The 115,343-nt window shown below is 40.3% G+C and carries 97 protein-coding genes and 1 tRNA gene (2 of these 98 only partly in view); 58 read left to right on the top strand and 40 right to left on the bottom strand.

Annotated elements, in window-relative coordinates:
* From HFD85_RS14765 to HFD85_RS14750, 4 genes are all read right to left on the bottom strand, one after another.
* A protein-coding gene (locus HFD85_RS14765) for a formate/nitrite transporter family protein (RefSeq protein WP_167611390.1) crosses the window boundary here: on the bottom strand, nucleotides 1-603 show its 5' portion. Its footprint begins 183 nt before the window's first position; 603 of the gene's 786 nt are visible here — the first part of the coding sequence; the start codon lies at nucleotides 601-603; its stop codon lies beyond the left edge, outside the window.
* A 183-nt stretch (nucleotides 604-786) separates the two neighbouring features.
* A complete protein-coding gene (gene pflA / locus HFD85_RS14760; RefSeq protein ID WP_167611387.1) occupies nucleotides 787-1,536 on the bottom strand; it encodes a pyruvate formate-lyase-activating protein in 750 nt (249 codons plus the stop codon).
* Between the two features lie 75 nt (nucleotides 1,537-1,611).
* Nucleotides 1,612-3,840, bottom strand: a complete 2,229-nt coding sequence (pflB, locus tag HFD85_RS14755; RefSeq protein WP_167611384.1) for a formate C-acetyltransferase — start codon at nucleotides 3,838-3,840, stop codon at nucleotides 1,612-1,614.
* A 520-nt stretch (nucleotides 3,841-4,360) separates the two neighbouring features.
* Nucleotides 4,361-5,122 (bottom strand): hypothetical protein, encoded by a 762-nt coding sequence (locus HFD85_RS14750; RefSeq protein ID WP_167611380.1) that lies wholly within the window; start codon nucleotides 5,120-5,122, stop codon nucleotides 4,361-4,363.
* 194 nt (nucleotides 5,123-5,316) lie between these two features.
* On the opposite strand from HFD85_RS14750, the gene HFD85_RS14745 reads away from it, so the two are divergent.
* The 11 genes from HFD85_RS14745 (at nucleotide 5,317) to HFD85_RS14695 (ending at nucleotide 22,706) form a co-directional block, all read left to right on the top strand.
* The gene (locus HFD85_RS14745; protein ID WP_167611377.1) at nucleotides 5,317-5,829 is read left to right on the top strand and encodes a DUF5004 domain-containing protein; all 513 of its coding nucleotides are present in this window, start codon (nucleotides 5,317-5,319) and stop codon (nucleotides 5,827-5,829) included.
* Nucleotides 5,830-6,005: 176 nt separating this feature from the next.
* Entirely contained in the window at nucleotides 6,006-7,352 is a 1,347-nt protein-coding gene (locus HFD85_RS14740; protein WP_167611374.1) for an amidohydrolase, read from the top strand.
* Between the two features lie 473 nt (nucleotides 7,353-7,825).
* Nucleotides 7,826-12,553, top strand: coding sequence for an ATP-binding protein (locus HFD85_RS14735; protein WP_167611371.1), 4,728 nt, complete (start codon nucleotides 7,826-7,828; stop codon nucleotides 12,551-12,553).
* Nucleotides 12,550-14,985 (top strand): ATP-binding protein, encoded by a 2,436-nt coding sequence (locus HFD85_RS21705; RefSeq protein WP_206081977.1) that lies wholly within the window; start codon nucleotides 12,550-12,552, stop codon nucleotides 14,983-14,985. Before HFD85_RS14735 ends, HFD85_RS21705 begins: the two co-directional genes overlap by 4 nt.
* A gap of 17 nt (nucleotides 14,986-15,002) precedes the next feature.
* Nucleotides 15,003-15,380, top strand: coding sequence for a response regulator (locus tag HFD85_RS14725; protein WP_167611368.1), 378 nt, complete (start codon nucleotides 15,003-15,005; stop codon nucleotides 15,378-15,380).
* Entirely contained in the window at nucleotides 15,377-16,417 is a 1,041-nt protein-coding gene (locus tag HFD85_RS14720) for an adenylate/guanylate cyclase domain-containing protein (protein ID WP_167611366.1), read from the top strand. The genes HFD85_RS14725 and HFD85_RS14720 overlap by 4 nt, the downstream gene beginning before the upstream one ends.
* 24 nt (nucleotides 16,418-16,441) lie before the next feature.
* Entirely contained in the window at nucleotides 16,442-17,329 is an 888-nt protein-coding gene (locus tag HFD85_RS14715) for a YitT family protein (protein WP_167611363.1), read from the top strand.
* Nucleotides 17,330-17,431: 102 nt separating this feature from the next.
* A complete protein-coding gene (locus HFD85_RS14710) occupies nucleotides 17,432-18,016 on the top strand; it encodes an HD domain-containing protein (protein WP_167611359.1) in 585 nt (194 codons plus the stop codon).
* A gap of 181 nt (nucleotides 18,017-18,197) precedes the next feature.
* Complete coding sequence (locus HFD85_RS14705; RefSeq protein ID WP_167611356.1) at nucleotides 18,198-19,976, top strand: thiamine pyrophosphate-binding protein; 1,779 nt, start codon at nucleotides 18,198-18,200, stop codon at nucleotides 19,974-19,976.
* An 8-nt stretch (nucleotides 19,977-19,984) separates the two neighbouring features.
* The gene (locus HFD85_RS14700; protein ID WP_167611353.1) at nucleotides 19,985-21,703 is read left to right on the top strand and encodes a flavin monoamine oxidase family protein; all 1,719 of its coding nucleotides are present in this window, start codon (nucleotides 19,985-19,987) and stop codon (nucleotides 21,701-21,703) included.
* Nucleotides 21,696-22,706: a beta-ketoacyl-[acyl-carrier-protein] synthase family protein gene (locus HFD85_RS14695; protein ID WP_167611350.1), complete on the top strand. Its 1,011-nt coding sequence runs from the start codon at nucleotides 21,696-21,698 to the stop codon at nucleotides 22,704-22,706. The genes HFD85_RS14700 and HFD85_RS14695 overlap by 8 nt, the downstream gene beginning before the upstream one ends.
* A gap of 9 nt (nucleotides 22,707-22,715) precedes the next feature.
* On the opposite strand, the gene HFD85_RS14690 is transcribed toward HFD85_RS14695, so the two are convergent.
* Nucleotides 22,716-26,636 (bottom strand): AAA family ATPase, encoded by a 3,921-nt coding sequence (locus HFD85_RS14690; protein ID WP_167611347.1) that lies wholly within the window; start codon nucleotides 26,634-26,636, stop codon nucleotides 22,716-22,718.
* A 634-nt stretch (nucleotides 26,637-27,270) separates the two neighbouring features.
* Between HFD85_RS14690 and HFD85_RS14685 the strand changes: the two genes are divergently transcribed.
* From HFD85_RS14685 to HFD85_RS14655, 7 genes are all read left to right on the top strand, one after another.
* Nucleotides 27,271-28,041 (top strand): DUF6090 family protein, encoded by a 771-nt coding sequence (locus tag HFD85_RS14685; RefSeq protein WP_167611342.1) that lies wholly within the window; start codon nucleotides 27,271-27,273, stop codon nucleotides 28,039-28,041.
* Nucleotides 28,034-28,789: a DUF6090 family protein gene (locus HFD85_RS14680; RefSeq protein ID WP_167611338.1), complete on the top strand. Its 756-nt coding sequence runs from the start codon at nucleotides 28,034-28,036 to the stop codon at nucleotides 28,787-28,789. The genes HFD85_RS14685 and HFD85_RS14680 overlap by 8 nt, the downstream gene beginning before the upstream one ends.
* Nucleotides 28,790-28,792: 3 nt before the next feature.
* Nucleotides 28,793-29,584: a DUF6090 family protein gene (locus HFD85_RS14675; protein ID WP_167611335.1), complete on the top strand. Its 792-nt coding sequence runs from the start codon at nucleotides 28,793-28,795 to the stop codon at nucleotides 29,582-29,584.
* Nucleotides 29,577-30,320 (top strand): DUF6090 family protein, encoded by a 744-nt coding sequence (locus HFD85_RS14670; protein ID WP_167611332.1) that lies wholly within the window; start codon nucleotides 29,577-29,579, stop codon nucleotides 30,318-30,320. Before HFD85_RS14675 ends, HFD85_RS14670 begins: the two co-directional genes overlap by 8 nt.
* Before the next feature lie 215 nt (nucleotides 30,321-30,535).
* Nucleotides 30,536-31,642 (top strand): acyltransferase family protein, encoded by a 1,107-nt coding sequence (locus HFD85_RS14665; protein ID WP_167611330.1) that lies wholly within the window; start codon nucleotides 30,536-30,538, stop codon nucleotides 31,640-31,642.
* Between the two features lie 88 nt (nucleotides 31,643-31,730).
* Nucleotides 31,731-32,726, top strand: coding sequence for a bile acid:sodium symporter family protein (locus HFD85_RS14660; RefSeq protein ID WP_167611327.1), 996 nt, complete (start codon nucleotides 31,731-31,733; stop codon nucleotides 32,724-32,726).
* An 87-nt stretch (nucleotides 32,727-32,813) separates the two neighbouring features.
* Nucleotides 32,814-33,821, top strand: coding sequence for an adenosine deaminase (locus HFD85_RS14655; protein ID WP_167611324.1), 1,008 nt, complete (start codon nucleotides 32,814-32,816; stop codon nucleotides 33,819-33,821).
* A gap of 44 nt (nucleotides 33,822-33,865) precedes the next feature.
* On the opposite strand, the gene HFD85_RS14650 is transcribed toward HFD85_RS14655, so the two are convergent.
* Complete coding sequence (locus tag HFD85_RS14650) at nucleotides 33,866-36,268, bottom strand: outer membrane beta-barrel family protein (RefSeq protein WP_167611321.1); 2,403 nt, start codon at nucleotides 36,266-36,268, stop codon at nucleotides 33,866-33,868.
* 261 nt (nucleotides 36,269-36,529) lie between these two features.
* On the opposite strand from HFD85_RS14650, the gene HFD85_RS14645 reads away from it, so the two are divergent.
* Nucleotides 36,530-37,036 carry an OsmC family protein gene (locus tag HFD85_RS14645; RefSeq protein WP_167611318.1) on the top strand — a complete coding sequence of 169 codons (507 nt, stop codon included), beginning with the start codon at nucleotides 36,530-36,532 and terminating at the stop codon, nucleotides 37,034-37,036.
* On the opposite strand, the gene HFD85_RS14640 is transcribed toward HFD85_RS14645, so the two are convergent.
* Nucleotides 37,033-39,414 carry a TonB-dependent receptor gene (locus tag HFD85_RS14640; protein ID WP_167611315.1) on the bottom strand — a complete coding sequence of 794 codons (2,382 nt, stop codon included), beginning with the start codon at nucleotides 39,412-39,414 and terminating at the stop codon, nucleotides 37,033-37,035. The two genes, HFD85_RS14645 and HFD85_RS14640, sit on opposite strands and share 4 nt — an antisense overlap.
* Before the next feature lie 106 nt (nucleotides 39,415-39,520).
* Here HFD85_RS14640 and dtd point away from each other — a divergent pair, with 106 nt between their 5' ends.
* From dtd to HFD85_RS14625, 3 genes are all read left to right on the top strand, one after another.
* Nucleotides 39,521-39,976 carry a D-aminoacyl-tRNA deacylase gene (gene dtd, locus HFD85_RS14635; protein ID WP_167611312.1) on the top strand — a complete coding sequence of 152 codons (456 nt, stop codon included), beginning with the start codon at nucleotides 39,521-39,523 and terminating at the stop codon, nucleotides 39,974-39,976.
* 77 nt (nucleotides 39,977-40,053) lie between these two features.
* Nucleotides 40,054-40,395 carry a nucleotide pyrophosphohydrolase gene (locus HFD85_RS14630; protein ID WP_167611309.1) on the top strand — a complete coding sequence of 114 codons (342 nt, stop codon included), beginning with the start codon at nucleotides 40,054-40,056 and terminating at the stop codon, nucleotides 40,393-40,395.
* Nucleotides 40,396-40,644: 249 nt separating this feature from the next.
* Nucleotides 40,645-41,664: a branched-chain amino acid aminotransferase gene (locus tag HFD85_RS14625; RefSeq protein WP_167611306.1), complete on the top strand. Its 1,020-nt coding sequence runs from the start codon at nucleotides 40,645-40,647 to the stop codon at nucleotides 41,662-41,664.
* A gap of 329 nt (nucleotides 41,665-41,993) precedes the next feature.
* On the opposite strand, the gene HFD85_RS14620 is transcribed toward HFD85_RS14625, so the two are convergent.
* Nucleotides 41,994-42,431, bottom strand: a complete 438-nt coding sequence (locus HFD85_RS14620; RefSeq protein ID WP_167611303.1) for a transposase — start codon at nucleotides 42,429-42,431, stop codon at nucleotides 41,994-41,996.
* 302 nt (nucleotides 42,432-42,733) lie between these two features.
* Between HFD85_RS14620 and HFD85_RS14615 the strand changes: the two genes are divergently transcribed.
* From HFD85_RS14615 to HFD85_RS14600, 4 genes are all read left to right on the top strand, one after another.
* Nucleotides 42,734-43,219, top strand: coding sequence for an RNA polymerase sigma factor (locus tag HFD85_RS14615; RefSeq protein ID WP_167611300.1), 486 nt, complete (start codon nucleotides 42,734-42,736; stop codon nucleotides 43,217-43,219).
* A 17-nt stretch (nucleotides 43,220-43,236) separates the two neighbouring features.
* Nucleotides 43,237-44,277, top strand: a complete 1,041-nt coding sequence (locus HFD85_RS14610) for a hypothetical protein (RefSeq protein ID WP_167611297.1) — start codon at nucleotides 43,237-43,239, stop codon at nucleotides 44,275-44,277.
* 114 nt (nucleotides 44,278-44,391) lie between these two features.
* A complete protein-coding gene (locus tag HFD85_RS14605; RefSeq protein ID WP_167611294.1) occupies nucleotides 44,392-45,327 on the top strand; it encodes an outer membrane beta-barrel protein in 936 nt (311 codons plus the stop codon).
* 105 nt (nucleotides 45,328-45,432) lie between these two features.
* On the top strand, nucleotides 45,433-46,023 hold the full coding sequence (locus HFD85_RS14600; protein ID WP_167611291.1) for a methyltransferase family protein: 591 nt from the start codon (nucleotides 45,433-45,435) through the stop codon (nucleotides 46,021-46,023).
* A 58-nt stretch (nucleotides 46,024-46,081) separates the two neighbouring features.
* Here the strand turns inward: HFD85_RS14600 and HFD85_RS14595 are convergent, their stop codons facing one another.
* Nucleotides 46,082-47,728, bottom strand: coding sequence for an amidohydrolase (locus tag HFD85_RS14595; protein ID WP_167611289.1), 1,647 nt, complete (start codon nucleotides 47,726-47,728; stop codon nucleotides 46,082-46,084).
* Nucleotides 47,729-47,879: 151 nt separating this feature from the next.
* On the opposite strand from HFD85_RS14595, the gene HFD85_RS14590 reads away from it, so the two are divergent.
* From HFD85_RS14590 to HFD85_RS14535, 12 genes are all read left to right on the top strand, one after another.
* Nucleotides 47,880-48,212 (top strand): hypothetical protein, encoded by a 333-nt coding sequence (locus HFD85_RS14590; protein WP_167611287.1) that lies wholly within the window; start codon nucleotides 47,880-47,882, stop codon nucleotides 48,210-48,212.
* An 87-nt stretch (nucleotides 48,213-48,299) separates the two neighbouring features.
* On the top strand, nucleotides 48,300-49,571 hold the full coding sequence (gene hemA, locus HFD85_RS14585) for a glutamyl-tRNA reductase (RefSeq protein ID WP_167611284.1): 1,272 nt from the start codon (nucleotides 48,300-48,302) through the stop codon (nucleotides 49,569-49,571).
* 11 nt (nucleotides 49,572-49,582) lie between these two features.
* The gene (gene hemC / locus HFD85_RS14580) at nucleotides 49,583-50,506 is read left to right on the top strand and encodes a hydroxymethylbilane synthase (RefSeq protein WP_167611280.1); all 924 of its coding nucleotides are present in this window, start codon (nucleotides 49,583-49,585) and stop codon (nucleotides 50,504-50,506) included.
* Nucleotides 50,507-50,514: 8 nt separating this feature from the next.
* On the top strand, nucleotides 50,515-51,291 hold the full coding sequence (locus tag HFD85_RS14575; RefSeq protein WP_167611276.1) for a uroporphyrinogen-III synthase: 777 nt from the start codon (nucleotides 50,515-50,517) through the stop codon (nucleotides 51,289-51,291).
* Between the two features lie 2 nt (nucleotides 51,292-51,293).
* A complete protein-coding gene (hemB, locus tag HFD85_RS14570; protein WP_167611274.1) occupies nucleotides 51,294-52,265 on the top strand; it encodes a porphobilinogen synthase in 972 nt (323 codons plus the stop codon).
* A gap of 17 nt (nucleotides 52,266-52,282) precedes the next feature.
* Nucleotides 52,283-53,578 carry a glutamate-1-semialdehyde 2,1-aminomutase gene (gene hemL, locus HFD85_RS14565; RefSeq protein WP_167611271.1) on the top strand — a complete coding sequence of 432 codons (1,296 nt, stop codon included), beginning with the start codon at nucleotides 52,283-52,285 and terminating at the stop codon, nucleotides 53,576-53,578.
* A 6-nt stretch (nucleotides 53,579-53,584) separates the two neighbouring features.
* Entirely contained in the window at nucleotides 53,585-54,622 is a 1,038-nt protein-coding gene (gene hemE / locus HFD85_RS14560; protein ID WP_167611268.1) for a uroporphyrinogen decarboxylase, read from the top strand.
* Between the two features lie 19 nt (nucleotides 54,623-54,641).
* Complete coding sequence (hemN, locus tag HFD85_RS14555) at nucleotides 54,642-56,018, top strand: oxygen-independent coproporphyrinogen III oxidase (protein WP_167611265.1); 1,377 nt, start codon at nucleotides 54,642-54,644, stop codon at nucleotides 56,016-56,018.
* On the top strand, nucleotides 56,019-57,395 hold the full coding sequence (gene hemG, locus HFD85_RS14550) for a protoporphyrinogen oxidase (RefSeq protein WP_206081976.1): 1,377 nt from the start codon (nucleotides 56,019-56,021) through the stop codon (nucleotides 57,393-57,395).
* A gap of 19 nt (nucleotides 57,396-57,414) precedes the next feature.
* Entirely contained in the window at nucleotides 57,415-58,314 is a 900-nt protein-coding gene (gene hemF / locus HFD85_RS14545) for an oxygen-dependent coproporphyrinogen oxidase (protein ID WP_240925054.1), read from the top strand.
* 5 nt (nucleotides 58,315-58,319) lie between these two features.
* On the top strand, nucleotides 58,320-59,336 hold the full coding sequence (gene hemH, locus HFD85_RS14540) for a ferrochelatase (RefSeq protein ID WP_167611262.1): 1,017 nt from the start codon (nucleotides 58,320-58,322) through the stop codon (nucleotides 59,334-59,336).
* Nucleotides 59,336-59,653 (top strand): hypothetical protein, encoded by a 318-nt coding sequence (locus HFD85_RS14535; protein WP_167611259.1) that lies wholly within the window; start codon nucleotides 59,336-59,338, stop codon nucleotides 59,651-59,653. Before hemH ends, HFD85_RS14535 begins: the two co-directional genes overlap by 1 nt.
* A gap of 5 nt (nucleotides 59,654-59,658) precedes the next feature.
* Here the strand turns inward: HFD85_RS14535 and HFD85_RS14530 are convergent, their stop codons facing one another.
* A complete protein-coding gene (locus HFD85_RS14530; protein ID WP_167611256.1) occupies nucleotides 59,659-61,023 on the bottom strand; it encodes an NAD-dependent succinate-semialdehyde dehydrogenase in 1,365 nt (454 codons plus the stop codon).
* A gap of 84 nt (nucleotides 61,024-61,107) precedes the next feature.
* Nucleotides 61,108-61,524 (bottom strand): OsmC family protein, encoded by a 417-nt coding sequence (locus HFD85_RS14525; protein ID WP_167611253.1) that lies wholly within the window; start codon nucleotides 61,522-61,524, stop codon nucleotides 61,108-61,110.
* Nucleotides 61,525-61,684: 160 nt separating this feature from the next.
* On the opposite strand from HFD85_RS14525, the gene HFD85_RS14520 reads away from it, so the two are divergent.
* From HFD85_RS14520 to HFD85_RS14510, 3 genes are all read left to right on the top strand, one after another.
* The gene (locus tag HFD85_RS14520) at nucleotides 61,685-62,386 is read left to right on the top strand and encodes a Crp/Fnr family transcriptional regulator (protein ID WP_167611250.1); all 702 of its coding nucleotides are present in this window, start codon (nucleotides 61,685-61,687) and stop codon (nucleotides 62,384-62,386) included.
* 75 nt (nucleotides 62,387-62,461) lie between these two features.
* Nucleotides 62,462-63,298: a GNAT family N-acetyltransferase gene (locus HFD85_RS14515; protein WP_167611247.1), complete on the top strand. Its 837-nt coding sequence runs from the start codon at nucleotides 62,462-62,464 to the stop codon at nucleotides 63,296-63,298.
* Between the two features lie 2 nt (nucleotides 63,299-63,300).
* Nucleotides 63,301-63,660 carry a hypothetical protein gene (locus HFD85_RS14510; protein ID WP_167611244.1) on the top strand — a complete coding sequence of 120 codons (360 nt, stop codon included), beginning with the start codon at nucleotides 63,301-63,303 and terminating at the stop codon, nucleotides 63,658-63,660.
* A gap of 69 nt (nucleotides 63,661-63,729) precedes the next feature.
* Here HFD85_RS14510 and HFD85_RS14505 read toward each other — a convergent pair whose 3' ends face one another.
* The 5 genes from HFD85_RS14505 to hemW all read right to left on the bottom strand — a co-directional run bounded on the left by HFD85_RS14505 (nucleotide 63,730) and on the right by hemW (nucleotide 69,270).
* The gene (locus HFD85_RS14505) at nucleotides 63,730-64,920 is read right to left on the bottom strand and encodes a murein hydrolase activator EnvC family protein (protein ID WP_167611241.1); all 1,191 of its coding nucleotides are present in this window, start codon (nucleotides 64,918-64,920) and stop codon (nucleotides 63,730-63,732) included.
* A 37-nt stretch (nucleotides 64,921-64,957) separates the two neighbouring features.
* The gene (gene lolB1 / locus HFD85_RS14500) at nucleotides 64,958-65,836 is read right to left on the bottom strand and encodes a lipoprotein insertase outer membrane protein LolB1 (RefSeq protein ID WP_167611239.1); all 879 of its coding nucleotides are present in this window, start codon (nucleotides 65,834-65,836) and stop codon (nucleotides 64,958-64,960) included.
* Nucleotides 65,829-67,595 (bottom strand): tetratricopeptide repeat protein, encoded by a 1,767-nt coding sequence (locus HFD85_RS14495; RefSeq protein WP_167611237.1) that lies wholly within the window; start codon nucleotides 67,593-67,595, stop codon nucleotides 65,829-65,831. Before HFD85_RS14495 ends, lolB1 begins: the two co-directional genes overlap by 8 nt.
* A gap of 1 nt (nucleotide 67,596) precedes the next feature.
* Nucleotides 67,597-68,031 carry a dUTP diphosphatase gene (gene dut, locus HFD85_RS14490; RefSeq protein WP_167611234.1) on the bottom strand — a complete coding sequence of 145 codons (435 nt, stop codon included), beginning with the start codon at nucleotides 68,029-68,031 and terminating at the stop codon, nucleotides 67,597-67,599.
* Between the two features lie 111 nt (nucleotides 68,032-68,142).
* Complete coding sequence (gene hemW / locus HFD85_RS14485; protein WP_167611231.1) at nucleotides 68,143-69,270, bottom strand: radical SAM family heme chaperone HemW; 1,128 nt, start codon at nucleotides 69,268-69,270, stop codon at nucleotides 68,143-68,145.
* Between hemW and HFD85_RS14480 the strand changes: the two genes are divergently transcribed.
* Entirely contained in the window at nucleotides 69,269-69,646 is a 378-nt protein-coding gene (locus HFD85_RS14480; protein WP_167611228.1) for a VanZ family protein, read from the top strand. The genes hemW and HFD85_RS14480 overlap by 2 nt on opposite strands.
* Here the strand turns inward: HFD85_RS14480 and HFD85_RS14475 are convergent.
* The 4 genes from HFD85_RS14475 to HFD85_RS14460 form a co-directional block, all read right to left on the bottom strand.
* Nucleotides 69,643-70,086, bottom strand: a complete 444-nt coding sequence (locus HFD85_RS14475) for an RrF2 family transcriptional regulator (RefSeq protein ID WP_167611225.1) — start codon at nucleotides 70,084-70,086, stop codon at nucleotides 69,643-69,645. The genes HFD85_RS14480 and HFD85_RS14475 overlap by 4 nt on opposite strands.
* 7 nt (nucleotides 70,087-70,093) lie before the next feature.
* Complete coding sequence (locus tag HFD85_RS14470; RefSeq protein WP_167611222.1) at nucleotides 70,094-71,464, bottom strand: lactate utilization protein B; 1,371 nt, start codon at nucleotides 71,462-71,464, stop codon at nucleotides 70,094-70,096.
* Entirely contained in the window at nucleotides 71,465-71,917 is a 453-nt protein-coding gene (gene rpiB, locus HFD85_RS14465; protein ID WP_167611219.1) for a ribose 5-phosphate isomerase B, read from the bottom strand.
* 119 nt (nucleotides 71,918-72,036) lie between these two features.
* A complete protein-coding gene (locus HFD85_RS14460; protein ID WP_167611216.1) occupies nucleotides 72,037-73,515 on the bottom strand; it encodes a lipopolysaccharide biosynthesis protein in 1,479 nt (492 codons plus the stop codon).
* A gap of 196 nt (nucleotides 73,516-73,711) precedes the next feature.
* Between HFD85_RS14460 and HFD85_RS14455 the strand changes: the two genes are divergently transcribed.
* Nucleotides 73,712-74,788 (top strand): glutaminyl-peptide cyclotransferase, encoded by a 1,077-nt coding sequence (locus HFD85_RS14455; protein WP_167611213.1) that lies wholly within the window; start codon nucleotides 73,712-73,714, stop codon nucleotides 74,786-74,788.
* Between the two features lie 86 nt (nucleotides 74,789-74,874).
* Here HFD85_RS14455 and ruvB read toward each other — a convergent pair whose 3' ends face one another.
* Together ruvB and HFD85_RS14445 are read right to left on the bottom strand one after the other, a co-directional pair.
* The gene (gene ruvB, locus HFD85_RS14450) at nucleotides 74,875-75,897 is read right to left on the bottom strand and encodes a Holliday junction branch migration DNA helicase RuvB (protein WP_167611210.1); all 1,023 of its coding nucleotides are present in this window, start codon (nucleotides 75,895-75,897) and stop codon (nucleotides 74,875-74,877) included.
* On the bottom strand, nucleotides 75,898-76,269 hold the full coding sequence (locus HFD85_RS14445) for a response regulator (protein WP_167611207.1): 372 nt from the start codon (nucleotides 76,267-76,269) through the stop codon (nucleotides 75,898-75,900).
* Between the two features lie 429 nt (nucleotides 76,270-76,698).
* Here HFD85_RS14445 and HFD85_RS14440 point away from each other — a divergent pair, with 429 nt between their 5' ends.
* From HFD85_RS14440 to mnmA, 7 genes are read left to right on the top strand one after another with little or no spacing between them, the layout of a single operon-like run.
* The gene (locus tag HFD85_RS14440; RefSeq protein ID WP_167611205.1) at nucleotides 76,699-79,986 is read left to right on the top strand and encodes a DUF4175 family protein; all 3,288 of its coding nucleotides are present in this window, start codon (nucleotides 76,699-76,701) and stop codon (nucleotides 79,984-79,986) included.
* 23 nt (nucleotides 79,987-80,009) lie between these two features.
* The gene (locus HFD85_RS14435) at nucleotides 80,010-80,393 is read left to right on the top strand and encodes an ATP-binding protein (protein WP_167611202.1); all 384 of its coding nucleotides are present in this window, start codon (nucleotides 80,010-80,012) and stop codon (nucleotides 80,391-80,393) included.
* Complete coding sequence (gene ybeY / locus HFD85_RS14430) at nucleotides 80,390-80,827, top strand: rRNA maturation RNase YbeY (protein WP_167611199.1); 438 nt, start codon at nucleotides 80,390-80,392, stop codon at nucleotides 80,825-80,827. Before HFD85_RS14435 ends, ybeY begins: the two co-directional genes overlap by 4 nt.
* Nucleotides 80,824-82,704 (top strand): tRNA uridine-5-carboxymethylaminomethyl(34) synthesis enzyme MnmG, encoded by a 1,881-nt coding sequence (gene mnmG, locus HFD85_RS14425; protein ID WP_206081975.1) that lies wholly within the window; start codon nucleotides 80,824-80,826, stop codon nucleotides 82,702-82,704. Before ybeY ends, mnmG begins: the two co-directional genes overlap by 4 nt.
* 26 nt (nucleotides 82,705-82,730) lie before the next feature.
* Nucleotides 82,731-83,252, top strand: a complete 522-nt coding sequence (locus HFD85_RS14420) for an adenine phosphoribosyltransferase (RefSeq protein ID WP_206081974.1) — start codon at nucleotides 82,731-82,733, stop codon at nucleotides 83,250-83,252.
* Between the two features lie 3 nt (nucleotides 83,253-83,255).
* Nucleotides 83,256-85,085, top strand: coding sequence for an excinuclease ABC subunit UvrC (gene uvrC, locus HFD85_RS14415; protein WP_240925052.1), 1,830 nt, complete (start codon nucleotides 83,256-83,258; stop codon nucleotides 85,083-85,085).
* Nucleotides 85,069-86,124, top strand: coding sequence for a tRNA 2-thiouridine(34) synthase MnmA (gene mnmA / locus HFD85_RS14410; RefSeq protein ID WP_167611191.1), 1,056 nt, complete (start codon nucleotides 85,069-85,071; stop codon nucleotides 86,122-86,124). Before uvrC ends, mnmA begins: the two co-directional genes overlap by 17 nt.
* 16 nt (nucleotides 86,125-86,140) lie before the next feature.
* On the opposite strand, the gene rsgA is transcribed toward mnmA, so the two are convergent.
* The 4 genes from rsgA to rbfA all read right to left on the bottom strand — a co-directional run bounded on the left by rsgA (nucleotide 86,141) and on the right by rbfA (nucleotide 89,960).
* Nucleotides 86,141-87,091 carry a ribosome small subunit-dependent GTPase A gene (gene rsgA / locus HFD85_RS14405; protein WP_167611188.1) on the bottom strand — a complete coding sequence of 317 codons (951 nt, stop codon included), beginning with the start codon at nucleotides 87,089-87,091 and terminating at the stop codon, nucleotides 86,141-86,143.
* Between the two features lie 131 nt (nucleotides 87,092-87,222).
* On the bottom strand, nucleotides 87,223-88,251 hold the full coding sequence (gene tdh / locus HFD85_RS14400; protein WP_167611185.1) for an L-threonine 3-dehydrogenase: 1,029 nt from the start codon (nucleotides 88,249-88,251) through the stop codon (nucleotides 87,223-87,225).
* A gap of 86 nt (nucleotides 88,252-88,337) precedes the next feature.
* Nucleotides 88,338-89,570, bottom strand: a complete 1,233-nt coding sequence (locus HFD85_RS14395; RefSeq protein ID WP_167611183.1) for an FtsX-like permease family protein — start codon at nucleotides 89,568-89,570, stop codon at nucleotides 88,338-88,340.
* 45 nt (nucleotides 89,571-89,615) lie between these two features.
* Nucleotides 89,616-89,960, bottom strand: a complete 345-nt coding sequence (gene rbfA / locus HFD85_RS14390) for a 30S ribosome-binding factor RbfA (protein ID WP_167611180.1) — start codon at nucleotides 89,958-89,960, stop codon at nucleotides 89,616-89,618.
* Nucleotides 89,961-90,098: 138 nt separating this feature from the next.
* On the opposite strand from rbfA, the gene mgrA reads away from it, so the two are divergent.
* Nucleotides 90,099-91,085: an L-glyceraldehyde 3-phosphate reductase gene (mgrA, locus tag HFD85_RS14385; protein WP_167611177.1), complete on the top strand. Its 987-nt coding sequence runs from the start codon at nucleotides 90,099-90,101 to the stop codon at nucleotides 91,083-91,085.
* Nucleotides 91,086-91,152: 67 nt separating this feature from the next.
* On the opposite strand, the gene HFD85_RS14380 is transcribed toward mgrA, so the two are convergent.
* A complete protein-coding gene (locus HFD85_RS14380; protein WP_167611174.1) occupies nucleotides 91,153-91,320 on the bottom strand; it encodes a hypothetical protein in 168 nt (55 codons plus the stop codon).
* 318 nt (nucleotides 91,321-91,638) lie between these two features.
* Nucleotides 91,639-92,658: a phenylalanine--tRNA ligase subunit alpha gene (gene pheS / locus HFD85_RS14375; RefSeq protein ID WP_167611171.1), complete on the bottom strand. Its 1,020-nt coding sequence runs from the start codon at nucleotides 92,656-92,658 to the stop codon at nucleotides 91,639-91,641.
* Between the two features lie 205 nt (nucleotides 92,659-92,863).
* Here pheS and HFD85_RS14370 point away from each other — a divergent pair, with 205 nt between their 5' ends.
* The 3 genes from HFD85_RS14370 to HFD85_RS14360 all read left to right on the top strand — a co-directional run bounded on the left by HFD85_RS14370 (nucleotide 92,864) and on the right by HFD85_RS14360 (nucleotide 94,146).
* Nucleotides 92,864-93,106, top strand: a complete 243-nt coding sequence (locus HFD85_RS14370) for a GIY-YIG nuclease family protein (RefSeq protein WP_167611167.1) — start codon at nucleotides 92,864-92,866, stop codon at nucleotides 93,104-93,106.
* Nucleotides 93,097-93,168, top strand: a tRNA-Arg gene (locus tag HFD85_RS14365). The genes HFD85_RS14370 and HFD85_RS14365 overlap by 10 nt, the downstream gene beginning before the upstream one ends.
* A gap of 183 nt (nucleotides 93,169-93,351) precedes the next feature.
* Nucleotides 93,352-94,146, top strand: a complete 795-nt coding sequence (locus HFD85_RS14360; protein WP_167611164.1) for a hypothetical protein — start codon at nucleotides 93,352-93,354, stop codon at nucleotides 94,144-94,146.
* Nucleotides 94,147-94,203: 57 nt separating this feature from the next.
* Here HFD85_RS14360 and HFD85_RS14355 read toward each other — a convergent pair whose 3' ends face one another.
* The 12 genes from HFD85_RS14355 to HFD85_RS14300 form a co-directional block, all read right to left on the bottom strand.
* Nucleotides 94,204-95,001, bottom strand: coding sequence for a competence protein CoiA (locus HFD85_RS14355; protein ID WP_167611161.1), 798 nt, complete (start codon nucleotides 94,999-95,001; stop codon nucleotides 94,204-94,206).
* Nucleotides 95,002-95,136: 135 nt separating this feature from the next.
* Nucleotides 95,137-95,994 (bottom strand): phospholipase D-like domain-containing protein, encoded by an 858-nt coding sequence (locus tag HFD85_RS14350; RefSeq protein ID WP_167611158.1) that lies wholly within the window; start codon nucleotides 95,992-95,994, stop codon nucleotides 95,137-95,139.
* 381 nt (nucleotides 95,995-96,375) lie between these two features.
* Complete coding sequence (locus tag HFD85_RS14345) at nucleotides 96,376-97,068, bottom strand: phospholipase D family protein (protein ID WP_167611155.1); 693 nt, start codon at nucleotides 97,066-97,068, stop codon at nucleotides 96,376-96,378.
* A 54-nt stretch (nucleotides 97,069-97,122) separates the two neighbouring features.
* Nucleotides 97,123-98,316, bottom strand: coding sequence for a hypothetical protein (locus HFD85_RS14340; RefSeq protein WP_167611152.1), 1,194 nt, complete (start codon nucleotides 98,314-98,316; stop codon nucleotides 97,123-97,125).
* Between the two features lie 53 nt (nucleotides 98,317-98,369).
* The gene (locus HFD85_RS14335; protein ID WP_167611149.1) at nucleotides 98,370-99,002 is read right to left on the bottom strand and encodes a hypothetical protein; all 633 of its coding nucleotides are present in this window, start codon (nucleotides 99,000-99,002) and stop codon (nucleotides 98,370-98,372) included.
* Nucleotides 99,003-99,028: 26 nt separating this feature from the next.
* The gene (locus tag HFD85_RS14330) at nucleotides 99,029-101,914 is read right to left on the bottom strand and encodes a P-loop NTPase fold protein (RefSeq protein ID WP_167611146.1); all 2,886 of its coding nucleotides are present in this window, start codon (nucleotides 101,912-101,914) and stop codon (nucleotides 99,029-99,031) included.
* 40 nt (nucleotides 101,915-101,954) lie between these two features.
* On the bottom strand, nucleotides 101,955-102,116 hold the full coding sequence (locus HFD85_RS14325; protein WP_167611142.1) for a hypothetical protein: 162 nt from the start codon (nucleotides 102,114-102,116) through the stop codon (nucleotides 101,955-101,957).
* Nucleotides 102,117-102,127: 11 nt separating this feature from the next.
* Nucleotides 102,128-102,595 (bottom strand): hypothetical protein, encoded by a 468-nt coding sequence (locus HFD85_RS14320; protein WP_167611139.1) that lies wholly within the window; start codon nucleotides 102,593-102,595, stop codon nucleotides 102,128-102,130.
* A gap of 12 nt (nucleotides 102,596-102,607) precedes the next feature.
* The gene (locus HFD85_RS14315; RefSeq protein ID WP_167611136.1) at nucleotides 102,608-105,730 is read right to left on the bottom strand and encodes an Eco57I restriction-modification methylase domain-containing protein; all 3,123 of its coding nucleotides are present in this window, start codon (nucleotides 105,728-105,730) and stop codon (nucleotides 102,608-102,610) included.
* Between the two features lie 370 nt (nucleotides 105,731-106,100).
* Nucleotides 106,101-106,439, bottom strand: coding sequence for a helix-turn-helix transcriptional regulator (locus tag HFD85_RS14310; RefSeq protein ID WP_167611133.1), 339 nt, complete (start codon nucleotides 106,437-106,439; stop codon nucleotides 106,101-106,103).
* A gap of 13 nt (nucleotides 106,440-106,452) precedes the next feature.
* Nucleotides 106,453-106,743, bottom strand: a complete 291-nt coding sequence (locus HFD85_RS14305; protein ID WP_167611130.1) for a helix-turn-helix domain-containing protein — start codon at nucleotides 106,741-106,743, stop codon at nucleotides 106,453-106,455.
* A 173-nt stretch (nucleotides 106,744-106,916) separates the two neighbouring features.
* On the bottom strand, nucleotides 106,917-108,152 hold the full coding sequence (locus HFD85_RS14300; RefSeq protein ID WP_167611127.1) for a site-specific integrase: 1,236 nt from the start codon (nucleotides 108,150-108,152) through the stop codon (nucleotides 106,917-106,919).
* A 393-nt stretch (nucleotides 108,153-108,545) separates the two neighbouring features.
* On the opposite strand from HFD85_RS14300, the gene HFD85_RS14295 reads away from it, so the two are divergent.
* From HFD85_RS14295 to HFD85_RS14280, 4 genes are all read left to right on the top strand, one after another.
* Nucleotides 108,546-110,708, top strand: coding sequence for a carbohydrate binding family 9 domain-containing protein (locus HFD85_RS14295; protein WP_167611124.1), 2,163 nt, complete (start codon nucleotides 108,546-108,548; stop codon nucleotides 110,706-110,708).
* A gap of 980 nt (nucleotides 110,709-111,688) precedes the next feature.
* Nucleotides 111,689-113,260: an arylsulfatase gene (locus tag HFD85_RS14290; RefSeq protein ID WP_167611121.1), complete on the top strand. Its 1,572-nt coding sequence runs from the start codon at nucleotides 111,689-111,691 to the stop codon at nucleotides 113,258-113,260.
* 25 nt (nucleotides 113,261-113,285) lie between these two features.
* Nucleotides 113,286-114,704 (top strand): sulfatase family protein, encoded by a 1,419-nt coding sequence (locus tag HFD85_RS14285; RefSeq protein WP_167611119.1) that lies wholly within the window; start codon nucleotides 113,286-113,288, stop codon nucleotides 114,702-114,704.
* 41 nt (nucleotides 114,705-114,745) lie between these two features.
* Nucleotides 114,746-115,343: the beginning of a sulfatase gene (locus tag HFD85_RS14280; RefSeq protein ID WP_167611116.1), read on the top strand. 797 nt of this gene lie beyond the right edge of the window; only the first 598 of its 1,395 coding nucleotides appear in the window; it begins with the start codon at nucleotides 114,746-114,748; its stop codon lies off the right edge, out of view.

The following is a 115,343-nucleotide window of genomic DNA, read 5'->3' as shown; positions in this document are numbered from 1 at the left end:
GGCTACAAAAGCCATCACCGGCCACCAGATACCCAGAATTTTCCCGCTGGTATGCTGTGCCGACATTCCCATCCACAATGCCAGGCAAACCAACCAGTTGGCGCCAATTCCTTTCAGAAAAGTAGTATAAAACGAATTTGATGTTTTTGATACGGCAATGTTTCTTACGGTATCAATCCATGGTGAGTCAGCTACCAGGTGAGTGAGGTGTACCAGAAACCATGCAACAAATAACGATCCGATAAAATTTCCGGCATATACAAGCCCCCAGTTTCGCAAAGGTGCTGTCCAGCGTTGACTGCCACTCAGAACATTGGGCATAAAGTAGGCGTTGTTTCCTGTAAAGAGTTCAGCTCCGGCCATAACAACCATCATCAACCCAACTGGAAACATGGCCCCCATCAGAAACCTGGGAATACCCGGATTTGCAGCACCAATTCCGGGAACGCCACCCCCTACCAGAATAGCCAGCAGTCCGCCAAACGAAATATAAGCACCGGCCATAAAAGCAAGTACCAGTATTTTTTTTGCCGAATATGCATCCTTCGCAATGGCGAGTTTACCTGCCTCTTTAATAATTTCCTTTGGTGAATATAAACTCATGGTTGTTCGTTCTTCAATGTTTTTTTAATAGTTGATTTACTATTCTGTAATTCTAACGCAGTCTGTTGGCTGGAAGCACGGAGCACCGATCAAAAAACTCGTGGTTCGCAACTTGTAACTTCTTTGCCAATTGCCATTTTGCCAACTGACTACTGTCTTCTTTCTTCCAACTTCTAGCTTTTATCACTTAACTATCACTTCCTTAAAATGTGGCTTCAATTTTTCAAAAGCGCGTTCTATTTGTTCCGGCGTATTTTCTTTCACATCCTGAAATTTATATTCCATTCCCAAAGCTTCCCATTTATATTTTCCCAATTTATGGTAGGGCAAAATTTCAAGTTTCTCGAGGTACTTGTTTTCAGAAAAAGTTTGAATAAGCCAGTCTAACGATTCCTCACTATCGGTATATCCCGGAACCAGAACATACCGCAACCAGTATAATTTTTTACTCTGTTCGCGTAAGGTAATGTTTGCCAGTAAACGCTCCAGTCCTTTTGCTCCGACAATCGATTTAAACATCGTTTCGCTGGTTCCCTTCACATCAAACATTACCAAATCGGCCAGTTCTGCCAGTAAATACTGAGCTTCAGGAGTACGTACCAACCCATTGGTATCAATATTGGTATGTATCGATTCAGCCTTTAAAGCCTCAAAAAATGGGATTAAGGCCTTACTCTGCAACATGGGTTCGCCCCCTGATACGGTTACTCCGCCATCGTCGCCAAAATAGGTAAGCATGTTTTTTGCACGTTTTACAAGGCTCTCAATTTCGGTAGGCGTGCCACCTTTCAAGAGAATAGTATCGGGATTCTGGCAGTATTTACACTGAATGTTGCAGCCCTGTAAAAATACCACCAACCTGATTCCCGGCCCGTCGTGCGTACCAAAGGATTCGATGGAGTGCACCATCAGTATTTCCTGGTTTTGAGACATATTTCTTTAAAACAAAAAACATGCTGCCGGGTTTAAAGCCGGCAGCACGCTTTCTATTCTGATGTATAATTTTTCTTAAAGCGTTTCGTGGAACGAACGAGTCAGTACTTCCTGTTGCTGCTCGCGCGTTAGACGAACAAAGTTAACTGCGTAACCTGAAACACGGATGGTCAGCTGAGGATGGTCCTCGGGATGCTCCATGGCATGCAGCAAGGTATCGCGATCGAGTACATTTACATTCAGGTGTTGTGCATTACATCCAAAGTAGCCGTCAAGCGTACGGACAAGGTTGGCAATTCGCATTTCGGGTGTTGCTCCCAACGATTTTGGCACCACCGAAAGCGTATTCGAAATACCATCTTTCGAATCCTTGTAATCGATTTTAGCTACTGAGTTAAGCGATGCAATCACTCCGTGTGTATCGCGCCCGTGCATTGGATTGGCACCCGGGGCAAAAGCTACTCCCTTGGCGCGACCGTCGGGTGTAGCACCGGTTTTTTTACCATAAACCACGTTCGATGTAATGGTAAGTACCGACATGGTTGGAGTGGCATTTTTATACACCGGAAGTTTTTCCAGCTCCATGTTAAAATGCTCAACTACATCTCGCGCAATATGATCAACACGGTCATCGTCGTTACCGTATTTCGGGAAATCGCCTTCAATCTGAAAATCAACAGTAAGACCGTTTTCATCGCGAACAGGTTTTACCCTGGCATGTTTTATTGCTGAAAGCGAGTCAGCAACAATCGACAATCCGGCAATACCATAAGCAATGTTGATTTTTGGATTGGTGTCGATCAAAGCCATTTGCGCTTTTTCGTAGTAGTATTTGTCGTGCATATAATGGATAATGTTCATCGCATCGTTATATACACGCGCCACTTCTTTCATCGCAATTTTGAAGTTGGCAATTACTTTATCGTAATCCAGGTATTCATCTTCAAGAAAAGGAATCCCGTTAACCATTTGTGTTCCGGTGTTTTCGCAACGTCCGCTGTTAATGGCCAGCAATAAGGTTTTGGCAAGGTTGGTACGTGCACCAAAAAACTGGATGTGTTTTCCCAGTTCCTGCATCGACACACAACAGGCAATTCCGTAGTCGTCGCAATTTGAGCTTGTTCGCATCAAATCGTCATTTTCATACTGAATAGACGAGGTTTCGATCGATACTTTTGCACAATAATCTTTGAATCCCTTCGGCAGGTCTTTCGACCAGAGAATGGTAATATTTGGTTCGGGCGACGGCCCCAGGTTGTAAAGTGTATTCAGAAAACGGAACGAGGTTTTTGTCACCTTACTGCGACCATCGATAAGCAAACCGCCAATACTTTCGGTTACCCAGGTTGGATCGCCGGCAAAAATCTGGTCGTAAGCTTCCATGCGCAGGTGACGTACCATACGCAATTTCATCACAAAATGATCGATGTATTCCTGGGCTTCCGATTCCGTAATTATTCCGTCCACCAGGTCTTTTTCGATAAAAATGTCGAGAAATGAAGAAACACTTCCAAGCGACATCGCAGCACCATCCTGCTCTTTTACCGCAGCCAGGTAAGCCATGTAAGTCCATTGCACTGCTTCGCGGCCATTTTCTGCCGGACGTGATAAATCGAGGCCGTAGATTTTGCCCATTTCAATCATATCATACAGGGCACGTATTTGTTCCGAAACCTCTTCCCGCAAGCGGATGGTTGCATCACTCATCGGACCGTGAATGTTGGCCAGATCCTCTTTTTTTGCTTCAATTAAACGGTTGATACCATACAACGCCACACGACGATAGTCGCCAATAATACGGCCACGAGCATAATTATCGGGCAGTCCGGTAAGGAATCCCAACGAACGGAAACTTCTGATTTCTTCGTTGTAGGCATCGAATACACCATCGTTGTGGGTTTTGGTGTATTTTCCAAAACATTCGTCTATTATCGGGTTGGGTTTAAGCCCATGTTCCGATAAGGCCTTTTTAACCACATTGTAACCGCCATACGGTTTCATGGCGCGTTTTAGCAACTTATCGGTTTGCAAGCCAACAATTACTTCACTCTCTTTATCGATGTAACCGGCATCAAAAGCTTTCATGCCCGAAACCACATTTACGTCTACATCGCGTAATCCGTTGTTCTGACGCTCTTCTTTTAGTGCATCCTTGCAAATGTTCCAAAGTTTTACGGTACGTTCGGTTGGTCCCTGTAAAAACTGATGATCCCCGTCGTAGGGTGAGATATTAAGAGAAACAAAATCTTTAACCTCGATAGCGTTACACCACCATCCGGTTTTGAAGGTGTCTTTTAAATCCATTTAATTTCTATTTACTGTTATTCTGTAACTATTCCATTTCGCGCGCAAAAATACACATGTACAACATCTTATACCATCCCCATATGTTGGGGTTTTTGCACGTAACAACCAGATAAACTTAGCATTGCAAAACTGAGCGCAACGCTCGTTGATTACCCTTTAATTTCTTCCAGATTTAATAACATGCAAACAGTTAAGCGGTTCAAATAATAAAGTGAAAAGTACATGGGTTTGAAGGCCTACCAAAAGAAACGGACAGTTTCTGCATCTGTCAAGTTTCTGGTAGTATTAGCTGGCTGGTTTTAAAAAATGAACATTGTTCTGAACGCTTGTCAACTGTTAAGAACCTTTATGGTGCCGGCTACAACCAACTAAAGCGTCCAAATCACGAGCGCAAGCTATCCGCTGTCGCCTGATAAACAACAATTGTAAAACAACAAACATTGTGAAATGATTGAACTAGAAGACCTTTTAGCAGGTTTGTAACTCCAACGGTCTATTTATTGGCAATAAAAGCAGATTAATAAACCCTGGCTTCTTCACCCTTAAAAATATAGGCGGTATTAAACTGCCACGAAAGTGAAAAATACCATAGCTGACTGGTTTTGTAACGTGTCAGGTCCGATACAAAATTGGTAGCGGTATAGTCATTATTCAAAAAATCGTTGAGGTAATATTTAAATTTCAGATTTACACCTCCGGGAAATTGCACGCCGGCAATCACTGAAGGCATTACAGTTTGTGTTTGGCTGCCAAACCATTCATTGGTTTTTGTCTTGGAGCCATCACGGTCGTGACTGTTCCAGTACTTCTCCTTAAAGTGAACGGGAAACTCTACTTCGCCTCCGCCAAAAAAGTATAAGTTATCTTTAAAAGAGCCGAGTTTCAAAGCCAACGGAACACCTCCGGTATATACCCTTCGGATGATCTTATAATTCTGATAATCGCTTACAGCTCCATTGTATAACACCTCGTCCGAGATCGTTCCAACGTTTTTAACTCCCAAACCCATAAACATGCCAAAATTGTTCCCGAAATCAAGATGCCAGTATTGTGTAAAATGAAAGAACATGGTAAAACGAAGTGGATTCTCGGATACTGAAGCTCCGGGATATTGTTGCAGGTAGGCATCTGTAAACTCGGTGGTTCCGGTAGAGAAGATCATTTCACCACTGGTAATGGGGTACACTTTTTGAGCCATGGCTTTTCCGACACCGAGCACAACAATTAGTGCGATTAGCAGGCAAAACTTGTTTAAAGAATTCATGTTGTTTCTTTTCATAGCATTCTGGTTTTTTGATGTGTAATTTACAACAGAACTGCCAAAAACCATATACTTCGGACTTATATTGTGCAAAATCGCTTAGTCAAGCATTTATCGAGCTCCGAACATTTTGCAATACACTGTCAGTCAAAACTCCGGAAGCATTGAATTAAACCATAATTTCAATACATTTAAACTTTCAAATACGATCTATGGATGCTCCATTTCTAAAAAAAGCGATACGCCTGTTGCTGTTTTCCGTCTTCGTGATTACAGCTTCCTGTTCAAAAGAGGAATCCGAAACTCCGTTAGCAGGCGACTGGGAGGCCATAAGCTTCACCACTTCGGAACCGGTTGATGAAAACGGCGACGGAACCAGCCATACTGATCTGTTTGAAGAAATGGACTGCGTAATGATGGAAGCTTCGTTTACCTCCCGTGGCAACTTTACAACTACCTCTTTCGATGCTACTTACGACATCGATATTGTTGACGGTGAAGTGATTCTAACACCAACCGGTTGCACTCCGATTGATGAAAACGGAAAATGGAGTTTGAATGATACCGAAACGACTTTATTCCTCGAATTTAATGTTCCCGGAAAAGATGACCCTACACTTGTTCAGGTTCAGGTTGAAATAAGCGCTCAACGACTGGTATTAAAAGACTTGTGGTTCAGCGACGACGGAAGCATTACCTATCGGGTGGAATTCAGAAAAGTCTAGCATTACCGCATCCGCAATGGCTAATTTCAAAATCAGCCTATAAACAAATTCATACCACCATAGGTTATTAAGTAGATCTTGTCGGCTGTAATATGTCTAAACAGCTTCTTTTTGTTACAACAACATAAATTACTGGATACCAATGATACCGATACTAAACAAACAATTTTAATCCTATGAAAAACACTACAACAATCCATAAGATTTTTTCCCTGTGTACTTTGCTGATTCTTGTGCTATGTTTTTCTGTAGCTCCGTCGAAGGCACAAAACGGAAACGATTCCTTCAGGGCTTCTTCAACAATTGAAGAAAAGGTGATCGACTGGCGACGCGATTTTCACGAACATCCCGAATTATCGAACCGCGAATTCCGTACCGCAGAAAAGGTAGCAGAACATCTCCGATCGCTGGGAATGGAAGTAACCGAAGGCATTGCAATTACCGGGGTTAAAGCGGTATTAAAAGGTGGCAAGCCAGGGCCCGTTGTTGCCCTGCGCGCCGATATGGATGCCCTGCCTGTTGTTGAAAGAACCGATGTGCCGTTTGCTTCGAAAGTAGTAACCGAATACAATGGCGAACATACAGGTGTGATGCATGCCTGCGGCCATGATGCGCATACCGCGATGTTGATGGGCGTGGCCGAAATACTTGCCGGAATGAAAGATGATCTGAAAGGAACTGTTGTTTTCATTTTTCAGCCTGCAGAAGAGGGTGCTCCAAAAGGAGAAGAAGGCGGTGCCGAACTGATGATCAAAGAGGGAGTGCTCGAAAATCCTAAGGTTGAGGTAATCTTTGGCCAACATATGAGATCAAATCTTGAAGCCGGGAAAATTGTTTATAAACCAGGACCCATGATGGCTGGTGTCAGCGATTTCAAGATCGAAGTTTTAGGAAAAGGTTCACACGGTTCACAACCGTGGTCATCGGTTGACCCGATTGCCACTGCCGCACAGATCGTTAACAGCATACAGACAATTGTAAGCAGAAACATCAACCTTACAATGAATCCGGCCGTGGTTACTGTAGGTGCAATAAAAGGCGGTAACCGCTCGAACATTATTCCCGAAACTGTGGAAATGCTGGGTACCATCAGGGTTTTCAGCGATTCAGACCAGCAAATAATCCACCAACGACTGACTGAAATTGCCGAAAATGTGGCTGAAGCAAACGGCGCAAAAGCTATCGTGCATGTACCATACTCAGCGAAATACCCCGTAACCTTTAACAATGAAGCCTTGACCGCCCAAATGCTGCCAACACTTGAACGCAGTGCCGGAAAAGAAAATGTAATGGAAATTAAGGCCATTACCGGGGCCGAAGACTTTTCGTTTTTTGCACAGAAGGTACCGGGACTTTACTTTTTTATTGGTGGTATGCCAAAGGGACAGGATCCGGCAACTGCAGCGCCTCATCATACAGCTGATTTCTACCTCGATGAAAGCAGCTTTGTTACCGGAGTTAATGCCATGGTTAATCTTGTTCTCGATTACACCAGTCAGCATGCTTCAACATCTAGTCGTTAAGAGGCAAAAAAAATAGGATTGCCGGAACAAAACAATTCATTACAAAAAATCACTTCATAAAAATCCATCTTTTGCAGCCTGTAATTTTCTCGTTGCTGCTTTACAGGTAACTAAATCGAAGCCGGTTCCAATGATGGAAACTCCATTTCAAACAAATGCGCACATCGCTTAAACTATTTGACAACTAGAATGTTATTCTAATCAGGGTAACTATATGACCAAATTTTCGTGACTTCTCCAGAGTAAAAATACAGATAAGATTAGTGTCTCTCTGCTAATTTATCGGATTTATATATCTTTTTTTCTTAACTTATTAAAAATTACTGAAACGCTAATGAAACCTGTCAATAGTGACAACAGAAATAGTTGTTGATCCAAAAAAATACAATCAAATACATTATGATAAAAAATTCACTCCTAAAATAGAAGAAGGCGCCTAAGTAAAACTTTAGCAAAGCACAAAAGCTGAAAAAATGAATTCAACCAAGGAAAAAATACTGGATAAAACCTACAGGGATTACCTCGACCTGATGATGTACGATTTTCCTATTGAAAAAATGAGTGAACTCGTTGCTAACGATGTAACGGGATTTGGATCTACACAGGATGAAAAATTCAGGGAAATCCAACGTCTTCGACAAATGGTCATCGATCAACGTGTACAAGGTGCCGGTATCGAAATGCAATGGCAGCAGACGCCTATCCACCGTAGGATCAGTCCTGAGCAGGATACTGCCATTTACACGGATGAGTTATTGCTCTCTATGGAATTGCCAGAAGGCAAACACATTATTCCATTGCGGCTTAGCTCTGTATTCGAATATTATGGAAACACCTGGAAACTGGTCCACATTCACGGATCAATGGGTGCCGACACCAGTGAAGGAGATACCTGGCACAAAGACGAATGGAAAAAGAAAAACGAAGAACTGCAGCGCTTGGTCGATGAAAAAACCGCTGAACTCAAAAAACAGAACGGCGAGCTTGAAATTGAGGCAGCGCTGGAAAAAGTTAGAAGCCGTTCGTTAGCCATGCACCATACTTCCGAATTGCAGGATGTGATCAATACCGTCCATCAGCAATTGAAGAGTCTTAATATAGCCATTACCGGAGGTGCATTTATTGCCATAAACGAAGAAAATAAGACTGAAGTTAACTGCTGGGGAGCCGGTGGTACTGCAGATTATGTGGAGCGCGTTCACATTCCTTTTTATGACCACCCTATATACTCCGGACTTATTGAAGGGATAAATAAAGGACCGGGATTTTATACTGAGGAATTCACGAATGAGGAAAAGTTAAAGTTTTTCAATCACCTTTTCAAACATCCTCCTTACACGGAAGCTCCATCCGAACGCAAAAAGGAAATTATGTCGAGGCCGGGAGGCTATACCCGATGCTGCGCGGTTTCGAAATACACCAGTATTTTTATCATTAATCATCATGGAAGAAAGTTTTCAGAAGATGAAAAGGATGTTTTGAAGCGCTTTGGGAAAGTCTTTGAACAATCTTACACCCGTTTCCTCGATTTACAAAAAGCCGAAGTACAGGCAAGGGAAGCGCAGATCGAAGCATCTCTGGAAAGAGTACGTGCCCAATCGATGGCGATGCACAAAAGTACAGAACTCGTTGAAGTTGTCCGGATGCTCGACAAGGAAATAAGTGGACTGGGTATTGAGATTAACGGTTCTCAAATAGTCACTGATTTCGAAAACAGGGAAAAAGGCGTGAATAGCTGGTATGCCAGGGACGGACAAAAGTTCCTGGAAAAATTTCACGTTCCCAATAGTGATCATCCACAACCAAACAGGTTCTGGGAGGCTAGAAAAAATGAAATCAATTTTTATACTGAAAAATATTCGAAGGCAGAAAAGGATAGCTATTTCAGGTGGTTGTATAAGTATTCAGATTTTGGAAGATTACCGAAGGAAAGACAGGAATTTGTATACAAAGCTCCGGGTTGGGTCAGGGCTTCTGTTCACTGCAGGAATTCAATTATGATATTTCAGCGGTTGAATCTTACTAAATTTACAAAGGAAGAAGAAGAAATTTTCAAACGTTTCGGAAAAGTATTTGAACAAGCTTATACCCGCTTTCTTGACCTTCAAAAAGCTGAAGAACAGGCTCGCGAAGCACAGATTGAAGCCGCATTGGAGCGCTTACGTGCACGCTCAATGGGAATGCACCACAGCCGGGAATTGATCGAAGTTGTCCGGCTGCTTGAAAAAGAAGTGCGGGGACTGGGAATACAATTCGTTGCAGGAACACAAATAATAACGGATTTTTCCGATCCGAAAAAGGGGGTAATCGATTGGATAGCGGTCGAAGGACGGGATTACCTGGAAAAATTTCATATCCCATACCTCGATCATCCGATCATGGATAATGCTTTTCAGGCAGTTCAGGATGGAAAAAATTTTTACAAAGAAAAATATTCCAAAACCGAAAAAAACCGGTTTTTCAGATTACTCTTTAAGTATTCCGATTTTAAAAGAACACCCGTGGAAAGACAAAAATTCATTCTTGAAGCCCCGGGGTATGCAAGGTCAGTTGTAGTCAATAAAAACTCAATTCTAGTATTTCAGCGATATCAATCGAATGAGTTCGGCGAGGAGGAAAATGGCATTTTTAAACGGTTTGGAGTTGTCTTCGATCAGTCTTACACCCGTTTCCTCGATTTACAAAAAGCCGAAGTACAGGCTCGTGAAGCACAGATAGAAGCTGCTCTGGAAAGAGTCAGGTCAAAATCGTTGGGAATGCAAAAAAGCGAAGAACTGCAAAACGTTGTATCAGTTGTATTCGAACAACTGCAAGGCTTGGATTTTGCTTTGGATGGCGCGGCTTTTATTGCAACACGGATTGAAGAATTCAAAGGTTTTGATTTTTGGATGGAAGACAAAATCACAAAACCTGCACGTTTCAGGTTACCTTACTTTGACGCTCCGTCAATCAACGATTTCTATGATGCCTGGGACGATAAAAAAGATTTCGTTTCAAAAATATACGGGATAGAAAAAAACATTTGGTTCGAACACGCTTTCGAAAACACTGATCTTAAAATCGTTCCGCAGGACCGCAAAGAATGGATACTGGCTCAAACTCATCTGACCCAGGCTTTTGCCATTCAAAAAAACTCGATGATCGGTATTCACGCCCATCATGCCAAAACACTCAGCGATCAGGAAATCGATATTCTCAAGCGATTCTCAAAAGTTTTTGAACAAGCTTATACCCGCTTTCTTGATCTGCAGAATGCTGAAAAACAAGCCCGCGAAGCAGAAATAGAAATATCGCTCGAACGGGTACGTGCCAAGGCGATGGCAATGCGAAGCAGCAAAGATATACCCGATGCAACCCTGATCGTGTTCAACGAACTAAGTAAACTGGGTATCGAACTGTTCCGGGCCGGGATCCTCATTTTTAACGAAACCCCCGTTGTGGATTTATGGTCAACACCACTTTCTCCGGATACCAAAACGGCAGATAAGGTGATTACGGGAACACTCGATACCAGAATTCATCCACTCCTGGATGGCATTTATAAGGCGTGGAAGGACCATAAAGACTATTATTCCTATACCCTGGAAAAACAAGAAGTCGAGAGCTATTATAATTTGTTGAAAGAATCACCCGGTTATAAATTCCCTAAAATTGATCAATACAACCACCGGCAGATAAATCATGAATTCTTTTTTAAGGAAGGAGCAATATTTGGCTATACCAAAAATGATTTGACTGCAGCTGAAATTGACATATTCCAAAGATTTACGAAAGTTTTTTCACTAACCTATCGCAGGTACCTTGATATTCAACAAGCGGAAATGCAGGCCAAAGAAGCCTTAAAACAAGCATCTCTCGATCGAATACGCGGAGAAATAGCCAGCATGCGAACTTCCGAAGATCTGAACCGGATTACCCCTGTTATCTGGCGCGAACTGCAGGCGCTCGAAGTTCCGTTTATCCGCTGCGGTGTTTTTATTGTCAATGAAACAGAACAGAAAGTAGAGGTGTATTTATCTACGCCGGAAGGCAAGGCACTTGCCGCATTAAATCTGTCATTCAATGCTAACGATTTAACCAAAAACACCCTTGAGCACTGGCGAAAAAAACGCCTCTTTCACACCCATTGGACCAGCAAAGAGTTCATCGAGTGGACACGGTCGATGATGGAACTCGGGCAGGTTAAAAATGCACGGAGTTACCAGGGTTCTGCTTCAGTACCCGAATCATTGCATCTGCATTTTGTGCCTTTTAAACAGGGAATGTTGTATGTGGGCGACAAGGAAAAGCTATCGCTCGAAAAAACCGAACTGGTGAAAACACTGGCTGAAGCTTTTTCCATTGCGTACGCCCGTTACGAAGATTTTAAAAACCTGGAAGCGGCCAAGAACCAAATAGAAAAAACATTAACCGAACTAAAAGCTACCCAGGCCCAGCTTATCCAGTCAGAAAAAATGGCCTCGCTGGGAGCGCTCACGGCAGGCATTGCGCACGAAATTCAAAATCCACTCAACTTCGTAAATAATTTTTCGGAAGTCAGCAACGAGTTGATTGACGAAATGAAAGAAGAGCTTGCTAAAGGTGATCTTGATGAAGCCATTGAAATTGCAGGAGATATTAAACAAAATCTGGATAAGATTAACCATCACGGTAAGCGGGCCGAGTCGATCGTTAAAGGAATGCTTTTGCATAGCCGGGGTAGTAGCGGAAAAGCCGAACCAACCGATCTCAATGCCTTAGTCAATGAATATTTGCGCCTGTCGTACCACGGTTTCCGCGCAAAAGACAAATCGTTTAATGCCGATTTCAAGCTTGAAGCCGATGAATCATTGCCTAAAATTGAAGTTGTTCCACAGGATATTGGCCGGGTTTTTCTGAATTTACTAAACAATGCATTTTACGCTGTCGACCAGCGGGCTAAAGAAAAACCAGCCGGTTACAAACCAATGGTTTCAATTTCAACTGCTCGTGAAAACGGCTTAGCTGTAATCCGTGTAAAAGACAACGGCCCCGGAATCCCCGACTCCATAAAAGAAAAGATTTTTCAGCCCTTTTTTACCACCAAGCCAACCGGACAGGGTACGGGTTTGGGATTGAGTTTGAGTTATGATATTGTGAAAGCGCATGGTGGAACACTCGAAATAACTTCCGCAGATAAAAATGGAACTGAATTTAGTATTAACCTACCCATTCAATCATGAAAAAAACAGTTATAACATTTCTACTATTGGTGCTTGTAGGCCTCGCCTTTGCAAAAGAAAAGCATAAGGTAACCATTATCCTGAAAGAGGAAATCGACCTGGAAAACGACAGCGTTTTTATCGCCGGAGATTTCAACAAATGGGATTACGATGCCGGTGAAGAATACCAACTAAAACCGCTTGGCGACTCCGGAGAAAAATCTATCACTCTTGATTTGAAAGAGGGCGAACACAGGTACCGCTTACACAGGGGAAGCTCCGAGAAAGCGGAAGTAAATCTGTTTGGCCGAAACATCAACAGGAAAATTCTTGTCTCAAAAACGGATACGGTGTTAACCGATACCGTTGCGGCCTGGCAGGATATCTCTCCCAGGATTGAATTACTCACACTCTCTGATTCGCTTATTAATACAGAACATACCCTGTATTTGTCGAGTATAAACATGTGGCTGTATCGCGAGGGAAACGACAGCACATGGGCCGCCAAAGAGGTGGACACTTCCGGCTGGAAAAAATTAAAACCATCGGATATCAGAGAATCTTTTGCCGATGAAAACGGGAGATTCGAGGGGTGGTTCAGAGCTAAAATCAGGGTGGATTCAAGTTTGTTTTATGTTCCGCTTAACCTGTATTACCATGGTTGGCAGGCAGCCGATATTTACTTCGACGGAAAATTAATACGCAGTTACGGAAATACCGGTGCCAACGGAAAATCCTTTTCCGGAAATAAAAGGGCACACACCAAAGCGCATGATCTCCTAATACCGGTTAATACCGAACATATACTGGCAGTGCATTTCGTTGATGAACTTTCAAAGTTACCTAAACATGAATTTAAAGGCCACTTCAGCCTTCAAATTTACGACAATGCCCGAAGAGCATACTGGGATAACCATTTGGCCGAAGAGCCAATTTATAATGTACTTCGCCTGGTTGTTGGAGCTCTGCTTAGTCTCTTGTTTTGGATCCTGGTTGTTCTGAATCCGATAGAAAAAAGTTTAAAAGTAATTGCCGTTTTTTCAACGCTAATAACCTTTATGTCATTTGAAGCCTGGATGCCGCATAATCCATTTGCATCCTATAGTTCTTATGTAATATTCAATTTTCTGGGAAATGTCATAATGCCCCTATTCTTTATTTCCAGCATTTTACTTTTTGTAATTGTGTTTAATCGCAAAGTAACGAAATCACTAAAAATAGTATTCGTTGTATTTGTCCTTATCGGAACAGGAGAATTGATTACAAATCTTCCCGGAATTATTTTAGCTTCTGTGGGTATTTCAACGCTAGGGATCATGGGATATTATGTAATCACTTCCCGTAAAACCATTAAAGGCGCTCAATGGATAATTGTTATCGGGTTTTCCTTATTTATTGCTATCATCCTTTTTTCCGCTCTGTATTCTTCTTCGAACTCTACCAATTTCACGCAACAATCGATTATGCAAACCATACTGTTCCTTTCCTTCCCATTGTCCTTGTTGGCTTACATTGCCTTACGCTATAAAGAGGTACTCAGCGAAGTACGGCGAAATGCCAGCGAAGTTGTAAAGATTTCGGAAGAGAAAAAGGAGTTACTGGCCTCACAAAACGAAATGCTTGAAAATCAAGTGAAAGAAAGAACGGCAGAGCTTAGTCAGTCGTTAGAAAATTTGAAAGCCACTCAAAAGCAACTCATCCAGGCCGAAAAAATGGCTTCATTGGGAGAACTCACAGCAGGTATTGCACATGAAATTCAGAATCCTTTAAACTTCGTGAATAACTTCTCGGAAGTGAATAAAGAGTTGATTGCCGAAATGAAGGAGGAAATTGCCATCAACAACCTCGACGAAGTAACTGCCTTGGCACAGGACATTGATGATAACGAAGGGAAAATCATTTATCACGGCAAGCGGGCCGATGCCATTGTAAAAAGCATGTTGCTTCACAGTCGTGGCAGCAGTGGCCAAAAAGAACTCACCGATATAAATACCTTAGCAGACGAATACCTGCGGCTTTCCTATCACGGACTTCGCGCCAAAGACAAAGCATTCAATGCCGATTTCAAACTGGATGCCGACCCGAAACTCCCGAAAGTAAAAGTGATACCACAAGACATTGGCCGGGTGTTGATCAACCTTATCAATAATGCATTTTATGCGGTTTACGACAAAAGCAAACAAAAAAAGGAAGGTTACAAACCTTTGGTAACTGTAAGCACAAAAATGCTGGATAATAAAATTGAGATCCGTGTAAAAGACAACGGAAGCGGAATTCCCGATCAGCTCAAAGAAAAAATCTTCCAACCGTTTTTTACCACCAAACCAACAGGTCAGGGAACCGGGCTGGGCTTGAGTTTGAGTTACGATATAATTAAAGCACACGGTGGCTCAATGAAAGTAAATTCAGAAGAAAACGTGAGCACCGAATTCATAATCAATTTACCCTTATAATTTAAAATTAAAAGCACATGAAAATTCTAGTAGTTGACGACGAACATGACATCCAACCTCTATTTCAGCAGCGTTTCAGAAAAGAAATTAAAAATGGCGAAATTGTATTTGAATTTGCTTATTCGGGAGAGGAGGCACTTAAATACATGGTGAACTTTAATCACGAAGCAGTACTTATATTATCAGACATTAATATGCCGGGAATGAGCGGACTTGAATTGCTCGAAGAAATCAAGCAAAAACATCATTCGCCGCCACCCGTTGTAATGATGATCACCGCTTATGGCGACGAAGAAAACCACAAGCGGGCAATGGCCCTCGGAGCTGACGACTTTCTAACAAAACCCGTGGATTTTTCGCTGCTGAAAGAAAAAATAAAAAATCTTGAAGTATGACAAAAATATTAGTGGTAGACGATGAAGCCGATCTGGAAGTTTTGGTGAAACAAAAATTTCGCAGAAAGATCAGGGAACAGGAATACGAGTTCGTGTTTGCTGCCAATGGTGTGGAAGCCCTCGATCAGCTCGAAAAACATACCGATGTTGATGTGGTACTAAGCGACATTAATATGCCCGAAATGGACGGTCTAACTTTACTATCGAAACTGGCGGAAACGCATGCTATTCTAAAGTCGGTGATAATTTCAGCTTATGGCGATATGGAGAATATCCGCATTGCAATGAACCGTGGCGCCTTCGATTTTATTACCAAACCGGTTGATTTCAAAGACCTTGAGATCACCCTGGAGAAAACCATAAAACAGGTTAGCCAAATGCGCGAAACGCTGCGTGCCATCAAGGAAAACAATATCCTGAAGATGTATGTCGACGAAACCGTACTGAATTTTATGGGTGCTCGTGAGTTCGAATCAGCAATCACCGCCAACGAAACCATTGAAGCCACGGTGGCTTTTCTCGATATTTGTGGTTTTACATCGATCAGCGAAAACGAAGCCCCCGACACGGTGGTAACACTCCTCAACAATTATTTCGATGTGATGGCCAAGGAGATCATTGCGCAGAATGGTTATGTTGACAAGTTTATTGGCGATGCCATCATGGCGGTTTTCCACGGCGATTATCACCTCGACCGTGCAATCGATGCCTGTTTAGCGGTTAGGAATAAAATCAGGGAATTACCACAGGTAAACGAGCATGTTTCCTACCAACCCAATGTTTCCATCGGCATCAACAGCGGCGAAATGATCTCGGGGAATATTGGTTCATCCAGTCTCAGACGGCTCGACTACACCGTTATCGGCGACTCTGTAAATATCGCCCAGCGTTTACAGGCTGCAGCCGCCCCCGGACAGGTACTGATCGGCGAAAATTCATACGAGAAAATAAAGGAATTCTTTAAGTGCCGTAAAATCGGCGAAATTGAAATGAAGAACAAGTCGAAACCAATGGTAAGCTACGAGGTGATTGAATAATACAAGAATCAAAAGGAGCATAATATGAAAAAACAAGCAGGAATCGATTGGAAATCAATATTCTCTTTTCCATATATTCTATACACCCTCCTCGGTAGTCTGATCTCGGTGATCGCTCTTGATGGTTTTTTGATCCCAAACGGCTTTGTTGATGGTGGTGTAACTGCGGTATCCATCATATTCGAAAAAGCTTTCCTCATTCACATCAGTATTTGGCTGATCGTGATAAACATTCCTTTTGTGTACATTGGTTACCGCCTGGTTGGAAAGACGTTCGCCGTGCAGTCGATGATTGCTATCCTGGTTACTGCGGGATTAATGTTGATTATTCGCGTACCGGTTATTACCGAGGATAAATTGTTGATGGCCTCCTTTGGCGGATTCCTGATGGGACTCGGAATAGGTTTGGTAATACGTGGTGGTGGAGTAGTCGACGGACTCGAGATTATCGCCCACTACACCAAAAAGAGAGTCGGCTTCACAACCAGCGAGATTATCATGGTGTTTAACTCGCTGGTCATTATAGGTGCTGCCGTCGAATTTGGCCACGAGGCGGCCATGTATTCCATTCTTGTTTATTATATCGCCATGAAAACTTCGGATTATGTGGTGGACGGTATCGAAGAATTTACCTCGCTCAGTATCGTATCGAAAAAAGATCAGGAAGTTAAATCGCTTGTTGTTAACGAGTTTGGAAAAGCTATTACCGTTTACAAAGGCGAACGTGGATACCTGCCTTCTTCCTATCATTTAAAATACGATTGCGACATCGTGGTTGCGGTAGTTACCCGGCTCGAGATCCACCGCATCAAACAAAAAGTGGTTCAGATCGATCCTGATGCCTTCTTTTTTGTTCAAAGTATTAAAGAAGTCCGTGGAAGTTACCTGCGGCATCACGACAGATCAAACTGACATATATTGTTTAACATTATTTTTAAACTGAAAAAGTATAATTTTATAACCAGATCAATAAACGGATTTAACCTACGTTTTTAAACATACAACGAATAGAGGATGAATATCAGAAAACTCAAACAGTTTGTCATTAACAAATTAACTGAAGAATTATCGGATAAACTAAGCTACCATGGTGTACACCATACTTTAGATGTTTTGCGGGTGTGTAACGAGTACATAAAAAGAATGAGCATCTCGCGCGAAGACGCATTCCTTTTACGTACCGCGGCTTTATTGCACGATATTGGATTTATTCAAACCTACAACGAACACGAAGAAGAAAGCGTAAAGTACGCGAAAAAGATACTCCCCGAATGGAATTACACCGACGAACAAATCGAAATTATAGCCGGAATGATTCGGGCAACAAAAATTCCACAGCTTCCCAAAACCACCCTCGAAAAAATTATTGGTGATGCCGATCTCGATTACCTGGGAACGGATTCATTTTATGCCATCGGCGACACACTTTTTAAAGAATTGATGGCATTTAATAAGATTTCGAACGAAGAAGACTGGGATAAAATTCAGATCAGATTTTTACAGAACCATACTTATCACACGGCTTTTGCACAAAAAAACAGGGAACCACTTAAACAAAAGCATCTGGCTGCACTAAAACAAAAGTGGAATATCAATTAGACCATTCTTTTACTTCTTAGCAACTCCCTCTTCAAAATGCTGTATAATTCTGGCTATGAAATACATCCGAAAGTATACAAATACATAAATTAACAGTATAAACTTGCTTTTGTGCGTGATTAAGCTTATATTTCATATATAAAGTTATTATATTCTTTTTCCCTAACTTATCACGACGTTTATGCAAAAATCAGAAGGAAATGTGTTACCCTCATCCACAGTAGCACAGGCATTTTTTCATTACTTAAAACTTGAAGGAGTCACCCATCTTTTTGGGATTCCCGGCGGAGGACTGGCAAATCTGTTAAATGAAATAAAAAACGACAATTCAGAAATTGAATACATCGTTTGCCGCCAGGAAACCGGTGCAGGTTATGCTGCCGACGGCTATTACAGGGCAACAGACAAATTAGGGGTTGTGGTTGTAACCTCAGGCCCGGGAGCAACAAATGCGCTTACCGGAATAATGAATGCCGAAAACGATGGCTCGGCCGTAATGCTCGTAACCGGAGAAGTTGCTCAGCAATATTACGGTAAAGGCTATCTGCAGGAGGGAATTGATGCGGTACTGGATGTTGACACGATCTTTAAAGCAGCTACCCGCTACAGTACATCAATTGATGCAGCCAGCGATATGCAGGCGTTGACCGAGCAGGCGTTGAGAGATGCCCTGGCGCTGCCCCGGCACGCGGTGCATTTGAGTTTTCCTGATAACGTTTCGGTTGAAACACTGAACACGGATAGTCTGCCTCCCTCTACAGCAAGTTACCGAACGGTGCAAACTGCGGCATCAACAGAAGATGTTGAGCAGGCAGTTAAAGCACTGACCTCAGCAAAGCAGCCGGTCATTTTTCTAGGAAACGGATGCCGGCAGGCCATGCGCAACAAGGAAACCCGCGATGCATTCTTAAAATTTGTAGAGACCTACAATATTCCGGTAATGACGACTGCCGATGGAAAAGGGATTTTCCCCGAATCGCATCCGCTTTCGCTTCGGGTATATGGAATTGCCAGTTGTCAGTGGACCTGGTATTACCTGCACCCCGACAACGGGAATTATGATGCAATTATGGTGATTGGTTCTTCGCTTGGAGAACTATCGACTATGAAATGGAATCCTTTGCTATGTCCCAAAGGACCATTCATCCAGGTTGACATTAACAGTGCAATTATAGGAAGAGGCTTTCCGCTGACTCACGGAATTGTAGCAGAAGCCGCAGCATTTATAAAAAAATTGCCTCAGACGATCAGCAAATTCCCTCCCGACGCAAAAACAGTTTCAGCACGCGGTGAGCTCATCAAAAAAATTAAAACAAGCTACTCCCCTATCGAATCGAAAGAACAATACGAATCTGAAGCTTCGCCTTTACGGCCGGCAGCCGCTATGCGTGTTATTCAGAATACCTTACCGGCAAATTCAAAAATTTTTGTTGATGCCGGCAACTGTGTTGGCTGGACAGTCCATTATTTAAAAGTGGATTTTCCGCAGGAGATCTTCACTGCCTTATCAATGGGACCGATGGGATTTGCTGTTGGTGCGGTTGTAGGTGCTAAAACCGGTTGCCCCGATGATGTAGTTGTTTGTGTTACCGGCGATGGTGCATTTCTGATGCAGGGTGCCGAAGTTTCAACAGCCGCCCGGCATAAAATAGGGGCTATCTGGATCGTATTAAACGATAACGACCTGGCCATGGTAAGCCAGGGACAAGCACATTTCTTCCCCGCAGAAGGACCAAGAAAAGAATGGGAAGAAATATTTGATCTGGGTAATCCTGATTTAGTGAAATATGCCGAAAGCCTTGGTGCCGATGCTTACCACGCCTGTGATCCAAAAGAACTGGATGAGGCAATGAAAAAGGCGGTCAGGAATTCTGCCGACGGAAAACCACAGGTAGTCATCATGAAAATCGACAAAAAGGACATTCCACCTTATTACAACCAACTTTTTTCATCTAAATAACAAACACAATGAAAAAGAATGAATTTGATATTGCTGTGATTGGCGGCGGCGTTTCGGGCATCTACACAGCCTGGCGCCTGATGACAGCTGATCCGAGTCAGTCCCCGGTGCTTAAAAACTGGGCTAAAAACGGAAAACTAAAGATCGGGGTTTTTGAAGGCAGCGACAGAATCGGCGGAAGATTACTTTCGGCCAAGGCCCCAGGAATGCCCGATATTGTTTGCGAAATAGGCGGCATGCGTTATGTTTCTCCATCGCAGTACCTCATAAAAAGTTTGGTTGAGCGGGAATTATGTCTTGAAACTTTCCCTCAAAATGTATACGAACCCAAAAACCTTGTGTACACCCGTGGAAAAAGATACAATGTCGACCAGCTAAACGATCCTGATGTGTTGCCTTACGCGCTTAGAGAGCTTGAAAAACAGTGGCTCAAAGAAGGAAATACCGCCGATAACTTTATTGCTTATGCCATAAAAAAAGTAATTCCGGGAATCGGTAATAAAATTGGTGACGAACTGACAAAATACCTTGAAACGGTGGAAGTGGACGGCGTTCCGTTGTACAAACACGGTTTATGGAACCTTGTATTGAAAGCGATCAGCAACGAAGCTTACGAAGTGTCGAAAACAACGGTAGGCTACGATTCGCTGGGAATGAATGCCAACGCTGTTGATTCCATTTCAGAATTATTCGACTTTTCATCGAACATAAAATATTTTCTCTTAAAAGACGGTTACGATGTGGTGCCCTGGCACCTGACCAACCGCTTTAAAAATGCAGGCGGTGAAGTATTCCTCAATACCTGGTTAAAAGGATTTGAATCGAAAACACTGGCGGACGGAACAAGTGGTTTTGAACTGAACTTTTACGACAATCCTACCGTCACCGCCAGGGCAGTGATATTGGCCATGCCCCGCCGTTCGCTCGAATTGCTTGATGAAACAGGACCTGTAATGACCAACCAGAAAATGAAGACCATGATGAACTCGGTGGAACCCGTTGATCTTTACAAGATGTTTATCGCCTATGAAAAATCGTGGTGGACCGCTGCCGATAAAAACCTGAAAACCGGCCGAAGTTTGACCGACTTGCCGCTGCGGCAGTGTTATTACTGGGGCGACGAAGCGGATCTCACAGATTCCAAAAACAAAAATGCGGTGATAATGGCCTACAACGATATGCAAAGTTCCACTTTCTGGGGTGGTTTGCGCTCCGAGCCGCTGGGCCCCGGTGATGCTTTACGATGGGATCATCCCGGCGGTAAACGCAAATCGAAAAGTTCGCATGCTAACCACCACCTCTTCAAACGTAAAAAAATGAACCACCAAAACGAATCATACAAAGAACCCTGGGACGAACAGCTTCGCAGAAACTGGGATGCCCACGAAGCACCACATGCTATGGTAATGGAGATGCACCGGCAGTTGATGGAGATTCACGGAGCAGATCCGAAAACAACACCCGAACCTCTGGAGGCAGCTTTTATGGATTGGAGCGACGATCCTTTTGGTGGCGCGGTACACTTCTGGAATCCCGGATATAAATCGCAGGACGTGCTTTTTGATATGACACAGCCTGTTAACGATGTGAACTGTTTTGTTTGTGGTGAAGCTTTTTCAACAAACCAAACCTGGGTAGAAGGAGCTTTGCAAACAGCTGAAATAGTGCTTCAGCAAAGACTAAAACTCCCCGAACCGGAATGGGTAAAAAAATGGGACGATGAATAAAAATAACACAGGAATTATAAGCTCTGCCTACTGTCTGCCATCCAAGATCAGATACAACGATGACCAGATTTTCGACTGGTTGCACAAAAATACGCCTGAAGGCACCAATCTTTTTCAAGGCTATTGTAAAAGAAGGGTTCTGAGCGAGGGAGAAGATCTGATGACCATTATGTTGCCGGCCTCGCAGGAAGCGATTGAAAAATCGGGGATCGATGCCGGAGAAATAGACTTTCTCCTCGGAACAGGATCCATAAGTGAATACCGGAATCCAAATGTACTCTTCGATTTGCACCGACAGCTAAAACTCAGTAAAAGTTGCTGGGTGATCCCGATTGAAGATGAATTTTCGAATTTCAATTCGGCATTGGTTGTTGCTGATTCATTGATTAAAACGGGCCGTGCACGCAACATTTTGATTTGCATTGGCGGCAACTGGACCAGAAATGTGAGTTACAAAACACCACAGGCAATTAGCGCTGCCGACGGTGCAGCAGCGTTTATCGTTGGCCCGGCTGCAGCGGGTGAAAGCTGGAGCGTGAAGGACAGTTACACGATCATCGATTCGGATTATTACGGAAGTATGACGACCCGTTCGGATAAAATAAAGCTGGACACTCCGGTAAATGACCACCACGAACTCTACACTTCATCTTATTTTCACATTAACGACGACGGACTGAAGGGCTTTAAAGATTTTGGAGTGCATGCACCTCCGCAATGTGCCGTTGAACTGCTTAAAAAGACCGGCATCAACAGCAATGATGTTTGCGTGGTTTCACACCAGGCTTCTGATGTGCTGACCAAAGCCTGGAACGACGTCATAAAACCGGCAGAATACATTAGCACCATCAAGGAATATGGAAACATGGCTTTGGTAAACGTTCCGGTAAACCTGGCCTGGGGTATCGAACAAAAGCAAATCACTAAATCGCTTGTGCTGAGTCTGACCATCGGTCCGGATATGCACACGAATGCTCTTTTGCTGGAGAAAAATCGCGGTTAGAATCTTGTATCAGGAATATTTTTCGTTCAGATAATTGACTTTTGCAGCAGCTCCCCATTTATTGTAGGCATCGATCGCCCCCTTAAGTGCTGTTGTTTTTTCTGAAGGATCTGTTTGAACGATGGCCAAACTTTCGAAGATGATTCCCAGATCGTTCAGAAAACTTTGCTGCTCGGCCAGTTCAGCAGCCATTTGCAGCTTTTCAATTCCTTCTCCGGAATTCCCCTTGAAACTATCGAGAAATCCTTCAATCATCAGTAATTTATGCTGATAGTTTTCAGCCGACAAAGCTGTCCATTCTTGCAGAATTTTTACATTCTCCTCGGTTTTATGCAAAAACTGAGATTCAGTTTCGGGTTGAAAAAACATGGCATGTAACATCGCCAGCGATTCAAACTGAACAAAATCGATTTCAGCCACCTGCCCTTTAAAAGCCGGAATCAGTGGTTGTACAGTGGCAGCCCATTTCAGAGCACCTTCCCAATCGCCAAAATGCTGATGCATCTTGATCTTCGAAACAAAATAATAACCGATTTGATTGGCAAATTCGGTTTCACAAATGGAGGCAATGTCTTTCTCTTCGCTGAACTCCTCATCGGTGAACGACAGCGGATCGATCGTTAAACCTGAAAATGCTTTGGCAATCTGCATTTCGTGAATCAAGTGAAACGCTGCATTCATCACCTGCCGGCCATTCTTTTCAAGATTTTCGCGGGCTGTCTGGATAATTGAAGTCAGAGGCACACCGGTAAATTCCTGGTAGACCACATGCGCAGAAAGATTAAAACATCCAAAAAGAAAATCACCGGTTTCGAAGCCTTTAATTGCTGCATTTTTCGATAGTTCGATACTTGTTGAAAGGGGATTTTTCCAATGATTATGAAACCAGGTGTGCACAAAGGCAACACGCGAATGCAGGACTTCGCCGTTTTGCGAATCCAGATCAAGTGCCAGCTGGCTCCAGGTATTGGCTTCCACCCTGTTTCCGGTTAAAGCCGCATGTACCGGCGAATACATCGAATAAACATCGGCGGCCGAAACGCCATTTCCCTCTTCGAGCGTGATCCTTAAACAGAGCACGGCGATTAATGCGAACAATTCAATCTGCTGACTTTGAAACGCACAGGGCCCGATTCCCAATAAAATCTTCAGCAACGTTTCGGTTTCCCTGTTATCTAGTCTTTTGTTGTTCAGCAATTCCGAAGGATGCCTGCCGGCCATTAATTCACCGATCTTCATCATATTGGCTCCGATTTCAGGGCCTATTTTTTCGGGTTCAGTTTCAATATGAATATTCAGCAACCTGACCGCTTGCAAACCAACATCAACCGATTCTTTTGCGTAGCCCTGGCTAAAAATTCGAATCGCTTCCTTTTCAAGGTATTCCGCTGCTTTCAGGTATTCACCGGCCTGCTCGAGGTGGTAAGCGATTTTTACCAGGTGGGGCATCAGATTATTCGAATAAGTTTTTTCGTACCACAAAGCCGTCTCCATGTGGATTGGCGTTCGCTGGCCCCGAAGTAATGATTCGTAGGCAACATCCCTGATCATGGAATGATTGAAAACATACTCCTCCCCGTTTTCCAGGTCCCGGTTTAACAATCCTTGTTTGTTATCTTCAACCAGGTAATCGGGAACATAGGTCTTTTCACGCTGAATAGGATAAACATTCTGAACCAGGGTTGTTGAAAATCGTTGGCCGGTAACACTCGCTACTTTTAGCGCCATTTGTGGTCCCGGTTCCAATAGATCGATATTTCGCCTTATCGTTCCCCGAATTGTTTGGGGCAGATCTGACATGCTTAACGCTTCTACATCAGCGTTTGCATAATACTCCTTAAATGAACGCGTCAACTCAATACAGAAATAAGGATTACCCTTTGAAATACTTTTTATGGTTGCTGCCGTTTCGGCTGTAAGCTGTTCCTTGCCTAAAATACTCACGATAAGTTCGTCGAGGTCGTCTTCCCGCAAAGGTTGAAGTTTTAATTGTGTTGCCCCCGAATCGATAACCGCTTTTGCTTCGTTTATAGTTTCAATATCCTGAACCACACAGATTGTAAAACACCCCGCTACACTTTTGCTTATTTCCCGAACCAAATCCCAGGATGCCGCGTCCATCCATTGCGCATCATCGAGAATAATGATGAACGCTTGTTGCGAGGCAAACTTCCTTACAAGGTTGATAAGCAAAGTGCGTGTTGCCTGAGATTTCTGAAGCCCCGAAAGGATGGAAATTTCTTCGGGCTCGTTAAAATTAAGCTGGAGTATTACATTTAACAGGCTTGCTCTACCCGAAAATTCATCGCCAAGAAATTGAAATACCAGCTCCGATTTTTTATCGGGATCAGAAATACGGTCGATTTGAAAAATGGCTTCAAAAACACTTTTTACCGCCTGGTACGGAATGTTTCTTTCAATACGTTCCGGTTTTCCGAAATAAATCAGATCTCCGCTCTTGGCACAAAGCGAGCTAAAATCATTCAGCAATTTTGTTTTTCCAAAACCACTCTCCCCTTCAAGGATAAGAGCGCCGTTGTTGCCGCTTTTAACATGCTGCCAGGTACTGTTTAAAAGCGTGAGCTCCTTTTCCCGGCCTATCGATAATTTTATATTGTAATTCTTCGAGAAATCCTGATCTGTCTTGGGTTCCCAAACGGTAACAGCTTCTCCGAATCCTTTGATATTGATGGTACTTGAGTACTCGAATGCAACCGTGTTCTTCACAAAATTCCGTGTATTATCGTCGCACCAAATACCCTCTTTCTTGTTGCTTGCCAAACGTGACCCGATGATAACATTATCGCCTAAAATGGTATACTGCCTGAATATATTGTTACCCAGTAAACCACAATAATTAGTTCCCGAAACCACACCGATACTAACATCGAAACCGGCTTCGTGTAGTTCGTTATAAAGCTCAACCGAGGTTTTTATGGCCTTAAACGGATTATCCTGGTGCGATGAAGGTGGCGGACCAAAATAGATGAGCAGGTTGGCGTCTTTTTCATCGATCCACACCTGTCCCAGAATGCCTTCGTTATGATACACTGTCTTCGAGGCAATTTTAACCGCCTTCCTTAAGGATTGGGCTGCTTTTTTTCTGGCAGGATCGAAACCTGAAAGGCTAACATAAAGTACAGTCACGCGCCGCAATTCAGCTATCCAGTTTATTCGTTCCGAATCGAGCTGATATTGTATGGAAACTGGAATGTAAGGCAATAAAATGCTGTTGTCGGGATCATCAGAACTTTCATTCAACTTTGTCATAAGGGGCTCAACAGTAGCATTCAGAATGCTGGCTTTATCGCTGACAGGTGCAGTCTGAATTTGATCAGAAATCGTTCTGACCACATTTTCTGATAAAAGCACTTCGCCAGGTGCCCGGGTTTCGGTGGTATTTCTAAGGTCTTTTAACGCGGCACCAAGAGGTGTAATAAATATCCTGTTTTCAAGATCGCTCACCTCGGCCAGGTGAAAACTTCCGGCAGCTACAACCACATGTAAACCAACCGAATTTCCTTCCACATCTTTTAACGAATTGTTTTCAATCAGTTTCTGACCGCATGCCATCGCCTGACGAACCTTGAACGAAAGGTCTTCAGTATCGGAAAACCAGGCACACAATACGCCGTCGCCGGCAAAAAATATGGGTTCTCCACCGGTTTTCGAAATTAGATTTATTAAAGGATCGTAATGCTCATGAAGAAGTAGTGATAAGTGTTCCAATCCGTCTTTTTCATTTTTAAGGATCGCTTTCGACAATGACGAAAAATCCTGAATATCGACCCATAAAAGTGCGGCATATTCACCGGTAATTGCGGTTCCCGGGATTCTGCCGGGTTGCAGGAGATAACTATCACGAACACTTTTCGGAACAAAGCTGGCAATGAGAGAATCCGAGGTTTTTGTAGTAATTTCTTTCTCCATTAGTACTTAATGCGTTAATTACTTATTCATTACATCTTCAAACACAATTTCACCCAATTGAACCATCAAAACGGATGTTGTATCTGTACAGCAGTGATACTATGAATCGGTGGAGGTATCCTTAATTAGCATCATATTGTTTGATCAACTTTTAATATTGAACCAAGATCAATATTTATGAGATAAGTTAATCTTTTTTTCTTAAATATTAAAAACAGATGTAAGTGCAAATAGTTCAAGGCGAAAGGAAATATCTTTCTGAATATCAATATGTAAAGCAATAATACTGATAAACACAGAAGAATGTGAGTAAAGCTGACAAAAAGACACTAAAACAGCAGAATCCATCCTACCAGGAATAATTTCGAGTGCTTTGTTTACGTCTACTATTCCAGTCATAAACTTTTCGGTGTGCCGGGTTGTTTAACTTATTATTTTCCAAACATTTAAAAATCTAACTATGAAAAAGTTCGTGAAGCTGCATGCTCAGTCTCGCTTTCTAAGTTTCAGACATTATGATAACATCGCCAAAAAATTCAACAGGCGATTCAATTACAGAACTTTTCCAAGGGATGGTGAAACACAATAAGTTGATGTAAATAAAAGTTAAGTAATGCTTCGTTTCTTCTCAAAAATGCGCTACAGACTTGCTGCCGAAAACCGGATTGCAAAATACCTGCGTTATGCCATTGGCGAAATTCTGCTGGTGGTGATTGGGATATTGATTGCGCTTCAGGTAAACAATTGGAACGAACAACGCAAGGGTAGGATCGTTGAAAACAACTTTTTTGAGGATGTAATGGAGGATTTGAAAAAAGATCAGGAAAGGCTTAATTATTATGAATTATTCTATACAAAAAGATTTGAATATTTAGACACGCTTTTAACCTATGTCAGAAATCCTCAAAAAAATATGGGTGTTGACAAATTTGCACAGTATACGGAACCTTTGTATTATCCTGTAAATTCTCCCAGTTATTCTACTGCTTTTGAATCAGCAAAGTCATCGGGTACATTCAACGATATTAAAGCCAAAGACCTTATTAAGGAACTTTCGCAATACTACAGCGATTTTGTTCAAATTCAAAATACGTTTGGTTCCATTACCCGGATTGTTGAAAATCAATTTGAGCCTCTAATGTATACTCTTTCCAGTGGCTATACGAACAAAGAAACAGGAATCTTAGTCATAAACGAAGAAAATGTGCAAGCATTCTACTATAAAGTAGCATCGGTTAAAGACAATCGAAATATTACCATCGACTACCAACAGATACTTGACAATCCAAGGATGGAGAGCTATCTCATTGGAGATATGGGAAGAACATTTAGCGCTATCGGCAAAATAAAATCAAGGCAGGAAAAGCTAAAAGAGTTAATGCAAAAAATTAGGAATCGTGATTAAATTCTTCAGAAACATCCGCAAAAAACTGGCTGCCGAAAACAAAGCCTCAGCTTACCTGCGCTATGCCGTGGGTGAAATTTTGCTGGTGGTAATTGGGATTTTGATTGCTGTGCAGGTGAACAACTGGAACGAAGCCCGAAAAGAAAGAATTCAGGAACACTTGCTGGTTCAGTCGATTATTTCTGATCTGAAAATGGACACACTGATGATCAACCAAACCTTAAGGATTCTGAAAGAAGATACAACTCAGGTATTTGGATTTATTAAAAGAATGTCGGACAGCAAAGTGACCATCGACACGCTTGTTCAGATTGCCCGTTTTGAATTCGATCCCCGGCTTCATGTCAGTACTACGTTCACCGATAATACTTTCAAAAGTTTATTGTCAACCGGAAGTTTGAATATTCTTGACAATTGGTTACAGGATGAGCTGTTGCAAATCAATGAAATGCATGAAGCGAATATCTCGCGAACCCGGCTTAATTCAGGTGCCTATGTCAGCCAGGTTACGGCCTTCGCACGAAAGTATCCTCTACCCGACTATGGCAATATTTCTCCGGATTCGAAACTGGCCGATGCAATTTGGCAAAAGGTGGAATTCGAGGAACTGGGGGTTTACCTGAACGCTTTACTTTCAATTCGAAACGTTACAAATCTATATGCAATCAATCAGCTGAACGAAATTCTGAATGAAACGAATGAATTTCTTATCCGCATCAATAACCATGTTAATTCACTAAATTCTTAAGGTATGCTCCGATTCTTCTCAAAAATGCGCTACAAGCTCGCTGCCGAAAACCGGGTAGGAAAATACCTGCGCTATGCCGTGGGTGAAATTTTGCTGGTGGTAATTGGGATTTTGATTGCCCTACAGGTCAATAACTGGAACCAACAACGTAAAGACAATTTATCGGAGCTGGAAGTACTTAACGGTTTACAAAAAGAATTTAGTTCAAATCTGGATGCATTAAATAATTCGATTAATCAGGATCAACAGATCGTTAACGGGTGTTTTGAAATCATAAACCTGATTCGTTCGGATGAACTCGAGGAAAAGTCGGAAAAGTTAGATAGCTTGTTACAGTTTGTGGGGAGTTTCGGAACTTTTAATGCAGTAACCGGAGTTACCGACGAGATTATAAATTCGGGGAAATTGCATATTCTGAAAAACGATTCTTTACGTGTGAAATTAACTCAATGGTCGGGTCGTTTAACAGATGCCAAGGAAGATATTGAATATCGTTTTGATAATTACCATCAAAATATGATGCCCTATTTCACAAAGAACTTTCCTCTTGCCAATGGCGATCTGACCAAAAAAATAGCCAATCAACTTACAGGTGAGATTTTACCAAATATCGAAGAACCTTCACCGTTTAAAACAAATTTTGCACACCTAAACCTGATGGAATTTGAAAGCGTTACATGGCACCACAAACACAACAACGATTACGTACTTTACACCAACACAGGGCTTAAAAAAGAAATCCTTACGATTCTCGAACTCATAAATTCAGTTATCTCAAACAGAACCGATGATTAGATTCTTCTCAAAAATGCGTTACAAACTGGCTGCTGAAAATCGTGCGGCCAAATACCTGCGTTATGCAGTTGGTGAAATTTTTCTGGTTGTGATCGGCATCTTGATAGCTCTGCAGGTGAACAACTGGAACCAGGATCGTCTAAATCAAAAAGCAGGTAAGCTCATCAAACAAAACATCCACGAAGAATTTATTAAAAACCAGGACATGCTGAAAGCATCACAAAATTTAAGTAACGAAGCTTTAGCTTCAGGTATCACTTTGATGAGTTTGATTGGCGCCGAAAACCAGAAATTAGCAACCTATAACCTTGACAGCCTTTTTAATTCTTCATTAATGGCTGAAGCATATTTGCCAACCAGTCATTCTCTTCAGGATATTATGCAATCGGGACGCATGAACCTGCTCAATAGTGTAGAACTAAAAAATACAATACTGTCATGGAATGCAGCCCTGGATTTATTTAAAGAATACAAAGAAGTACAAACCAACTGGCAAAATAATCAATACCTGCCTTACATGCTTTCAGTCATTTCATTTAAACAAATGGATATTTATAACAAAAAAAAATGGAGCGGTAAAAGCAAATTACCAACAGATTATTCCCCAATTTTTCATGATATAAAATTTGAAAACATGGTTGACAATAATTTGTATTTGATTGATTATTTGCTTCAACAACTTGAAAATATCGAAAATTACCAGTCGAAAATTATTGAATTAACCAATCCAAATTAAGATGCTCCGCTTCTTTTCAAAAATGCGTTACAAACTTGCAACGGAAATTACGGAAACAACCAACACAGAAATAAATGGAAAGTAATGGAACGCTGAAAAAGAAAATCGGAATGTTAACAAAATAAGCCAGGTAGTCACTTTAAGTACAAGGCTCAAATGTCGATAATTCGATGGACTTTTTTATTACCTTTATCACTCATTTATAAAGCTTTGCCATGACGACTTCCCGCCTGTACTACATCGACAACCTCCGTATTTTCCTGATAAGTTTAGTGGTTTTACTTCACCTGAATATCACCTACGGCGGACCCGGCGACTGGTACTATAACGAATCGAGTGCAGAAATGCCGGCACTGCTTCTTCAGGCCATGTTCAACATTACCAATCAGTCGTTTTTTATGGGAATGTTTTTTATGATTTCGGCCTTCTTTACAGCCGGATCGATTCAGCGAAAATCCACCGGAAAATTTATCGCCGAGAGGCTCATTCGTTTGGGAATACCTCTGGCCATCTTTTATTTTATACTGCAAGCGCTCACCGTATGGATCAATTATCATTTTATCCGTCACGACGATGCCAGCTTGTGGGATTTTATCTGGAAATACAGGGTTTGGGGCTTTGGTCCGCTTTGGTTTGTTGAGGCACTGCTGATTTTCACCTTCCTCTTTCTGATTTTCCGAAAATCGTTGCTGCGCATTCGTATCAGCTTTCCCGGAACAAAACTGATTCTACTTTCTGCAATAATCGTGGGGTTGATTCAGTTTCTGATCCGACTGAAATTTCATGTTGGCTACAGTATACCGCATACCAACCTGCAGCTACCTTTTTTTATCCAGTACATTGTGCTATTTATTGTCGGCATTATTGCCTATCAGAATAATTGGCTCGACTCCATCGATTTCAAAATGGGGAAACGCTGGTTCATTTTTGCACAAATAATGATTCTTATCCTATTACCAATAACGCTTTATTTCGGAGGTAAGGAAAATGGAATGGAACCCTTTTTAGGAGGAATGACCTGGCAAAGTTTTGTCTGGGCGATCTGGGAACAGGTAACTGGTTTTGCATTGATAATCGGTCTGCTGGGACTGGCAAAAAAATATGCCGACAGCCAGGGAAAACTGGCACAAGCCCTTTCCGACAGTGCTTACGGAGTTTTTGTTTTTCATGCACCCATCATTGTAGGAATTAGTGCGCTGTTGTTGGGATTTACCGTTCCGCAGTTGTTGAAATTCGTGATCGTGGCTCCAATCGCACTGCTTGTTACTTTTCTTTTTGCCTGGCTGATCAAACAGGTTCCCGTATTGAAAAAGATATTTTAAACTACCTGTACACTCCAGTTGATTTTGTGGATAATGAAAGTGGCATCTTCGGGAAAATCTGCATCTTTACGGGAAAGTAAAACTGAGCATGTCAGATAAAATCAGACGAATTATCAGCACCCTTATTCCTGATCCGTTTATTGCCGGCATCCTGTTGATGATTGTTCTGGCCCGTATTTTCCCGGGTGTTGGTGCCGACGGCAGCACCATCGAACTGCGGGTGCTGATCAAATACGGCATTACACTGCTTTTTTTCTTTTACGGACTGAAACTCGATCCGAAACGTTTACGACACGATCTCGGCAACTGGCGACTCCACCTGGTAATTCAGCTTACTACTTTTATAGTTTTTCCTGCCTTGTTACTCCTGTTTTATCCCTTGTTCAAAGGCAGCGATCAGGAGATTTTATGGCTCACCGTTTTCTTTCTGGCAGCGCTGCCAAGCACCGTTTCCTCATCGGTAGTTATGGTTTCCATTGCCGGGGGAAATATTCCGGCCGCTATTTTTAATGCCAGCATTTCGGGTGTAATCGGCATTATTCTTACGCCCGCCTGGATGGGTCTTTTCCTCGACCAACAAGCCGGATCTTTTTCATTCGGGCCAGTAATTCGCGACCTTACTTTACAAGTATTGGTTCCGGTAATTGTAGGGCTGATTTTGCACCGTTACTGGGGAAACTGGGCCATGCGCAACAGAAAACGCATAAGCTGGTTCGACAAATCGGTGATTCTTTCCATTGTTTACCGCAGTTTCAGCGACTCGTTTACCAACGGCATTTTTACCAGCATTCCGGGGCATTCGCTGCTTATATTGTCAGCCGGAGTAATTGCACTGTTTTTTGTGGTTTTCGAAGGAACTAAATTCCTTACCCGAAGGCTGCATCTCAACCGCGAAGATAGTATCACTGTCCTTTTTTGCGGCTCAAAAAAATCGCTTGTTCATGGTTCCGTAATGGTTGGCGTTCTTTTTGCCGGAAGTACTTTGGGCAGTCTTTTCCTGGTTCCAGTAATGATCTATCATGCTTTTCAACTGTTTTACATTGGGATGGTTGCAGGAAAGTATGGCCGCGAAATTCAAAACTAAATCTCTTCATAGTGCAATAAAAAATTAAGCCCAAATGAACGATTGTGGATATTTATGCGTTTTCTATCTTTATTAAAAGAACAGACAATGCAGACAGAAGATCTCAAAGCACTCATTATGGCCATCCCAAAAGCCGAACTTCATTTACACATAGAAGGAACGCTCGAACCCGAACTCATTTTCAGGTTGGCGGGGTGTAACAACATCAAACTAAAACATGCTTCGGTAGAGGAATTGCACGCGGCCTACCGTTTCAGTAACCTTCAGGAATTTTTGGATATTTACTACCAGGGCGCCGGAGTACTTTTACAGGAAGAAGATTTTTACGACCTCACCATGGCTTACCTGAAAAAGTGTAGGGAAGAGAACATTGTACACACCGAAATATTTTTCGATCCGCAAACGCATACCCATCGCGGAGTGCCTTTAAAAACTGTGGTAAACGGCATTCAACTGGCATTAAACCAGGCCAAACAGAACTGGGGAATTACAAGTCTGCTTATCCCCAATTTCCTGCGCCATTTAAGCGAAGAAGATGCGATTTCCTCTTTTAAGGAACTGCTTGATTTCAGGGAATATTTTGCCGGTTTTGGACTCGATTCTTCGGAAGTGGGACACCCGCCAACGAAGTTTGAACGACTCTATAAAATGATCCGCGAAGAAGGTTTCCGTGCTGTTGCACATGCCGGCGAAGAAGGCCCGGCTCAAAATGTTTGGGACAGCATAAACCTGCTTGGCGTTACTCGAATCGACCACGGTGTTCGTTCCATCGATGACGAAGAACTATTGCAGGAACTGGCCCGCTTACATATGCCACTAACGGTTTGTCCGCTCTCGAACCTGAAGTTGAAAGTGGTGGAAGACCTGAAAGACCACCCTCTGAAAAAACTACTCGATAAAGGTGTAATGGTTACTATAAACTCTGACGATCCGGCTTACTTTGGCGGTTACCTGGTTCAGAACTATTTGGAAACTGCCGAGGCCCTGAATCTTTCGAAAAATGAAATTATCCAGCTTGCGGCCAATTCGTTTAAAGCCAGCTTTCTTACCGAACATGAAAAAGAACGCTGGATTGCTGAACTGGCTGCTTTCTGACCGCATGAATGATAAGAATCAATAGAGCGCAATCCCCCATTTTATTATTGAGTCACCCTTCTTTGTTCTTCTTCTGACGCAGTATTTCGTTTTAGCATTTTAATCGCCTTATTACCAAAATTATGCGTAAACGTTAAACGCAATATGCGGGGCTCCCAGTCGATGGCATAATAATTATCAATTTTAAGTTCAGGAACATGCGCTTCACGCTTTAATACCTGAGTTTTAAAAACATCAGACACATTCAGGTTTAACCGGCTGTTTTGACTTTTGGACCTCCACTGAACTCCCAGATCTAATCGACCTAATGGTTTTTGCACAAAAATTCCTTCCAGGGATTTTGAGCGATAAAAACCGCTGACTTCTGCTGAAAACTGATTACTTAAAGTGAAACTTTGGCTAGAACTAAGGTTATAATAATTCTGTTTGTAATCGATGTAAGTTCCCTCATAATTGGTGGCTATGCGCTGCCAGACCCAGGAGAGACTATTTTGCATCTTCCACCACTCCGTTACGGTAATTGGAAGAGCAAGAACCACCGAAATATTTTCCGATTTATCCAGGTTCATCGAAATAAAATACTGCCTTTCTCCATCTTCACTATACACCGGCTGAAACCTCGAAATAGAATTTTTTGTTTTGGTATAACTCAGCGACATGATGTAAGACTTTAACTGATAGTCCATCCGAAAAATATCGCTCATTGCCGGTAACAGGTTTTCATTTCCAGCCACAAACGATTCGGGTGTAACAAAGGTGACAAATGGTGCCAGCTCATTAAACGTTGGCCGGTCGATTCGTTTGCTGTAGGAGAATTGGATTGTATTGTTTTTATTCAGTTTCTGCGAAGCATAAAAGGTCGGAAATAATTTCCCGTAATGAAGATCTACGATGCCCTTTTCTTCTTCAGTGTCAAGCACCGAATTCAAATATTCGTAACGCAGGCCTGCAGTTATTCCCGTCTTTTCACTCACCTGCCAATTCAATGATCCGTAAAAAGCAGTAATATTTTCATTAAGCCATGATTTATTAGTCAGTTCAGGATCATATTCCCACCGTCCGTCGCGAAAATATTTTACGGCAACGTCGTTGTTAAACCAGGTAAGGGTTTCTTTAAATCCAAGTTCCCATTTTACTTTTTCGTTTTTACGGTTCGAGTAATCCACCGCTCCAACTAAAATATCGATGGGTGTAGTCTTCGTAATCTCAATATCTTCACCATCGATAAATTCCCCTTCCGGATTATAATTTTCAAGGGTAAAATCCGATGGATTATTATTGTAATAGTTCAGGTAATCGATATTTATATCAAGTACTTCCTCCTCATGAAATCGATGATTAAGATTAATGTTTCCCATTCCGTGAATCCATTTGTTGAGCTCGTCAGTTTCCAGCCTTGACCGGCTTGATTCCACATTATCAATAAGGTAGTTTATGTTATTGTAGGCATCCATTTGGTAGTCGCGGATATAGCCATTTGTCAGTAAACTGAGTGTAGTTTTACTGCTCAGCGTGTAGTCGATACCCATTCGTATATTCTGATATAGAACTAATGCCGAGCGATTACTTTTGCCATAAGATTCAACAATATCATTGTCCTGTTCAAATGAACGGTAAGACGTTATACTTGTTCTCTGATTGTTAAAATTCACGTTGTATAATCCATAGAAGTTGAACTTCTCCACGTGATGGTTCAGGTTAAGGCTGGCATTCATTTTTTCGCGTTTGGCCACACCTGCTCCTAACGAGAAATTCCCATTGGTTCCAAAGTCTTCACTTTTTTTCAGCACAATGTTGATAATTCCCGCATTCCCTTCTGCATCGTATTTTGCAGGCGGTGTCGTAATTAGCTCAATCCTTTTTACATTATCCGCGTTCATCCCGTCAAGCATCTGCATGACTGCGTCAATGGGCATTCGGCTTTGTTTACCGTTAATGATCACCTGAACGCCGCCTTTACCCGCCATTGAAATGCTGTTATTTTGCCGATTAACTAGAATCCCGGGTGATTTTTCGAGTATTTCCAGCGCCGTATTTCCACTCGACGTGATGCTGTTTTCAACGTTCACAACCATTCGATCCATTTTTAACTCATAAATTGGTTTCCTGGCTACTACATTCACGTCACTTATTTGGTAGACATTCGACTCAACAATTATTGGATTTAAATGAATATGATCGTTGGAGCTTTTAATTTCAAAAGAAGCCGACCAGGCCGGCTTGTAACCAACAGCGCTAACCCCTATGATATAGCGCCCCGGGCTGAATTCACTGATCATATAGGTTCCTTCTTCTGTGGCCATTACACCCGTCACCTGAGAGGAATCCAAAACATTCATAAGTTGAACATTTGCAAAGGGCACAGGCTGATTGAGTGAATCTTTAACTGACCCCTGAATCTGAGTGAATCCATTAAAAGACAGGCTTACCAAAATGAGAATTAACATTGAAAATCTCAAAAGAGAACTTTTCACAATCATCAATTACAGAATATTTTATCTTAATTTACGATTAAATTGAACCAATCGCAATAAATACCTGAATTTTAAATATTTATAAAATTATTTGGAGGACGATAAGTAGGATTCATATAGGTAAGCAAACTTCTGAAAGAGTGATTTGTTTTTGATTCTGGTACACTGCACTAATTGGTTTTCCTCCTTCCGTCAGCATAGTCGACATTCTTGAAACATCTAAAATTAAACGCTATGAATTCTGAAGAACTACGAATGCTGCAGGCGCCTCTGAAAGAGCAATACAAAAGCAATCCGGAGTCTGCCGTTGTAACTTTAACAGCAGAAGGTAATATTGGCGAAGGAATATCGTGCAAGGTTGAAACCGGTCAGCGGTTGGCGCAGGCCGGTCTGCATCCGGCCACCGGAGGCGACGGAACACTGGCCTGCTCGGGCGATTTGTTGCTTGAAGCGTTGGTGGCCTGTGCCGGAGTAACACTAAAATCGGTTTCCACGGCCATTGGCATTAACGTGAAAAGCGGAATCGTAAAAGCAGAAGGCGATCTCGACTTTCGCGGGACACTGGCAGTTTCAAAAGAAGCACCGGTTGGTTTTCGGAATATCCGATTAACTTTTCAGCTGGACTGCGACGCAGACGCTGAAAAGAAAGCAACATTATTAAAACTAACAGAACGGTATTGCGTGGTGCTTCAAACCATAAGCGCTGCCACTCCAGTCAGCTCATCAATTTCAAGCTGTTAAAATGAAATTATGATCCCAATTGTTGGTAACACGGTTCCACTGGTATTATCAATTTCTTCCAGCACATAGCGCGTTCCGTTGTCGGTGGTAATAAAATTGCCGTTAGCATCTTGTGCCCGAACCACAATGGGCTGACTTTCAGCCTGGAAATTATACAGGTTCTGAATATCAATGTAGAATTTGGCCGTCAGTTTTTCCCAGTAAAACGATTTATCTACACGCAGGTCGAGCTGATGAAACGGATCGAAGCGCAAGGTATTCAGTTTTGAATAATCGAGGTACGGTCCGCCGGTGAGGTTCCAGGCTTCCACCAGCGACGATTTTTCCATATCCCACGGCGTGTAAGGCAAACCACCCACATAACGCCAGCGGCCTCCCACGCGCCAGTTGTTTTTCAGGTCTTTGGTGGTGGTTAACACCAGCAAATGTTTTGAGTCCCAACTCGAGGGAATGTAACTTCCGCTTGCAACGGTAAATTCGCTGCGCACCAACGTATACGACAAGTTAAAGTTGAAACCTTTGGGAGAATTTATACGTGCCTGAAATTCGGCACCGTAAGCCCGACCTTTTGATGCTGAAACCACTTCCTCATCTCCGATCACACCAAAATCGGCTCCCTTATTGGCCAAGCTGATTCCGTCGTTTACTGACATCGGGTAGTCCTTGTAGCCTTTCCAAAATGCCTCGGCCGATAACTGAACGGTAGATTTTGGCCTGAATTCGAGCCCGCCAATCAAATGATCCACCGAAATGTATTTCAGGTTATTGGCTTTGTTCACATACACATCGTCCGCTTTAAAACCAAGCGAAGTATACGAAGGGAGCTGGTAGTACCGGCCGGTATTGAAATTCAGACTCCATTGGGGCGTTAAGCTGTACGAAGCTGAAAAACGTGGTGAAAACTGGTCCAGTAAATTTTTCGTGCTCGTCGAATAGTTGTTAGCATCAGTTCGAACTCCAAGCGAAAGGGCAAGCCGTTCAGCAAAAACACTTTTACTTACCTGCGCAAACAAACCGTATTTCACAAGATCGAGGTTGGTGTCGTAATTAACCGGAATCAATTCGTTGTTGTAGTACCTTCCTGAAAAGGTCGTGTTACGGTAATTCACAAAATCGAGATTGGCACCAAAAGTCAGTTTGTAGCCGTCAATGCGCGAAGTGTTTTCAAAACGAAGCTTGTTCTCAGCCTCCTGCGATTTGTAATCCAGAATTTTATTGGCTTCCGAACTGTCATCGTTTTCGAGATACTTGTCAGCCTGATTATTCAGATGACTTCTGCTCACGACAAAAGTTTGGTAACTGTTTTCGCGGTAATGCTTGTAAACGGCACCCAAGGTATAACTCCACTGCCGGTTTTCGGGCAACTGGCTCAAAATATAGTTTTGCTGTTCGTCGGGATCCTCAATATCAAGGTTCAGGCTGTTAATGTCGTAGGCACCCAAACCAATGATAGTTAATTCGTTTTTACGATCGAAACGGGTACGTACTTTAAACTGCGTATCAGTAAAATTAGGCAAAAATGGCAATTCTAAAACACTGAATAAGAACTGCAGGTACGAACGGCGAACAGAGAACACATAATTTGTTTTTTCACCGATTGGGCCGTCCAGAGTAGCAGCAATTTCTGATGCTCCAAGTGTTCCGTGAAACTTCATTTTTTCATCATTTCCGTCAATCTGTTTGAATTCGAGCACGCCACTAAGTGCATCGTTTCGGTTGGCCGGGAATGCGCCTGAAAAATAATTTACCTCGCGGATAAAATCGGCATTTAAAATACCAACCGGACCACCCGATGCTCCCTGGGTGGCAAAGTGGTTGATAAACGGAACCTCAACATCATCGAGGTAAAAAGTACTTTCCGACGGGCCACCGCCTCGAATAATCACGTCGTTACGAAATGCCGGTGTAGACTGCACCCCGGGAAATGACTGAATGATTTTTGAAATATCGCGGTTTGCACCCGGACTTTTTTCTATTTCGCCAATTCCAATCGTTCGGAGCGATACCGGGCTTTCAAGTGTTTTTCTGAATGGCGATGCTGTCACGGTAACTTCTTCGATTTCCGACGTGGTCTTGTCGAGCTTAATTTCTATGGAGGCTACACTACTTCGATCTACCTCAATTTCGCTTGAAATGGCTTTTTTGTACCCTACAAACGAGGCTTCTACGCGAATAAATCCGGGTTCGAGGTCGTTAAAAACAAAACGTCCGTTTTCATCCGTGATCGTTCCGATTGTTGTTCCCGAAACCAATACATTCACAAAAGGTAGCGGTTCGTTATTGGTGGCATCGAGCACAATTCCGCTAAGTGAAGCTTTTTGCGCCAGCATCCAAAATGGAGCAAGCAGCAGGATTAAGATGATTTTAATGGTTTTCATGTTATTTCTGTCTAAACTAATTGTCGAAAAACTAAACAGCAATATTAAATAAAAGTTGAGAGAATCCTTCGATTTTTTACCTTAGTCGAATAAAAGCAGAAAAATCATGCGCGTTGTTATTCAAAAAGTAAAACAAGCTTCGGTCACGGTTGAAGGCGAAAAAATCTCTTCGATCGGGCCAGGACTCTTGGTTCTGGTCGGGATTGAAGGCGAAGATACTGATGACGACATTGCTTACCTGGTAAAAAAGATCGTTCAGCTAAGGGTGTTTGACGATGAAAATGGAGTGATGAACCTTTCGGTGACTGATGTTGAAGGCGATATCATCGTAGTGAGTCAGTTTACACTGCACGCCAGCACTAAAAAAGGCAACCGCCCCTCGTATATCCGTGCAGCCCGGCCGGAGTATTCAATTCCGATGTACGAGAAATTTGTTACAGAAACTTCTTCTGCACTCGGAAAAAAAGTAGGTACCGGTAAATTTGGTGCCATGATGGATGTAGCGTTGATAAATGATGGTCCGGTAACCATTATCATCGATTCGAAACAAAAAGAATTTTAGCAGAAATAATTCCTAATCCCAGTTTTTATATGAATATTGGGATCGTAATCCCAATTTTATACTTTTTACAGAAAATCATGAATACTAAAACACTCACGCTTCCTGAAGCCCAGCAGCAAGTTGACCAATGGATAACAACCATTGGCGTGCGTTATTTCAGCGAACTCACCAATATGGCGATACTCACCGAAGAAGTGGGCGAACTGGCCCGGATAATGGCGCGTAAATACGGTGATCAGTCGTTTAAAAAATCAGATGAAGAATATAACCTGGCCGATGAAATGGCTGATGTGCTTTGGGTGCTCATCTGTTTAGCCAACCAAACCGGTGTAGATTTAAACGAGGCCTTTTTAAAAAACATGGCTAAAAAAACAGCGCGCGATAAAGATCGCCATCAGAATAATGAGAAATTAAAATAAGAAAAATGCTCTTTCCCGCTGATTTTTAATTTTGAAGCAAAAGCCCTTCAATACTTCCAAATTCACAAAAATAAATAGCGTAATCCCGTTGATTCCGAATTTGCATTTATTACTTATACGTTATAAAACATTTATACCAAAAGGGTTTCATGACGAATATGCTATTCTAATAACAGAAAATTTCCTTACTTTGCTCATGCAACAAAAGTTGCATTTATTATCAGAAACTAGCAAGACTTAAAAGCAAATATGGAAAATCTCGATTGGAAAAATCTCGGTTTTGGATACCGCGACGCAGATTTCAACGTGCGCTGCTATTACCGTAATGGTGAGTGGGGCGAACTGGAAGTAAGCGATTCAAATACAATTAATATACACATGTCGGCAACGGCATTGCATTACGGACAGGAAGCTTTTGAAGGATTAAAGGCCTTTAAAGGGAAAGACGGCAAAATCCGCATTTTCCGCATGGACGAAAATGCAAAACGTATGCAAAATTCATCGGATGGAATTCTGATGGCCAAGTTGCCCATTGATAAATTTATGGATGCCGTTCGTCTGGCAGTTAAGAAAAACGAACGCTTTGTTCCGCCATACGACAGCGGAGCAGCTTTATACATTCGTCCGCTGCTGATTGGTACCGGTCCGCAAATTGGCGTGAAACCTGCCGATGAATACCTGTTTATGGTATTTGTAATGCCGGTTGGACCATACTTCCCTGAAGGATTTAAACCTACAAACCTGGTCATTTACCGCGAATACGACCGCGCTGCACCACAGGGAACCGGTAAGTACAAAGTAGGCGGAAACTACGCAGCCAGCATGTACGAAGGCAAAAAAGCAAAGCAGGAAGGATTTTCGGCTGTGCTTTACCTCGATAGCAAAGAAAAAAAATACCTCGACGAATGTGGCCCTGCCAACTTCTTCGGGATCAGGAATAACACCTACATTACTCCGGAGTCGGATTCGATTTTACCATCTATCACCAACAAAAGCCTGATCGTTCTGGCCGAAGAAATGGGATTAAAGGTTGAACGCCGCAAAGTACCGTACGAAGAACTGGCCGAATTTGAAGAAGTTGGTGCCTGCGGAACTGCTGCCGTAATTTCTCCGATTAAAGGCGTTTACGATGCCGATAACGACCGGTGGTTTAAGTACGGCAACCAGGAAGAAGCCGGCGAATGGTCGACAAAACTGTACAATAAACTACGTGCCATCCAATATGGCGACGAGCCCGATACGTATGGTTGGGTAGAAATTATTGAATAGATTGTTTACACGATAGATCAAAAACCGTTTTTCGAAAGAAGAGCGGTTTTTTTCTATTCCCAGAATTTGAATAAGGTTAAACTTGACTTTGAATTTCTGAGGCTACTAAGGTTTTATAAAATCCAAATAAGGTTTTTCAGTAATTCTGTCCAGGAAGTTCATTCATTATCTAAAAGAAGCTTTTAATTCAAAAATTGGTTTTCAACTTATCGATTATGAACAACTTAGAATAACCAAAGAATCAAAACCTTATTCTTTAAAAACTAACCTTAGTAGAATAATTTGCACAATTACAAACCAAACCTTATTAACCTTAATTAGCGCAAATACTAACTTTTTATTCCGCTTTGATAATGCTTTACAAACTTCTGATATTCTTCCTCAAAAGTTGTTCTTTTATGATGCTCCGCTTGTTTTAAAATATATTTACATACACCATCTACATCCGATTTTGAAACTGAGAATGCCGATACGGATTCCTGCCATGAAAATCTTCCGGCAACCAGTTTATTCGAATTAATGAATCGTTCTGAACTATTCGCAACAATGGTGAGCAACTCTTCTTCAGAAATCTTTGGTGATCGTGAAATTATGAAATGAACATGTTCCGGATTGGCATATATCGCGTACAGTTTAGAGTTGTGATGCGCAACAATTCCTGTAATGTATTTTTCAATTCTTTCCCTGTTATTTTCGGGAATAACCGGCATTCGCTGGTAAGTGGTTAAGATAAAATGTGTGCAAAGATTGTTGTATTCGATTTTCATGTTTGATAAGGTTAATAAGGTTTAAATTTTATGCAATTATCTGATCTACTAAGGTTTATTCAAACTAAAATAAGGTTTTTATCTGTGAAATAAAACTGCAATTTGTGATGCGCTAATTCAGTACTATATTGAACTAAAGCCAACCTTATTCTGCAAAACGAACCTTAGTAGATTAATTAGCTCGATCAGAATTAAACCTTATTAAGCTTATTGAAGGCTGATAGAAAATGGCTAATTTCAAAATTACCTGTAACTTACCTGAGACTTATCCGTCGTATACATGTAAATGCCTCAGAAAACTAATGACAAGAGACGAATACAACCAGGCTGTTGACGACTACTCTGACCGATTGTTTCGGTTTGTGCTGAAAAGTATAAAGGATGCCTACAAAGCTGAAGACATTGTGCAGGACAGTTATGAAAAACTGTGGAAGAACGTGGATAATGTGAATGCCGGCAAAGTGAAATCGTACCTTTTCACAACCGCATACCATACCATGATCGACCGTATTCGGAAAGAAAAAAATTCGGTATTTACCGAAGAGATTAGCATGCCGGAACAAGGCCGTGAAAACAGTTATTCGGACTTGAGTGAAATATTGAAAGAAGCAGTGGACCGCCTTCCCGAAATTCAGCGAATGGTGTTGCTGCTGCGCGATTACGAAGGCTATAATTACAAAGAGATCGGAGAACTGACCAAGCTAAGCGAAGCACAGGTGAAAGTTTACATTTACCGTGCTCGGGTATTTTTGAAAAAGTATATCGGAAGCATTGAAGCTGTAGCTTAAAAGGAGAGGAGAGCGAGATGGATATTACACGAAAAAATTACGAAGCTTATTTTGTCGATTACCTCGAAGGTAAGCTCGATGAAAAACTGGTCGACGCATTTATAGAGTTTTTACAGAAAAATCCCGACCTGAAGGAAGAATTGAAGCTTTTCGAATCGGTAGAAGCCGTTCCGGAACATACAACTTATACAAAAAAAGACAAGCTGTACAAAGCTAAATACGACGAGGAGGATGCTTTTAATTTTGCCGCTATTGCCAACCTTGAAGGCGATATTTCTGGTAAGGAAAAAAGAGAATTTGAAAACTACCTGTCTGCTCATCCCGAAAAACAGGAAGACATCGGGCTGTTCAGTAAAACCATACTTACTGCCAACGAAAACATTCAGTTTGAACACAAAAACAGACTTTATAAAAAACCAGTACGAAAAGTGTTGTTTATGTGGGCCGGAAGAGTGGCAGCAGTATTGATTTTGGCTCTTGCCGTTTTCAGTTTGATAAATACCAGCAACGACAACGTTTCACCAGACAACCAACTTGCTCAGGTTGAAGACAAAACCAACACTGTTGAAACTATCCAAAAGGAAGAAGTTAGCACTCCGGTTCAAAAAACAGAACCGGAACCAGAGGTAAAACAGATTGAAGAACCGATACTTGAAAAAGACATTCAGGAAGAACAATTGACTCCGAAAACAATTGAAATAAAAACAGATAAACTGGAAAAACAGGAATTGATTCCAATGCGCGAACCGATTGAAGCGCTGCCTGAAATGAATCCGATTATGGCCTCAATTGATGTTCAGAATCCGAAAGCCAGGCTGGCTACAATGACCTTGATTTACGAGGTGGATTATCCGGAAGAAGAGCATTTACTGGCCGACAATTTAAAGGAAAAACTGAGCATTGAAAAAATTACAAAAGCAGGTTTAAATTTGGTAACCAGTATTTCGAATGAACGCTTTACTTACCAAACCGACAACAGCGGAAAAGTAACTGAATACAACTATGAGTCACGGTTGCTGGCGTTCACCATTCCTTCGGGGAAACAAGAAACTGAATAGAATTTTATTAAATATTTTAAAGAAAAAGTTGCCTGACAGCAACTTTTTTTATTTCCTGTAACTTTTCACATATGCTGTCCGTCACAGCTTCAGAACATTAAAACTAGAATGAAAATGAAACAATTATTGACCTTTATTTTTTGCGGATTACTGGCAGTAAACAGCTTCGCGCAAAACGATACTACCAAGGTAGACGTAATGAAAAAAAATGTGGTAACCGTGGTTGAAGACGGCGACCGCGTTGAAGTAGCAGTTGGAAATGGCGTTGAAGTAATTACCGACGACTGGGGCGATACCACTCATATCCGTGTAGGCCGCCGTACTTTTAAAGTTATCGACGGGCACAACGGCACCTACGTTAAAGTTGAAAAAGATGTACACCGGCAGAAATGGTCGGGTCGCTTTAATCCACACTGGGCCGGATTGGAAGTTGGAGTTAACGTAATGACCGGCGCCGACTATTCACTCTATGATGGCGAATACGACGAATTTGGCGATTTTATGGACCTGAATGTTGGGAAATCACTGACTTGGAACCTGAATATTATGGAGTTTGCGTTTAAAAACGAGCGCAAAACTTTTGGAGTTGTTACCGGCCTGGGATTCAGTTTTACCGACTATGCTTTCAACGACCCGATAACCTTGCAAAAAGAAGGAACTCCACCCATTACGGTTCCGCTTTATCTGCCCAACGATAACGATGGACGTGGCATAAAAAAATCGAAATTACATGTTAATTACATCACCGCTCCGTTGATGCTCGAAGTTAAAACTCCGCTTCGCATGGGCAGCTCACGTTTGTACCTTGCGGGTGGTGTTATCGGCAGTCTTTACCTGGGCTCGCACACCAAATACAAATACTATAAAGGCGATAAAGAAAAATCGAAAAGCGGTTTTAACATCAACCAGTGGAAATACGAACTGACCGGCCGGATTGGCTTTGGCGACTTCTGTGTATTCGCTAACTACAGTATGACCTCGCTGTTCAAAGACGGCCGCGGACCTGAAGTTTATCCGCTGATGATCGGTATTTCATTTCCGAATATTTAAAGACAAACAAATAAATAATTTTCAAGTGTGTCCCCGGTAGCTTTACCGGGGATTTTATTTTTTGGCAGGGCTGATTAACTTAGCAGGAAAACACAGTTTCACCAAATGATATTGAACAGTACACCGTTTGCCGGATTTCTGCTGCTAGTATTAATCTTGATTTCCCGGGTTATTCACTTGCGTAAACAGGGTATTCAGCTTAGCTCAGTAGCAGGGCGTAAGAATAAGTTGATAATACCCGTTTTTGCTCTTATATTTCTGTTCTGGCTGTATGAAATCGTAAAACCTGTCTTTCATATTTCAGTTAATATACTCCCCGCAGCATTGACACAGAAACTTTTTGATTCCCAGATACTAATTATTACCGGCAGTATTCTTATTCTTGCTTCGCTGATTCTATGGACAATTACGCTTATTCATTTCAAGACCTCGCTACGTTTTGGACTCGATAATACCAACAACGGAAAACTGGTTACCAGCGGTATTTTTTCAGTAAGCCGCAATCCATTCTTTCTTTCGCTGGATGCTTATTTTTTAGGAACGGCGATGGTTTTTTTTAACCTCTTCTTCATGGTGTTTACAATTCTGGCACTGGTTGGTATTCACTTTTTTATTCTAAAAGAAGAACATTTTCTGGCTGAAAACTACGGAGAGGAATACAAAGAATATCAGCAAAAAACCCGAAGGTATTTGTAACAAAACAGGCTAATTCATTGGGTAGTTACAGTTTTGTATGCTTATAGATATGATCGGCCTATAATTCCATGGATTTTTCAAACACCTTTTCGCCTGCACTCCAGGTACTTTCAATTTTGGCATCGAGCACATCCTGTGGCGAAGCCGTCATCAGGTCGGTATCCAGGACCACAAAATCGGCCCACATTCCGGGAACAAGCTGTCCTTTTTCATTTTCTTCGAAGGAAGATTTAGCCGCCCAACTTGTCATTGCACGAAGCGTTTGCTCGCGCGACCAGCCTTCATCGATGTGCCAGCCACCTTCGGGCGAACCTTCGTGATCGGTGCGAAATACTGCCGAATAAAAAGTATAAAGCGGGTATATGTTTTCCACCGGGAAATCGGTTCCGGCAGGGATCCAATCGTTTTGTTTCAGCAAAGTCTGATACGCATAAGCGCCTTTAATTCGCTCCGGTCCTACCCGGTCTTCTGCCCAGGGCATATCGCTGGTGCAGTGTGTTGGCTGAACCGATGGAACAATCGAATACGTTCCGAACTTGTCGAAATCATCGGGATTGACAATCTGCGAATGTTCTACCCGCCAGCGACGATCGTTCTTTCCTTTCAGAAATTTTGCGTAGGTATCCAACACCAGCTGGTTGCCACCGTCGCCAATGGCATGGGTTGCCATCACATAATTATTGTCGTACGCCAGCTGGCAGATTTTATCGTAAAACTCCTGGGTTTCAATTTGCAGACCTTTGTTTCCGGGATCGTCGGAATAATCTTCCAGCATCAATGCTCCTCTTGACCCCAGTGCTCCGTCGGCATAAATTTTAATGGTATTCACCAACAAGTGGTCGGTTTTATAAATTCCGGTTTTAACAAAGTGCTCAAAATTCTCCTCGGTTGGATCGAGCATGGCGTTAATCCGCATTTTCAACTCGCCTGATTTTTGCATTTCATCAAGCATTAAAACCACGTTTTTACTCAATCCGCAGTCGGTTACCGAAGTCAAACCGGCGGCAAAACAATTCTGTTGGGCTTCCAGCAATCCTTTTTCCTGTTGTTCGCGTGTAATTTCGGGAATAAACTTCCCCACCAATCCCATGGCATTATCGATGAAAATTCCGGTGGGTTCGCCATTCTTTACGACCACTTCTCCCCCGCTCACTTTGGTCTCTGCTGTTATTCCGGCTATTTCGAGCACTTTCGAGTTACACCAACCGGCATGTCCGTCAACCCGAACGAGGTACACGGGAATATCGGGGAACAATTCGTCAAGTTTTTCTTTGGTCGGAAATTCTTTTACATCCCAGTCGTTCTGATCCCAGCTGCGTCCAAGAATCCATTCGCCCCCAAATTTTTCATGGTGTTGTTTCAGAATTTCATAAATCTCTTCCGGACTTTTAGTGTCGCGCAAATCGGCAAACTGCATCAAATTGGTGGCATAGCCGTTAAAATGGCAATGCGCATCGTTAAATCCCGGATACACAAATTTTCCGGTTGCATCCACAACATTATCGCTTTTATAATCAGCCAGAATTTGCTCGGATGTTCCGGTGGCTACTATTTTTCCATCACTCACAGCTAATGCTTCTACTTTTGAAAAAGCCTCATCAACCGTATAAATCCCGGCATTCACAACAATTACATCAACTTGTTTTTTTGAACACGATACCATAGTTATCAACATTATTAAGGCAAATGCCAGGTTTAATCTCATCGTTTTAGACTATTTTTTATTGGATAAAAGTTTGCTTATTTCTATTCAAAACAAATATAAATTAAGCTTTCTGTTTTCTAAAACATAAAATGAATACTTTTGTGCATCAAGTTATTATTAACTTTGTTCGCTCAATAAAGATCAGAAGCAGATGTTTTCGGTTGGTATTTTTACAACACATATTCCTTATATCGCTTTTGTAGTGTTCTACGCCTGGATCTTGATTTTTGGTGTTGAAAAAGCTTCAAATGGTGAAATTCAGACTTCGGATAAGAAGTTTGTTACGGAATTTCGTGTTGAAAGAATCAACGCTTCAAACGGAGCTACTTTCCATTATAATCAAGCTGATTTCGAGAACGTTACTAACTTTTTGGTCTTTCATTTCAAGCCAAAAATAAAACACAAGTCGCGTGATTTTGCACTCTTCCATCACTGCGAGTGCATTTCTTCGCTTTCCAACAGGCCACCTCCGGTTTTCATTTAATTACTTCAAATGAAGAATCATTCTGAACTTATTAAGTACCAGATGGTTCTAAGATGTAAGCTTTCTAAAAACTGAAAAAATAATTTTATGATTGGCCTCATTGGTATAAGCTATAAAACAGCTCCAATTGACAAGCGTGAAAAATTCTCATTTGCCAAAGAAGAAATTGTTCCTTTTGCTGATTTTCTTTCAAAAGAAACCGGTATTTCCGATGTAGTGGTATTATCAACCTGCAACCGTACCGAAATTTATTTTTCACAAAACCATTTCGATCGCTTATCTGCCATCGAAAAAGTAATCGATGCATTCAAGCAATTTAAAGAAGCTGAAGGGGAATGTTCCCGCTATCTATATCACAGGTTCGATATTGCTGCAGTAAAACATTTGTTTAGTGTTGCCGCCGGCTTGGACTCCATGATCATTGGAGAAGACCAGATAATCGGGCAAATAAAAGATGCTTATTTGTATTGCACCGATGCCGGATTGACTGATGCGGTGTTAATGCGTCTGTTCCAAAAATCGTTCGAAGCTGGTAAACGTGCCCGAACAGAAACGGGCATAAAACTCGGTAACCTTTCGGTAAGTAGTACCGCTGTTGAAATGATAGCACAGGAATTGGGCGACCTTTCGACGAAATCGTTGCTGGTTGTTGGAACCGGCGACACCGGAAGTCTCGCACTTCAAAATATGGTTAAAAAAGGTATTGGCAAAACTTCTGTGATTAACCGCACCATGAAATCGGCTGAAAAAGTAGCCAGTAAATACAATTCGGAAGTGCTTAGCTTTTTGTCGTTGAAATCTCACCTGGCAAATCACGACATCGTAATAGTTGCCACCGGAGCTCCACATCACCTAATTACAGCCAAAATGGTGAGTAAGGCACAGGCAATCAATCCAAGGCCTCAGATTTATATCGACCTTTCTGTTCCGAGAAACATTGAAGAGAAAGTGGGTGAGCTGGACAACGTTAAGCTTTGTGCAGTTGACGATTTGCAGAAAACCGTGGAAGCAAATACGCAGAAAAGACAAGAAGCCGCTGAAAAAGCCGAACATATTATCGACGAAGTTGCTGAAGAATTTAACGAATGGGTGGTTAGCCGCTCACTGCGCCCGGCCATAAAATCGATCTCGAATAACCTGGAAGAAGTGTACCGCCAGGAACTGGAGAATTTCAAGCACATTGAATCGAAAGAAATTAAGCAGGCGGTTGATAACTACACGCGCCATATTACGCAACGTTACACACGTTTATTGATTAAAAACCTGAAGGATATTACCGACAACGGACGTAATACCGATTCGCTGCACATTATTAACGAGTTGTTCAAACTGGAAGAGAACAACCGGCGAAACAAATAGCAGACTTTCCAATGAAAAATAAGATAATGATTGGTACAAGGGGGAGTCAACTCGCCTTGTATCAGGCCTATAAAGTGAAAGACACTTTACTTGAAGCATTTCCCGAATTAGCGGTTGAAGTTGAAATCATCCATACCAAAGGCGATAAAATTCTGGATGTTGCCCTTTCGAAAATCGGCGACAAAGGACTTTTCACCAAAGAAATTGAAACAGCACTTTTAGAAGGCACCGTCGATATTGCGGTCCACAGTCTGAAAGATCTTCCCACCACTTTACCCGAAGGATTGAAACTGGGAGCTGTTTTGCCACGTGCCGAATTTCGCGATGCACTGGTAAGTAAAGACGGACGAAAACTCAGTGAACTCACCTCAAAAGATGTGATAGCCACATCGAGTTTGAGAAGAATTGCAGGACTTCGCCGAATCAATAAGGATTTTACCATTGTTGATATCCGTGGAAACGTAAATACCCGTCTTAAAAAAATGGAAGAAGGTTACTGCGACGCCATGATAATGGCAGCTGCCGGTTTACAACGTCTGGAACTGGATGAATACATCACCGAAGTTCTGGAACCTGAAGTGATGATCCCGGCAACCAGTCAGGGTGTAATTGCCATCGAATCAAGAATCAATGATCCCGAAGTGGATGCTGTTTTGGCACAAATCAACGATCAGGCTTCGTGGGATGCCATTGAAGTAGAACGCGGTTTCCTGCGCAGCATCGAAGGCGGTTGCCAGGTGCCGGTGGGTTGTTACACCAAAACTGAAGGTGATTCAATTACGATTACCGGTTTTGTGGCTTCCATCGATGGCTCTGAATATTTGCTCGACAGCGAATCGGGACCGGTAGCTGACGGAGAAAAAATCGGAATAAGACTGTCTGATAAGTTAGTTGCAAAAGGCGCCACAAGAATATTAGACGAGATCAGAAAATAATGAGTGCTGTGCTCCAAAATAAGCTGTTTATTTCCACCCGGCCGCAGGGGCAGTCGGATGAATTAAAACGTCTGTTCGAAGCAGAAGGAGCGCAGTTATTGGAATTACCGCTGATCAGGATCAAACCGCTTGAATTAAGCAAAGACGATTCACTCATTTTTGACACACTCAACCGTTTCGATTGGTTGATACTAACCAGCCCAAACGGAGTGCGTTCATTTTTTGAAAGCCTGAAAGAAAAAGGGATTGATTCACTTACGGCCGGTATTCAAATCGGAGTCATCGGGAAGAAAACCCAGAAAGTTCTTAACACTTTTGGCTACAAACCGGCTTTTGTAAATCCCGGAAATACCGCGGAAGAATTTGTAGCCGCATTTATTCCGAAAATTCAAAACTGCTCAGAAAAACCACAGATACTTCTTGCCCTTGGAAACCTGGCAAGAACAGTCATTCAAGACGAACTAAAAGAGTATGCAACTTGTACACGCATAAATGTTTACGAAACAGTTATGCCGGATTATACGGATGAAAAAACGCTTCAGTTAATTCGCGAAAACCGCTACGAGATGCTTATTTTCACCAGTCCGTCCACCATTCAAAATTTTATGAAACTTCATTTAAACATTCCTGCTGAAGATGTGCGTATTGCCTGCATCGGTGACATCACCGCCCATGAAGCAAAAAACCGGGGCATAACACCACTGGTTGTGGCAGAAGATGCTTCAGCACAAGGAATTGTTGATGCAATAATTCATTATTATTCAAAAAAACTTAAAAAACTATAGTTATGCAATTTCCAGTAACAAGACTTCGTCGTCTGCGCAGAAATGCCGTCATCAGAGACATGGTACGCGAAACATTCTTAAACCGTCACGACCTGATTATGCCGCTTTTTGTGTGCCCCGGTACAAAAGTTGATAATCCGATTTCTTCGATGCCCGGCAACTCGCAGCTTTCGGTTGATCTTTTGGTTGAAAAAGGAAAAGAACTGTTCGACAAAGGTGTGCAATCGATATTGCTTTTCGGTATTCCGGAAACAAAAGACGAAACGGGGGATGTGGCTTGTCAACACAATGGAATTGTACAACAGGCTGCCCGTGCACTGAAAAAAGCCGTGCCGGAACTCTACCTCATCGCCGATGTTTGTAACTGCGAATACACCACGCACGGCCACTGCGGAACAATCGTAAATGGCGATGTGGACAACGATTTGACACTACATACACTGGCTCACCAATCAGTTTCTCTGGTGGAATCCGGAATTGATATGATTGCGCCCAGCGATATGATGGATGGCCGCGTTGGAGCCATTCGCACGGCACTCGATAAGAATGGATATCACAACACGCCAATCATGGCCTATTCAGCAAAATATGCTTCGGCATTTTACGGCCCGTTCCGCGAGGCAGCAGAAAGTGCGCCGCAATTTGGCGACCGCAAAACCTACCAGATGGACCCGGCCAACGGCGATGAAGCACTTCGCGAAGTGGCTCTTGATATCCAGGAAGGCGCCGACATTGTTATGGTAAAACCTGCACTGAATTACATGGACATTATCCACCGCGTAAAAACCGGATTTAATATGCCGGTGGCTGCCTACAACGTAAGTGGCGAATTTGCGATGGTGAAAGCTGCAGCAGCCAAAGGCTGGATCGACGAAAAACGAATTGTGCATGAATTGCTTACAGGCCTGAAACGTGCCGGATCAGATCTGATCATTTCGTACCACACACAGGATATTATTGAAGATTTAAAATGATTTGAAAGTAAATTACCATGACATATCAAAAAAGTATAACAGCATTTGCTGAAGCACAAAAGCATATTCCGGGTGGTGTAAATTCACCCGTTCGTTCATTCAGAAGCGTTGGCGGAAATCCGCTGTTTATTGCCTCTGCTAAAGGCTCAAAAATTACCGATATCGACGGCAACGAATTTGTTGATTATGTAGGTTCGTGGGGCCCGATGATCCTGGGTCACACACATCCTAAGGTGGTGGCAGCCATTCAGGAAACAGCAGCCTTGGGAGCCAGTTTTGGCGCTCCTACACTGCTTGAAACCGAAGCCGCCTTGCAAATCAAAAAAATGGTTCCAAGTGTCGACAGTGTCCGGATGGTGAACTCGGGAACTGAAGCTACCATGAGTGCTTTGCGTCTGGCTCGTGGCTTTACCGGGCGCGATTTGGTGATTAAATTCGAAGGTTGTTACCACGGCCACAACGACAGTTTTCTGATCGAAGCCGGATCGGGTGCCTTAACTTTTGGCGTTCCAAACACTCCGGGCGTGACGAAAGGAACAGCACATGATACACTCACAGCCAAATACAACGACCTGGCTTCTGTTGAGCGCTTGTTTGAGCAAAACAAAGACAAGATAGCAGCAGTAATTCTTGAGCCGGTTACCGGAAACATGGGAGTTATTATTCCTGAAAAGTCATTTATTGAAGGCCTCCGCAATCTGTGCGACGAGAACAAAACGGTGCTTATCTTCGACGAGGTAATGACAGGATTCCGGGTATCAAAAGGCAGTGCGCAGGAAATTCTGGGCATCACCCCAGATTTGAGCACTTTCGGAAAAATTATTGGTGGCGGTCTTCCGGTTGGTGCCTACGGCGGAAGGCAGGAGATCATGGATATGCTCGCTCCAAAAGGGCCGGTTTACCAGGCCGGAACCTTGTCGGGAAATCCGCTGGCTATGGCTGCCGGATTAACCACGCTGCGTCTGCTCGATGAAACACCCAACTTTTATGAGGACCTGGAAAAATCGTCGGCACTGCTCGAAGAAGGCCTTCAGAACAATTTAGATGAACTGAAATTTAAAGGTGTAATTAACCGCGTTGGTTCGATGTTCACACTCTTCTTTACCGAAGAAGACAGCGTAAAATCGCTGGCTGATGTGAATAAGTGCGATACAAATTTATTTGCCCAGTATTTCAAATTGTCACTGGACAATGGAATTTATCTGGCGCCATCGCAGTACGAGGCCGGATTTGTTTCGGCAGCGCACAGCAAAGAAGACATTCAGAAAACCGTTGAAGCCAGTTACATGGCCTTAAAACAACTCAAAGGATAATCAGAAATGACAGAATCAATATTATTACAGACTTTAAAAGGAAAAGCGACCTCGCGTCCGCCAATGTGGTTTATGCGCCAGGCCGGCCGGGTTTTGCCGAATTACCTGAAGCTGAAGGAGAATTACACCTTCTGGCAAATGATGCAAAAACCGGAAGTTGCAGCCGAAGTTACATTGATGCCAATTTATGATTTGGGAGTGGATGCCGCCATTCTTTTTAGCGATATTCTGGTGATTCCGTACGCACTGGGAATGGGTCTCGATTTTACCGATGCCGGACCGGTTTTTGAGAAACCGCTGGCTGAACGAAGCAACCCGTTGGAAGGATTGAATCCCGATCCATCGAAACTCGACTACATTTACAAAGTTGTGGACGAGATCATCAAAACGCGTCCTGCCAATATTCCTTTGATCGGATTTTGCGGAGCTCCGCTTACCGTGTTGCTGTTTATGTTGCAGGGACTGGGACGAAAAGGCGATTTCCCGGATGCGATCAAGTTCATTTATCAGAATAAAGAAACAACAAAGAAACTGATTGAAGAACTTACTGATCTGTCGGTGATTTACGCACAGGAACAGATCAACCACGGCGTTGAAGTTTTTCAGTTGTTCGATACCCACGCCGGATTGATTCCGTTTGATTTATACGAAGAATTGTTCCTGCCGGCAACGAAAAGAATGGCAGAAGCTGTTCGTGAAAAAGATGTTCCGTTCATCTATTTCCCAAAAGGACTGGGAACCGGAATTGCATCCATCACACCTGATTATTGCGATTACCTGAGCATCGACTGGCAAACCTCGCTTCCAACTGCACGGAAACTGGTGCACAAAGATGTGGGCTTGCAGGGCAACATCGACCCACGGCTTTTGTATGCACCGCAGGATGAAATTGAAAAAGAATTGGAAAAATACATCAAGTTCGGAAGCGAAAATCAGAACTGGATCTTTAACCTGGGACATGGTTTTATTCCGGGTTTGCCTTACGAAAATGCAAAGTTCCTGGCCGACTGGGTAAAATCAGCCGACTGGAAAAGGTCCGTTTAATCGACAAAACAGCAGGAAAATGATTGACAACAAACTACTTCAGAAATACAACAATCCCGTTCCGCGTTACACGAGTTATCCGCCCGCGAATTTCTTTACCGAAGAATTTTCGCAGGACGATTTCCGAAAGGCGCTGACCGAATCGAACGATTACGATCCGCAAAATATCTCCTTCTATTTTCACATTCCGTTTTGCAAACAGATCTGCTATTTCTGCGGATGTAATCACTACGGGATCAGCAACGACCACATTATCGAGGATTATATCAAGGCGCTGAAAGTGGAGATCAAAACCATGATCAGCCACATCGATAAAAGTCGGCCAATTTCGCAGATCCATTACGGAGGAGGAACGCCAAACGCTATTCCGGTGGAGTATTTGCAGGAAATTAACGAGATTTTGTTTTCAGAATTCGGTACCATCGAACAACCCGAAATTGCTATCGAGTGTAATCCTGCCTACCTCACATTGGAACAAATGGAAGGCTTGAAAAAAGCCGGATTCAAGCGCTTCAGCCTTGGTATTCAGGATTTCGACACCGACGTTTTGAAGGCAGTAAACCGCGAAAAACCGGGCATGCCGGTGAAGGAAATTATGGATTACCTGAAAGACGGCGATCCTGAAGTAGCAATCAATCTCGATTTTATTTACGGCCTGCCCAAACAAAGTGCAGCCGGTTTCTCAAAGGCGATAGAACAAGCCATCGAACTGAAACCCGATCGATTGGTGACATTTTCGTACGCTCACGTTCCGTGGGTGAGCCCGATCCAGAAAAAGCTGGAAAAGGTTGGTCTGCCCGAAAGCGATGAGAAAATGCGCATGTTCGAGAATGGATTCCAGCTGCTCACGCAAAACGGTTACCAGGCAATTGGTTTCGACCATTTCGCGCTCGAAAATGATGAACTGGCACAAGCTTATCAGCATAAAAAACTGCACCGGAATTTCCAGGGTTATTGCACCCGCCGCACCACCGGACAGGTTTATGCGCTCGGAGTTACTTCCATCAGCCAACTGAGCACGGTGTATGCACAAAACACCAAGAAACTTTCTGACTACATCGAACAAGCCGGAAAAGGCGAAATTCCAATCATGAAAGGCTATCGTTTGAGCAAAGAGCAGATGGTGATTCGCGAGGTGATCAACGAACTGATGTGCAACGAACAGATTATTTGGAACGAGATAGGGCATCGTTTTAATCTTTCAGGAGAAGAAGTAAAGAAAACCGTTGTTTACGACACCGCTAAACTTCAGGAATTTGAAGCCGACGGACTGATCAAGCTCTCGGATGAAAAACTGGAAGTGACCGATGAAGGGCTGATACTCATTCGTAATGTTGCTGCTTCTTTTGATCCGCTGTTACAAAATACCACGAAAACCTTCTCAAAATCAGTATAAATGAGCTCAGTTATCGAAAAAGATATCGTCGTTATTGGTGCGGGATTAACAGGTTTAACCCTGGCTTTTTACCTGAAAAAACACAATAAAGATGTGCTGGTTATAGAAAAGTCGAACCGAACCGGAGGCGTAATTCACACCGAAAATGAAAACGGTTTTGTGTATGAAACAGGCCCGAATACGGGTGTTGTTGGCAATCCGGAAGTGGCTGAACTTTTCGAAGACCTGGAAGGACTTTGTACGTTTGAAGGCGCCGATCCGAGTGCAAAACGGCGATTGATTTGGAAGGGCAATAAATGGCACGCCATTCCTTCAGGATTGATTTCGGCAATCGGCACCCCGCTTTTTACGCTAAAAGACAAATTCCGTGTGCTTGGCGAACCTTTTCGGAAACCGGGCACTAATCCTGAAGAAACATTGACTGATTTTGTAAAAAGAAGACTCGGCGTCAGTTTTCTGAATTATGCGGTTGATCCTTTTATTTCGGGAGTTTATGCCGGAAACACCGATTACCTGATTCCGAAATATGCCTTGCCAAAATTGTACGCACTTGAGCAAAATTACGGCAGTTTTATTCGTGGATCGATGCAGAAAGCAAAGGAAAAAAAGAACGATCCGCGTTTGCAAAAGGCAACCAAAGAGGTTTTCTCTGCCAAAGGAGGATTGGGAAAACTGATTGACGCCCTCACCCAAAAAGTAGGGAACGAAAATATTCTTCTCAACGCCAAAAATACAAGCGTTTCTCCTGAAAAAGCAGGCTTTAAAATAACAACAACCCTTAACGGGGAAAGTGTTGAAATCAACGCCAAAAAAGTAGTAACTACAGCCGGGGCCTATGCACTTCCAGCTGTTTTACCTTTTCTTGAAAAAGCAGAAAAAGAGCCTTTCGAAGCGCTGAAATATGCTTCGGTTGTGCAGGCGATTGTTGGTTTTAAAAGCTGGAAAGGCATGTCGTTAAAAGCTTTTGGCGGATTGGTGCCAAGTCGCGAGAACAAAAAAATACTGGGTGCGTTATTTACTTCGTCGTTCTTTGTTCAGCGCGCTCCTGAAGGCGGAACAGTGATTTCGGTATTTATGGGCGGAACCAGGCGGCCGGAGATTTATGAAATGAGTGATCCTGAAATTCATTCCTTACTCGAAACTCAGGCCAAGGAAATGCTAGAAATACCCGATTTCAAACCCGATCTGTTAAAGATTTTCAGGTATAAACATGCCATTCCTCAATACGGATTGGATTCGAAGCAACGCTTTGAAACGATCAATAAGCTGCAGGAAAAATATCCGGGATTGTACCTGGCCGGCAATATCCGCGACGGAATTGGAATGGCCGACCGCATAAAACAGGCACGAACGCTGGCCGAAGAACTGGCTAAGTAAAATAGAAACAGACAGAATATTGGAGAAAATTAAGGAAATCGCAGCAACCTTTTCGGAGTTGCAGGGACAAATTTGCCGCGTGCTGGAAGCAGCAGACGGGAAAGGAAGTTTTGGTAAAACAGCGTGGAAAAAGGATATTGGTGGCGGCGTAACACGCGTTATTGAAAATGGCCGGATCATTGAAAAAGGAGCTGTAAATTTCTCTTTTGTTCAGGGAGATTTCAGTGAAAAGATGGAAAGCATCCTTGGCGAAAAAGCCGGGAAATATGCAGCCACAGGCATTTCTTCCATTTTGCACGCCGAAAATCCGTGGGTACCAACCATACACATGAACGTGCGGTATTTTGCACTCGATAACGGCGTTTCGTGGTTTGGCGGCGGCATCGACCTCACTCCTTCGATTATTGTTCCGAAAGAAGCACAGCGCTTTCATCAGCATTTGAAAGAAATCTGCGACAGTTTTCATCCCGATTTTTACCCTGATTTTAAGAAATGGGCCGACGATTATTATTATCTTCCCCATCGTGACGAGACGCGTGGCGTGGGTGGTATTTTCTTCGATCGCTTAAAACCCGATGATAAATACCCTTTTGACGTTCTTTTAGGATTTGTAGCAGCACAGGCAGCAGCCTACCCTGAGATTTATGCTGAATTGATGAAAAACCACGAAAAACAGTATTCGGAACGTGAAAAGGAGTGGCAGAATTTACGCCGTGGAAGGTATGTTGAATTCAACCTGCTAAATGACCGGGGTACAAAATTCGGGCTTGAATCGAATGGAAACACCGAATCGATTTTGGTGAGTATGCCGGCCAACGCTTCATGGAAATACAATTATGAACCGGAAATAGGATCGTTTGAAGCGAACACGCTGAACCGTTTGAAAAAAGGTATCAACTGGATTGATAACATAGATTAATAAAGATGAAGACAGCTATACTTTTGTTGAATGTAGGAAGTCCGGACGCACCGACAGTACCTGCCGTCCGTCGCTACCTCACACAATTTTTGAATGATAAGCGGGTGATCGATCTGCCGTGGTTATTGCGTAAATTTCTGGTCAACGCGATTATTATCCCTTTCAGGGTAAAAAATTCAACAAAATTATACCTGCGCTTGTGGACAAAAAAAGGTTCGCCACTGATTTATCTTACCGAAGAATTAAGGGCAAAACTGGAGCAAAAGCAAAAGGACGGCGACAAGGTTTTTGCAGCCATGCGCTATGGAAATCCGAGCATAAAAAAGGCACTTAAAGAAATTAAGAGCGAGGGTTTCAAAAAAATCATTTTGGTGCCGCTTTTCCCGCAACATGCCATGTCGACTACCGAAACAGCTGTTGCTGCGGCTGAGAAGAGAATTAAAAAGCTCGGCATTAAAGCAGAAGTTAAAAGCGTTGAGCAGTTTTACGATCATCCAAAGTTTCTTGAGTCGTTTGTGAAACAGGGACAGAAATACGATCTATCGAAATATGATCATGTGATCTTTTCCTACCACGGATTGCCGAACCGGCACATCGAAAAATGCCATCCGGGAATCAATTTAGCAGTATGTAACTGCACCACCGCCGGCATACCCGAACATGGTAAAAAGTGCTACCGGGCAACCTCGTATGAAACTTCGCGTTTGCTCGCCAAGCAACTCAATTTAAAACCGGAAGACTATACCGTATCTTATCAATCCAGACTATCGAAAAATTGGCTGACTCCGTTTACTGATGTAACGCTGGATGAGAAATTAAAAGAAGGCAAAAAGAAAATTTTGGTGTTTGCACCTTCATTTGTAACCGATTGTCTGGAAACTACGCTTGAAATTGGCGTGGAATACGGCGATGAATTTTACAAAAACGGTGGCGAAAAATTGCAGTTGGTGGAAAGCCTGAATGCCGAAGACCACTGGGTGGAAGCATTAAACGAAATCATAAAAGATCAAACAACTGCCTGATGCTTCTCCAGTTCAAACTTCAATTAATAAATGAAGCTACTGCAAATGAATTGTGGTGGCGGGTATTAATTACCTGCATTGCAACTTTTCTGGTAAACCTGCCTTTTGGTTATATGCGGGGTAGTTTTCGAAAGTTATCTTTCTGGTGGTTTGTATTTATTCACGCACCGGTACCATTGATCATACTCATCCGCAAATTTCACGATTTGAAACTTACCTGGACACTGGCTCCCTTTCTGTTGGGTAGCTTTTTCCTGGGGCAGTTTGTGGGAAGAAAAATGTATGCGAAATATCCGCTTTGGAAGAACAAAAAATAAACGATTTACTTCACCACCACGGTTTTTATATTCATAAATTCTTTGATGCCCTGTTCGGCCAGTTCGCGGCCAAAACCGCTGGTTTTTATGCCACCAAAAGGTAAGCGCGGATCCGACTTCACAAAATCATTTACAAAACAGGCACCGGCTTCAAGTTCAATTTCGGCAATATGTTCTCCCCTTTTTAAATTGCGGGTAAAAACAGCTGCCCCCAGTCCGAAAACGGTGTCATTGGCCACCTGAATGGCTTCCTTAACATCTTTTACCTTTATCACCGATGCTACCGGGCCAAACAGTTCTTCATCGTAAGCCGGCATTCCGGGCTGTACATTTTCCAATATGGTAGGCGGGTAGTATGCACCTTCACGATGCGGAATTTCGCCACCAATGATCACTTCCGCACCCTTTGCAACCGAATCAACTACCTGCTGATGCAATTCATCGCGAAGATCAGTGCGTGCCAACGGTCCGATTGTCGATTCCTCATCTGTTGGATCACCAAAATCGGCTGTAGCCATTTCGTGTGTAAACACCTCCAGAAAATGGGCATAAACTTTTTCTTCAACAATAAATCGTTTGGCGCCGATACAACTTTGACCGGCATTCAGCAAACGGCCGGCAGCACATTTTTTAGCCGCTCTGTCAATGTCTGCATCCTCAAGGATCAGGTACGGATCGCTGCCACCAAGCTCCAGCACACATTTTTTAAGTTCGGCGCCCGCAAGTGCGGCCACACTTTTCCCTGCCGGTGTCGATCCGGTTAAACTAACAGCTTTTACAGCTTTATGCTGAATAACTTTTGCTACCTGTTTACTGCTTATCAATAATGTTCGACACACGTTCTCGGGGAAACCGGCTTCGCGGAAAATCTCTTCGATGGCCATGGCACAGCCTGGTACATTACTGGCATGTTTTAAAACTGCTGTGTTTCCGGCCATTAAGGTTGGTGCGGCAAAACGAAAAACCTGCCAAAACGGAAAATTCCACGGCATGATCGCTAATATAGTTCCTAATGGTTGGTACGAAACGTATGATTTTGTAGCCTCCGTGGCTATCGGTTCATTTTCAAGAAATGCTTCAGCATTCGCTGCGTAGTACTCACACACCCAGGCACACTTTTCAACCTCGGCAATTCCTTCGCGCTTTACCTTTCCCATCTCCAGCGCCATCAGCATGGCCAGTTCTTCTTTTTTCGATTTAAGCAGACTTGCCAAATTTTGCATCAACTGCCCACGAAACATAAACGATGTGCTTCGCCAGTGATGTCCGATTTTATCAACCGAATTCACGATTTTTTCGACGCCTTCATCAGAATGTGATTCATAGGTTTTGACAACCTCGCCGGTTGCCGGGTTTATCGACCGTAGCATAAAATGAATTTTTGTACTTTAAAAGTACAAAAAAAGCAACCTTCACCGAAGATTGCTTTCATTTTATTCTGCTAATAAAGACTGCTACTCAACAATACGAATTTCAGTTTCCATTTCCATGGCTTTTTTGTAAACAGCAGTAACCCCACAGTATTTTTCTTCCGAAAGTTTAACTGCTTTTTCCAGTTTATCATACGGCAGGTCTTTACCTTTAAACTGATAAATCACTTTCATTTTGTCGTAATGTTTCGGATGTTCTTCGGTAACATCGGCCTCAACAATAACATTGAAAGCTTCAGGTACCACCTTCATTTTCTTGAGGATCATAATTACATCAACACCGGTACAGCCGGCCAGTGCCGACAACATTAATTTTTTGGGACGCGGACCTAAATCACTGCCACCTGCTTCTTCTGTGGCATCAACAACAACTTTGTGACCATCCATGTCGGCTTCAAAAGCCACTTTATCGGTCCACGACATATCTACTACATGTTTCATAACATCCTTATTTAAAATAGTTTTCAATTATTTTGCAGTGCAAATATACAACATCTAAGTATCTATATAAATAGTTTTTTCAATAATGCGGATAATTGTATTTTTGCAGTTTAAATGCGTGTAAGAGTTTGATTTGATAATTTGAAATATAAGCCTGAATATGAGAAGTGCAATTAAAAGGCCAACAGAAACAGAAACGGATTTAAGTGGATTCCAGTTGTTCAAGAAACTTACTGAAGATGAGTTTAGTCGCCTGAATTACGAAAAGACTTGTTCTGTATATAAAAAAGGTACCATTATCTATCGTGAAGGCAGCCGCCTGACTGGATTTTTCTGTGTAACCAAAGGTATTGTTAAGATATTTAAAACCGGGATTGACGGAAAGGAACAGATTATCCGTTTTGCCAAAAAAGGAGAAATTATTGCCTACCGTTCGCTGTTAAGCCAGGAGCTGGCCTGCACCACGGCCAAGGTAATCGATGAAGCTGCCTTGTGCCACATCCCGTATCAAACGCTGTTGTACCTGATTCAAAGTAACTGGCAATTCTCGCACCACATGTTGCAGATTGTTTGCCGCGAATTGCGCGAAGCCAACGATTACATTACCGACATTGCGCAAAAAACCGTGCGCGAACGTTTGGCCGAAGTGCTTTTATTGCTCAAAGAAAACTTTGAACTCGATAACCAAAATACACTGCAGATTTCGCTTACACGCGAAGAACTGGCCAACATGGTGGGAACCGCTACTGAATCTGTTATTCGTTTGTTATCCGAATTTAAAAGCGATAAACTGATTGAATTGCAGGGACGAAAGATCAAGTTCCTGGATATTCCAACACTTACCCGGGTAGCCAATTTGTAAAATCGAAAATAGTATTGAGAACCGGCTTTTATGCCGGTTTTTTTGTACACCAAAATAGCTGCTAAACCTTCAATTATGATCTTTAAAACCATTGAAAACCTGAGTATCCCTGACATCGCACAACTTTTTAATGAAGCTTTTGCCGATTATTTTGTTAAAGTTGAACTCACTCCTGAGTTACTTCAAGCCAAAATTGATTCGGAAGATTTACGTACTGATCTTTCTGTGGGCCTTTTCCACAACGAAAAACCGGTTGCTTTTATGCTGCACGGTCTGCGTGAAACCGACGGGAAAAAAGTGGCCTACAATGGCGGAACAGGAGTTATTAAGGAGTTTCGGGGGCAGCATGCTACGGTAAAAATGTACGAAAAGCAGCTTTCAATTCTGAAGGAAATAGGTGTTGATGAAATTGAACTGGAGGTGATTGATAAAAATATTCAGGCCATAAAATCCTACGAAAAGGCTGGTTTTCGGAAAACGGCTGATCTGGATTGCTTTCTGGGAAAACCAAATGAACCAGCGAAAAATAGTGGACTGAGGATTCAGCAAATCCAAAGCCTCGACCACCAGCTTTTTCAATCGTTTTGGGAGTGGCGGCCAAGCTGGCAAAACGCTACTGCAACTATTGAAAAACTGACCGACAGCATTACTTACGGTGCTTTTATCGGTGATGAACTTGCAGGCTATTTAACGGCCTATCCGAAACGAGCACGGGTCCTGCAATTTGCAGTCGCACCAAACTATCGTCGTCAGGGAATTGGAAGCAGTTTATTTCACTATTTTGCCGATACTGTTTCGGGCGAAATCAACGTTAATAACATTGATGATCCCAGCCAAACCACACAACGTTTTTTGAAGGCAATTGGATTAAAACATTTTCTGACCCAAAATAAAATGACATTAAAACTATAATCATGAAACGCATGAAACTCTTTGGAATACAAATGAACCGTCGCACCTTCATCCGTTGGAAAATTTACATCGACCGAGCAAGAATGTACATTGGTTACATCAGCTTTGTGATGATCGCCTTTATGTTCCTAAACGATTTTAAGGACGAGACCATCCGGCATTTTCTGGATGAGAACAAACTGGTGACTTACCCCGTGATGATGGTGGTTTTCATGCTGTTTTCACTGGTTCTGGGCCGGCTCGACACCAAGCTGGGTCTTCGCCGCGAAGAAATGCGGAATGCCGCTACTGAAAATCCGGTTACAATGGAGATGCTTCAGAACATTAAGGAGATTAATGTAAAGCTTGACGAACGAAAGTAAAAAAGTAATTATACTTTACACCGCCCTGAAGGGCGGTGCAATAAATATCTCATTTACAGTCGTGTAGCTCTATTTCACGATCCAGTCTTCCGGATCCATTTTCTGGCTTTCCTGCCAGATCTGAAATTTAAGGATGGATTTACCGTCGTCGTCGTAATCGGTGTAAACAGTTCCTATATCCTGCTTGGTGTCTACCAGATCGCCCTTTTTTACCACTACTTCGCGCAGGTTCGAATAAACCGTTAGAAACGCACCGTGACGGATAATTACTGCTGTATTACCGCCGGAAATTCCAAACACACGACTGACTTCACCTTTAAAAACTGCCCGTACTTTTGACCCAATTTCGGTAGCAATGTTTACGCCGTTGTTGCGCACCTGCACATTGGTAAGCACCGGGTGTTGATGCACACCAAAGCGTTCCACGATTACGCCCCGCTCAACCGGCCACGGCAGGCGGTGTTTGTTCTGCTCAAAATTATCGCCAATCAGTTTTTGTTCGGGCGTGAGTGCATAGCCGGGTTCGCCGTTAGCCCTGTTTTTACGGGCTTCTTCTTCAATAATCCATTGGATCTCCTGTTCGAGCTGTAATTCTATTTTTCGTTGTTGCCGCAGTGTTTGCTGCAAATTTCGCTTCTGATCGGCCAGTTTTTGCAACTCGGTATCCTGCTGTCCTTTTTCTCCGGCCAGCATGCGGTATTCCTGACGGGTTTGATCCACCAGCGTCTGTTTGTCCTCTTTTCTTTCCTCCAGCTTTTTAATGTTGTCGTTCAGGACCGAGCTCACCTCGCCAATAATTTCACCCTGATCTTTCCGGTACTGAGAGTAACGCCTGAAATAAAGCAAACGCCGGTAAGCCTGGTTAAAACTTTCGGCCGACAGCAAAAACAACAGTTCGTTATTCACGTCCCTATTTTTGTATGCCAACCTGATCATTCCCGCGTATTCTTCACGAAGCTGCTGAAGGTCGTTTTGAAGCATTTCTATCGACAGTTCGCTGTTTTGGATACACTGGTCGTAAATCACAATTTCATCGCTTAATGTCGAAATAAGACGTGTTCTCTGGTTGATCTGGTTATTCAGCAAACGGAGTTTATTCAGCGATGTTTTTTCACTCTGTTGGGTTTCTTCAAGCAAACGGGTAGTGTATTCGATTTCAGCCTGAGTTTCCTGCTTTTGTTTTTGCAGGTCAGAAATCGACTGAGTCAGCCCCAGAAGCGGCAGAATCAACAAAATAATCGTGGTGAAATAAACTCGCATCCGTTCTCGGTTTCCACGAAAGTAAAGTAATTCGGAGTTATTTTACCTGAATCTCTTCGTATTTTTCAGGAATTTTAATGGAGAAAGAAGTAATTTCTTCGGTTGAAAAACCGCTCATGCGGATCTTCATTTGGATTTGTTCTTCGGCCGAAAGAAATTCCATATCTATTTCACCGGGATATTCTTTGCCATCCACCTCGGTAAAATCGTTAAAGCCCATAAAGATGTTACGGTTGTTGGTTTTATCCTGAATGTTGAGCTGCGTTAGTGAAAAATTCCGTGGTTCGAAAAACATCTTCTGTAAAATCAGTGCTTCATCATCCAGACGTTTTAAACGGCGTTCGATTTTTTGCGGCCGTTTGTCGTCTAATTTGTAGATTTTTCGAGTCTTTTCCGATTGCAGCACATATTTCCCGTTTTCAACAAACGAATCGAAAGTTTTGTAATCGTCGCGCGGATCGTTTCTGTACGAAAATGCATTATTTGAAATGATGGATTGTACGGTTTTAAAATCAACATCCATGTTCAGGAAATCGCTGATAAAACTGTAATCACCAACAAAATAATTGTGGTCGATGTAATTCACATAAATCACAGAGTCGGGAGTCAGCAAAACCCGGCCAACCGGAATATTCAGTTTACTGATCGACACCAGAATTTTTTCGTCTTTGCGGGCTTTTAAATTAATTCGGAACGATGCTTTCGACTGCCTGCTTGAATACTGGCAATTGATTTTGCGAATGGTAAGATCCTCATAATCGAAGGCGTTTTGTTCGATGTTTTTGAGTAGTTTGTTCGTGTTCATGGGCTTTACATTCGCAACAGCCAATTCTTTTGGTGCCCGACACGAACTCACCAAAACAAGGATCGCCACTATAAAAAGTAACGGAAAACGAACAGAAAAACGCTTATTCATTTGGATCTGCTATGTATTTCCCTTCCTTGATTTTCCGATGCAAAACTTCGGAATTTCCACCATTCGACTTTGCCTTTTCCCAATACGACTTGGCTTCATCGAGCTTTTGAAGCATAAACAAAATATCGCCATAATGCTCGAGCAGCGTCGGATTGTCTTCTCCCCCATTTTTAATGGCCGATTCCATGTAAAATTTGGCCAGCTTGTAATCTCCTTTTTTGAAGAGTACCCAGGCGTGTGTATCGAGGTAAGTACCGTTGTCGGGAAAACGTTCAACCACTTTGCCACTCATGCGTTCGGCCTTATCGAGGTCTTTTCCTTCGAGCGAAAGATAATACGCGTAGTTATTGAGCGTCAGGTAATTTTCGGGATCGATTTCGACGGCTTTGTCAAACAATTTAAATGCCTCGTCTTTTTTATTTTGCTTGTAAACGGCCTCGCCTTTTAACATCAGGAAATTACCCTCGAGCTGTGGATTCTGAACTACAAAGTCGAGTCCTTCATCTACAACTTCAACTGTTTCTTCAAACTTTTCGAGCTGAACACAGGCAATGGCTTTAAAGAAATAACCCTGCGGCTGGTTCGGAAACAGATCGATAATATCGCCGGTATGCGAATACAAACTCTCCCAGTCCTGCAGATCGTTATCGATAAACATCAAACGCTCCCAAACAACATAGTCGTTGCGTTCAATATCCAGCGATTTTAAGAGCTGAACGCGTGCTTCGGCCAATTCGTTTTTCTTGATCAGGTTTTCGGCGTAAATGGTGTGCACCAGCGCTTCATCAGCATGGTGTTCCAAAAGAATCTGAATCAGTTCCACCTGCTGCGAATCGGTCAGGGTTGAACGTGCCGAGGTAAGCATCATGTACAACTGCAATTTGGTTTGAATGTCGACATAATCGCTTTTGAAGCCTTCTTTGGTTTCTTCAAACGATTTCCCGGTATCACCATTTTCCAGGTAATAGTTGGCCAGCGAAAAATGTACAAAACCATTTTCGGGATCCAGCTCCTGTATCTTTTTGTAATATTTCAGTGCATTTTCCGAATCACCCTGACTCTGGTACAAATCGGCCAGCAATCCGTAATATTTGGCATCTTCCGGATTACTGTCGATCAGCTTCTGAATTTCAGCAAAAGCTTTATCAATTTCTCCTGTCGATACGTAAATCTGTTGCTTGGCTACCGAAATCTGTTCATTGATACCGGTTTCCTTTTCCATTTTATTGTAGGTGGCAATGGCCTCGTCGTAGCGTTGAGCACTGGCCAGAAAAGCCGCCTTCATGTAAATGTATTCCAGGTTATCAGGTTCTTTCCGAAGCAATTCATCGTAAAGATCGGCTGCTTCCGAATATTTTCGTGATTGCTGGTAAATCTGGGCCAGCAAAAGTTTGTACCACTTGTTATCCGGATTTAAACTGATCGCTTTTTCGAGCAAAAGTGATGCACTGGTAAAATCGTTATTAACAGCATGAATATTGGCCAGCTCGTACATGGCTGCCGACGAATTCGGATCGATTTCCAAACAGCTCGACAACAACTGGATGGCCTTTTGCGGATTGCCAAACATTTTTTGTTTCAGCGCCTCCACAAAAAGGTATTCAAACTCTTTTTGTTGTTGCTCGGCTAAATCGTCGACGGGTATTTCCACCGCCGCTTTGGCCACTTCCTGTTCTGTAATTTGTTTTGGTCCCGAACATGAAACTGCCACTGCTAAAAACAGTGCACTTCCTATTCCCGTAATTATATTTTTCTTCATCTTAATTTTTACCGGTGTGGCCAAAGCCTCCGGCTCCCCTTTCTGTTTCTTCGAGCACTTCTACCAAATCCCATTTCACTTTCTCGTGGGCGGCTATAACCATCTGGCAAATGCGTTCACCGTGTTCTATAACAAAATCTTCCTTCGACAGGTTGATAAGAATGACTCCAATTTCGCCACGATAATCGGCATCGATGGTTCCGGGAGTATTTAAAACTGTAATTCCCTTTTTCAAGGCCAGGCCACTTCTGGGTCGAATTTGAGCTTCGTAACCTTCAGGCAACTCAATGAACAATCCGGTGGGTACCAAAACCCGCTCCAGAGATTTCAAAGTTATCGCCTCTTCAAGATTGGCTCTTAAATCCATACCAGCCGAATGTACTGTGCTGTACGCCGGCAATTCATTTTTCGACTTGTTTACAATTTTTACCTGCATTCAATCTGTTTTTTAAAAAAGAACCGCTAAGATAAATAAATAATGCCGTTGAGCGAACCCGTTAACAATAATTTAGAAAATTGAAACCGAATTCAACTGATTGGTTAACAATCAAATAATCATCAGCTCGCTCATGATCTCGTCGGATACAAAAAGTCCTTCTTTCGATAGCAAAACAATTTCATTGTCAATACGGACGAGACCGGTGTTTTTATATTTTTCGAGTTGCTGCAGCAAATGGCTGTGAATTTCGGAACCAAATTTCTGATTAACATCGCTTAGCGACACTCCCCATTTTGTTCTGATTCGGGTAATAATGTACTCGTTGTAATGATCTTTATCGCTCAGAATTTCTTCTTCAAAATAATCTGATCCGGCTTCCAGTCCGCGAACATAACTCTCAACATGTGAAAAATTCCAGCGCCGTGATACTTGATTGTAAGAATGTGCCGACGGTCCCAAACCCAGGTATTTTTTCCCCATCCAGTACGAAGAATTGTGGCGGGAGTACAGTTCGTTTCGGGCAAAATTCGAAATTTCATATTGCTCGAATCCTGCCTTTCCCGAGCTTTCTACCAAACTATTAAACTGATTTACACTTTCGTTCTCGCTCAGTTCTTTTAGCGTTCCTTTTTTCAGCCAGGTAAAAAAAGGTGTTCCTTCGTGGTAGGTTAAATGGTAAGCCGAAAGATGTTGAACCGGAAGTTGATATACCCGCTGCAGACTTTCTTCCCACTGTTGATCGCTCAATCCCGGTAATCCGTAAATCAGATCGACACTGATGTTATCGAAGCCGATCTTGGCTGCATTGTTGATGGCTGCTTCGGCCTGGGCGGCATCGTGGCGCCGGTTCATTTTTTTAAGGTGCTCGTTCTGAAATGCCTGAATTCCGACACTCAAACGATTCACGCCGGCGGCTTTTATTTGTTGCAGGTATTCTGTAGTCAGATCGTCGGGGTTGGCCTCAAAAGTGATTTCTGCATCCGGCTCTACCCGGTAATTTTCAGTAATATTTTTGAGAATATTTTCTAGTTCGTCTGCGGTAAGGACCGATGGAGTACCGCCGCCAAAATAGATCGTTTCTATCGCTTCATTATCGAGGTAGTTTTTCCTTAACTTTGCCTCCTCGTTTAAAAGCGTCAGAAATTTTTGCTTCAGCGATGTGTTCACTGTTTTGTAAAAATCGCAGTAATAACATTTCTGCCTGCAAAAAGGAATATGAATATAAATACCTGCCATGAAAATTTCGAACTACTGGAGAATAACCGTTTGGCTACTTATCATGTGTTACCTGCTTTTTATGCCGGCTAATCAGTTGCCCTCCGAACCTTTTTTGAAGATCCCGCATTTTGACAAGATCGTTCATTTTTCGATGTTTTTTATCCTTTGCCTCCTGTTGTTCAGGCCGGTAAAGCTACATACACCCAACTTCTATTTCTGGACACCTTTACTGGCATTTGCGCTTGCCGTTTTGCTCGAATCAGTCCAGCACAAAATATCAGTAAGCCGACACACTGACGTTCTCGATCTACTGGCAAATACAGCAGGATTACTCACCGCAACTGTATTTTTCAGGTTTTTTGTTTCCGGAAAAAAACTGGAAAAACTGGTTTAGAGTTTTACCAGATCTTCGTATTTATCGATGTCTTTACTGATCAATTCCAGATTGGTTTCCTTGTAAAACGACCTGATCTGACCACGAAGAACCTCGTATTGCGCATGCACAGGGCAAAGTGGTTTCGACGGATCATGCGATTTACACGGCTCGAGGCTGATCAGACAGTTAGTAAAAAATTCTTCGCCATCAACTTTGGTAACAATTTCCCACAAGGATATTTCTGATGATTTTTTAGCCAGCGAAAAGCCTCCGTTCGGTCCTTTTGTTGAAACCAAAAGCTTTTGTTTTACCATGTTCTGCAGGATTTTACCTAAAAATGGTGAAGATAATCCCAGGTCTTCAGAAATCTTTTTAATCCCGATCCGCTTATCATCCGTAGAAAATTTTCCAAGATAAATGAGGGCTCTTAATGCGTATTTACAAGTATTTGATAACATAACACAACTATTTATTATTTGTACTCCATTTCTTACTAAACGAATGATCGGCTACCGGGGGAAATTCTTTTTTACTGCCCAGAACATCCCTGTTCAATTTTAAGGCCATATTTTTAGTTTTCCCGCTCAAAAGGTCGAGGTTGTTTCGCTTTTTAAAAGCCCACTCATAAGCTTTCATTCCCGTATTCCAGGAAAAAGAGCCACCTCCTTTTTCGATGCTCATTTTACGGTTGAGCAACAATAATTTATGCAACGGTATTTTTACCGGACACACTTCGCTGCAGGCACCACACAAAGAACTGGCAAAACTTAAATGATCGTAGGCATCAAACCCTTTCATAAAAGGTGTGATTACTGAACCGATCGGGCCGCTGTAGGTGGTGTTGTAGGCGTATCCGCCAATATTTTTATAGATGGGGCAGGCATTTAAACATGCTCCGCAGCGCAGGCATTTCAAGGCCTCGTAATGTTCTTCCTGGTTCGCAATTTTGGTTCGGTTATTATCGAGCAGAACCACGAACATTTTTTCAGGTCCACTGGTTTCATTTTCGCGTTTCGGCCCGGTAAGCAGCGAATTGTACACCGTTACCTGCTGGCCGGTACCGAGTGCCGACAACAAGGGAAAAAACAAAGGCAAATCGTTTACCGACGGAATGATCTTTTCAATTCCGGTAATGGCAATGTGCACTTTCGGAAAAGAAATCGACATCAGTCCGTTTCCCTCATTTTCAGTTAGCGCCACTCCCCCAACATCGGCTACCAAAAAGTTTGAACCGGTTACACCAACTTCGGCCGAGGTGAATTTTTTACGCAACACCTGGCGCACAAAAGCCGTGAGTTCTTCCGGAGTAGAATTTTCCGGTGTGTTGAATTTTGAATGGAAAAGTTCGGCCACATCTTCTTTCGATTTGTGCATGGCCGGTGTGAGAATATGATACGGCTTTTCGCCTGCTACCTGAACAATAAATTCGCCCAGATCGGTTTCAACTGGTTCAAAACCTGAATGCTCAAGATTTTCGTTAAGTTCGATCTCTTCCGAGATCATCGATTTACTTTTTACCAGAAGTTTGGCGTCAACAGCATGTAAAACCTTGATAATTTCATCAACAGCTTCTTTGCTGTCGCGAGCCCAGATAACTTCAATTCCGTTATTTTGTGCGTTGCGCTCAAATTCTTCGAGGTAGTTTGCCAGGTGGACAACAATTTTTCCTTTTAAATAGGAAGCCCGCTCCTTGGCCAGTTCCATATTTCTGTAACGAAGTTTACCTTTTGCAACAGCTTCGTCGTACTTTGAAATATTAAAATTTAAAGTCTGCCGATGCTTTTTGTCAAATGCAATTTTTGAATCTTCAAGAAATATGTCTTTTAATTCGGCCATTTATTCATGTACAGGAATCTGGTCAACTCTGCGGGCGTGTCTTCCACCTTCGAAATCAGTATTTAAGAAAACGTCTACGATGGCAATGGCTTCTTCGTCGCTGATAAAACGACTTGGAATGGCACAAACATTTGCATTGTTGTGTTCGCGTGCCAGTTTAGCAATATCAGTATTCCAGCAAACTCCCGAACGTACGCCCTGGTGTTTATTGGCCGCAATACTTATTCCCTGTCCGCTTCCACAAAAAGTAATTCCTATTTTATATTCGCCACTTTCGATGGCATTACCCATTTTATGGGCATACACCGGGTAATCCACACTTTCTTCACTGTAACTTCCAAGGTCTTCGTATGGAATGTTCTTTTCTTCGAGGTATTTTTTTATGACTTGTTTTTTGCTGAAGCCTGCATGATCGCTTGCAAGTGCTATAACGTTAGGTTTTGTATCCTTCATAATATCACAAATTTAATACTTTTTCATATTTATCTCATTCATTCCTAAACTTTCGTGGGATAATTAACGTTAGTCAGAAATTGGAATGACATAACTTTCTATCTAATAGCAATTTAATTCTATCTTTTATGAACAAATAATTTTTTGAGTTCCCGCTTTTCAAAGCTAAAAATACTAAAAAGAAAAATGCCCATAAAAATAGTATGTAAGGCGTATTTTAATGTTAAACTCAACGCCTCGGTATAGAATGAAAAGAAATAAAGCACAAGGGCTAAAGCAAAATAAATTGCAATACGCTTCAGATCGTAGGGAACCGGGTAGAATTTCTGACCCAGAACATACGAAATAATCATCATGACGAAAAAGCAGGAGAACACGGCAATTGCTGATCCCATGTAACCAATTTTCGGAATCAAAATTATATTTAAAACCAGTGTAATAGCGGCTCCAATGAGTGCCATATAAGCACCATAGCGGGTTTTATCGGTAAGCTTGTACCACAGCGATAATGTGAAATAAATTCCAAAAAACAGGTTCGCCATTAATATGAGAGGAACCACCGTAAAACCTTGTTCATATTCAACAGGAATAATCAGTTTTATCACATCGATATACAACATCATTCCTAAAAAAATGAGCAGGCCGAATATTACAAAATACTTCATAATAGTGGCATGCATGGTTTTATCGTCTGATACTTTTGCCTGCGAAAAGAAAAATGGCTCGAAGGCATACCTGAAAGCCTGAATAAACATGTTCATTAAAACGGCAATTTTTACACCTGCCCCGTAAATTCCAAGTTGTTGCATCGGATTTTCAGTTTCAGGTATTAAAAATGGCAGGAGAATTTTGTCGATATTCTGGTTTACCATTCCTGCCAATCCAACAATTAATATTGGAAACGAATAACTTAACATGTTAATAAGAAGTTTTCTATCGAACTTCAAACTAATTCTGAAAATTTCAGGTAACAACAACAGCAGGGTAACCAGTGAAGCCAGTAAATTCGAAATAAAAACATAACCAACTCCTATATCTGCAGAATAGACAAAATGCACTATTGAATGTGGATTGTTGTCTAAAATTTTCGGGCATAACAGCAGAAAAAACAAATTAAATCCAATATTAAAACCGATGTTTATCAGTTTAATCATTGCGAATTTAAGTGGACGATTATTCAATCTTAAGCGTGCAAACGGAATGGCAGTAAATGCATCGATTGCCAGAATTATAGCAAGCCAAAATATGTATTCGGGATGGTTGGAGTACTGAATTAAATTGGCCAGCGACTGTTTAAAAACTACCACCATAAATAAAAACAGCGAGGAAGTAAAAAATAAGGAAATGAGCGAGGTAGAATACACCTTTTCGGGTTCGCTGCTTTTCGAGGCAAAACGAAAATACCCGGTTTCCATTCCATAGGTTAGAAACACCATAAAAAATGCGACATAGGAATACAAATTGGTTACAATTCCGTATTCTGCAGGAGCAAATAACGACACGTACAGCGGCATCAGCCACCAGTTTAAAAAACGGCCGACAATGCTGCTCATTCCGTAAAGCACCGTGTCGCTTGCTAATCGCTTAAATGAATTCAATTGGGTATAATTTTAAAGCAAAGATAAAATTCATTCTTTTACAATATCGCTCTCATTTTGTAACTCACTAAAAACGCCGAATATTTTCTTTATGCAGGTTAAAAATATTTTTTTTTAATGATTTAAAAGAAGCGGCACCATTCACTTACGTCAAAACGTTTATAGTTATATCTTTGAATATCCTAAAATTATAGTGATGAAACGCGTTTTTTTTCCGATAGTACTGGTATTGAGTCTGATTGTTATCTTTTTTTCGTGTTCAAGCAAATCGACCAAACGTCCCCGAAAACCGGTTAGTTCAATCAGTATTGAACCCTCTAAAAATCAATTTGTTTACGGCGAAAAAATTACTGCTGAAGTTCAAACACAATTGAAAGACGGTGAAATAAAATCTATCGATTTACTATATGAAAGCGAAACACTGAAAAGTACAAAGGAACTCAGTTTTAAAGTAGAAAATATAGAACTGAATAAACTGGGCAGCACTAAACTGGTAGCAAATGCCGAAAAAACTGACGGACTTAAAAACACGCGTACAAAAATCATCACTGTTGTTTCTGATGTTGAACCACAGCAAATGAGTTACCAGGTTGTCAACAATTATCCGCACCTTAAAACTTCGTATACCCAGGGACTTGAAGTTTATAATGGTTATTTGTATGAAGGAACGGGTGAAAACGGACACTCAAAACTTATGAAAGTGGATATACAGACTGGTAAACCTGTTCAGTCCATTGATTTGGAAGACAAGTATTTTGGCGAAGGAATAACCATTTTGAACAACAAAATTTACCAGCTTACCTATCGTGCTAAAAAAGGTTTTGTTTACGATCTGGAAAGCTTTACCAAAGTGGATAGTTTTCAATTCGCTTCAGAGCAGGGTTGGGGATTGACCAACGACGGAACTAACCTGATAATGAGCGATGGAACGCATGTTATTACCTGGCTCGATCCAACAGATTTTTCAGTGATTAAGAAAATACAAGTTGCTGATGATAAAAATCTGATGGCAAATTTGAATGAACTTGAATACATCGACGGAATTATTTATGCCAATATTTATACTACCAATCTGATTGTAAAAATTGACGCTTCAACCGGAAAAATCTTAGAGGAAATCGATTTGTCCGGCATCATCGATCTGTACCACCGCAATGGTGAACGGATTGATTACCTGAACGGTATTGCCTACGACAAGCAAACTGACAGGATTTTTGTAACCGGAAAACTGTACCCGCGCTTATTTGAGGTAAAGTTTGTGGAAAAGAATTAAGCAAAGTTCTTATGCTGAATTGCATTCAAATCAACAATCCTTAATCCCTGCCCGGCATGCTTTAGCTGCCGGGGATATTCATCCTTCTAAAAAAGGGTAGGGGAATCGCCGTATTTAACGCGTCCTAAATGTTTATAAGCCAATTCAGTAGCTTCTCTTCCGCGGGGAGTTCGTTTTATAAATCCTTCCTTAATCAGAAAAGGTTCGTACACTTCTTCAATGGTTCCGGCATCTTCGCCAACTGCCGTTGCAATGGTTGTTATTCCAACCGGGCCACCTTTAAATTTATCAATAATCGAAGTCAGGATGCGGTTGTCCATTTCATCCAAACCGTGTTTATCGATATTTAAAGCCGAAAGTGCATGACGCGTAATTTTTATATCGATACTGCCATCGCCTTTAACCTGGGCAAAATCGCGCACGCGACGCAACAATGAATTTACAATACGTGGCGTTCCGCGACTTCGGAGTGCAATTTCACTTGCAGCTTCTTCGGTAATTTCAACATTTAAAATACCGGCCGAACGTTTAACGATTTGCGTAAGGATATCGGCGTCGTAATACTCGAGATGGGAGTTGATACCAAAACGGGCACGAAGAGGCGATGTAAGCAATCCTGAGCGTGTTGTAGCACCAATTAAAGTAAAGGGATGCAATTCGAGCTGAACAGAACGGGCGCTTGGTCCTTTATCGATCATAATATCGATCCGGAAATCTTCCATTGCCGAATACAAATATTCTTCAACAATGGGAGAGAGGCGGTGAATTTCGTCGATAAAAAGTACGTCGCTTTCTTCCAGGTTTGTTAATAAACCGGCCAAATCGCCTGGTTTATCCAGTACCGGACCCGATGTGATTTTTATTCCCACACCAAGTTCGTTGGCAATAATATTCGAAAGTGTTGTTTTTCCCAGTCCTGGTGGGCCGTGCAACAGCACATGATCGAGTGCTTCACCACGCATTTTAGCCGCCTGTACAAAAATCTCAAGGTTTTCAACAATCTGTTTTTGCCCCCTGAAATCTTTGAATTCCAAGGGTCGCAAACGCTTATCCAGTTCCCGCTCGGTTTCGGTATACGATTCTCCTCTTATGTCCAGATTTTCATCCATCTAATCAATAAATAACCTGATTTTTTCAATCAGTTGTTCAGCAGTAAAGGGTTTCGATAAGTATTCGTTCATTCCGACCTGGAAACATTTTTCGCGATCGTTATCCAACGTATTTGCTGTAATTGCAATGATAGGCACTTCTTTTTCAATACCGGCCGATTTTTCAAACTTTCTTATTTCGCTGGTAATTTCATACCCGTTCATTCCCGGAAGCATCAGATCCATCAATACCAGGCTATAATTTCCGGTTTTGATTTCATTCAGTGCTTCTATTCCGTCGCGTACGGCAGTTACCGAGTAGTTGTACTTTTTGAGGTTAAAAGAAACTACTTTCTGGTTTAAAATATTGTCTTCAACTAAAAGGATGTCCAAAATATCTACATCTATATTTATTATTCTTAAAACAAATATAAAAACTAATGTTGTTTATTATATCCTGTTAATAGTTGTTGAATAGTTTTTGTTACCAATTTTGAGTTCGAAATTAACGCAGTTCTTAAACGGTTTTTAACACCTTGCATTTGTCTTAATTCATTGTAAAATAAAAGTATACTAATTGTTACCAACATCTGTTAATTTCTAGTGTTTATAAGGGTTTCAAGATATGAACCTGTGTAAACACTGTTAAAAGATCGGCATCAAAAAATTGTTTTCATAACAATTCAAATCCACCGGTGTTATTATATGTAGAAATTTATGAATTGAGCAAATTTTTAAGGAAAAGATTATTTTTGTTTTTTTAGTAGTTAGCGCACAATTTATTAACATTGTGGTTAATTCTAATAGCCTGAAAACAAGAGAATGACAAAAAATTTCGACATACTTGTTAATAAGCTGAATGCTTTTAAGTTAAAGTATTACTCTAACCACTTATTAAAAGGATTGGTATTAACTACTGTGGTGCTACTATTGGTTTTTACCCTCTTTTCGGTGATCGAGTACTTCGTTTATTTCTCTTCTGAAATACGAAAACTGGCATTCTTTGGATATATTATATTTTCTATATTATTGATATTCAGTTTTATAGTTCTTCCTTTGCTGCGACTTACCAACATTTTGAAACCCTTGAGTTTAAAGTCGACAACAACACTTATTCAAAACCATTTTTCAGGTATCCAGGATAAACTGCTCAACATTATTGAATTGTCGGAATACAAAAACTCCGATGTTTCAAATGAAATTGTGCTGGCCAGTATCGATCAGAAAATTGAAGAACTAAAGGTTTTCGATTTCAATGAAGCTATAAATTACCGGAATGTTCGTTTAATATCGGTTTACTTATTAATAAGTGCGTTGCTAACAGCCGGACTTTTTGTTAGCAACAAACATTTATTTACCGATTCAACACACCGGATCATTCATTACAATCAGCAGTTTGTTAAACCGGCACCTTTTACTTTCTTCCTGCAAAACAAAAACTTAGAGGCAAAAAAAGGAGATGCCTTTATTTTCAATGTAAATGCAGAAGGAGAGGAGTTACCACAAATTGTTTATATCAACATCGATGGTAATAATTACCTGATGAAAAGTACCTCGGCCGGAGCTTATTCCTTCGAAATGGCTTCGGTTATCAATCCCGTACAGTTTTATTTTACCGATCTGAAATACAAATCGGATGTTTATAACCTGGAATTGTTGCCCAAACCTGGTATTAACAGTTTTACGAGTGAAATTACACCACCTTCGTACACGGCCCAAAAAAATCAGAGTTTTGAAAACCTCGGTGATCTGCAGATTCCAAACGGCACAAAAGTAAAATGGACATTTAACGGAATTGATGTTGATTCGTTATACCTGCTTGTTGATGATTCGGTAAGAATTGATGCTGTTAAAGAAGATAATTCATACACGGTTGATAAGACGTTTTCGAAATCGACTGAATACAGTGTTTACATTCAAAATCGTGTAACAGAACCTGAATTGGCTTTATCTTATTTTATTGAAGTTATACCCGATCTTTATCCCGAAATTGAAGTACTTGAAGTTCAGGATTCAACCAAGATTACGCGTTTCTTTTACAAAGGAATGATTGGTGACGATTACGGGTTTTCTTCGCTTAAATTTCATTTTAATGTTGCCAATGAAGACTCTGCTATTAACATCCCGGTTATTCGTTCGCTAAGTGACCAGGAATTCTATTACAGTTTCGATTTTAGTGATCTGCCCGATCCTGAAGGAATTATTTCATACTACTTTTCGGTAAGCGATAACGATGTAATTAACCATTATAAAACAACAACTTCAAAGAGTTTTACCTTTCAGTTTCCAAACCGCGAAGAATTGGAAGCATTTGATAACGAACAGTTTAAAAATCTGGAAAACAGACTTCAGCAAAGTCGTGAACTGGCTGGCGAAATTCAAAAGGACATGAAAAATCTGCAACTTAAAAACATGGATACCAATATTTCGGATTGGGAAAAGTCGCAGATGGTGAACGACATTGTCCAAAAGCAATCGAAGTTGGAGAACATGTACGATCAGATTAAACAGGATAATGAGCGCTTGAACAACTACATGAACTCTTTTGATAAGCAAAACGAGGACATGCTAGAAAAGCAAAAGCAAATTGAAGAATTGCTTGAAGAAGTTTTTACTGATGAGCTAAAAAAACTGATGGAAGAGTTTAATAAACTGGCTGAAGAATTCGACAGTAAAAAGTTAAACGAACTCACCAAAAATATGGATCTCACATTTGATGATCTTCAGAAACAACTCGACAGAAATATTGAAATGCTCAAAAAAATGAAGGTTGAGCAGAAGCTTCAGGATGTGATCGACAAGGTAAATGAGATGGCCAACGAAGAAGAAAAGATGGCCGAAGAAATAAGCGATCAAAAGAATTTTGAAGAAACAAAAGAACAGGTTGAACAACACCAAAAAGAACTGGACGACCTTCAACAAAAGGTTAAAGATGCGCTTGAACTGAATAAGGAGCTTGAAAAACCGATGAATTTTGATGAATTCAACGAGGAGTTTAAAGACACAGATGAGAGCATTGAAAAAAGTAAGGAAAACCTCGATAAAAAGAATAGAAAGAAATCGAGCAGCAGTTTGAAGGAAACATCTGAAAAGATGAAAAATATGGCTTTTTCTATGCAGCAAATGCTGGATATGAATTCGTCGGAACAGAACCAGGAAAACATTCAGAATCTGCGTCAAATCTTAAGTAATCTCATTTATATGAGTTTCACTCAGGAGGATATACTTAGCGATTTAAGTGGTGTTGATGCCAAAGATCCAATGTTAGTAGACTTGAATCAGGCTCAAAAAAGAATTCTTGATCAAAGCCAGATTGTGAAAGATTCATTGTATACCCTGGCCATGCGAACACCACAAATTTCAAGTACAATTAATAACGAACTGGTTAGCATGGAGCTCAACCTCGACAAAGCGGCATCTCAGATGGAAGAGGCTTTGTTTCCGCAGGCAAGAAGCAGTCAGCAATTTGTTATAACTTCGGTTAATAACCTGGCATTATTGCTGAATGAAGCATTGGAAAACCTTGAAAAGCAGCAGGCAAATTCGCAGCCTGGCGATCAACAGTGCGAAAATCCGGGAGGACAAGGAAGTTCGGGAATGCAGGATTTGAAAGAATCATCAGAAAGTATGCAAAAGCAATTGGAGAAAATGATTCAGCAAATGAAGAGCGGAAATATGCAGGGCATGAGCCAGCAACTTGGGCAAAGTTTGATGCAACATGAAATGATGCAGCAAATGCTCCGCGAACTTATGAATAACGGAAGTGTAGGAAGTGAGGCAAAAAGTGCAATGCAGCAAATAGATCAAATGCTGGAGCAAAACCGTAAAGAATTAATGAGTAAATCGATAAATGCTGAAACATTAAAACGTCAACATTTAATTACTACACGTTTGCTGGAAGCTGAAAAGGCTGAGTTGGAACGTGAATTTGATCAAAAAAGAGAATCTGAGAGCGCCGAAGACTTCTACAGTAACCCTGTTGAATTTTTTGAGTATAAAGACAAAGAAAATTATTCGATTGAGTACATGAATAAGAATGCGCACAAATTGAATAACTTTTATAATGCGAAATACAAACAATATCTGAACAATATTCGAAGTAAAGAGTGAAAGAGACTCCAACTCACATACTGGTGATAAAATCAAAATTAGAAGAAATTAAGAAGGTAGATAAATTTCTTCATGACATTTTTGAATTCCACAATCTTCCTCAGTCGTGCTATAATAAGGTATTTTTATGTGTATCGGAAGCTGTAAATAACTCCATTGTACACGGTAATAAAAAGGTAGTACACAAGCAAATAGAAGTTCTTATTAACTGTAAACAGAAAAGTATTGAAGTAACAGTTAGCGATGAAGGAACTGGTTTTGATATTAAAGCTGTTCCTGATCCGACACATATTGACAATATTTTAAAAGAGTCAGGAAGAGGAATTCACATTATAAAATCAATCTCAGAAAAAATTGAGTTTAATGAGCAAACCAATAGTTTGCATTTTCAAATTAATTGTACATGAATTCCATCGAATTTTTCTTCGAAGACATAAAATCAGTTCCAATTCACGAAAAAATATTACTTTTGCACCTTAATTCATTGATTAAAAATGAGTTAAAGAAAACAGGTGATATTTCAGTCGTTTTTTGTTCCGATGAATATTTACTCGAAATGAACAAAGAATACCTGAATCACGATTATTATACTGACATTATCACCTTCGATTATGTTGAAGGAGAGACAATTTCAGGCGATTTGTTCATTAGTTTGGACCGTGTTAAAGAGAATGCCGCAAAATTCGAAATAAGCGTCTTAAAAGAGCTTTACAGGGTGGTTTTTCATGGCACTCTTCATCTCGTCGGCTACAACGACAAATCGGAGGAAGAACAACAGATAATGCGGCAAAAGGAGAATTATTATTTAAGTGAAGTTGATTTTGAGGGACTGGAATTATGATGCCATTTTATGATGTTATTGTAGTAGGAGGCGGGCATGCGGGTTGCGAAGCAGCTGCAGCAGCGGCAAATTTAGGCTCTAAAACTTTGTTAATCACTATGGATATGACAAAGTACGGTCAAATGTCGTGTAATCCCGCCATGGGAGGAATTGCAAAAGGTCAGATCGTTAGAGAAATTGATGCGCTGGGTGGTTATTCGGGTATTATTGCGGATAAAACTACCATACAATTTCGCATGTTAAACCAGTCGAAAGGACCGGCAATGTGGAGTCCACGCTCTCAAAACGATCGTTTTCGGTTTACTGAGGAATGGCGCAATATTCTTGAAAACACTGAAAACCTGGATCTGTGGCAGGATGCCGTTGTTTCTTTGATTATTGAGGACAAAAAGGTAAAGGGAGTTCGTACAAAAATTGGAATCGAATTCAATTCGAGCACTGTTATTCTTACAAACGGTACCTTCTTAAACGGTTTAATGCACATTGGTGCTGCTAAAATGCAGGGAGGTCGTATTGGAGAATCAGCTGCCTATAATATTACTGAACAGCTTTTCGAACATGATTTTAAAACGGGCCGGCTAAAAACCGGTACTCCTGTAAGAATCGATGGCAGAACCATTGATTTCTCGAAACTTCAAGAGCAAAAAGGGGATGAAGAATATTCTAAGTTTTCATATTTACCCGGTACTGAATCTAGGTTAAAACAAAGATCTTGCTGGATAACACATACCAGTAAAGAAGTGCATTCCGAATTGGAAAAAGGCTTTGATTTTTCGCCGATGTTCGATGGCACTATTCAGGCAGCGGGTCCAAGATATTGTCCAAGTATTGAATCGAAACTGGTAACATTTGCCGAAAAGGAGAAGCATCAATTATTTCTTGAACCCGAAGGAGAGAATACCATAGAATATTATTTGAATGGTTACTCTTCCTCTCTTCCATGGGATGTTCAATTAAAGGGACTTCATAAAATTGTAGGGCTGGAAAATGCAAAGATATTCCGTCCGGGTTACGCCATTGAATACGATTATTTTGAGCCTACTCAATTGTACCATACGCTGGAAACAAAACTGGTTGAAAACCTTTATTTTGCAGGTCAGATTAATGGTACGACAGGATATGAAGAGGCTGGTGCTCAGGGTATTATGGCAGGGATTAATGCTCACTTAAAAAGTTCCGGTTCTGATGAACCATTTGTACTCAGACGCAATGAAGCGTACATTGGTGTACTTATTGATGATTTAGTTACTAAAGGTGTTGACGAGCCTTACAGAATGTTTACAAGTCGTGCTGAATTCAGGATTTTATTACGTCAGGATAATGCAGACTTCCGCCTAACGGAAAAATCCTATAAAATTGGACTGGCTTCCAGGGAACGGATGGATTTGTTAAATGAAAAATACGACAGTATTCAGCAAATTGTAGAGTTTACCAGGACTTTCTCCGTAAAACCAAGATTTGTTAACGATTTACTGCTTCAAAAAGGAACCAGTGAATTGAAACAGGGAGTTAAGCTAATTGACATAATATTGCGCCCTCAGATTTCAATTTTCGATTTAATTGAAGTCATTACGCCTTTTAAAAATTTTCTTGAGAACATTCCTTCAGAACGAAAAACGGAAATTCTTCAGGGTGCTGAAATTGCCATTAAATACGAAGGCTATATTAATCGTGAGCAGAATTTAGCCGAGAAACTAAGTAAGTTCGACGATATAGTCATTGAAAATAAATTTAATTATACTGAATTAAAATCAATATCAACTGAAGCACGTCAAAAATTGACGAACATTAAGCCAAAAACAATAGGACAGGCAAAACGCATACAAGGTGTTTCTCCGTCGGATATAAACGTTTTATTGGTGATGATGGGGCGCTGATGTTTCACGTGGAACAATCATTAAAAATGGATTTAAAAAAAGAGATAAGAGAAATTCCTGATTATCCAAAAGAGGGAATTAATTTTAAGGATATTACTACGCTTTTTAAAAACAAGGAAGCTGTTCGGTATGTAACGCAAACAATCAGCGATAATTTTCGCGATCTGGGAATTACAAAAGTTGTGGGTTTGGAGGCTCGTGGTTTTGTATTTGGCGGTGCAATCGCCAATGATCTGGATGCCGGTTTTGTTCCGGTACGCAAAAAGGGAAAGTTGCCTTGCGATATTATTCAGGAAACTTATGAGTTGGAATACGGAACTGATGTGGTAGAGATGCATGCAGATGCGCTTTCGGAAGAAGATGTGGTATTGATTCATGATGATCTTTTGGCTACCGGAGGAACCGCCCTCGCAGCACTTAAATTGGCGCAGAAGTGTGGAGTGAAGCAGGTATATTTTAGTTTTATTTGTGATCTTGAATTTATTGAAACTCCAAATAAGCAATTACTAAAGGAGTATCAGCCGCATGTTTTGGTAAAATACAATTAGTCGGTGAAGTATAAAACCGTAAATAGTAATATCGATCATTTAAAATCATTAATTGCGGTTTTACCGCACCAGCCTGGTATTTATCAGTTTTTCGATAATTCGAATACCATTATTTATATCGGTAAAGCCAAGGATCTAAAAAAGCGTGTTTCTTCCTATTTTTCGAAACAGCACGAGCACCGGAAGACTGCTTTGTTGGTACGTAACATAACCGATATAAAACACATGGTTGTAGCAAGTGAGCAGGATGCTTTGCTGCTTGAAAATAATCTGATCAAGAAGTATCAACCGCGCTACAATATCAGACTCAAAGACGATAAAAGCTACCCCTGGATTTGTATAAAAAATGAGCCCTTTTCAAGAGTTTTTAAAACCAGAAATCTGGTTAGGGACGGGTCGAAATACTTCGGTCCGTATACTTCTTTTTATACTGTGCAAACCTTGCTCGATCTGTTTAAAACTCAATATAAGTTACGCAATTGTAATTACAATCTGACAGATGAGAATATAAGGAACGGGAAATTCAAGGTTTGCCTGGAATATCATATCGGAAACTGTGAAGGGCCATGTGAGGGGCATGTTTCCAAACAGAAATACGACGATGGAATTAGTGATATATCTAATATTTTGAAAGGAAACGTTTCCGGTGTAATCAAACATCTGGAGGATTTGATGGCTGAAAAATCAATGAATCTTGAGTTCGAAGAAGCAATTAAGATTAAAGAGAAATACGATTCTTTAAAACGATATCAAAGCCGGTCAACGGTTGTGTCGCCGGTTATTACCGACGTTGATGTGTTTACAATCGATGAAGATGAAAAATTTGCCTTCATAAATTACCTTAAAATAATAAAGGGTGCGATCATTCAAACCTTTACTTTGGAGATAAAAAAGGGCCTGGATGAATCGAAAGAAGAGTTGCTAATGGCCGGTATTGTTGATATTCGTCAAAAAATATTTAGTAATGCCAGGGAGATTTTAGTGCCTTTCAAATTGAAGAATGTAATCGAGAATGTGTTATTTAAAGTGCCCCAGCGTGGCGAAAAGAAGCAGTTACTGGATCTTTCTCAGCGAAATGCCAAATATTTTAAACTTGAAAAGGATAAACAAACGGTTTTAAAGAACCCCCAGGAACGTACGGATAGAATACTAAATACCATTAAAAAAGACTTGCAATTAAAGGAACTACCCGTACTTATCGAGTGCTTTGATAACAGTAATTTGCAAGGAACAAATCCTGTTGCTGCCTGTGTGGTGTTTAAAAATGCCAAGCCTTTAAAACGCGAATACCGCCATTTCAATATAAAAACAGTAGAAGGACCGAACGATTTTGCCTCAATGGAGGAGGTTGTTTACCGGCGTTACAAACGGCAAGTAGAAGAAAACAAGCCCTTGCCACAATTAATAGTTATTGACGGGGGAAAGGGACAATTAAGTTCGGCAGTACAGGCGCTTGATAAATTGAATTTAAGAGGAAAAATTACAATTGTTGGTATTGCCAAGCGACTTGAAGAAATCTATTTTCCGGGCGATTCTGTACCTATTTACATCAGTAAAAATTCAGAATCGCTAAAAATTATTCAGCAATTGCGCGACGAAGCTCACCGGTTTGGAATAACCTTTCATCGCAATAAACGTTCAGGAAATTTTATTCAATCTGAACTTTCCTCTATTACCGGAGTAGGGGAGAAAACTCTGGAAAAACTGCTACGTGAATTTAAATCAGTAAAGAATATTAAAGCCCAGTCTGAAGATAAAATAGCCGAAGTTATTGGTAAGGCAAAAGCCAAAGTAGTAGTTAATCATTTCAGCAAAAATGAACACGAAAAATAGAGTTTTGCTTGGAATGAGTGGTGGGGTTGATAGCTCAATGGCTGCTTTTCTACTCCAACAACAGGGTTACGAAGTTATAGGAATTACCTTCCTCTTTAGCGGTGCTGACGACAAAAATCATCATTTTATTGAAGATGCAAAACAACTGGCATCAAAACTTCATATCAAGCATATTGTAGCAGATTTACGCAAGGAATTCGAAGAAAAGATTATTCGTTATTTCATTAACGAGTACTTAAAAGCCCGAACACCTTTTCCTTGTGCTTATTGTAATCCGGAGATGAAGTTTAAATACCTTGAGCAATATGCCAATCACGAAGGTTGTGAGTTTATTGCTACCGGTCACTATGTAAAGTTGGGTTTTGTGGGAGATAAAAAATACCTTTTTCAAGGGGATGATCAGGATAAGGATCAGACATTTTTTTTGTGGGGTTTGCCACGAAGAATTGTAGATCGATTGCTTTTTCCTCTTGGTGAATATCGAAAAAATGAAATTCGCCGGCTTGCCCTTGAGAATGGTTTTGAGCAACTGTCTGTAAAAAAAGATAGTCTCGGAGTCTGTTTTATTGAAGGAAATGATTACCGGAATTTTCTTGAAAAAAGAGGAATTGAATCTAAGCCCGGAAACTTTATTTATCATAATGGTGAGATTTTAGGACGTCATAAGGGAATTACGAATTATACCATCGGTCAACGTCGCGGATTGGGTTTAAACCTCAATTTTCCCGTTTTTGTGTCCGAAATTCGTCTAGATGACAACGAAATTGTGTTGGCAAAATACGACGATTTATACCGTAATAAAATCCTTATAAAGTATTACTATTATATTGATAAAGAGATTGTTGAATCAGGTAAGGAATTGATTGTAAAGGTACGTTACAGGCTTCAGGAAACCCCTTGTAGATTGCATATTTTAAATGAGACAAGGGCAGAGGTCGAATTATTAAAATCTGAGGCCATGATTTCGCCCGGACAAACTGCTGTTTTTTACGATGGCGACAGATTGGTTGGTGGAGGTTTTATAGAATCGTCGGAATAGCTATTTTCGATCGAATTTAAAACGCAGGTCGATATTTGTCGTCACTTTCCAGAAGACCCAAATAACTGGTAAATCGTGAAGGAGCAATTTCTCCGTTTTTAACTGCCTCTTTTACCGCACAACCCGGTTCATGCGTATGCGAACAATTATTGTACTGACATTTTTCCGAAATTTTAAAGATCTCAACAAAATAGTGTGAAATCTCCCAGGGTTCCATTTCAAGCACTCCAAATGCTTTTATTCCCGGAGTATCGATAATGTAACCGCCAAAATTTAATTTAAACAACTCGGAGTACGTTGTTGTATGTTTCCCGGTTTGGTGCGAATCCGAAATTTCTTTGGTCTTCAGATTCAATCCCGGTTGAAGTATATTAATCAATGTTGATTTTCCAACGCCGCTGTGTCCGTTAACCACATTTGTTTTGTCTTTCAGCGCGTTTTTCAGCTCTTCCAGGCCAACTCTTTTTTTCGCTGAGGTGATCAAACACTGATACCCGAGACTTTCGTACAATTCTTTTAGCTCGTTTAAGCGTTTAGTTTGCTCTCTGTCGTATCGATCAACCTTATTGAATACAATGAGTACCGGAATACGATATGCTTCTGCAGAGGCCAGGAAACGATCGATAAAAGTGGTGGTAGTAACGGGGTAATTCAACGTAACCACAAGTACGGCCTGGTCGATGTTGGCGGCGATAATATGCGCTTGTTTCGATAGATTGATAGAACGGCGAATGATGTAGTTTTTACGCTCTGTAATCGACGTTATCAGGCCCACCTGAGCCTCGTTTTCATCGGCTGAAACGCTTTGTAAAGTAAAACCTACCCTGTCGCCAACTGCTACAGGATTGGTATTTTTTATGCCTTTAATCCGGAATTTACCCTTGATTTTACATTCAAAAGTATCACCTTTTTCGTCCTCAACCGTGTACCAGCTTCCGGTAGATTTTATGACCAGCCCTTCTTTCAAAAGTTACGCATTAAAGTTTCTGTGATGCAATATACGCAATAGCTTGGAATTAAATGAAGAAGGGCTTCATTCAGCATGAAACCCTTCTTTCAAATTAACAATCAGTTTGTATTTTTCACGTGGAACAACGCTTAATCCCACTCTAATATGATCTTTCCACTTTCGCCCGTTTCCATGATGTCGAAAGCTTTCTGGAAATCATCGGCTTTAAAACGATGCGTAATAATCGGTGTTATATCCAGCCCCGATGTCAGCATCATTTCCATGTGGTACCAGGTCTCGTACATTTCGCGGCCGTAAATTCCTTTTAGTGTCAGGCCCTTAAAAATCAATTTGCTCCAGTTGATCTGTGTTTTTTCAGGAAGTAAACCTAAAAGACTGATTTTTCCGCCGTTGTACATATGGTTTACCATGTCGTTAAAGGCTACCGGAGATCCCGAGCACTCCAGACCGATATCAAAACCACTCACCATGTGGTGCACTTTCATGGCTTCGTCGATACTTTCTTTGGTTGGATCTATCACCCGGGTAGCACCCATTTTACGAGCCAAATCGCGGCGGTATTTGCTTAAATCGGTACCAATAATATTCCGTGCTCCGGCAAATTTGCAAATGGCAGCTGCCATTGCTCCAATCGGCCCTCCAATGCCGGTTATCAGAACATCTTCACCCAGAAGCGGAAATGAAAGTGCTGTGTGTGTAGCATTTCCCAGCGGATCCATGATAGCCATCATTTCATCAGAGATACGCTCATCGACATGTAACACGTTTTTAGCCGGTACCGAAATGTATTCCGCAAATCCACCATCGCGCTGAACACCAATACCAATTGTGTTATCACAAATATGTTGACGTCCGCGGCGACAGTTACGGCAAAATCCGCAGGCGATATGGCCTTCAACAGTTACGCGTTCGCCTACTTTTACCCGGTCAACTTCTGATCCAACTTCAACTACCTCACCCATGTATTCATGCCCTATTGTCACTGGTGTTTTGATGGTTCTTTGCGCCCATTCATCCCATTTGTAAATATGCAGGTCGGTGCCACACACCGCAGATTTTTTTACTTTCAGGAGAATATCATTAGGACCCGGTTTCGGAATTGGAACATCTTCCATCCACAAGCCTTTCTCGGGTTTGCTTTTTACTATTGCCTTCATTTTTTCCAAAAACGTTTAATTAAATTAATCTGATTCTTGGGTGCAATATAAGAGAAATAAGTCCTTAAAAATCTAAGGAAAATCAGCTAATTGATATTTGATGTGACCAGATGTTTTGGAGACATAAATTTTACCGGATACCAGGAAGCCAGGAATCCGACGCTGAGCACAGCAACAAAGGCCAGTAAAATATCCGAAAACATGATTTCTACCGGGTAAGCAGAAATGACAAAAGAGTTGTTGGCACCCGGCAGTTTTATAAACTCGAAACGGATTTGTAACCAACAGACTAATACACCCAGTAAGGCGCCAATAACACCACCTAAAAAGGAAATAAGCCAGCCCTCGTACAGGAAAATCCGGTTGATTTTATCTTTCGACATGCCCATGCTGATGAGAATGGAAATGTCTTCCTTTTTATCGATGTAAAGCATGGTGAGGTTACCAATCATATTTCCCGAAGCCAGCAATAAAATAAACACCAGGATGAAATAAACGGCCCATTTTTCCGACTTCATGGTTTTAAAGATCAAATCGTGTTGCTGTTCCTTGTTTTTCACGTGGAACGCATTGCCAACAATGGCCTGAATGCTTTTTTGAACAGCATCAATATCTGCATCATCAGCGATATCCAGTTCAATTGCAGAGATGTTTTGTCCCGATTCAAAAAGTTCGGTAGCGAACTTATCGGAAACTAAGATGTATTTGGCGTCGATATCCTCTAAAACGGCAAAAACAGCCGAAGGGTAGAGGTAATCGTAGTTGATGGCACGCGATGGATTTAACGAAAGCTGACGGCCTTTTTTGGGGACGTAAACATTAATCGGTTCGAGAAACGATACGCCAACGCCCAGATAATTGGCAACACCGCGCCCGACAACGGCATAATCGATGCCGTCTTTTTCGAGGTAATAACTGCCTTCAACCAGTAGTTTGTTAATGTTGGTGTACTCGGGGTAATTCGCCGGAACTCCTTTAACCGTAGCCGGAAATTGCTGTTTGCCGTATTTCAGCATGGCCACTTCCTCAATCACCTCGGCATACTGCACAACATCGGGCAAATTCTTTATTTCAGCCGTGTTGATGGAACCCGGATCGAACATTTTTCCTTCGGCAACGGTGATCTTCAGGTCGGGGTCGAAATCGCTGTAGAACACACCAATCAGTTGTGTAAAACCATTCATTACCGAAACGATGATGATAATGGCCATGGTTCCAACGATAATTCCGGCCGTTGAAATGCCTGATATTATGTTTATAATATTCTGTTTCTTTTTTGAAACCAGGTACCGTTTAGCAATGTAAAAGGATAAATTCACCCGAACTGTTTTGACTAAAAACGTTTAATTCTTTGAAATATTGAATCAGGAATCAAGCAGTTTGTCGATTTTATCGATGTAATCGAGGCTGTCGTCAATGTAAAATTCGAGATCCGGGATCACGCGAATGCTTTTAGCTAGTTTTCTTCCCATATCTCCACGTAACAGTTTGGTATGTAGTCGAATATCCTCAAGAATTTCCTGTCCGAATTCCGAAGGAAAGATGCTCAGGTAAATGCGGGCAATGCTCATGTCTTTTGTTACACGTACCACAGTTACACTGATCAGTTTACCGGAATAACGCGACTTATTCATCTTTAACAGAATGTCGGCCATTTCGCGTTGGATCAGGCGGGAAACTTTATTTTGTCTGGTGCTGTATTGTTCCATATTTGTATATTCTTGGTTCAAAATTAATTAAAAAGCCTGAATACCTGCATTTATTTAATTGTAGCGTTTAAGATTGACCTTACATTATTGCGAAAACAGCAAATTCATTACCTTTAAGTCAACAATAAAACTCAATTTATGACTTATTTAGCTGATGACCATCGTTACGATACCATGCAATACAACCGCTGCGGAAAATGGGGCTTAAAACTACCTGCGGTTTCGCTGGGTTTGTGGCATAATTTCGGTGGAATTGATATTTTGGAGAACGGCCGAGCGATGCTACACCGGGCTTTCGACCTGGGAATTACACATTTCGACCTGGCCAATAATTATGGTCCGCCACCCGGATCGGCTGAAGAGAATTTTGGTAAAATTTTGAAGCAGGATTTCAAGGCTTATCGCGATGAACTGATCATTTCTTCGAAAGCCGGTTACCTGATGTGGCCGGGACCGTATGGCGAGTGGGGTAGTAGAAAATATGTATTGGCCAGCCTCGATCAGAGTTTGAAACGAATGGGGCTTGAATATGTCGATATTTTTTACTCACACCGGCCCGATCCTGACACTCCGCTGGAAGAAACCATGATGGCGCTCGACCGTGCTGTTCGGTCGGGAAAAGCTTTGTACGTAGGAATTTCGAATTATCCGGCGGATATGGCCCGTGAAGCCGCAAAAATATTGCGCGAACTGGGCACGCCGTGTTTGATTCATCAACCCAAATATTCGATGTTTGAACGCTGGGTGGAGGATGAATTACTCGATGTGCTGGAGCAGGAAGGAATAGGTTGTATTCCATTTTCACCACTTGCGCAGGGTTTGCTTACCAACAAATACATCGATGGTATTCCTGAGGGATCACGTGCAACCCGTGAAGTTTTCCTGAAAAAGGAGCAAGTTGATTCGGCACATGGTAAAATCGTTAAGCTGAATGAAATTTCAAAACAAAGAGGACAATCGCTGTCGCAAATGGCCTTGGCCTGGGTGCTCCGCGATAAACGAATTACTTCGGTTCTGATTGGAGCCAGTTCGGTAAAACAAATCGAACAAAATGTGGAAACACTGGAAAAACTTGCTTTTTCTGAAGAAGAATTATTGAGGATAGAAGCCGTTTTAAATGATTAAAAAGAAACTAACAGCCATAAAAAAAGCTTGCCAAAAGGCAAGCTTTTCTTTTAAGTATAGTACAGATTTACATTCCAAGTAACTTTTCCACGCCCCAAAAGAGCGTAAAAATAATTGCCATTCCGGCAATCGCTCCGGCCGCCAGCGTGAACATCATATCACGTGGTAGCATTTTTTTCTCATTCTCAGGATTTGTCTTGATAACAATCTGATTCTGATTTGTTTGTGTTTCCATTTGTTTCTATTTGGTATTCCGAATATTGTTTCTGTTTTTCATGTTTTAATGTTCGGAATTATTATTGCTTTGTTTGTCTTTCAATAATAAAAGACTAAAAAGTATGATGCAAAGATACGGCTTTTATACTTAACGAGCTTTTTAACAAGTGTCAGGCACCTCGTTTGTTAATTTGTTGTTAAACTGATGGTTATAAAATTTTTGTTGTAGAAATAACAAAAACAGCATCATTTATATGGTGGAAATAGCTGTCCCTGTACACCAAAAATTGATGCATTAATCGCTTTAATAATCGGAATTATTAAGTGAAAATCAGACTTAAGTTGCCGATTCGAACTGTTTCAGGAAACGGACATCGTTTTCGAAGAAATGGCGAATATCTTTAATGCCGTAACGCAGCATGGTAATGCGTTCAATTCCCATTCCGAATGCAAATCCGGTGTATTTCCGGCTGTCGATATTGCACAATTCGAGTACGTTCGGATCCACCATTCCGCAGCCCAGAATTTCGAGCCAGCCGGTGTATTTACAAACGTTACAACCTTCGCCTCCGCAAATCGAACAACTTACATCCATTTCGGCGCTTGGTTCGGTAAACGGGAAGTACGAAGGACGCAGTCGGATTTTGGTGTCCTCACCAAACAATTCTTTGGCAAATTGAAGTAAGGTTTGTTTCAGGTCGGCAAACGAAACATTCTCGTCAACATACAAACCTTCTATCTGGTGGAAAATGCAGTGCGAACGTGCAGAAATAGCTTCGTTACGGAAAACACGCCCCGGGAAGATCATCCGAATAGGTGGTTGTGTTCTTTCCATTACGCGAATCTGAACGCTGGAAGTGTGCGTACGCAACAACACGTCCGGATCTTTTTCAATAAAGAAAGTGTCCTGCATATCGCGGGCCGGGTGTTCCGGCGGGAAATTCAGTGCCGAGAACACGTGCCAGTCGTCTTCAATTTCAGGTCCTTCAGCAACCGTAAAACCAAGGCGGGCAAAAATACCGATGATCTCGTTTTTCACCAGCGAAAGCGGATGACGTGTACCCAGTTTCATCGACTCACCGGGCATGGTCAAATCAATTCCCGACTTCTCATCACCACTGTTTTCGAATCCGTCTTTTAGTGAATTAATTTTATCGAGCGCAAAGTTTTTCAGAATGTTAATGGCTTGTCCGACTTCCTTTTTCTGCTCTGGCGGAACATTTTTAAAGTCGTTGAACAATTGGCTGATCTGCCCTTTTTTACTGATGTATTTTATACGCAGCTCCTCTACTTCTTCCTTGCTCGAAGCCACTATTTTGTCGATTTCTTCCTGTAATGCCTTGATCTTATCTAACATTATCACCTGTTTAAATGAAGCGCAAAGATAATCAATACATTTTAAAGAAACAGGAATGAAATGCCCGGGATAATTGCCTAAATTAACATTGATTTGCCGGAGAAGCGCTTTTTGTATATTTTTGCGCCGGAAATTTGGTCCCGTAGTTCAACGGATACCTGCCTGCCGGTAGGCAGGGAATAGCAGTTTTCTAAACGAGTATTACATGAAATACTTTGTTTATGCAATAAAAAGTGAGGTGGATGGACGAATATATGTTGGATTTTCTGAAAACGTTCAGAACAGAATTAAGGAGCATAATTCAGGAAAGACAAAATCTACTAAAGGTTATCGTCCTTGGAATTTATTTTTTACTTTAGAATGTGAGAGTAGAAAAGAAGCAAGAGAAAAAGAGAAGTACTATAAAAGCGGCATAGGAAAAGAAAAATTAAAAATAATGGTCCCGTAGTTCAACGGATAGAATAGCAGTTTCCTAAACTGTAGATATGGGTTCGATTCCCGTCGGGACTACAATTAGATAAATAAATGCTCTGTAAATCAAATTTTTACAGGGCATTTTATTTTTGGTGGTGTCAATTTTGGTGTCAAATATTTTTGATAAAATAATAACAAAATCACATGCACAATTATTTATTCCATTGAACAATATGAAGGGAGTTAGGTTTATATACCAAATACTAAATTCCCACAAATATGAAATCCATAGTTTTTTTTATTCTCCTTGCAATTACATTCACATCAACATCTCAAAATATTAGAGTAAAAAGGAATCAAACAGTCATATGGAACGATAATAATGTTCCAACAGCTTTAGATACTCTTATATTAGAAACGAATTCTACCCTGATACTTAAAACTGATGTTAATCTGATAGTTGGACGTTTCATTATTGGAGAAAACGTTAAAATACTTGGTATTGGAGAAGATGGATCTTTAGGGACCAATTATACCGGTTCTCAGTCAAGGCGTAAACATGGTCATGGACCTGGAGCAAATGGAAGAAGTGGAGAAAATGGCAGTCCTGGAGGAAGAGGTTATAACTTTACTTTATCGACTTCTGTGTTTGAATTTGGAAGTGTGTTATTTAATACTTCTGGAGGAAATGGAGGAAATGGAGGAAATGGAGAAGGAGGCGGAAAGGGATCAAACGGTTCTTGTGATGGACATAGTGGTGGTGCAGGTGGAAATGGTGGAAACGGTGGAAATGGTGGACGTGGAGGAAATGCAGGTAAGGTTCTGATTTCGTTTAATGAGATAAAGAGAAAAGACGGGGCAGAATTAGGAACTGATATAAAATGGATCGCAAATGGTGGTCAAGGTGGCAGTAGAGGATTAAGAGGAAGTGGTGGTCAAGGAGGCAATAGCGCTAAATGTGGTTTAACAAAACAAAAAGGAGGAAACGGAGGTAATGCAGGGAATGATGGCTCAAATGGTGCCGATGGTTCTTCTTATAGTTTATCTCAAGCAGAATGGTTAAAATATAACTAGTACTAATATCATTTCTTCAATGTACGGTATTCCCGTCGGCGTTATATTAGATATTTTTCAGAAACGCCTCTTTTTTACATATCGTCCTTTTTGGGGATCATAATAATGCGAGGACTCTCTTCTTCTTATGTTAGTTTTGTTCTGTATCGTCGTTTTACTGACCTGTTTTTGTGGCTCTTGAGGTTTTTTAAACCAGTCTCCATTAATTGTATTTTTTATGAACGAATCATGTGAGACGAATGCAACAATGGCCTCTGTATTATTTTGATTTGGAAACAAACAATAAAGATAATTTCTTAGATCATTTAAATTTTCTATTGATTCCAGACCTCGAAAATCAAATAGAACTGGGACTTTACTTCCAATCCAGGAAGAGGGGAAACATTCATCTGGAAAGTCAACTATAAAAAATCCTTGTTTATTTGTTCTGCGAAAATTGTTTTGCCCTTTAAGAAATCGGAGATAATCTCTTTTTAGCCTTGTTCCATCAACAATCCATACCATGTTTTTATAGAAGGATTCGCGTGAATTACGTTCTTCTGGATCAATATGAGAATGTTGGAATTCAATTACAAGGCCATGATTCGTACGAACATCTGCAATGTGTTTTTCTCCAGTTTCTACATCAGGTATTATGATTTCTTGCCATTCATCCGGATAATAATTTTTCCATGCCCGATGCCATTCTTTTTCGTTTTCCCACCAAATGTCACAATTACTACTTTTAGTATGCGTCCAATGATTTATTCTAATCGGCCCACATCTAGCAGTTAATTCTGAACCACAATTAGGACAGATTCCTTTAGATCCTTTAGTAGCTTCGGTTTTTTTCCCACTAACTAATGCATATTTCATTTTGTAAGACTATGAATATTAATTTCCTAATTGTTCACCATAGATCTCCATATTTAAATCAGTATGCAAAAGACTTCAGCGTAAAGTTTTCATTACCAAATGATATCGCATACGACCATGTAATTCGGAGAACATCTATTGATGACTAAAATCTTTTAGTTTTTTAATAGTTGACAAATATTCTGATATCTGGTATATCAATTCTTTTTTCTCGTTTACTCTTAGATTGTCCAAAAATGAGTTTGATAATAGTTTCTTTGAGTATGCTACAATTGTATTGTAAGAGTTGCCTTTCCCTTCATGCAATTCAACATGGAAATAATTTGATTTAAAATAATTTGATTCATTAACCTTAAAATATTCTGCCTCTTTTTCTGAAACGATTGCAGTAAGTTCGATTAAATTATCCGTTTTGTCTATGTTAAGAAAAAATTGATTATTCAATGTATTTATATGAAATGTACCTTGTTTGAAAAATATTCTTGTAGGACTATTTAAGTTATAATTAAGGAAGTTTTGAAGTGCTACAGTAAACTTTTCTTTAGATAGATATAAATCCTCTTTACTTGGTTGTACTGTAGTTTCATTTATAATAATGAAGTCTTTCACAAACTTTTTCAATTCATTTAGCTCCTTTTCATCAGATAGTTTTGTTCCAATCTCAATAGAATTATTATTGGATGAACTCAACAGGTTCATTGATGATATTAGTCCAGATTTTTCATTAAAATAGAACTTTGCGTGTAAGTTCGTAACCAATCTAGCCTTTACACCTATTTGATTAAGCTGTTCCCAGCTTTTTGAATTCTCAGGTTCGTTTCGAACAAAAACATCGATCCGGACATTGCGCTTAATTGCATTTCTTATTTCTATAGACAGTCTATCCCAATTTGATAAATTTACGTAGGGAGAAACAAGTATTACAAACTCCTTTGCTTCGTAGATGATATCAATAATCTCAGTACTAATTTTATGTGGCGGTACTATTTTCATTTTTTTCTAATTGTTGCTAAAGTATTGAGTCACATGTAACCTTGTTTCTTTATTTACAAAACCAAATGTTTACGTTTAAAGGTTTATATATTATTTCCCAAATCTCCAACAAAGATTTCCAAATATAAAGCAGTGCACAAAAGACTACGGCATAAAGCCATTCATTCCAAAATTGGAAGAGTTGATCGTTGCCTGCCCTGCAGTCCGTTTTTCAAATACACTTAATCTTCGTAAACTACGATTAAAAGTATTTGAAAAACACGCATCAACACATCCAATTTTTCCAATCATTATTTATTCCGTTTCCTTTTGCACACAACTTTATATTTAAAAGAAAGGTGTTTACGATTTAGGAAAAGAAAAACCGGTTCATAATCTACTCTATTTTTGTATACCCAGTTTACTTAAATCTTTATAAAGAATATCAAATCGTACTTTCCCTAAATTCGTTGATCTCAAAATACTTGTTCCATCCTGATATAATTCTTCACTTTGAAACTTCATTATTGCTTTTGCCTCCTGGCATAAATAACGATAATTAGAATCAAGACCTGTTCTTGGCACCTTGAAGTTGAACTTTGAGTTTAATTTAACCACTAAATCGCCCATTGAGAATTTTCCATATCTATTTGTCAGTGGCGAAAAATCAATCTTAACGGATTTCGTTCGGAGTATCAACTCAATTTTTTCAATGACATCTAAAAAATTTTCACTCTCTTCCAATGCCGTGATATGAACACCTAGCTCATGATTGTTTATTTGAGAGTACTCATATAGATTCATTGATGTGATAATCGCCTCTGATTCATTTAAGTAACATTTTGCATGTAAGTTTTCAACCGGAATTAGATTTAGCTTTGGAAATGTTTTAAGCCACTTAAATTCAGTAGTTGGTAGCTGGTTTTCACGGTATACAATTATATTCTCTTTGCATCTTTCAAAAGCATCTTCTAATTCTACCTTAAGACGTTTTGTAATTCGAAGATATGGAGAAATTATTAGCAAAATTTCCTCTGCATTTCTAATCAATCGCTCAATATTATAAGATGTTTCTGTTGTTCCTAAAATTTGCATAATAGAATTTATTGCTTAATCTCTTTTGGAATTTTGATATGATTCAGCTAGAACTTAATTTTTACAAACAAATATTTTGACCTTAGATTTTGTTGAAAGAGAAAATCCCATTGATTTTAATGCTTTGCCACATATTACTAATAATTCCTCATGAACGGTTAATAATTCATCTTTTATAAATAATGAAGGTATTGACATTTTAATAAAGGATGTGAGGCCATTATATTCCTCAATTTCCCGAATTATCTTTTTTGTCTCTTTTTTTGATTGTGCCGGTAATTCTGAAAGATCAATAAGGTCTGAAAATTTACTACCATACTTTCCCCTCGTCTCATTATACATTGTCCATGCTAAACTTAAAATTGACGCCCATGATCCAATTATCCCTGCACTCAATGGACTATTATGAACGACACTCTTTACATCAAAAAAATATGGGTTCTTATATTCTTTAAAAACATCGTTTGATAAGAATTCAAGAGAGTTCAATTCTGGGTTGTAGTAAGCGACTAGCGGAGTCCATCGCACGTATAACTTTGAAAAGAAAGGATTGTAATAATCAATGTATAAATCCTCTTTTACGAGCTCAGTTTTTGAAATTAAGCCTTTTAGAAGAGAATAATTTTTATTTCTAAAAGTGTGTAAATTCTTAATGAGATCATGATATTCATGATTGTAATAATTATACTTTCGGGATAATCTTTCTGTTAAATATTCTTGTACTTTTTTGTCTTTAAGATTATTGATTAATTCTTCTGTAGCAGTCACAAGATAATTTATACCATCAATCAAATCTTGAGAGGCAGAATAATTTCTATAAGCTGTCCTTAACTTTCTCGTTTTTAGTTTTAAGGTTGAGTCCAAATCTTTATTTATTGAATCAAAAAAACGAAATAGAATATTTAACTCACTAAATTTCTTAGAAGGAAACATAGAATATGGTAATCCAAATTCATAAATAAGAGTGATGGTATCTGGCGATAATGAACTTTCTGAATGCAGTAATATTTTCGCATCATAGGAAGCTTTTCTTGGATTAAATTCCGAATTAAAAATAACGATATTCTGTGGGTCTATTCCCTTATTAAGCAATCTGACTATATCTTGTATTAAGATTTGTTTATAATATAAACTGAAAAGTGAAACCAAAGTATCACTTATATTCCACACTGGAGTATCATTATTTGAGTTTATTAATGGTAATTCAGCAGAATATTTTGTCCGTACGCTGTATTCGTATTCATTCATAACATCACAATTTTAAACAGTATTTTATATTAAAATCTCGAATTATCATTACTTTACACATTCTCAAAAAACTGAACTGCAAAGGCACAGAAGTCGATAATTACTTCCTTGTCCAAATCAAATTCTTTTCGACTTCCAAGATAATTTCTAGAGGTTGGGGTAATTTCTCTTCCATCGGCAAGTTCCTGAAATGTAATACATTTAATATGCTTCTTGGAAACAATGATAAAATATGCATTCTCATAGGGATAATCATTTTCAAGATCGGATAGAGAAAATTTTTCACTTGCCCGAAATTTAACTTCGACAAAATATACTCCTTTTGTTTTGGGATCTTGAATAACAAAATCCGGCATTCGCCTTATATGTGATGCAACATCGGATCGGACACCTTTTAGCAGTTCCATTATTCCGGGAATGGTATTTTCCATACCGTACCGAAAAACGTTATAATTAAGGCTTAAAAACAGTTCCTGTATGAGAGTTTCTGCAATCCTACCTTTTATCATGTTGTACCGGTAGCTCCTGTCTCTTTCCGTTAGTCCTACTTGAGGTTCTTCTGATTTAATATTTTCTACTGCCAATTCTTCCTTGCTATAAGAACCATTTTCATGGTTCTTATAACATTTGAAGCATAGGCCTCCATTGTATTTGGTGTATTCACCGCATTTGATGCATTCTGCCATGATTTTTATTAAATGTTTCCTGAATTTTATTTAGATCGACCGTTCGTTAATTTACTTTTGATAGTATTCAACTCAGTTTCCAATTCTTCCATAGATATTGCAATGGAGTCATTTCTATAAAAATTTGGTATTATAGCTTTAATAAGAGTAACCTGCTCAGTACTGAAAGTATTGTTACTCATTCTCAGGTTAATTGCACTAATTATCATGCTAATTAACATTGCTGTTTCTCTTACATCAAATGTTTCTAATACTTTATTAAGGAGATCCTCGAAGTTCTTTAGTTTATGTTTGAACAGTAGGGCGTCATTTTTTGCAAGTATGTTTAAATATATTAAGTCCGTCATCAACCTGAAAGGATGGAATCCACCTATATATCTATATTTTTCAATCATATTATAAAAACCCATTTCATTCAGATCTCCGAAAAGCTTATCTGATAAGATATTAAGCATTTCAGAATCATATTTTGACTTCTGAAATCTTTCGAACAGTTTTTCTGAATTGAGGTTATTATGCTTGTCTGCTAAGTCAGCAAACAATGGATGGTGTTTATAAAAATGTAGTAAAAGGAGGTGATTTAAAAAACTTCGTGTTTTAAAATCATGGTTAATAATTGCATTAAGAATAAGTTTTTCCTTATTCCAAATACCTTCTTCATCTATTTTATTTCTCCTAGGGTAATATACAGAACCTATTTCAATAAGATGATTAATATATCGAGGAGACATAAGAATTCCCAATAAATTAGGAGTCCCATCTGACCTTTTTATTATTGCAAACAATTCATTTGATCCATAAGTGCTTATTACATTCCCCCATAAATCAAAAAAGGCATCATAATCAAAATTTTCAACCTGAATTCGATTTAATTCATCCTTATTTTCATGACTATAATCAAAAATTTCTGCTATTTCTTGAGGTGTTTTGCGCAGAGAATTTTCATCTTTTAGGGATGTCTCATCAAAATAGTAAACGTTGAAAAGGGCAATTAATGCATTTAATCTATTTCCATTGAATAGCTGTACTTTTTTGATTTTATCCATAAAAGATGAAGCTCTAGTACTTAAATAAACTGGATGAAAATTTGTCTTAAGTTCATCATTCGAGAACAGAATCCTTGTTATTGTTTCAACAGTTAAATGCTTGTTTCTTATCTCATAAATCTCTTCATAGGTTACTTCATACTCCTGAACTTTGTTGGTTATGAATTTTTCAGCAATAATTAAATTATTTAAACCTGATAATATTGCAAGGTTCAATAAATTATAAAGCTTTTGTACAAGTACACCTTCTTTCAGATAAATGGTTTTTAAAGAGAAAACGTTTTTCTCCTGCAATTCTTCTTTTTTTTCATCTGGACTTAATAGCCAGTTATCTACAAAATTTTGTACATCATAAGACTTCTTGTCAATTCTGACCATGGCTGTAGTGACTGGATTAAATTCATCAATGTGACTCTTCATGTAATGCCACAGTTTTTTAAAAAACTCAGGATATTGGTATTTAATGAGATATAATATGAGAATAATTTTTGTGGGTATATATTCTTTAATCTTTATCTTTTTCCTATTAAATGCATAATAATAAGTACCAATATCATTTAGTACCTGTTTAACTTCTCTATAGCTTTCAAATAAATTTGGATTCCGGTTAACAAACGAAAAGATGTCTTCCACAACTTCCTCCTTATCTGTGAAATCTATAGTTCTGAAGTTTTTACTCCATTCTCCAAAACATCTATTGAAGAAGAGACGAATGTAATTTTGATTATGTGGTGTATTAAGCCTAATAGAGAATATCTTATCAAGGAAGTTAATTGATTCAGATAGTTCTTTGTAATTATTCTCATTCAAATAAAGTTTGTTTTCAATAGTATCTATGTCGATATTAGTTATCGAAACAACGTTTTTTAGGCCAGAAATAAATGCTATCTGTTTTAAATAAGAATTTAAGTATTTAGGAGATAATCTATCAATATCATCAAAAATAATAACAAGTTTTCTTTTTTTTGAATCCTTTAAAGTCTTCTTAATTTTATCTTCTAAAGTCGTTTTTGAATCTGAAAAAGGAATATATCCAGTGATAACTTTCGTTACACCTCCTATTCCCCTGTCAAAATTTGAAATAAATGAATTAAAGTATGCAAGTTCCCTTTTTTCAATCGGCAAAAATGAACGCTTTATAAAATCAGAAACTTTATTTTTTAGCTCATTTATTGAATCTTTGTATGAAGGTGTACCCCATAAGTTTATTTCTATAAATTCATATTCTTTATATCGATTTTTAAATCCATTTGTTATTGATGATTTTCCTGATCCCCATTCCCCATTTAAGGCTATGGAAATGTATTCAGAATTAGACTTTTCAATTACGTTTTTTAATTGATTAACAACTCTTTTTTGGTCATGATCTAAATCATCAAAAGTTGTTACTGCAATTTCCGAGAAGAAAGTACCATTATCTATATTTTGATTATTGCTCTCACTATGTTCTGCTTTATCAGACTTTATTTTTAATATTGATAGTATAAACAATATGTATATCAAATTTAATTCGGGTGTAACCAGGAAATTCTTTGTTAAATGAAAAAGTGATAGAAAAAAAACTAGTGTCGCAGAAATAATAAGCGCTTTTAAGACAATTGAACTCTCATAAACAAAAGAGTTAAAGGTTCTAACAAGTATATTTTTTCTTTTTCTAGAGTTGTAAATTATGTCATGTAGGATAAACAGTAGGGATGAAAAGCTTACAACCGAAATTGCGTGAGATAGTGAAAAATCGAATGAAAATCCTCGAAATGCATGACACCATTCAAAGCATAATTGCTTGTAAGAATCATTCATATACAGCAATATTCCCACGCCAACAGGGAATACAATGCAAAGGAATATTTTTGCTGTTCTTTTCATCGTAAGGCTTGATTAATTGACTCAATGCTACAGAAAATCTTTAGTCATCTTTAGTTGGTCTCTCATCTGTTGGTCTTCCTTTTCTCGATTGTTCGTTGAGTTCTCGCTCTTTTCTTTGGTTATCTCTAATCCGCTTAAGCTCTTCTTCTTGTCTTTTTCTTTGCTGTTCAATTCTTTTTAAAGAATCATCATAACTACTCATTGTTCAAGTTTTTAAATGTTGTTTGAAAAAAATAAAACAATTAAACAAATTCCTCCTATGAGACTAATGAAACTTATCCCATTTAGCCCAATAGTAAATTTATTTAGGTTCTTTTTTATTAGTTCTAATATTTTGTGATTTTTAGGTAAAGATTTACCCCGTTCTTCTCTAATTAAATTTCTACTGATTGAAATCTCTAAATTGTTTGAATAATATCCACTTATTTGTGAAATAAGGTTAGATACAATTGACAAAACAAATAGTAACCATGACGTTTTTAATAAAGAAGTATCAATGAGATGAATATCCTCAATTATGTCTTTAACGAAACCAATCGAAAAAACAAGGGCACTTGTGGACAATGATATGATCAAAACATCAAATCTGTCAGAGGAATATCTGGTTGACTCCTTGGTTGAATCTATGTGATTTTGCAAGTTTCGAATGTAACGATCATGTTTTTCTTTCCTTGTTTCCATGATTTTAGTTCTTTAGTTCCTTTCTTCCACAATTCTAATCTCTTCCTCCGTCAAACCGTACAACTCATAAACCATCCGATCAATTTCTTTGTCGGTTTTTTCAATTTCGGCTTTTAACCTTTGGGCTTTCTCTTTTTGCTCGTTAAAATATTGCATCCACTCGGCTTCTTCCGAAAGGCTTAGTTTGATTTTTACTTTGTTTAGTTCGTTAATGAATACATTAAATTGCTGTTCATTCCAGCTGAGTAGTCTATTTGAGAGTTTATCTAAATCGACCTTTGATTTCAATAAGTCTATAAAATTCTGTCTAATATCGAAAAGCTCTTTATGTAATTTTTGCATCTTTTCAACACATAAGATGAAAGGGTGCTGGGCATTTTCATCTATTTCTTTAAATGGAAATAAACGCAAATCTTTCAGAATTACTTTAGGAAACATTTTTCGAACTGATTTTGCCGTATTTTTTATAAAGTAATATGACATTAATGTGCTATTAAGAACCGCAGCAACATATTTTAAATTTATATTTTTCCCTTCACGTTCAATAATTGCAATATTGCTTCTATTATACAGATATAAATCCTCTGAATATGTTGATATAATGCATTTAGGGTAATTTCCCGTAATTTCTCTTACTATTATTTTTTTATCGGAAAAGAGATTAAAAGTTCTTGGTGCCGCTAGGTGTTCACCATATTTCAAATAGAGACCAGTCCATTCTATAAAATATCTTCCTACATCTTTCCCATCAAGATATTTATAGGTATTTTCATCAAACTTGTAGATATAATCAAAAGGTCTATTTTTAACATCTTCTGCTGACTGTTTTGGATTGCCCTTTCCTTTTTCATATGCTTGTAGACCCGCTTTAATGTGGACAATAGAATCTAAATCAACAGATCCCACTAGCAATTTTTTAGTTAAGGATATACTTTCATTATCCAAAAATACTCTGAACTCAAAACCTTCATTCTTTGTGAAATCCTTTTGATTTCTAACATGACTAAAAATAAATTCCTTCCCCTTGCTCTTAAAAACTAGAAAATCATTGTTTTCAGTTCTTTCTTTTTCAGATATAATGATAATTGTTTCTACATTCACCCCTTCGAATGAATATCCTTCAAGGTTAATAATCTGATTAAGTTTACATTGTTCAATTAAGTATTTTCTTAAACCTTTTCCAGAATAAACCATTAACCAAGCGTTAGGTACAATCAATCCAAAAATTGCATTAGGTTTTATTATTTCAACGGTTTTTTCGATGAAAAGTAAATATGTATTTACCTGATAATCTGAAGAATTGTAATTTTTTGTATAAAACTCTTTTTCAATTTCTGATATTTTCTCTCGTGCAAAAACATATGGCGGATTTCCAATCACTATATCGAAACCACCTTTTTCAAATATTTCAGGGAATTCCTTTTTCCAGTTAAAAGCCTTTTCTCCTGCAGCTTTTGGATCATCAATTAAGGAGTTACCACATTTAATGTTGTTACTGAGGGTGGTGAGTTTTCTTCCTTTTTGTGCCGTACGAAGCCATAGAGAAAGTTTAGCAATCTCAACCGATTCTTCGTTTATATCGACTCCATAGATATTGTTCTCAAGAATTCGACTTTCAATATCAATAAAAATTGTTGATAAGTCTCCTGTAATTCTTTTTATCTGTTCAGTCAACTCACTATGTTCCTTAATTAGAAAATCCAAAGCCTGATTAAGAAATGCGCCTGAACCACATGCCGGATCAACAATTTTTATATCAAGTAGAAAATTTCTGTATTCTTCCAATTTTTCAAGGTGCTTATATCCCTCAACTGAAAGTGAAGTCTTTTTTATGACCTTTCTTTTCTTTTTATTAATTGTAGTTTCAATCTCAACAAAACGCGGTGTTTTAATTGTATAATTTTTTGTAAAATCAATTTCATTAATTCCCAATTGGTTTCGTTTATTATCGCAAAGTTTACCAACTGTGTTTTCGACTATGTATTTAGTAATGTATTTTGGAGTGTAGAAAACACCGTCTTTTTTACGTTTTGATTTTTGTGCATCAAACTTTTCACCTTTTATTTCGGCTTGCACATTTTCAATTTCTCCAAGAGAATGTTCAAAGATATGTCCCAAGATATTTACATCAACATCAGTTTCAAAGTCGTATTCGCTAAGTCGTAATGTATGGGTCGCCAATAATTCATCATCGATTATGATCTTGTCTAGAACCTCGTCTGGTTGAAACAGACCACCATTATATGCGAATATTTCCTCTCGATCACCGCGTTTAGGTCTTCCGGTATTCAGAACCCGGAAATAACTTTTAAAAGTTTCATATAATGGGCGAGTTTCACCAAATGCCACATCGTCTTCCCACTTTTTAATAATCTGGCTAATTGAATTTGGAGGAACAAGTAAGCGATCCTCAGCGAAAAAGATAAACAAAAACCGATCAAGTAATTTTTGCGTTTTTTTGAAAAGTAGAAGTTTATCAATTCCAGGATTATTTTTTACAAGGTTGTTGAATATATCGGTTCGAAACTTTGAATAATCAGCATATAGTTTTTTTGTGACATTTTCTTCCTGTAAAACAGATGACTCCTTAATTTTTAAAGGTAAATCGTTTAATAGGTTGTCTTTAGCCAAACACAACCAAAGCAATGAAAACTTATCTTTTGAAAGATTAAACAGATCGAAATCAATGTGGTCAACCGCATTTTTAATGTAAAAACGAAGCTTCTCAAAATTCGAGGTGATTACATATTTGCATTTGGGATGGTGGTTTTTATACCCGAATGCCTGAGTTTCAATTTTATCTAAATCGGTTGTTTCTGTTCCTTTTAATTCAATTACTGCCGTTGCATCTGCACCCTTCAGAATTGCACCGTCAGCTTTTTTACTGTTGGCAATGTTTTTTAGTTCAGTAGTCAGGTTGAAATTAGGCTCGGGATTTAGCGTGTACCCCAGAATTTTTACAAATAATTCACGTAAAAAACCTTCCTGAAATTGCTCCTCTTTTGCATTTCTAATATTTTTCTGAATATCAGTATTTCCAAAGTAACTAACGAGTAGTTCATACTTTTCATTTATTAATTCAGAATCAAGTTGGTTGAGGTACTTTTTTTCGACGGATTTTTGGAAGAGGCTCATTAGTTAATTTAGAAAGGTTGTTTTTAAGTTCACATAAAAATATTTGTTTTAAGTATTACTAGGAAACATTTTCTAATGTTTTTAATAAGAAAACTCAAATCCCTCATTTTGGCAGGCGGTAATATGTAATTCCCCGGTACATGATTAAACAAACAGAAATATAATTTCTAGACACACTATGGTTTTACAAGGTTTAGTTGGATGTATTTAAATCGAATTAATTGAAAAAAGCGAAATAATGCCATTAATGTATTGATATACATGGATATATGGCGTTTTTGTCAGTCTAGTTAGTAGACACGTTGTGCTGTGCAACAAGAGACGCACACCGTGTGATTTTTTTAATGGTATATTTAGCTGAATATGGATTTTACCATTCATAGTCGTTCTGGTCTTTTGATTTATAATCATATGGATCACCATCTAATTCAGGATTATTTACTATGTCGTCGTATTTGAAATACACTCTGTTCCCTATTTTTTTGAAAGGAATTTTTCCACTCTTCTGGTAATGATACAGAGTAGCGTGAGAAATATTGAGTAGATCCATAACTTGCTTTCTTGTCATTAATTCGTCCTTAGTACCTTGACCCTTATTGAGCGTTTCTATTTGTGGAAGTGATTTCTTAAGAGCATCCTCAATTGTTTTAGTGATTATTTTCTTCATTTCTTTAATCACCTTATCATCTAATTTTAATTTGATTTCCATTTTGAGAATGTTTTTAGTATTTCGAATTGACTCGTAAATGAGCAAGTAACTCTTCTTTATCAAACAAGATTTTTCTACCTACCTGGTGAAAAGGTATTTTTCCATTCTTTTGATAATTATAAAGAGTGGTTAACGAGCATCCTAATAATTTGCAAGCTTGTTTCCGGTTTAGAAGTATTCTATCCGGTGTTTGAACAGAAATTGAATTAGGAAGTAAGTTTTTTAATTCGCTCTTAACTGATTCTTGAATTATTTTTCCTAATTCCTGAATCGACTTTTCCGAAAGCTCAAATTTTAGATCCATTGAAACACAATTAAATTTAAATCCTTATCTAGAATTAATTGATTGCAATTTCAATAGATATAATTTCTCTTTTGGATTTTGCGTCAAAATTTTTTGATAGTCTTCAAATAGTGACGATTGTGAGCTAAAAACTATAAAATGGTTATTGAAATAATTTAAAAGTAAGAAGGAGTTTATCCGAACACTTTGTTCATTTGCTCTCGTTTATGTTCGTCAACTATTTTAAAATATCGGGCGAATGATTTGTGAGAACTGTGAGTAGTAATGTCCATGATAACTTCGGTTGCCATTCCCCGAATCATAGCATTAGTTATAAATGTCTTTCTTGCTACATGCGAAGTAAGAACCTCATACTTTGGTACCGTCTTTTCAATTCTTTCGGTTCCCCTATAATGGACGATATTAACCGGCTCATTTATTTTCGCTTTTTTCCCCAGATCCTTTAAATAATCGTTGACTTTTTGATTACTAATTGAAGGGAATATAAAAATAGTTTCGTCTGACTTATAGCGTTCATAAATCGGTTTTGAGAACTTATTAAGTGGTATTCTGGTCTTAGAACCCGTTTTAATGGTGTTTATTTCAATAAAGTCGTTAGAAACGTTCTCCTGCTTTAGATTTGCAATATCAGAGTAACGAAGTCCTGTAAAGCAGCCAAAACAGAACATATCCCTTACTCTTTTTAATTTGTCGCTGATGTTATCCAGTTCGTATAATGCCATTAATTCCTCCCAGGATAAAAAGTAGATTTCTCCTTCTGTTTGTTTGGCTTTAAACTTTTCGTAATCCAGATTTTTGTTGTACCCTTTATCTGTAGCCCATTTCATAAACACTTTAAATGTTCTGTAATATTTTGAAATAGTGTTGTTGGTTAGCTTTTTCTCTTTAATCAGATAATCTTTGAATTGAACATCGAATTTATGGTCGAACTTGTCAAAGGTTAGTTTCGTTTTTTTGAAGGCTTCAAATTGCTCAAGTTTGTTCTTTGTTGAAATATGGCTTTTAAGTGTGTTTCTTCTTCTGATATTCTTCGATGCTTCCAAAAATTCATCATATCTATCGATTACGCTTTGTTTCTTATCTTCTTTTCGAATTCTTTCATCTAATAAATCCTTTAGTTTATCGGTAGTAATCTTTTCATTAAGGACATCAAGTTTGTTGTATTCGCTTTCCAAAAAGTTTGCGATAGTTTTTAGGAATAAGTTCAAAGTAGCCTTATTATCATATGTAGATTTGGCTCGTTGTTCTTTCTCGTCCCAATGTTTTGGTTCAATTCTTCTTTGAACGTAATATCTAAGCCTAAATCCCTTTTTTGCAAGCACTAAAATTATTTGTGTTTTCTTGTTTGGATCACTTGCATTTTTCAGATTGTATTTGACAAAGTTTTTGTTGTATTTTTTCGCCTCCATAATAAAAGTGGTGTCAAATTTGGTGTCAAATTTCGTTGAATTCTATTAATTTCAATTTTTTTCTTTTAACACGATAAATATACAAAATCCTTTATAATCAGCAAGTTTGAGATACAATTGAATTCAATAGAGTTTAATAGAAAACATAAAAAATGAGTCCCGTCGGGACTACTATTAATTAAAGCTTTGTAAAACAAGTATTTACAGAGTTTTATTGTTTTTGAGGTGTTAAATATTATTTCTTAAATAGTATATTTTACATCCGTATTCTATCCAAAAACCAGAAAAACTATTTCCAATACCCAAACCAGTCCAGGGTTGTACGTGACGAATCTATTCCATTCTTTTAGACCTTATTTTTCATTACCTTTCCAAAAAACTATTCCTAACCTCATGAATAAAATTCTGGTCACAGTCGTATTATTTCTGACGTATGGATGTTTGAATATCCTGTGGGCTCAGAATACAGAAATTTCTGCAACCCGGGTAAGCCAATCTCCAGTCCTTGATGGCAATTTAAGCGACAATGTATGGAATCAGGCAGTTCCATTTTCAGGATTGAAAATGGTTGAGCCATACCCCGGAAACGAACCCACTGAAAATACTGAAATAAGAGTAATTTATGACGACAACAATTTATACCTGGGGATACGCTGTTTCGATAATGAGCCGGGTAAAATTGCTTCTAATACCATGGAACACGATCAGGGAGAAGATCGAACCGACGACAAAATCAGTATCCTGCTCGATCCGTTCCAGGATAAAAGAAGTGCTTACATTTTTATTGTAAATCCAAGGGGTGCAAGAAGTGAAGGCTTTGCAGCTGGTGAACATTATTCGTTGGGATGGGACGGAATATGGGATGCAAAAAGCAAAATTAGCAGTCAGGGCTGGACAACCGAGATCAAGATTCCTTTTAAGACAATCAGTTTTAATAAAAATTTAAATGAATGGGGACTAAATGTTGAGCGTTATATTGCCCGAAAACAGGAAGTAATTCGTTATTCGGGGATAAGCCTGAACAGCTTCTTTTCAAACCCGGTGGAAGCAGGTTTATTAAGCGGTATCGATAGTGTTAAACAAGGTCTGGGGTTAACTATCAGACCTTACGGGATAACAGGTTTCGATGTAGATAAAACAACAAGCGAACCGGCAGATAAAGTTCTTGATGGTGGATTTGATATTTACAAAAATATTACACCAAACCTCGTCGCAGCAGTAACATACAACACTGATTTTGCAGAAACCGAGGTAGATGAACGAAAACTAAATTTGACAAGATTTCCTCTGTTCTTCCCCGAGAAAAGAACTTTTTTTCTTGAAGGTTCTGATATTTTCGATTTTGGGGCTGGTGCCATGGGATCATTTCATCCTTTTTTTAGCCGTAGGATAGGTTTATATGAAGGTTCTCCGGTTCCTATAACTTTCGGTTCTAAACTATATGGAAAAATCAAAAATACGAATTTGGCGCTGCTGGATGTGCAGACTGGTGCAACTGATGACCTGAATACTCAAAATTTGTTTGCCGGCAGGATTTCTCAAAATATACTGAAAGAGTCAAAGTTTGGTATAGTAGGAACCTATGGTGAACCCACCGGAGAAAGGAATGCGCTTTTAGGTGTTGATTTTACATATAAGACATCGAGGTTCTTGGGAGCAAACAACTTAATTATCAGCATGTGGGGTATCCAGAACTGGAATGAAAAGAAGTCGGGGAATAAAAATGCTGCAGGAATAAAATTTGATTACCCGAATGATCTCTGGGATATTGCACTAAACTATATTTATATGGGAGATTCCATTCAGCCTGGTCTGGGTTTTATGCCGCGCAACTCCTATCACTATTTGTATACAGGATTCAGTTATATGCCACGCTTGGAGAAAGGCTGGATTGGTGATTTGATTCGACAGTGGTTCCTCGAGTTTCGCGTGACCAATTACTGGAACCTGGAAGGAAACCTGGAAAGCCGTTCCATCTTTACTGCTCCCGTTAATTTCAGAACTGAAAGTGGTGAACATATCGAGTTTAACGTGATCCCGAACAGAGAAGTACTCCCTATGGATTTTGAAGTTTCGGATGGGATAATTATTCCTCAGGGTGATTATAGTTTTGTAAATTACAGGGCTGAAGTCAATACAGCTTCATTCCGAAAGTTGCAGTTCGATGTAAGTTACCGCTTCGGGGAATTTTACTCCGGACACTATAATGATCTTGAAACCGAAGTAACACTAAAATTCAATGGTTACATTAACTTGCAGGTAGGTGGTAATTTTGTGAACGGGAAGCTACCTCAAGGTGATTTCTCCGAGGCAATTTATTCAACGAGGCTTCAACTGTATCTTACTCCAGACTTAGGCCTTAGTAACTATGTACAATATGATAACGTCAGCAACATGATGGGCTACAACGGGCGTTTATTCTGGCAGGTTCGTCCCGGGAACATCATTTATCTTGTTTATAACACCAACATGGAAAGGCGCTGGACACCTAATCCTCGGTTTTACACTACTGAAAACCAACTCAGGTTTAAGGTTCAGTTAAGCATTAGAATCTGATATCAGAAAATGTGGTGGTCGTCATCGGTGGTCGGCAAAGCTCCGCCAAACCTTTGGATTTGTTTGACAGGATTTCATACTTCTGAAAATCGAACACATCCAAAGTCGTTTGAAACTAAAGAGCTCGCTGATTACCAGTGGCCATTTTTGTCATACCCTATTGTCATGAATTTTATTTTGCTTTTTCTCAAAGCATCAGCAAGGATTCCAAAAATCAAGTGTTATTTGATTTTTTAGGTTTTTATCAAAAAAATAAAGATGAATTACGATAATCGATGTGAAAGTATCAGGATTATAACAGGTAAACTAAGATAAACGTTTTTGATCTATCAAATACGATAAGTATTGATATACAATGATATATCTAAACAAAGTTGATAACTTTCAATTATTTTACCTGATAAAAAAATAGAGATAACTGTTTTTGGTGGTAATTTTACAGTAAACATAAAAAAACAGACACCTGCGGAGTCTGTAATTTTAACCGAAGCAATGTTCGTGATTTGTTCGGATTTTGTTCTTAGACAGTTCAAATTTATACTAACAAATCCAATTCCGCAAATTTTTCTGACGTTGCTTCTCATTGCAGAAAGGAGGTAATATGTGAAGAGTGCAAACTATGAAGCAATTTTGCGTTGGATTTGGCGAATAATCGACGCATTGGTGAAGATGATAGTAGCGATTGCAGCACTTATAAATTCACTAAAATAAACAGAAGGAAGTTTCGGCTTCCTTTTTTTATTTCTCCTCTATCTAACTCATTCAATTATTACAAATCTCTAGCATTACTTCGAATAAGTCTCGGTAATCCGATACATTCGGATAATGGAGCATTTCGATTAAAAGTAAATAGGACAATCACATTATTGATAAAATCACTTCAGAAAGTGAAAAAAGTATATTACTTTGCACAACTTCTGTATTTTTTTAAAAACAATACAAGGTTTCAATACACTACTTAAACCATAAAAAATAGTCTTATGAAGAACTTTTGTTTAGGAAGAATGTCGTTGTTGCTTATCGTACCTGCATTTTTATTAAATGCCTGTTCTGTTAAAAACCAACAGAATGATACAGCCTCAGCAAAACCCAACATTATTTACATACTGGCCGACGACCTTGGCTACGGCGATTTGGGATGTTACGGTCAGGAACACATTGAAACACCCAACATTGATAAGCTGGCGGCCGAAGGAATGGTTTTCAGCCAGCACTATTCGGGAGCTCCGGTTTGTGCACCATCGCGTTGCATGCTAATGACGGGCAAACATCCCGGTCACGCGCAGATTAGAGGAAACGACGAATGGAACTCACGTGGCGATGTCTGGAATTATCGCGCTCAATTAGCCGACTCAACTCTCGAAGGACAACGACCATTGGCGGAAGGCACCGAAACCATTGCCAGCATGTTGAAAAAAGCCGGCTACACCACCGGAATGGTTGGGAAGTGGGGGCTCGGAGCGCCACATACCAACAGCATACCAACTAAAATGGGCTTCGATTTTTTTACCGGTTACAATTGTCAGCGCCAGGCGCATACCTACTACCCGGTGCACCTGTGGCAAAACGGGCATAAACTTTTACTGGGTAACGACACGGTTGCTCCCAATACAAAACTCCCGAAAGATGCCGATCCGTATGACGAAATCAGTTATTCCGATTACACGCTTCAGTCGTATTCGCCCGATGTTATGTTTTCGGAGTTAATGGATTTTGTAGAAAGCAACCGCAATAATCCGTTTTTTGCGTATTGGGCCAGTCCGATTCCGCATGCTCCTCTGCAGGCGCCAAAACGTTGGGTCGATTACTATGTAGAAAAGTTTGGAACAGAGGAGCCTTACCTTGGTGATAAAGGTTATTTCCCGGCGCGTTACCCGCATGCAAGCTATGCCGCAATGGTTTCTTACCTCGATGAAAATGTGGGGAAGCTGGTGCAAAAATTAAAGGAACTGGGAATTTACGAGAATACGCTCATTATTTTTACGTCGGATAACGGCCCGACCTACAATGGCGGAACCGATTCGCCCTGGTTCGATAGTGGCGGCCCGTTTAAAAGTGAGTACGGCTGGGGAAAAGGTTTTGTACACGAAGCCGGTTTTCGCGTACCCATGATCGCTTCGTGGCCGGCAAAAATCAAGGCAGGATCAAGCTCCGGTCACATTTCTGCTTTTTGGGATGTAATGCCAACTCTGGCTGAAGTTGCAGGTGTTCAGACTCCAGAAGATACTGATGGAATTAGTTTTCTTCCTGAATTGACTGGAAACGAACAACCCGAACATCCCTACCTCTACTGGGAATACCCTGAATATGGCGGCCAGCAAGCTGTTCGCATGGGAAATTGGAAAGGAATCAGAAAAGACATTAAAAAAGGCAATCTTAATATTGAACTGTACGACCTCGAGAATGATATTCAGGAGCAGAACGATGTGGCTGCAGAATACCCAGAAATCGTTAAGGAAATGGAAGCGATCATGGTGAAGGAACATGAAACTGCCGCGTTGGACCGTTTTAAAATAGAAGCTCTTGGCGATAAAATAGACTCAGAAAATTAAAATATTAGCTACAAAGCAAAGAATTATGATGAAAGTAATTACAACAATTTTTACTGCCCTTTTGGTCGTAACCGTTTTTCAGATTGAAGCACAGGAGGTGAAGAAACCCAACATTATTCACATTATTGCCGACGATGTGGGTTACGACGATCTCAGTTGTTTTGGTTCGAAAGACATCAACACGCCAAATCTTGATAAAATGGCGGAGGAAGGCATGAAATTTACCAACTTTTATGCTCCACATGGAACATGTACACCATCGCGTGCAGCAACAATAACTGGTAGGTATGCACCGCGTGTGAATAACGGAACCGGTTTGTATGTGCTGTTTCCACACTCAAAACACGGGCTCGAAGATGAGCTGGAAGTTTCTATTGCTGAACTCCTTAAAGAGCAAGGTTACACCACCGGTTTGTATGGAAAATGGCACCTCGGACACCTGCCGCAATACCTGCCTTGTGTTCATGGTTTCGATGAGTTTTTGGGCATTCCTTATCCGAACGATCATGGTCCTGAGCGCATCGGTAATTCAGGCTGGCGCCCCAACGGAATCAGCGATCCTCAGATTCCGCTGATAGAGCAGGCACAAGTAATTAAGCGTTGCGATAACAACGATCTGGCGGAATTGCCTGCACTATTTACCCGCGAGGCCTGTAAGTTCATTTACCGTGCGGCAACTGCAAATGAGCCTTTTTACCTGCAATATGCCAATATAGAAACGCACACGCCCTGGTTTGTTCCAAAAGGATTCGAAGGGCAAAGCAAAGCTGCAGCGTACGGCGACGCAGTGGAATACCTCGACCGATCGGTAGGAATCATATTAAATACCTTAAAACGTCTCAAAATTGAAGACAATACCATTATTGTATTTACTTCTGATAATGGACCACTGGTTCACCGCGACGAGGAACTGGAGAATTGCTATGGAAAATTTGGTTTTACCGATGAAAACCGCGAACACCTTTTACGCGAAGGAAAATACCAGGAACGATATGAAGGTGGCATCCGTGTTTCGTGCATTATGAAATGGCCGGGGCATATTCCTGCACAAACCGAGTGTAGCGAGCAGATTGCAGCCATGGACCTCTTTACCACTTTTGCCGAGATTGCAGGTGCCGAAATTCCTACCGATCGCGTGATCGATGGAAAAGATATTCTCCCGCTGATGGAAGGTAAAGAAGGAGTGAAATCGCCGCACAAAGCCATTTATGGTTTTACGGCTACCGGAAGACTAATGAGTGTGCGTTACCAAAACTGGAAGCTGATCCTTCCCGGAAAGCACTGGACGGGTAACCTGGAAACTCCTAATTTATACGATATGGATAAAGATCCGGGAGAAAAAGAAAATGTTGCCGGTGAGCATGCCGATGTGGTTAAAACCATTATGGCAATGGCCGATGCTGCTACAGAGGCCATTAAAAACAATAAGCCGCTTGATGAGTAGGCCTGGTTGATCATAAAGACAGTAATAAACTCAATTTCGATATGAAGGCAGCATTAATTATTTCGGTAAGTTTCGTTTTGTTTTTCGGCTGTAAAAGTGAAGCTGGTAAAAAGACAGAACAACGTCCGAATATTCTGATTATCAATGTTGATGATATGGGGTGGCGTGATGTTGGATTTATGGGATCGAACTATTACGAAACCCCGAATATTGATAAAATGGCTGCCGAAGGAATGGTATTTACAAATGCTTATGCCGGGGCATCGAATTGTGCGCCCAGTCGCGCTTGCATGATGAGCGGACAATGGACGCCCCGGCACGGCATTTATACAGTAGAATCTTCAGAACGGGGGAAAGCAAGCGATCGAAAGCTCATTCCTGTAACCAACAACGAGTACATTTCTGAAGATAATTTATTGTTGCCGCAGGTGCTAACAGAAGCCGGTTACTCTACCTGCCATGCCGGCAAATGGCATTTGTCCGATAATCCACTGGATTTCGGATTTCAGCAAAATATTGGTGGTAGCCATGCCGGAAATCCGGGAAGCTATTATCCGCCTTATAAAAATGTACCCTCGATTACCGCAAAGTCGGATGATGAATACCTGACCAACCGTATAATGGACGAAGTTCTTCAGT

It is taken from the genome of Maribellus sediminis, assembly GCF_011799805.1.
GTDB lineage: Bacteria > Bacteroidota > Bacteroidia > Bacteroidales > Prolixibacteraceae > Draconibacterium > Draconibacterium sediminis_A.
Note: the sequence above shows the minus strand (reverse complement) of the source record. Positions and strands in the feature narration are given on the sequence as shown.

Bases quoted from the DNA above. Each gene is read 5' to 3' on its own strand.
- pflA (WP_167611387.1), bottom strand. From the start codon at position 1,536: ATGTCTCAAAACCAGGAAATACTGATGGTGCACTCCATCGAATCCTTT.
- pflB (WP_167611384.1), bottom strand. From the start codon at position 3,840: ATGGATTTAAAAGACACCTTCAAAACCGGATGGTGGTGTAACGCTATC.
- HFD85_RS14750 (WP_167611380.1), bottom strand. From the start codon at position 5,122: ATGAAAAGAAACAACATGAATTCTTTAAACAAGTTTTGCCTGCTAATC.
- HFD85_RS14745 (WP_167611377.1), top strand. From the start codon at position 5,317: ATGGATGCTCCATTTCTAAAAAAAGCGATACGCCTGTTGCTGTTTTCC.
- HFD85_RS14740 (WP_167611374.1), top strand. From the start codon at position 6,006: ATGAAAAACACTACAACAATCCATAAGATTTTTTCCCTGTGTACTTTG.
- HFD85_RS14735 (WP_167611371.1), top strand. From the start codon at position 7,826: ATGAATTCAACCAAGGAAAAAATACTGGATAAAACCTACAGGGATTAC.
- HFD85_RS21705 (WP_206081977.1), top strand. From the start codon at position 12,550: ATGAAAAAAACAGTTATAACATTTCTACTATTGGTGCTTGTAGGCCTC.
- HFD85_RS14725 (WP_167611368.1), top strand. From the start codon at position 15,003: ATGAAAATTCTAGTAGTTGACGACGAACATGACATCCAACCTCTATTT.
- HFD85_RS14720 (WP_167611366.1), top strand. From the start codon at position 15,377: ATGACAAAAATATTAGTGGTAGACGATGAAGCCGATCTGGAAGTTTTG.
- HFD85_RS14715 (WP_167611363.1), top strand. From the start codon at position 16,442: ATGAAAAAACAAGCAGGAATCGATTGGAAATCAATATTCTCTTTTCCA.
- HFD85_RS14710 (WP_167611359.1), top strand. From the start codon at position 17,432: ATGAATATCAGAAAACTCAAACAGTTTGTCATTAACAAATTAACTGAA.
- HFD85_RS14705 (WP_167611356.1), top strand. From the start codon at position 18,198: ATGCAAAAATCAGAAGGAAATGTGTTACCCTCATCCACAGTAGCACAG.
- HFD85_RS14700 (WP_167611353.1), top strand. From the start codon at position 19,985: ATGAAAAAGAATGAATTTGATATTGCTGTGATTGGCGGCGGCGTTTCG.
- HFD85_RS14695 (WP_167611350.1), top strand. From the start codon at position 21,696: ATGAATAAAAATAACACAGGAATTATAAGCTCTGCCTACTGTCTGCCA.
- HFD85_RS14690 (WP_167611347.1), bottom strand. From the start codon at position 26,636: ATGGAGAAAGAAATTACTACAAAAACCTCGGATTCTCTCATTGCCAGC.
- HFD85_RS14685 (WP_167611342.1), top strand. From the start codon at position 27,271: ATGCGCTACAGACTTGCTGCCGAAAACCGGATTGCAAAATACCTGCGT.
- HFD85_RS14675 (WP_167611335.1), top strand. From the start codon at position 28,793: ATGCTCCGATTCTTCTCAAAAATGCGCTACAAGCTCGCTGCCGAAAAC.
- HFD85_RS14670 (WP_167611332.1), top strand. From the start codon at position 29,577: ATGATTAGATTCTTCTCAAAAATGCGTTACAAACTGGCTGCTGAAAAT.
- HFD85_RS14665 (WP_167611330.1), top strand. From the start codon at position 30,536: ATGACGACTTCCCGCCTGTACTACATCGACAACCTCCGTATTTTCCTG.
- HFD85_RS14660 (WP_167611327.1), top strand. From the start codon at position 31,731: ATGTCAGATAAAATCAGACGAATTATCAGCACCCTTATTCCTGATCCG.
- HFD85_RS14655 (WP_167611324.1), top strand. From the start codon at position 32,814: ATGCAGACAGAAGATCTCAAAGCACTCATTATGGCCATCCCAAAAGCC.
- HFD85_RS14650 (WP_167611321.1), bottom strand. From the start codon at position 36,268: ATGTTAATTCTCATTTTGGTAAGCCTGTCTTTTAATGGATTCACTCAG.
- HFD85_RS14645 (WP_167611318.1), top strand. From the start codon at position 36,530: ATGAATTCTGAAGAACTACGAATGCTGCAGGCGCCTCTGAAAGAGCAA.
- HFD85_RS14640 (WP_167611315.1), bottom strand. From the start codon at position 39,414: ATGAAAACCATTAAAATCATCTTAATCCTGCTGCTTGCTCCATTTTGG.
- dtd (WP_167611312.1), top strand. From the start codon at position 39,521: ATGCGCGTTGTTATTCAAAAAGTAAAACAAGCTTCGGTCACGGTTGAA.
- HFD85_RS14630 (WP_167611309.1), top strand. From the start codon at position 40,054: ATGAATACTAAAACACTCACGCTTCCTGAAGCCCAGCAGCAAGTTGAC.
- HFD85_RS14625 (WP_167611306.1), top strand. From the start codon at position 40,645: ATGGAAAATCTCGATTGGAAAAATCTCGGTTTTGGATACCGCGACGCA.
- HFD85_RS14620 (WP_167611303.1), bottom strand. From the start codon at position 42,431: ATGAAAATCGAATACAACAATCTTTGCACACATTTTATCTTAACCACT.
- HFD85_RS14615 (WP_167611300.1), top strand. From the start codon at position 42,734: ATGACAAGAGACGAATACAACCAGGCTGTTGACGACTACTCTGACCGA.
- HFD85_RS14610 (WP_167611297.1), top strand. From the start codon at position 43,237: ATGGATATTACACGAAAAAATTACGAAGCTTATTTTGTCGATTACCTC.
- HFD85_RS14605 (WP_167611294.1), top strand. From the start codon at position 44,392: ATGAAACAATTATTGACCTTTATTTTTTGCGGATTACTGGCAGTAAAC.
- HFD85_RS14600 (WP_167611291.1), top strand. From the start codon at position 45,433: ATGATATTGAACAGTACACCGTTTGCCGGATTTCTGCTGCTAGTATTA.
- HFD85_RS14595 (WP_167611289.1), bottom strand. From the start codon at position 47,728: ATGAGATTAAACCTGGCATTTGCCTTAATAATGTTGATAACTATGGTA.
- HFD85_RS14590 (WP_167611287.1), top strand. From the start codon at position 47,880: ATGTTTTCGGTTGGTATTTTTACAACACATATTCCTTATATCGCTTTT.
- hemA (WP_167611284.1), top strand. From the start codon at position 48,300: ATGATTGGCCTCATTGGTATAAGCTATAAAACAGCTCCAATTGACAAG.
- hemC (WP_167611280.1), top strand. From the start codon at position 49,583: ATGAAAAATAAGATAATGATTGGTACAAGGGGGAGTCAACTCGCCTTG.
- hemB (WP_167611274.1), top strand. From the start codon at position 51,294: ATGCAATTTCCAGTAACAAGACTTCGTCGTCTGCGCAGAAATGCCGTC.
- hemL (WP_167611271.1), top strand. From the start codon at position 52,283: ATGACATATCAAAAAAGTATAACAGCATTTGCTGAAGCACAAAAGCAT.
- hemE (WP_167611268.1), top strand. From the start codon at position 53,585: ATGACAGAATCAATATTATTACAGACTTTAAAAGGAAAAGCGACCTCG.
- hemN (WP_167611265.1), top strand. From the start codon at position 54,642: ATGATTGACAACAAACTACTTCAGAAATACAACAATCCCGTTCCGCGT.
- hemG (WP_206081976.1), top strand. From the start codon at position 56,019: ATGAGCTCAGTTATCGAAAAAGATATCGTCGTTATTGGTGCGGGATTA.
- hemH (WP_167611262.1), top strand. From the start codon at position 58,320: ATGAAGACAGCTATACTTTTGTTGAATGTAGGAAGTCCGGACGCACCG.
- HFD85_RS14535 (WP_167611259.1), top strand. From the start codon at position 59,336: ATGCTTCTCCAGTTCAAACTTCAATTAATAAATGAAGCTACTGCAAAT.
- HFD85_RS14530 (WP_167611256.1), bottom strand. From the start codon at position 61,023: ATGCTACGGTCGATAAACCCGGCAACCGGCGAGGTTGTCAAAACCTAT.
- HFD85_RS14525 (WP_167611253.1), bottom strand. From the start codon at position 61,524: ATGAAACATGTAGTAGATATGTCGTGGACCGATAAAGTGGCTTTTGAA.
- HFD85_RS14520 (WP_167611250.1), top strand. From the start codon at position 61,685: ATGAGAAGTGCAATTAAAAGGCCAACAGAAACAGAAACGGATTTAAGT.
- HFD85_RS14515 (WP_167611247.1), top strand. From the start codon at position 62,462: ATGATCTTTAAAACCATTGAAAACCTGAGTATCCCTGACATCGCACAA.
- HFD85_RS14510 (WP_167611244.1), top strand. From the start codon at position 63,301: ATGAAACGCATGAAACTCTTTGGAATACAAATGAACCGTCGCACCTTC.
- HFD85_RS14505 (WP_167611241.1), bottom strand. From the start codon at position 64,920: ATGCGAGTTTATTTCACCACGATTATTTTGTTGATTCTGCCGCTTCTG.
- lolB1 (WP_167611239.1), bottom strand. From the start codon at position 65,836: ATGAATAAGCGTTTTTCTGTTCGTTTTCCGTTACTTTTTATAGTGGCG.
- HFD85_RS14495 (WP_167611237.1), bottom strand. From the start codon at position 67,595: ATGAAGAAAAATATAATTACGGGAATAGGAAGTGCACTGTTTTTAGCA.
- dut (WP_167611234.1), bottom strand. From the start codon at position 68,031: ATGCAGGTAAAAATTGTAAACAAGTCGAAAAATGAATTGCCGGCGTAC.
- HFD85_RS14480 (WP_167611228.1), top strand. From the start codon at position 69,269: ATGAAAATTTCGAACTACTGGAGAATAACCGTTTGGCTACTTATCATG.
- hemW (WP_167611231.1), bottom strand. From the start codon at position 69,270: ATGGCAGGTATTTATATTCATATTCCTTTTTGCAGGCAGAAATGTTAT.
- HFD85_RS14475 (WP_167611225.1), bottom strand. From the start codon at position 70,086: ATGTTATCAAATACTTGTAAATACGCATTAAGAGCCCTCATTTATCTT.
- HFD85_RS14470 (WP_167611222.1), bottom strand. From the start codon at position 71,464: ATGGCCGAATTAAAAGACATATTTCTTGAAGATTCAAAAATTGCATTT.
- rpiB (WP_167611219.1), bottom strand. From the start codon at position 71,917: ATGAAGGATACAAAACCTAACGTTATAGCACTTGCAAGCGATCATGCA.
- HFD85_RS14455 (WP_167611213.1), top strand. From the start codon at position 73,712: ATGAAACGCGTTTTTTTTCCGATAGTACTGGTATTGAGTCTGATTGTT.
- ruvB (WP_167611210.1), bottom strand. From the start codon at position 75,897: ATGGATGAAAATCTGGACATAAGAGGAGAATCGTATACCGAAACCGAG.
- HFD85_RS14440 (WP_167611205.1), top strand. From the start codon at position 76,699: ATGACAAAAAATTTCGACATACTTGTTAATAAGCTGAATGCTTTTAAG.
- ybeY (WP_167611199.1), top strand. From the start codon at position 80,390: ATGAATTCCATCGAATTTTTCTTCGAAGACATAAAATCAGTTCCAATT.
- mnmG (WP_206081975.1), top strand. From the start codon at position 80,824: ATGATGCCATTTTATGATGTTATTGTAGTAGGAGGCGGGCATGCGGGT.
- HFD85_RS14420 (WP_206081974.1), top strand. From the start codon at position 82,731: ATGGATTTAAAAAAAGAGATAAGAGAAATTCCTGATTATCCAAAAGAG.
- mnmA (WP_167611191.1), top strand. From the start codon at position 85,069: ATGAACACGAAAAATAGAGTTTTGCTTGGAATGAGTGGTGGGGTTGAT.
- tdh (WP_167611185.1), bottom strand. From the start codon at position 88,251: ATGAAGGCAATAGTAAAAAGCAAACCCGAGAAAGGCTTGTGGATGGAA.
- rbfA (WP_167611180.1), bottom strand. From the start codon at position 89,960: ATGGAACAATACAGCACCAGACAAAATAAAGTTTCCCGCCTGATCCAA.
- mgrA (WP_167611177.1), top strand. From the start codon at position 90,099: ATGACTTATTTAGCTGATGACCATCGTTACGATACCATGCAATACAAC.
- HFD85_RS14380 (WP_167611174.1), bottom strand. From the start codon at position 91,320: ATGGAAACACAAACAAATCAGAATCAGATTGTTATCAAGACAAATCCT.
- pheS (WP_167611171.1), bottom strand. From the start codon at position 92,658: ATGTTAGATAAGATCAAGGCATTACAGGAAGAAATCGACAAAATAGTG.
- HFD85_RS14370 (WP_167611167.1), top strand. From the start codon at position 92,864: ATGAAATACTTTGTTTATGCAATAAAAAGTGAGGTGGATGGACGAATA.
- HFD85_RS14360 (WP_167611164.1), top strand. From the start codon at position 93,352: ATGAAATCCATAGTTTTTTTTATTCTCCTTGCAATTACATTCACATCA.
- HFD85_RS14355 (WP_167611161.1), bottom strand. From the start codon at position 95,001: ATGAAATATGCATTAGTTAGTGGGAAAAAAACCGAAGCTACTAAAGGA.
- HFD85_RS14350 (WP_167611158.1), bottom strand. From the start codon at position 95,994: ATGAAAATAGTACCGCCACATAAAATTAGTACTGAGATTATTGATATC.
- HFD85_RS14345 (WP_167611155.1), bottom strand. From the start codon at position 97,068: ATGCAAATTTTAGGAACAACAGAAACATCTTATAATATTGAGCGATTG.
- HFD85_RS14340 (WP_167611152.1), bottom strand. From the start codon at position 98,316: ATGAATGAATACGAATACAGCGTACGGACAAAATATTCTGCTGAATTA.
- HFD85_RS14335 (WP_167611149.1), bottom strand. From the start codon at position 99,002: ATGGCAGAATGCATCAAATGCGGTGAATACACCAAATACAATGGAGGC.
- HFD85_RS14330 (WP_167611146.1), bottom strand. From the start codon at position 101,914: ATGAAAAGAACAGCAAAAATATTCCTTTGCATTGTATTCCCTGTTGGC.
- HFD85_RS14325 (WP_167611142.1), bottom strand. From the start codon at position 102,116: ATGAGTAGTTATGATGATTCTTTAAAAAGAATTGAACAGCAAAGAAAA.
- HFD85_RS14320 (WP_167611139.1), bottom strand. From the start codon at position 102,595: ATGGAAACAAGGAAAGAAAAACATGATCGTTACATTCGAAACTTGCAA.
- HFD85_RS14315 (WP_167611136.1), bottom strand. From the start codon at position 105,730: ATGAGCCTCTTCCAAAAATCCGTCGAAAAAAAGTACCTCAACCAACTT.
- HFD85_RS14310 (WP_167611133.1), bottom strand. From the start codon at position 106,439: ATGGAAATCAAATTAAAATTAGATGATAAGGTGATTAAAGAAATGAAG.
- HFD85_RS14305 (WP_167611130.1), bottom strand. From the start codon at position 106,743: ATGGATCTAAAATTTGAGCTTTCGGAAAAGTCGATTCAGGAATTAGGA.
- HFD85_RS14300 (WP_167611127.1), bottom strand. From the start codon at position 108,152: ATGGAGGCGAAAAAATACAACAAAAACTTTGTCAAATACAATCTGAAA.
- HFD85_RS14295 (WP_167611124.1), top strand. From the start codon at position 108,546: ATGAATAAAATTCTGGTCACAGTCGTATTATTTCTGACGTATGGATGT.
- HFD85_RS14290 (WP_167611121.1), top strand. From the start codon at position 111,689: ATGAAGAACTTTTGTTTAGGAAGAATGTCGTTGTTGCTTATCGTACCT.
- HFD85_RS14285 (WP_167611119.1), top strand. From the start codon at position 113,286: ATGATGAAAGTAATTACAACAATTTTTACTGCCCTTTTGGTCGTAACC.